Annotated in this window: 103 protein-coding genes, 2 tRNA genes and 2 pseudogenes (1 of these 107 running past the window's edge); 53 read left to right on the top strand and 54 right to left on the bottom strand. The window is 69.4% G+C overall.

Annotation, left to right across the window (positions count from 1 at the left end):
* Positions 1–1,788 carry the 3' portion of a glutamine synthetase III gene (locus tag IT184_04730; GenBank protein ID MCC7008098.1) on the top strand. The gene continues 390 nt to the left of window position 1, outside the view, so 1,788 of the gene's 2,178 nt are visible here — the last part of the coding sequence; the start codon falls outside the window, past its left edge; its stop codon occupies positions 1,786–1,788.
* A gap of 93 nt (positions 1,789–1,881) precedes the next feature.
* On the opposite strand, the gene IT184_04725 is transcribed toward IT184_04730, so the two are convergent.
* The 3 genes from IT184_04725 to IT184_04715 are packed head-to-tail and all read right to left on the bottom strand — an operon-like array spanning position 1,882 to position 3,988.
* Positions 1,882–2,541, bottom strand: coding sequence for a DUF1684 domain-containing protein (locus tag IT184_04725; protein ID MCC7008097.1), 660 nt, complete (start codon positions 2,539–2,541; stop codon positions 1,882–1,884).
* Complete coding sequence (locus IT184_04720) at positions 2,541–3,185, bottom strand: alpha/beta hydrolase (GenBank protein ID MCC7008096.1); 645 nt, start codon at positions 3,183–3,185, stop codon at positions 2,541–2,543. Before IT184_04720 ends, IT184_04725 begins: the two co-directional genes overlap by 1 nt.
* The gene (locus IT184_04715) at positions 3,182–3,988 is read right to left on the bottom strand and encodes an alpha/beta hydrolase (protein ID MCC7008095.1); all 807 of its coding nucleotides are present in this window, start codon (positions 3,986–3,988) and stop codon (positions 3,182–3,184) included. The genes IT184_04720 and IT184_04715 overlap by 4 nt, the downstream gene beginning before the upstream one ends.
* A gap of 12 nt (positions 3,989–4,000) precedes the next feature.
* Between IT184_04715 and IT184_04710 the strand changes: the two genes are divergently transcribed.
* Both IT184_04710 and IT184_04705 read left to right on the top strand, forming a co-directional pair.
* The gene (locus IT184_04710; protein ID MCC7008094.1) at positions 4,001–4,411 is read left to right on the top strand and encodes a metal-sensitive transcriptional regulator; all 411 of its coding nucleotides are present in this window, start codon (positions 4,001–4,003) and stop codon (positions 4,409–4,411) included.
* A 57-nt stretch (positions 4,412–4,468) separates the two neighbouring features.
* Positions 4,469–5,122: a hypothetical protein gene (locus IT184_04705; protein MCC7008093.1), complete on the top strand. Its 654-nt coding sequence runs from the start codon at positions 4,469–4,471 to the stop codon at positions 5,120–5,122.
* A gap of 154 nt (positions 5,123–5,276) precedes the next feature.
* Here IT184_04705 and IT184_04700 read toward each other — a convergent pair whose 3' ends face one another.
* From IT184_04700 to IT184_04690, 3 genes are read right to left on the bottom strand one after another with little or no spacing between them, the layout of a single operon-like run.
* Positions 5,277–5,693 carry a DUF420 domain-containing protein gene (locus IT184_04700; protein MCC7008092.1) on the bottom strand — a complete coding sequence of 139 codons (417 nt, stop codon included), beginning with the start codon at positions 5,691–5,693 and terminating at the stop codon, positions 5,277–5,279.
* Positions 5,690–6,598, bottom strand: coding sequence for a protoheme IX farnesyltransferase (gene cyoE, locus IT184_04695; protein ID MCC7008091.1), 909 nt, complete (start codon positions 6,596–6,598; stop codon positions 5,690–5,692). The genes IT184_04700 and cyoE overlap by 4 nt, the downstream gene beginning before the upstream one ends.
* A gap of 3 nt (positions 6,599–6,601) precedes the next feature.
* The gene (locus tag IT184_04690; protein ID MCC7008090.1) at positions 6,602–7,378 is read right to left on the bottom strand and encodes a carboxypeptidase regulatory-like domain-containing protein; all 777 of its coding nucleotides are present in this window, start codon (positions 7,376–7,378) and stop codon (positions 6,602–6,604) included.
* Between the two features lie 112 nt (positions 7,379–7,490).
* On the opposite strand from IT184_04690, the gene IT184_04685 reads away from it, so the two are divergent.
* From IT184_04685 to IT184_04675, 3 genes are all read left to right on the top strand, one after another.
* Positions 7,491–7,565 (top strand) — tRNA-Glu (locus IT184_04685).
* A 596-nt stretch (positions 7,566–8,161) separates the two neighbouring features.
* Entirely contained in the window at positions 8,162–8,383 is a 222-nt protein-coding gene (locus IT184_04680) for a DNA-binding protein (protein ID MCC7008089.1), read from the top strand.
* A 9-nt stretch (positions 8,384–8,392) separates the two neighbouring features.
* The gene (locus tag IT184_04675) at positions 8,393–8,809 is read left to right on the top strand and encodes a type II toxin-antitoxin system VapC family toxin (protein MCC7008088.1); all 417 of its coding nucleotides are present in this window, start codon (positions 8,393–8,395) and stop codon (positions 8,807–8,809) included.
* 277 nt (positions 8,810–9,086) lie between these two features.
* Here IT184_04675 and IT184_04670 read toward each other — a convergent pair whose 3' ends face one another.
* Complete coding sequence (locus tag IT184_04670) at positions 9,087–11,744, bottom strand: ABC transporter permease (protein ID MCC7008087.1); 2,658 nt, start codon at positions 11,742–11,744, stop codon at positions 9,087–9,089.
* Between the two features lies 1 nt (position 11,745).
* Positions 11,746–12,105 carry a PadR family transcriptional regulator gene (locus IT184_04665; protein ID MCC7008086.1) on the bottom strand — a complete coding sequence of 120 codons (360 nt, stop codon included), beginning with the start codon at positions 12,103–12,105 and terminating at the stop codon, positions 11,746–11,748.
* Positions 12,106–12,558: 453 nt separating this feature from the next.
* On the opposite strand from IT184_04665, the gene IT184_04660 reads away from it, so the two are divergent.
* Complete coding sequence (locus IT184_04660) at positions 12,559–13,584, top strand: ATP-grasp domain-containing protein (GenBank protein ID MCC7008085.1); 1,026 nt, start codon at positions 12,559–12,561, stop codon at positions 13,582–13,584.
* A 50-nt stretch (positions 13,585–13,634) separates the two neighbouring features.
* Here the strand turns inward: IT184_04660 and IT184_04655 are convergent, their stop codons facing one another.
* On the bottom strand, positions 13,635–14,657 hold the full coding sequence (locus tag IT184_04655) for a putative zinc-binding metallopeptidase (protein ID MCC7008084.1): 1,023 nt from the start codon (positions 14,655–14,657) through the stop codon (positions 13,635–13,637).
* A gap of 195 nt (positions 14,658–14,852) precedes the next feature.
* On the opposite strand from IT184_04655, the gene IT184_04650 reads away from it, so the two are divergent.
* Genes IT184_04650 through IT184_04640 form a run of 3 tightly spaced genes read left to right on the top strand, consistent with a single transcriptional unit; the run spans position 14,853 to position 19,439 of the window.
* Positions 14,853–16,907 carry an adenylate/guanylate cyclase domain-containing protein gene (locus IT184_04650; protein ID MCC7008083.1) on the top strand — a complete coding sequence of 685 codons (2,055 nt, stop codon included), beginning with the start codon at positions 14,853–14,855 and terminating at the stop codon, positions 16,905–16,907.
* Entirely contained in the window at positions 16,904–17,965 is a 1,062-nt protein-coding gene (locus IT184_04645) for a M48 family metalloprotease (protein MCC7008082.1), read from the top strand. The genes IT184_04650 and IT184_04645 overlap by 4 nt, the downstream gene beginning before the upstream one ends.
* A gap of 19 nt (positions 17,966–17,984) precedes the next feature.
* Positions 17,985–19,439, top strand: coding sequence for a mechanosensitive ion channel (locus tag IT184_04640; protein ID MCC7008081.1), 1,455 nt, complete (start codon positions 17,985–17,987; stop codon positions 19,437–19,439).
* An 83-nt stretch (positions 19,440–19,522) separates the two neighbouring features.
* Here IT184_04640 and IT184_04635 read toward each other — a convergent pair whose 3' ends face one another.
* The 8 genes from IT184_04635 to IT184_04600 form a co-directional block, all read right to left on the bottom strand.
* The gene (locus tag IT184_04635; GenBank protein MCC7008080.1) at positions 19,523–20,128 is read right to left on the bottom strand and encodes a hypothetical protein; all 606 of its coding nucleotides are present in this window, start codon (positions 20,126–20,128) and stop codon (positions 19,523–19,525) included.
* A gap of 81 nt (positions 20,129–20,209) precedes the next feature.
* Entirely contained in the window at positions 20,210–20,710 is a 501-nt protein-coding gene (locus tag IT184_04630) for a hypothetical protein (protein MCC7008079.1), read from the bottom strand.
* Positions 20,711–20,761: 51 nt separating this feature from the next.
* Positions 20,762–21,973: a tetratricopeptide repeat protein gene (locus IT184_04625; GenBank protein ID MCC7008078.1), complete on the bottom strand. Its 1,212-nt coding sequence runs from the start codon at positions 21,971–21,973 to the stop codon at positions 20,762–20,764.
* Between the two features lie 22 nt (positions 21,974–21,995).
* Positions 21,996–22,604, bottom strand: coding sequence for a hypothetical protein (locus tag IT184_04620; GenBank protein ID MCC7008077.1), 609 nt, complete (start codon positions 22,602–22,604; stop codon positions 21,996–21,998).
* A 9-nt stretch (positions 22,605–22,613) separates the two neighbouring features.
* The gene (locus IT184_04615) at positions 22,614–24,422 is read right to left on the bottom strand and encodes a TRAP transporter large permease subunit (protein MCC7008076.1); all 1,809 of its coding nucleotides are present in this window, start codon (positions 24,420–24,422) and stop codon (positions 22,614–22,616) included.
* Positions 24,422–25,447 carry a TRAP transporter substrate-binding protein DctP gene (gene dctP, locus IT184_04610; GenBank protein MCC7008075.1) on the bottom strand — a complete coding sequence of 342 codons (1,026 nt, stop codon included), beginning with the start codon at positions 25,445–25,447 and terminating at the stop codon, positions 24,422–24,424. The genes IT184_04615 and dctP overlap by 1 nt, the downstream gene beginning before the upstream one ends.
* A 37-nt stretch (positions 25,448–25,484) precedes the next feature.
* Positions 25,485–26,402: a TRAP transporter TatT component family protein gene (locus IT184_04605; protein MCC7008074.1), complete on the bottom strand. Its 918-nt coding sequence runs from the start codon at positions 26,400–26,402 to the stop codon at positions 25,485–25,487.
* 67 nt (positions 26,403–26,469) lie between these two features.
* Entirely contained in the window at positions 26,470–27,396 is a 927-nt protein-coding gene (locus tag IT184_04600; GenBank protein ID MCC7008073.1) for a VWA domain-containing protein, read from the bottom strand.
* A 142-nt stretch (positions 27,397–27,538) separates the two neighbouring features.
* On the opposite strand from IT184_04600, the gene IT184_04595 reads away from it, so the two are divergent.
* The 6 genes from IT184_04595 (at position 27,539) to IT184_04570 (ending at position 33,142) form a co-directional block, all read left to right on the top strand.
* The gene (locus IT184_04595) at positions 27,539–28,210 is read left to right on the top strand and encodes an HAD-IA family hydrolase (GenBank protein ID MCC7008072.1); all 672 of its coding nucleotides are present in this window, start codon (positions 27,539–27,541) and stop codon (positions 28,208–28,210) included.
* A 138-nt stretch (positions 28,211–28,348) separates the two neighbouring features.
* Positions 28,349–28,573 (top strand): ferrous iron transport protein A, encoded by a 225-nt coding sequence (locus tag IT184_04590; protein MCC7008071.1) that lies wholly within the window; start codon positions 28,349–28,351, stop codon positions 28,571–28,573.
* Positions 28,573–30,588 (top strand): ferrous iron transporter B, encoded by a 2,016-nt coding sequence (locus IT184_04585; protein ID MCC7008070.1) that lies wholly within the window; start codon positions 28,573–28,575, stop codon positions 30,586–30,588. The genes IT184_04590 and IT184_04585 overlap by 1 nt, the downstream gene beginning before the upstream one ends.
* A gap of 10 nt (positions 30,589–30,598) precedes the next feature.
* Positions 30,599–30,796 (top strand): hypothetical protein, encoded by a 198-nt coding sequence (locus IT184_04580; protein MCC7008069.1) that lies wholly within the window; start codon positions 30,599–30,601, stop codon positions 30,794–30,796.
* Positions 30,797–30,820: 24 nt separating this feature from the next.
* Positions 30,821–31,864 (top strand): DUF1624 domain-containing protein, encoded by a 1,044-nt coding sequence (locus IT184_04575; protein MCC7008068.1) that lies wholly within the window; start codon positions 30,821–30,823, stop codon positions 31,862–31,864.
* Between the two features lie 156 nt (positions 31,865–32,020).
* Positions 32,021–33,142 (top strand): DGQHR domain-containing protein, encoded by a 1,122-nt coding sequence (locus IT184_04570; protein MCC7008067.1) that lies wholly within the window; start codon positions 32,021–32,023, stop codon positions 33,140–33,142.
* Positions 33,143–33,376: 234 nt separating this feature from the next.
* Here IT184_04570 and IT184_04565 read toward each other — a convergent pair whose 3' ends face one another.
* Entirely contained in the window at positions 33,377–33,595 is a 219-nt protein-coding gene (locus tag IT184_04565) for a hypothetical protein (GenBank protein MCC7008066.1), read from the bottom strand.
* 61 nt (positions 33,596–33,656) lie between these two features.
* Between IT184_04565 and IT184_04560 the strand changes: the two genes are divergently transcribed.
* From IT184_04560 to IT184_04545, 4 genes are all read left to right on the top strand, one after another.
* The gene (locus IT184_04560) at positions 33,657–34,433 is read left to right on the top strand and encodes a hypothetical protein (GenBank protein MCC7008065.1); all 777 of its coding nucleotides are present in this window, start codon (positions 33,657–33,659) and stop codon (positions 34,431–34,433) included.
* A complete protein-coding gene (locus IT184_04555; protein MCC7008064.1) occupies positions 34,430–35,737 on the top strand; it encodes a PDZ domain-containing protein in 1,308 nt (435 codons plus the stop codon). The genes IT184_04560 and IT184_04555 overlap by 4 nt, the downstream gene beginning before the upstream one ends.
* 197 nt (positions 35,738–35,934) lie before the next feature.
* Positions 35,935–36,552, top strand: coding sequence for a hypothetical protein (locus tag IT184_04550; protein ID MCC7008063.1), 618 nt, complete (start codon positions 35,935–35,937; stop codon positions 36,550–36,552).
* A gap of 20 nt (positions 36,553–36,572) precedes the next feature.
* Entirely contained in the window at positions 36,573–37,337 is a 765-nt protein-coding gene (locus IT184_04545) for an enoyl-ACP reductase (protein ID MCC7008062.1), read from the top strand.
* Here the strand turns inward: IT184_04545 and IT184_04540 are convergent.
* Positions 37,319–37,726 (bottom strand): hypothetical protein, encoded by a 408-nt coding sequence (locus IT184_04540; protein ID MCC7008061.1) that lies wholly within the window; start codon positions 37,724–37,726, stop codon positions 37,319–37,321. The genes IT184_04545 and IT184_04540 overlap by 19 nt on opposite strands.
* 22 nt (positions 37,727–37,748) lie before the next feature.
* Here IT184_04540 and IT184_04535 point away from each other — a divergent pair, with 22 nt between their 5' ends.
* Positions 37,749–38,957, top strand: a complete 1,209-nt coding sequence (locus IT184_04535) for a deoxyhypusine synthase (protein MCC7008060.1) — start codon at positions 37,749–37,751, stop codon at positions 38,955–38,957.
* A gap of 42 nt (positions 38,958–38,999) precedes the next feature.
* Positions 39,000–39,434, top strand: coding sequence for a DUF5615 family PIN-like protein (locus IT184_04530; protein MCC7008059.1), 435 nt, complete (start codon positions 39,000–39,002; stop codon positions 39,432–39,434).
* A gap of 67 nt (positions 39,435–39,501) precedes the next feature.
* Here IT184_04530 and IT184_04525 read toward each other — a convergent pair whose 3' ends face one another.
* Positions 39,502–40,197 (bottom strand): 7-cyano-7-deazaguanine synthase, encoded by a 696-nt coding sequence (locus IT184_04525; GenBank protein MCC7008058.1) that lies wholly within the window; start codon positions 40,195–40,197, stop codon positions 39,502–39,504.
* A gap of 28 nt (positions 40,198–40,225) precedes the next feature.
* On the opposite strand from IT184_04525, the gene IT184_04520 reads away from it, so the two are divergent.
* Positions 40,226–40,633: a 6-carboxytetrahydropterin synthase gene (locus IT184_04520; protein MCC7008057.1), complete on the top strand. Its 408-nt coding sequence runs from the start codon at positions 40,226–40,228 to the stop codon at positions 40,631–40,633.
* A gap of 43 nt (positions 40,634–40,676) precedes the next feature.
* On the opposite strand, the gene IT184_04515 is transcribed toward IT184_04520, so the two are convergent.
* The 3 genes from IT184_04515 to IT184_04505 all read right to left on the bottom strand — a co-directional run bounded on the left by IT184_04515 (position 40,677) and on the right by IT184_04505 (position 43,280).
* Entirely contained in the window at positions 40,677–41,105 is a 429-nt protein-coding gene (locus tag IT184_04515; protein MCC7008056.1) for a universal stress protein, read from the bottom strand.
* A gap of 2 nt (positions 41,106–41,107) precedes the next feature.
* Positions 41,108–42,529 carry an Nramp family divalent metal transporter gene (locus tag IT184_04510; GenBank protein MCC7008055.1) on the bottom strand — a complete coding sequence of 474 codons (1,422 nt, stop codon included), beginning with the start codon at positions 42,527–42,529 and terminating at the stop codon, positions 41,108–41,110.
* 76 nt (positions 42,530–42,605) lie between these two features.
* Entirely contained in the window at positions 42,606–43,280 is a 675-nt protein-coding gene (locus tag IT184_04505; GenBank protein ID MCC7008054.1) for a metal-dependent transcriptional regulator, read from the bottom strand.
* Between the two features lie 101 nt (positions 43,281–43,381).
* Between IT184_04505 and IT184_04500 the strand changes: the two genes are divergently transcribed.
* The 3 genes from IT184_04500 to IT184_04490 are packed head-to-tail and all read left to right on the top strand — an operon-like array spanning position 43,382 to position 45,304.
* Complete coding sequence (locus tag IT184_04500; protein MCC7008053.1) at positions 43,382–44,179, top strand: ubiquinone/menaquinone biosynthesis methyltransferase; 798 nt, start codon at positions 43,382–43,384, stop codon at positions 44,177–44,179.
* Positions 44,157–44,588 carry a hypothetical protein gene (locus IT184_04495; GenBank protein MCC7008052.1) on the top strand — a complete coding sequence of 144 codons (432 nt, stop codon included), beginning with the start codon at positions 44,157–44,159 and terminating at the stop codon, positions 44,586–44,588. Before IT184_04500 ends, IT184_04495 begins: the two co-directional genes overlap by 23 nt.
* Positions 44,589–44,599: 11 nt before the next feature.
* Complete coding sequence (locus IT184_04490; GenBank protein MCC7008051.1) at positions 44,600–45,304, top strand: SIMPL domain-containing protein; 705 nt, start codon at positions 44,600–44,602, stop codon at positions 45,302–45,304.
* Here IT184_04490 and IT184_04485 read toward each other — a convergent pair whose 3' ends face one another.
* The gene (locus IT184_04485; GenBank protein ID MCC7008050.1) at positions 45,305–46,546 is read right to left on the bottom strand and encodes a DNA recombination protein RmuC; all 1,242 of its coding nucleotides are present in this window, start codon (positions 46,544–46,546) and stop codon (positions 45,305–45,307) included. It abuts the gene before it with no gap.
* A gap of 189 nt (positions 46,547–46,735) precedes the next feature.
* On the opposite strand from IT184_04485, the gene IT184_04480 reads away from it, so the two are divergent.
* From IT184_04480 to IT184_04445, 8 genes are all read left to right on the top strand, one after another.
* Positions 46,736–47,191 carry an Rrf2 family transcriptional regulator gene (locus IT184_04480; protein MCC7008049.1) on the top strand — a complete coding sequence of 152 codons (456 nt, stop codon included), beginning with the start codon at positions 46,736–46,738 and terminating at the stop codon, positions 47,189–47,191.
* Positions 47,188–47,514, top strand: a complete 327-nt coding sequence (locus IT184_04475; GenBank protein MCC7008048.1) for an iron-sulfur cluster assembly accessory protein — start codon at positions 47,188–47,190, stop codon at positions 47,512–47,514. The genes IT184_04480 and IT184_04475 overlap by 4 nt, the downstream gene beginning before the upstream one ends.
* Before the next feature lie 99 nt (positions 47,515–47,613).
* On the top strand, positions 47,614–49,056 hold the full coding sequence (gene sufB, locus IT184_04470; GenBank protein MCC7008047.1) for a Fe-S cluster assembly protein SufB: 1,443 nt from the start codon (positions 47,614–47,616) through the stop codon (positions 49,054–49,056).
* Between the two features lie 147 nt (positions 49,057–49,203).
* Positions 49,204–49,965, top strand: coding sequence for a Fe-S cluster assembly ATPase SufC (sufC, locus tag IT184_04465; GenBank protein MCC7008046.1), 762 nt, complete (start codon positions 49,204–49,206; stop codon positions 49,963–49,965).
* 2 nt (positions 49,966–49,967) lie between these two features.
* On the top strand, positions 49,968–51,296 hold the full coding sequence (gene sufD / locus IT184_04460; protein ID MCC7008045.1) for a Fe-S cluster assembly protein SufD: 1,329 nt from the start codon (positions 49,968–49,970) through the stop codon (positions 51,294–51,296).
* Positions 51,297–51,313: 17 nt separating this feature from the next.
* A complete protein-coding gene (locus IT184_04455) occupies positions 51,314–52,528 on the top strand; it encodes a cysteine desulfurase (protein MCC7008044.1) in 1,215 nt (404 codons plus the stop codon).
* Between the two features lie 4 nt (positions 52,529–52,532).
* Positions 52,533–53,015 (top strand): DUF59 domain-containing protein, encoded by a 483-nt coding sequence (locus IT184_04450; GenBank protein MCC7008043.1) that lies wholly within the window; start codon positions 52,533–52,535, stop codon positions 53,013–53,015.
* 8 nt (positions 53,016–53,023) lie between these two features.
* The gene (locus tag IT184_04445) at positions 53,024–53,476 is read left to right on the top strand and encodes an SUF system NifU family Fe-S cluster assembly protein (protein MCC7008042.1); all 453 of its coding nucleotides are present in this window, start codon (positions 53,024–53,026) and stop codon (positions 53,474–53,476) included.
* 201 nt (positions 53,477–53,677) lie between these two features.
* Here the strand turns inward: IT184_04445 and treS are convergent, their stop codons facing one another.
* On the bottom strand, positions 53,678–57,091 hold the full coding sequence (treS, locus tag IT184_04440) for a maltose alpha-D-glucosyltransferase (protein MCC7008041.1): 3,414 nt from the start codon (positions 57,089–57,091) through the stop codon (positions 53,678–53,680).
* A gap of 31 nt (positions 57,092–57,122) precedes the next feature.
* Between treS and IT184_04435 the strand changes: the two genes are divergently transcribed.
* From IT184_04435 to IT184_04415, 5 genes are all read left to right on the top strand, one after another.
* Positions 57,123–58,265 carry a cysteine desulfurase gene (locus IT184_04435; GenBank protein MCC7008040.1) on the top strand — a complete coding sequence of 381 codons (1,143 nt, stop codon included), beginning with the start codon at positions 57,123–57,125 and terminating at the stop codon, positions 58,263–58,265.
* A gap of 140 nt (positions 58,266–58,405) precedes the next feature.
* Positions 58,406–59,179, top strand: a complete 774-nt coding sequence (locus IT184_04430) for a hypothetical protein (GenBank protein MCC7008039.1) — start codon at positions 58,406–58,408, stop codon at positions 59,177–59,179.
* The gene (locus tag IT184_04425) at positions 59,176–60,366 is read left to right on the top strand and encodes a hypothetical protein (protein MCC7008038.1); all 1,191 of its coding nucleotides are present in this window, start codon (positions 59,176–59,178) and stop codon (positions 60,364–60,366) included. The genes IT184_04430 and IT184_04425 overlap by 4 nt, the downstream gene beginning before the upstream one ends.
* Positions 60,363–63,080: a trehalose-6-phosphate synthase gene (locus IT184_04420; protein ID MCC7008037.1), complete on the top strand. Its 2,718-nt coding sequence runs from the start codon at positions 60,363–60,365 to the stop codon at positions 63,078–63,080. Before IT184_04425 ends, IT184_04420 begins: the two co-directional genes overlap by 4 nt.
* A gap of 96 nt (positions 63,081–63,176) precedes the next feature.
* On the top strand, positions 63,177–64,037 hold the full coding sequence (locus tag IT184_04415) for an ABC transporter substrate-binding protein (GenBank protein ID MCC7008036.1): 861 nt from the start codon (positions 63,177–63,179) through the stop codon (positions 64,035–64,037).
* 10 nt (positions 64,038–64,047) lie between these two features.
* Here IT184_04415 and IT184_04410 read toward each other — a convergent pair whose 3' ends face one another.
* Genes IT184_04410 through IT184_04400 form a run of 3 tightly spaced genes read right to left on the bottom strand, consistent with a single transcriptional unit; the run spans position 64,048 to position 66,691 of the window.
* A complete protein-coding gene (locus IT184_04410; protein ID MCC7008035.1) occupies positions 64,048–64,917 on the bottom strand; it encodes an ABC transporter substrate-binding protein in 870 nt (289 codons plus the stop codon).
* Positions 64,914–65,855: an iron ABC transporter permease gene (locus IT184_04405; GenBank protein ID MCC7008034.1), complete on the bottom strand. Its 942-nt coding sequence runs from the start codon at positions 65,853–65,855 to the stop codon at positions 64,914–64,916. Before IT184_04405 ends, IT184_04410 begins: the two co-directional genes overlap by 4 nt.
* 56 nt (positions 65,856–65,911) lie before the next feature.
* A complete protein-coding gene (locus IT184_04400; protein ID MCC7008033.1) occupies positions 65,912–66,691 on the bottom strand; it encodes an ABC transporter ATP-binding protein in 780 nt (259 codons plus the stop codon).
* Positions 66,692–66,828: 137 nt separating this feature from the next.
* On the opposite strand from IT184_04400, the gene mqnE reads away from it, so the two are divergent.
* Positions 66,829–67,959, top strand: a complete 1,131-nt coding sequence (mqnE, locus tag IT184_04395; protein ID MCC7008032.1) for an aminofutalosine synthase MqnE — start codon at positions 66,829–66,831, stop codon at positions 67,957–67,959.
* A gap of 39 nt (positions 67,960–67,998) precedes the next feature.
* Positions 67,999–68,598 carry a superoxide dismutase gene (locus IT184_04390; GenBank protein ID MCC7008031.1) on the top strand — a complete coding sequence of 200 codons (600 nt, stop codon included), beginning with the start codon at positions 67,999–68,001 and terminating at the stop codon, positions 68,596–68,598.
* 34 nt (positions 68,599–68,632) lie between these two features.
* Here the strand turns inward: IT184_04390 and IT184_04385 are convergent, their stop codons facing one another.
* The 3 genes from IT184_04385 to IT184_04375 are packed head-to-tail and all read right to left on the bottom strand — an operon-like array spanning position 68,633 to position 71,461.
* Entirely contained in the window at positions 68,633–69,853 is a 1,221-nt protein-coding gene (locus IT184_04385; GenBank protein MCC7008030.1) for a molybdenum cofactor biosynthesis protein, read from the bottom strand.
* Between the two features lies 1 nt (position 69,854).
* The gene (locus tag IT184_04380; protein MCC7008029.1) at positions 69,855–70,358 is read right to left on the bottom strand and encodes a MogA/MoaB family molybdenum cofactor biosynthesis protein; all 504 of its coding nucleotides are present in this window, start codon (positions 70,356–70,358) and stop codon (positions 69,855–69,857) included.
* The gene (locus tag IT184_04375) at positions 70,358–71,461 is read right to left on the bottom strand and encodes a 3-deoxy-7-phosphoheptulonate synthase (protein MCC7008028.1); all 1,104 of its coding nucleotides are present in this window, start codon (positions 71,459–71,461) and stop codon (positions 70,358–70,360) included. The genes IT184_04380 and IT184_04375 overlap by 1 nt, the downstream gene beginning before the upstream one ends.
* A gap of 71 nt (positions 71,462–71,532) precedes the next feature.
* Here IT184_04375 and IT184_04370 point away from each other — a divergent pair.
* Positions 71,533–71,609: transfer RNA gene (locus IT184_04370), tRNA-Arg, on the top strand.
* Positions 71,610–72,165: 556 nt separating this feature from the next.
* Here IT184_04370 and IT184_04365 read toward each other — a convergent pair.
* Positions 72,166–72,558 (bottom strand): annotated as a pseudogene (locus IT184_04365) (zinc ribbon domain-containing protein).
* 213 nt (positions 72,559–72,771) lie between these two features.
* On the opposite strand from IT184_04365, the gene IT184_04360 reads away from it, so the two are divergent.
* Positions 72,772–73,884 carry a hypothetical protein gene (locus IT184_04360; GenBank protein ID MCC7008027.1) on the top strand — a complete coding sequence of 371 codons (1,113 nt, stop codon included), beginning with the start codon at positions 72,772–72,774 and terminating at the stop codon, positions 73,882–73,884.
* Between the two features lie 913 nt (positions 73,885–74,797).
* The gene (locus tag IT184_04355) at positions 74,798–76,360 is read left to right on the top strand and encodes an AAA family ATPase (GenBank protein MCC7008026.1); all 1,563 of its coding nucleotides are present in this window, start codon (positions 74,798–74,800) and stop codon (positions 76,358–76,360) included.
* 9 nt (positions 76,361–76,369) lie between these two features.
* Here the strand turns inward: IT184_04355 and IT184_04350 are convergent, their stop codons facing one another.
* The 17 genes from IT184_04350 to IT184_04270 form a co-directional block, all read right to left on the bottom strand.
* Positions 76,370–77,041, bottom strand: coding sequence for a response regulator transcription factor (locus tag IT184_04350; GenBank protein MCC7008025.1), 672 nt, complete (start codon positions 77,039–77,041; stop codon positions 76,370–76,372).
* An 86-nt stretch (positions 77,042–77,127) separates the two neighbouring features.
* Positions 77,128–78,516 (bottom strand): pilus assembly protein, encoded by a 1,389-nt coding sequence (locus tag IT184_04345; GenBank protein ID MCC7008024.1) that lies wholly within the window; start codon positions 78,514–78,516, stop codon positions 77,128–77,130.
* Complete coding sequence (locus IT184_04340; protein MCC7008023.1) at positions 78,513–78,974, bottom strand: pilus assembly protein; 462 nt, start codon at positions 78,972–78,974, stop codon at positions 78,513–78,515. Before IT184_04340 ends, IT184_04345 begins: the two co-directional genes overlap by 4 nt.
* A gap of 113 nt (positions 78,975–79,087) precedes the next feature.
* The gene (locus IT184_04335) at positions 79,088–80,926 is read right to left on the bottom strand and encodes a glycosyltransferase family 39 protein (protein MCC7008022.1); all 1,839 of its coding nucleotides are present in this window, start codon (positions 80,924–80,926) and stop codon (positions 79,088–79,090) included.
* A gap of 26 nt (positions 80,927–80,952) precedes the next feature.
* Positions 80,953–82,290, bottom strand: coding sequence for an ATP-binding protein (locus tag IT184_04330; GenBank protein MCC7008021.1), 1,338 nt, complete (start codon positions 82,288–82,290; stop codon positions 80,953–80,955).
* A 162-nt stretch (positions 82,291–82,452) separates the two neighbouring features.
* On the bottom strand, positions 82,453–83,367 hold the full coding sequence (locus tag IT184_04325; GenBank protein ID MCC7008020.1) for a type II secretion system F family protein: 915 nt from the start codon (positions 83,365–83,367) through the stop codon (positions 82,453–82,455).
* Between the two features lie 2 nt (positions 83,368–83,369).
* Positions 83,370–84,350 (bottom strand): type II secretion system F family protein, encoded by a 981-nt coding sequence (locus tag IT184_04320; protein ID MCC7008019.1) that lies wholly within the window; start codon positions 84,348–84,350, stop codon positions 83,370–83,372.
* A gap of 1 nt (position 84,351) precedes the next feature.
* On the bottom strand, positions 84,352–85,686 hold the full coding sequence (locus IT184_04315; GenBank protein ID MCC7008018.1) for a CpaF family protein: 1,335 nt from the start codon (positions 85,684–85,686) through the stop codon (positions 84,352–84,354).
* A 27-nt stretch (positions 85,687–85,713) separates the two neighbouring features.
* Entirely contained in the window at positions 85,714–86,841 is a 1,128-nt protein-coding gene (locus IT184_04310) for an AAA family ATPase (protein MCC7008017.1), read from the bottom strand.
* Between the two features lie 26 nt (positions 86,842–86,867).
* Positions 86,868–88,211, bottom strand: a complete 1,344-nt coding sequence (locus tag IT184_04305) for a type II and III secretion system protein family protein (protein MCC7008016.1) — start codon at positions 88,209–88,211, stop codon at positions 86,868–86,870.
* 5 nt (positions 88,212–88,216) lie between these two features.
* A complete protein-coding gene (gene cpaB / locus IT184_04300) occupies positions 88,217–89,107 on the bottom strand; it encodes a Flp pilus assembly protein CpaB (GenBank protein ID MCC7008015.1) in 891 nt (296 codons plus the stop codon).
* 22 nt (positions 89,108–89,129) lie between these two features.
* Positions 89,130–89,645 (bottom strand): prepilin peptidase, encoded by a 516-nt coding sequence (locus IT184_04295; GenBank protein MCC7008014.1) that lies wholly within the window; start codon positions 89,643–89,645, stop codon positions 89,130–89,132.
* Between the two features lie 73 nt (positions 89,646–89,718).
* Positions 89,719–91,338 (bottom strand): DUF2029 domain-containing protein, encoded by a 1,620-nt coding sequence (locus tag IT184_04290; protein ID MCC7008013.1) that lies wholly within the window; start codon positions 91,336–91,338, stop codon positions 89,719–89,721.
* A gap of 7 nt (positions 91,339–91,345) precedes the next feature.
* Positions 91,346–92,848 carry a hypothetical protein gene (locus IT184_04285; protein MCC7008012.1) on the bottom strand — a complete coding sequence of 501 codons (1,503 nt, stop codon included), beginning with the start codon at positions 92,846–92,848 and terminating at the stop codon, positions 91,346–91,348.
* Positions 92,845–93,837 carry a DUF362 domain-containing protein gene (locus tag IT184_04280; GenBank protein ID MCC7008011.1) on the bottom strand — a complete coding sequence of 331 codons (993 nt, stop codon included), beginning with the start codon at positions 93,835–93,837 and terminating at the stop codon, positions 92,845–92,847. The genes IT184_04285 and IT184_04280 overlap by 4 nt, the downstream gene beginning before the upstream one ends.
* Positions 93,834–95,120 carry a DUF2029 domain-containing protein gene (locus tag IT184_04275; GenBank protein MCC7008010.1) on the bottom strand — a complete coding sequence of 429 codons (1,287 nt, stop codon included), beginning with the start codon at positions 95,118–95,120 and terminating at the stop codon, positions 93,834–93,836. Before IT184_04275 ends, IT184_04280 begins: the two co-directional genes overlap by 4 nt.
* A gap of 13 nt (positions 95,121–95,133) precedes the next feature.
* Positions 95,134–95,988: a hypothetical protein gene (locus IT184_04270; protein ID MCC7008009.1), complete on the bottom strand. Its 855-nt coding sequence runs from the start codon at positions 95,986–95,988 to the stop codon at positions 95,134–95,136.
* A 147-nt stretch (positions 95,989–96,135) separates the two neighbouring features.
* On the opposite strand from IT184_04270, the gene IT184_04265 reads away from it, so the two are divergent.
* Genes IT184_04265 through IT184_04255 form a run of 3 tightly spaced genes read left to right on the top strand, consistent with a single transcriptional unit; the run spans position 96,136 to position 98,860 of the window.
* A complete protein-coding gene (locus IT184_04265) occupies positions 96,136–97,710 on the top strand; it encodes a S8 family serine peptidase (GenBank protein MCC7008008.1) in 1,575 nt (524 codons plus the stop codon).
* Positions 97,707–98,402 (top strand): hypothetical protein, encoded by a 696-nt coding sequence (locus tag IT184_04260; GenBank protein MCC7008007.1) that lies wholly within the window; start codon positions 97,707–97,709, stop codon positions 98,400–98,402. The genes IT184_04265 and IT184_04260 overlap by 4 nt, the downstream gene beginning before the upstream one ends.
* Positions 98,403–98,416: 14 nt before the next feature.
* Positions 98,417–98,860, top strand: a complete 444-nt coding sequence (locus tag IT184_04255; GenBank protein MCC7008006.1) for a nucleoside deaminase — start codon at positions 98,417–98,419, stop codon at positions 98,858–98,860.
* 78 nt (positions 98,861–98,938) lie between these two features.
* On the opposite strand, the gene IT184_04250 is transcribed toward IT184_04255, so the two are convergent.
* A complete protein-coding gene (locus tag IT184_04250) occupies positions 98,939–99,100 on the bottom strand; it encodes a phosphatidate cytidylyltransferase (protein MCC7008005.1) in 162 nt (53 codons plus the stop codon).
* 254 nt (positions 99,101–99,354) lie between these two features.
* Here IT184_04250 and IT184_04245 point away from each other — a divergent pair, with 254 nt between their 5' ends.
* Positions 99,355–100,611: an OmpA family protein gene (locus IT184_04245; protein MCC7008004.1), complete on the top strand. Its 1,257-nt coding sequence runs from the start codon at positions 99,355–99,357 to the stop codon at positions 100,609–100,611.
* A gap of 166 nt (positions 100,612–100,777) precedes the next feature.
* Here IT184_04245 and IT184_04240 read toward each other — a convergent pair whose 3' ends face one another.
* A complete protein-coding gene (locus tag IT184_04240; protein ID MCC7008003.1) occupies positions 100,778–102,376 on the bottom strand; it encodes an ATP-binding cassette domain-containing protein in 1,599 nt (532 codons plus the stop codon).
* 112 nt (positions 102,377–102,488) lie between these two features.
* Between IT184_04240 and IT184_04235 the strand changes: the two genes are divergently transcribed.
* Positions 102,489–103,229, top strand: a complete 741-nt coding sequence (locus IT184_04235; protein MCC7008002.1) for an ABC transporter ATP-binding protein — start codon at positions 102,489–102,491, stop codon at positions 103,227–103,229.
* Positions 103,229–104,530, top strand: a complete 1,302-nt coding sequence (locus tag IT184_04230; protein MCC7008001.1) for an ABC transporter permease — start codon at positions 103,229–103,231, stop codon at positions 104,528–104,530. The genes IT184_04235 and IT184_04230 overlap by 1 nt, the downstream gene beginning before the upstream one ends.
* A 187-nt stretch (positions 104,531–104,717) precedes the next feature.
* Here IT184_04230 and IT184_04225 read toward each other — a convergent pair.
* A pseudogene (locus tag IT184_04225) lies at positions 104,718–105,002 on the bottom strand (Ig-like domain-containing protein).
* 722 nt (positions 105,003–105,724) lie between these two features.
* On the bottom strand, positions 105,725–108,766 hold the full coding sequence (locus IT184_04220) for an AAA family ATPase (protein MCC7008000.1): 3,042 nt from the start codon (positions 108,764–108,766) through the stop codon (positions 105,725–105,727).
* 100 nt (positions 108,767–108,866) lie between these two features.
* Here IT184_04220 and IT184_04215 point away from each other — a divergent pair, with 100 nt between their 5' ends.
* From IT184_04215 to IT184_04205, 3 genes are all read left to right on the top strand, one after another.
* Positions 108,867–110,789, top strand: a complete 1,923-nt coding sequence (locus IT184_04215; GenBank protein ID MCC7007999.1) for a PEP-CTERM sorting domain-containing protein — start codon at positions 108,867–108,869, stop codon at positions 110,787–110,789.
* Between the two features lie 59 nt (positions 110,790–110,848).
* On the top strand, positions 110,849–111,202 hold the full coding sequence (locus IT184_04210) for a hypothetical protein (protein MCC7007998.1): 354 nt from the start codon (positions 110,849–110,851) through the stop codon (positions 111,200–111,202).
* An 80-nt stretch (positions 111,203–111,282) separates the two neighbouring features.
* Positions 111,283–111,783 (top strand): GNAT family N-acetyltransferase, encoded by a 501-nt coding sequence (locus tag IT184_04205; protein ID MCC7007997.1) that lies wholly within the window; start codon positions 111,283–111,285, stop codon positions 111,781–111,783.
* 1,224 nt (positions 111,784–113,007) lie between these two features.
* Here IT184_04205 and IT184_04200 read toward each other — a convergent pair.
* The gene (locus IT184_04200; GenBank protein MCC7007996.1) at positions 113,008–113,502 is read right to left on the bottom strand and encodes a hypothetical protein; all 495 of its coding nucleotides are present in this window, start codon (positions 113,500–113,502) and stop codon (positions 113,008–113,010) included.
* Positions 113,503–113,642 lie beyond the last annotated feature (140 nt).

Below are 113,642 nucleotides of genomic sequence, written 5' to 3'. Positions count from 1 at the left end.
GACGCGTCGAGCTTTCCGTCCGGCGGCATGCGCTCCACCTTCGAAGCGCGCGGTTACACGGCCTGGGATCCGACGAGCTCGCCCTGGCTGCTGAAGACGCAGAACGGCACGACGCTCGTCATCCCGACCGCCTTCGTGAGCTGGACCGGCGACTCGCTCGACAAGAAGACGCCGCTGCTCCGCTCGATGGAGGCGCTCTCGAAGCAGGCGCTCCGCATCCTGAAGCTCTTCGGATCGGACGCGCAGCGCGTCATCACGACGTGCGGCCCCGAGCAGGAGTACTTCCTGATCGATCGCAACTTCTACTTCTCGCGCCCGGACCTCATCAACGCCGGCCGGACGCTCTTCGGCGCGCGGCCGCCCAAGGGGCAGGAGCTCGAGGATCAGTACTTCGGCTCGATCCCCTCGCGCGTGCTGGCGTTCATGCACGACGTCGAGAACGAGCTCTACAAGGTCGGCGTGCCGGTCAAGACGCGCCACAACGAGGTCGCGCCGAGCCAGTACGAGATCGCGCCGATCTTCGAGGACGCCAACGTCGCCACCGATCACCAGATGATGACGATGGAGACGCTGCGGCGGCTGGCGCCGAAGTACGGCCTGACCTGCCTGCTCCACGAGAAGCCGTTCGCCGGCGTGAACGGCAGCGGCAAGCACCTGAACTGGAGCATGAGCGACGACCTCGGCAACAACCTGCTCAACCCGGGAGACAACCCGCACGACAACATCCAGTTCCTCGTCTTCTGCGCCGCGGTGCTGCGCGCCGTGAACCGCTGGCAGGGGCTGCTCCGCATGTCGATCGCCAGCGCCGGCAACGACCACCGGCTCGGTGCGAACGAGGCGCCGCCGGCGATCATCTCCGTGTTCCTCGGCGAGATGCTCACCGATCTGTTCGACCAGATCGAGAAGGGCAGCGCCAAGCGGACCCGCTCGGGCGGCCTGCTCGACACGGGCGTCGCCGTGCTGCCGAAGCTCCCGCGCGACGCGGGCGACCGCAACCGCACGAGCCCGTTCGCGTTCACCGGCAACAAGTTCGAGTTCCGCGCGGTGTCGTCCGGCCAGAGCATCGCCTTCCCGAACATCGCGCTCAACGTGGCGGTCGCCGAATCGCTCGATTACATGGCCACCGAGCTCGAGAACGCGACGACCAAGGGCAAGAAGTCGCTCGAAGCCGCCGTGAAGGACCTGCTGCCGGCCGTCATCAAGGAGCACAAGCGGATCATCTTCAACGGCAACGGCTACTCGGAGGAGTGGCGGCTGGAGGCCGCGAAGCGCGGGCTGCTGAACCTGACCAACAGCGTCGACGCGCTGCCGGAGCTGTCGAAGACCGACACGGTCCGCCTGTTCGAGAAGTACAAGGTCCTCAACGCGCGCGAAGTGCGAGCCCGCGCCGAAATCAACTACGAGATCTACGTCAAGACCCTGAACGTCGAAGGGCAGTTGATGGTGCTGATCGCCAACCGCTACATCGTGCCGGCGGCCCTCCGTTACCAGAAGGAGGTCGCCGACTCGGTCGCGGCCGTGCGCGAGGCCGGCGGCTCGGCTCGCGAGGCCAAGAAGCTGCTCGACCGGCTGGGCGCCCTCATCGACGATCTCCGCGAGCGGACCGATCGGCTCGAGAAGGCTCTCGAGGGGCACGCCGCGACGGCCGAGAAGCACGCCAAGCACATGCGCGACGCCGTCGTGCCGGCGATGGGCGAGCTGCGCGAGACGGGCGATCAGATCGAGGCCATCATGCCGCACGGCATGTGGCCGCTGCCCACCTATCGCGAGATGCTCTTCATCAAGTAGATCGCGATCGTACGCCGCGAGCCGCCAGTCGGGAACGCCGAGTTGTGGGTGACGAGACGTCACTCACGACTCGGCACCGAGCTCACGACTTCCTCAATTCCCCGTCCCGCCCGGCCCGGTCGACTCCGGCAGGCGCTCGCCGGCGCGAATCGCCACCGGCAGCCGGTTCTCACTGGGCGGATAGGGACAGACCCAGCTCGTGTCGTACACGCAGTACGGGTGGTACGCGCGGTTGAAGTCCAGATCGTAGAGACCCGTCGCCGTGCGCTCGAGGTCGAGATATCGGCCGCCGCCGTACGTTTCGATGCCGCTCGTCAAATCACGGAACGGCACCCACAGCCGTTCCACGCGGCCGACGCGTTCGCCGAACGCCGAGAGCCGATACGTCGTGCCGCCCAGCGCGAACGCGAGCGTGCCCACCTTGACCTTCTGTTCCAGCTCGTGTGCCGAGTTCGGCAGCGCGATGACGACCGGCGGGTTCGAGACCGTCTCGGTGAGCGCCGCGGGCACGCGGTACTCCGGCGAGACCGGGTAGTAGCTCAGGCCGGCGAAGGACGCGCGCCGGTCCTTCGGAATCGGCGAGTTCGGGTTCGCGGCCGCCTTGAACTCATCGTCCTTGTGCCGGCGCGCTTCCAGGACGCGCTGTTCGTACGGCTGGCCTTCGGACGGCGGCGGCGGACCGGAGGTGCAGCGCACGGCGGCGCCGGCGGCGAGCGCGGCGAAGAGCAGGCGGGCGGCGAGGGCGCGCGACATCAGTCGAAGTCTCCCAACAGGTCTTCCAGCGCCTCGCCGACCTCGACCGTCTTCCCTTCGAAGAGATGGCTCGCGCCGTCGATGATCACCAGTTCCTTCGGCTCGTGCAGCCGCGCGTAGAACGCCCACAGGTCTTTGACCGGGCAGACGGCGTCGAGGCTGCCCTGCACGAGGAACTTCGGCTTCGTCGTCTCGAGCGTCGCGTCGAACGAGTAGCCAGGCTTCGTCACGGGCGGTGCGATGCCGATGAGCGCCGACACGCGTGGGTCGCGCGCGCCGGTCTCCATCGCCACCCACGATCCGAACGAGAACCCGCCGGCCCAGAGCGGCGTTCCGGGATATCGATCGGCCATGAACGTGAGCGCGGCGGAGAAGTCCTCGCGCTCGCCGCGTCCTTCGTCGAAGGCACCGCCGCTCTGCCCGACGCCGCGGAAGTTGAACCGCAGCACGGCGCACCCGATGCGGCGGAGCCCCTTGGCCGCCTGGAAGACCGCCTTGGTGTGCATCGTGCCGCCCTGGAGCGGGTGCGGATGGGCGAGCACCGCCGCGGCTCGAGGCGCGGGGCGGTCGTCGTCCGCGGCGTCGTGGCGGCCCGGACCGTCGAGCAGCGCCTCGAGCGGGCCGGCCGGTCCTGCGAGGTTCACGTGCACCGTTCTCTGGGCCTCCCGGTCGAATCCTGACGCGCCTGACGCGTCCCGTCGTCTACGAAGTCTGTCACGAGCGCGGCGAAGTCGCGCGGCCGCAGGACGAGGCCGAGGTGGCCCGTCCGTTCGAGCGTGACGTGCCGCACCTCCGGCAGCAACTCGAGATAGTCCAGCGAGCTGGAAACCGGGACCACGAGGTCGAGCGCCGGCTCCCCGGTGATGACGAGGGTGGGCGCGGTGATCCGGCCGCAGCAGGCGGCAAGGTCCGTCGACGTCCAGGCACGCACGCAGTCGGCCATGTGCGCCGGCGAGACCGGGTAGCGAAGCGCCCGGCCCAGGTGCGTCGCGGCGAAGCGCGCGCGCCGGCCGGGCGATGGCAGCGCGCGTCGAACTTCATGGTGCAGCCGCGCGGCGCCGCGGGCGGCGAAGAGCGGCATCGACAGACGCGGCCGCCGGACGTAGCCGAGCGATCGCCGATCGATCTGCCACCGTGGCGACGGCGTGGAGGCCAGGACCAGCCGGCGCACGCGATCGGGCCGCGTGGCTGCGTAGTAGAGCGCGACGAGACCGCCGAAGGAGACGCCTGCGATGCTCACGGGAGTGGCGTCAGTGCCCACGGCGCGGTCGATGAGCGCGGCCCAACGATCGAACAGGCCGGCGCCCTGCACGTCGCCGAGCGAGAAGGTGTGCACGCGATGCTGCTCGGCCAGCGCGCGGACCGCCGGCGCCATCCATTCCCACCGGCCCTGGATGCCAGGCACCAGGACGATCGGCGATCCGCTGCCGAAGACCCGCACGCTCACCCCCACTAAAGTGTGAGTGCGGCGGAATGGAAGTGCAAGGCGGCGCGACTTCTCCTACGCTGTACCGGGGCGGCTGGTGTCGCAAGCCCGCGCGCGACGCGGCAGCCCGAAAGGAGCGACGTGGAACTCAGGGAAGCACCCCAGCCGGACGAGAGCGGCCTCAATCAACAGGCCCTGCTCACGCGTCTCAACCGGGTGGAAGGGCAAATCAGGGGCATTCGCCGGATGCTGCAAGAGCCGCGTCCGTGCGTGGAAGTACTCCAGCAACTGGCCGCCGCCGAGGCGGCCTTGAATCGCATCAGCCTGGCGATCTTCAGGCACCACGTCGATCACTGCATCGCGGACGCGCTCGAGAAGGGCGAGCCGGAGCGCCGCAAGCAGATGAACGAGCTCGTCGACATCTTCGATCGTTTCGCCAAGTAGCGCGCGGCGTCCGTCTCGGGTTCGGTGCTAAGATGCGCCCCTGATTCGGAGGCCCGCATGAGACGCTCGCTCTTCCTCGTCACGCTGTTCGCCGGATGCCTGAGCGCCTGCGGCGGCTCCTCATCCTCGGACAGCGCCCGCCCGGAGTCTGGCGCCAGCTCGGCCCAACCCTCCTCGGGTCAGGCCCAAGGGTCCCCGTCGGTCGAGAAGGGCTTCGAGCAGATGATGCAGGGCGTCCAGCAGATGGCCGACGCGCAAGGCCGCGGCGGGCAGACCAAGCTCGTCGACTACGAGGTCCTGAAGGGCCTGCTGCCCGACCTTTCGGGCTGGGAGCGCAGCGGCGCCAAGGGCCAGCAGGTGTCGATGGGCATCTCGCTGTCGAGCGCCGAGGCGCACTACGCGAAGGGCGACGCCTCGATGAAGCTGGAGATCATCGACACGAACTTCAGCCAGATGGTGCTCGCGCCGTTCATGATGTTCGCGCGCGCCGGCTACGAGGAGAAGTCCGACGACGGCTACAAGAAGGGGATGACGCTCGGAGGCTACCCGGGCTTCGAGAGCTGGGAGAAGGGCAATCGCGACGCCGAAGTCCACCTGCTCGTCGGCGACAGGTTCATGGTGAACGTCGAGGCGAACGGCGTCGACAACGCCGAGCCCGCGCGGGCGCTCGCGCAGGCCGTCAATCTCTCGAAGCTCGCGGGCCTCAAGTAGAGCTTTCGAGACTGGCGAGCCTCGAGTCGAACTTTCGAAACTCGCGGGTCTCGAATAGGGCTTTCAAGGCGCGCGAGCCTCGAGCAGAGCTCGAAGCTCGCCAGTGCCGAGCCAGAGTCCTCGACCGTGCGCCTCGCCGCACACGGCACGATCGTCAGTACCACCGGTAGAGCATCCAATACACGGCCACGCCGCTGACGGAGACGAAGAGCCAGATCGGCAGCGTGACTCTGGCGATCCGGCGGTGAGCGTCATCCCGTCTCGTGAGGCCTCGCCGCAGCGTGATCAAGGACATCGGCAGCACCACGGCTGCCAGCACGACGTGCGGCACGAGGATCGCGAGATAGATCGTCCTGGCGATCCCGGTGCCGGGAAACGGCCTCGATCCGATCTGCGCGTGGTAGGCGACGTACGAGGTGAGGAAGAGGATCGACGTCGTGAACGCCGCGAGCATCAGCCGGCGATGGAGATCGACCCGGCCGGTGCGGATGCAGTAGTACCCGCAGGCGAGCAGCACGGCCGACGCGCCGTTCAGCAGCGCGTTGAGCGTGGGCAGGTCCGACGCGCTCATGGGCGGGCGATCGCGAGCGTGGCCCAGAGCAGCGGCAGGTACACGATCGACGCGTAGAACAAGCGCCGCGCGCGGGCGGGCGAGCGGCGGATGGCGAAGCCGACCGCGGGCGCGAGGTGCGCCGCGCCGAGCGCGAGGGCGGCGAGGGCGTACGGCATGCGCGCCGCGCCGAAGAGGAAGGGCAGCAGGCTCACGGGGACCAGCGTGCCGGCCCAGAGCGCGGCCTGCCGCCCCGTCAGCCCGCCATCCCGGTCGATGACGGCCAGCATCGGCATGCCGGCTCGCGCGTAGTCGTCGCGGAACATCCAGGCGATCGCCAGAAAGTGCGGCATCTGCCAGCAGAACATGATCAGGAACAGCGACCACGGCGCCACACCCGCGATCGAGTCGCGCGCGGCGGCCCACCCGATGATGGGCGGCAGCGCGCCCGGCACGGCGCCGACGACGGTGGAGAGCGACGTCCAGCGTTTCATCGGCGTGTAGATGGCGACGTAGATCAGGAGCGTCGCGACCGCGACCGCCGCGGCCAACGGGTTGGCGCCGAACCAGAGCATGAGCGCGCCGGTGCCCGCGAGCGCCGCGCCGATTGCCTGACCCTCGCGCGCGGTCATGCGCCCGGCGGCGAGAGGGCGGTTTCGCGTGCGCGCCATCAGCCGGTCGGTGTCGCGCTCGGCCACCTGGTTCATGGCGGCCGCCCCGCAGGCGACGAGCGCCGTGCCGATCGTGGCGATGCTCAATGCGCCGGCGCCCTCGCCGCCGGCCATGTAGAACCCGCCCGCGCTCGTCAGCACGACGAGCGCGTTCAGCCGGACCTTGGCGAGAACGAGGATGTCGCTGAGCTTCGACGGCGCGGCCAGGGCGGCGGGCTTGTCGAGCGTCGTGGCGTCGGTCTTCACGATCGTCACGCGTCAGCGCGCGGCGAAAGCCAGCGCGATCGTCTGGGCCTGGCGCTCGGCGACCGTGACGGTGGCCGTCCTCGTGCCGAACCGCTCGTGCCAGGCTTCGACCGTGTAAGTGCCGGGCGGTACGCCCTGCAGCGAGAACGAGCCGTCCGCGCCGGTGACCGCGAAGAAGGGGTGGGCCATCACGCCCATGTAGGCCGCCATCCAGCCGTGCACGTCGCACTTGAACCGCACCATCACTTCAGGCGCGTCGAACGTGTGCGTCATGCGATCGCCCCGCGTGTTGAGCCCGTGGTTGAACTCGGCATTCGTCTTCGGCAGCGCGTGGACGTTGTGGAACGTCAGGTCGCCGTTGGCGAGCTCGAGCGGCTGGTGCACGCGGATGCCGAGCACGCGCGGCCGATAGCGGCACCCCTGCTGATCGAGCACGACGGGCGTGGCCGGCGTCTCGAAGCGGTAACCGGGATCGAGGCCGTCCTTGATGTAGACGAACACGTTCTGCAGGCCGCCGTCGGCGGACACCAGCACGGCATCGCTCTGTGGACTCGGGCCTGCCTGCTCGGCGCAGGCCGGATCGCTGCCCATGCGGATCGGTTCGCGCGGCGGCGGCGCACCTTCGAAGCGAATGGTTCCGGCGATCGAGCCCGCGGTGGCCGCGTCAACGGTCCGGCCGGGGACAGCCGCCGGAGCGGACGTGTCGGGCGCGGCGGTGCCGCACGCGGCGAGGCCGGCGGCGACGAGCGCCGCGGCGAGACGACGCGGCGCCCGCAACGTGATTCGCATCACGTTATTATCGTCCGAGAGCGTTCGTGGCGGCCACCGACGACCGATGCACGACCGATGCGCGGCTTGACCGCGTCGCGCCCGGATGCTACGTTTCAAAGTTCCTGCTGACGCCGGTATCGTCTAGGGGTCAGGACACGTGGTTCTCAGCCACGGGACCGGGGTTCGAATCCCCGTACCGGTACCACCCTTCGCCAGGCGCTCGCCACGCGAGCGGCTCCGGATGACAGGTTACGTCACGGCCAGCGTCCGCGAAGGTGGGTAGCAGGTCAGCAGTTCATCGCGCGCCGTCACGGAGCGTCGACACGTGACGTGATTACCGATGCCACTGGTCTTGTTGCCTGTTGCAGTGTTTCTCACTTGCACGCCACACGCGGCGGGGCACTCGAGGGAGTCGCAGGCAGCGGCAGCTTCGTCCCAGATACAGATCGACGAGTTGGGGTGTTCCGTCCTTTCGACGAGCGACGTGCATGGCAAGGAGAGGGCGCAGGTCCGGCAGGGACTGTCTCGTGGCCAGTAGCTGAGGTCGTGCCCCACTGACCCTTCCGCCAGGTCACCATAGCCGCGAACGGTCGATGCCGCAGGCCCGCATGAGTTTCTGCGCGACCGTCATTCGGCGATCGTCGGATACGGCGATGTCGACCGACTGTGAAGGACGCGCGGAGCGTGACGAGGGGACGCCGCTTCCAAGGGGCTGGCTATCTGGCTCGCAGGCTGCGCATCGGGCGGTTGCTGCTGCTTCGAGCCGGTGCTAGCATTGCTAGCATCGGAGGTGAACGGCGCGTGGCTCAACTCATGGTCCGGAACGTGGAAGACGCCGTCGTGCGGGAGCTCAAGAGGCGCGCCGCCCGGCGCAATCACAGCGCCGAGCAAGAGCACCGGCAAATCCTCGAACAAGCATTGTTGCACCCCAGGCGCCGTTCGCTGGCCGAAGTGCTCGCGGCGATGCCCGACGTCGGCGAGGACGCCGACTTCGAGCGCCATCAGATCGACCGGCGGGTGTGACAGCGGCCTATGTACCTCGTCGACACTGACGTCATCAGCGACGCGCGAAGGCGCGCACGCGCCAACCCTGGTGTCCGTCGATTCTTTCGGAGTGCTGCGACGCAGGGCATCCCGCTGTTCCTGTCGGCGGTCACGATTGGCGAATTGCGCCAGGGCGTCGAGGCCGTGCGCCATCGTGGCGACGTCGCGCAGGCGACGCGCCTGTCCCGTTGGCTCGGTACCGTCACGAGGGACTACGCTGACGCGATCCTTCCCTTCGATGAAGAGATCGCCCAGATATGGGGACGACTGCGGGTTCCGCATGCGGAGAACCCGCTCGACAAGCAGATAGCGGCGACTGCATTGATCTACGGCCTCACGGTGGTCACCCGCAACGTGTTTCACTACGAGCCTACCGGAGTAGCCGTCCTGAACCCGTTCACCTGAGCCACGCCGGTTGCGAATTCGATCTGGTCGGTGCCATCCCTACATCTCGTCGACCCAGTCAGTTCGGGCGAATGCTCTGCCCCCGCAGCGGTTCGCCGCGTTCGACGAGTACGCCATCTGCCACATAGTCGTTGAAGAACGCTGATTCTTGTGCCCATGCCCGCGGGATGGCCAGCGATGGCTCGTCCGGCACGTGAGGGATCGTGGGGCGTGGCAGAACTGAGGCGCAGCTAGCGGCACGCGGCGGCGGTGCGGGTCGCGATCGGCGCCTGCGACCTCACTGGGAATCCTGCATGGCCACGCGAGGCTCGACCCGGGTTGCGCGCTGCGCCGGCACGCCCGCGGCAATCAACGCCACGAGTGCCAGGACACCGGCGCTCGCGGCAAGCACGCGCGGATCGGACGCCGTGATGCCGAACGCCAGGGCATCGAGCCAGCGTCCGAGCACGAGCGCGCCAGCGAGTCCGGCGGCGACGCCGAGCGTGACGACCACCGCGGCCTGGCGGAGCACCAGCGCGCGCACGTGCATGGCCGTCGCCCCCAGCGCGACTCGGATACCGATTTCCGACGCACGCTGCCGCACCGAATAGGCGAGCACGCCGTAGAGGCCAAGCGCCGCGAGTGCCAGCGCGACGACGGCGAATGCGCCCATCAGCACGAGCGCGAAACGCTCGCGGCTCGTGCCGCGGCCGATGACGTCGGCCATTGCTGCAGGCCGGTACACCACCAGCTCTGGATCGAGGCGGGCCACGACCTCACGCACGGCACCCAGCATCTGTTCGGCGGATCGATCGGCAGCGATCACCTGGCTGAGCGTCCAGTTCCTGTCGCCCGCGAACTGGCGATGCGCGTGATACACGACCATCGTCGGCGCGCCATACGGATCGAGGGCGACGTCCGCGACCACGCCGATGATCGCGAGAGCCGGACGTCCGCCGGCGGAGATGCGCTGCCCGGGCACGGCGTCCAACGGCCGTTCGGGGAACGCCGCGCGCGCGAAGTTCGCACTGACGACCGCCGTCGCCAGCGCGCCCGCGTCGTCGCGCGCGTCGAAGGTGCGTCCCGCCAGCACGCGAATTCCCAACGCGGCGAAGACGTCACCGCTGACGACCCGCTGCTGCATCGCAAAGCGGCTTCCGTCGACCAACGCCCCTGTTCGCGGGCCCGTGAGGATGCGCGTGTTCCACGGATGATAGCTGCCGGTGGCGGGAAGACGGGAGATGCCACCGGCCGCGGTGACGCCCGGAATCGTCTCGAGCTGATGGGCCAGTTCTTCCTGGAACGCCGCGCGCCGTGCGTCGTCGTACCGAACCGTCGGCAGGTTCACTTCGAACGTGAGCACGTCGTCCACGCGAAACCCGGTGTCGACTCGCTGCAGTTTCTGGAAGCTCGCCAGGAGCACACCGGCACCCGCGAGCAGCGTCAGCGCCAGCGCAATCTGCGTTGCGGCCAGCGCGCTGTGCAGCCGCGCGATCCCACGTCCGCCCGTGGTGGAGCGCGACTGTTGGCGCAGCCCCTGGACGGGTGAGGTCGCGGCCAGACGGAGAGCCGGAGCGATCCCGAAGGCGACTGCCGTCACGAGCGTCGTCGCGACGGCGAAGAGCAGCACGTCGGCGTTGAGCGCGACGTCGTCGAGTCGCGGCAGCGCCTGGCGCCCGGTGGCCCGCAGCATGCGGATTCCGCCGGCCGCCAGTGCCAGCCCGAGCACGCTTCCGAGCGACGCCAGCACGAGACTCTCGACCAGGAGCTGGCGCACGAGTCGGCGCCGGCCGGAACCGAGCGCGGCGCGCACGGCGAACTCGTGCACACGACCGGTCGCGCGCACGAGCGCGAGGTTGGCGACGTTCACGCATGCCGCGAGCAGAACGAGTTCGACAGCCGCGAACACGAGGCGTAACGGCTCTCGAGCGCTCGTCACGAGATCTTCGTGGAGCGGCGTCGCGACAATCGCGCTCTTGCTCGCGGCAGGCCAGCGCTCGCGCATCGGCGTGGCCAGCGTGGTCAATTCCGCCCGCGCCTGCTCCAGCGTCACCCCGTTACGCAGCCGGCCGATGACGGTGAGCGAGTTGTTCTCCGCGTCGGTGTCCCTGGCAAGGGCGTACGGGATCCACGCCGCCACGTCCGGGGCGATGGGGTCGTCGAAACCGGGCGCAGCGATACCCGCCACTTCGATCGGCCGGCCATTCATCCGGATCGTCCGGCCGACGATGCCGGGATCGCCTCCGAAGTGCACTTGCCAGAGCGCATCGCTGAGCACCACCCGCGGCGCACCCGTCTCATCTTCGCGATCGAAGGCACGGCCGAGCCGCGGCGGCGACCGGAGCACGCTGAAGTAGCCGCTCGACACACGAAGGACTTGCACACGCTCGGCGCGCCCGTCGATGAAGAGGTCCACGCCGGTCTCCCGATAGTTCGCGATCGCGGCAACCTCCTCGAAAGCCGTCGCATGCTCGCGGAGAAAGGTGAAGTGCGTCCCTGCGAGGACGTCCTTCGTGCCGGGATTGTCCGGCTCCTGCTGGTAGAAGCGAAGGAGTTGCCCCGGCTCTTCGTACGGTAGCGGCGCCAGCAGCACGGCCTGGACGACGCTGAAGACGGCGGTCACGCCACCAATGCCCAGGCCAAGCGTCGCGATGGCGACGCCGGCGAACGTGGGATTGCTGCGAAGCTGGCGGAACGCGTAGCGCAGATCCTGAAGGCCCTGTTCAACCCATCCCATGCTGTTCATGTCGTGGATGTCCTCTCGTACGAGGGCTGCGCTGCCGAACTGCTGTCGCGCCGCGCGGTGCGCGTCGTCGGGTGACATGCCCTGCCGGCTATAGCGTTCGACGAGCAGGTCCAGGTGCGCGTCGATTTCGCGTCGCGTGTCGTCGTCGACCCGGCGTCGCGCGAGGGCGAAGCCGAGCCGCGAGACGGCCGCTCGCAGCCGCGTCCGCATGTCAGGCCTGGGTCGTCCTGCGAAGGCGGGCGATCAATGTGGCCAGCCGGTCCCACGTCTCGACCTCTTGCGCCAGCCGACGCCTGCCGGCGCTCGTGATCGCATAGAACTTGGCCCTTCGGTTGTTTTCCGAGGTTCCCCAACTGGCCGAGATCCATCGTCGATGCTGCAGTCGCATCAGCGCGGCATACACCGTGCCCTCGTTCAGCCTCAGGATGTCCTCGCTGACCTGCTCGATACGGCGGGCGATGCCGTAGCCGTGCTGCGGACCCATGCTGTCGAGCGTCTGCAGCACCATCAGGTCGAGCGTGCCTTGCAGCACTTCGAGCCTCGCGCCGGTGTGCGATTGATCTTTGGCCATCGCACATGAACCTACCAGTTCTCATCTGCGATGTCCACAGGTGCAGAGCCGTCCGGCCCCGGCGGTGGGCGAACGACGATTGGGCGCGCCGGACAGCCGCGATGTCGATGGCGGGCTCGAGGCGCAAGGTCGCTCGCGTTCCGCAGGAAGAGGTGGCCCTACCGCCAGCACGAAGTCGAGGCGTGTGGGCCGTATGTCGTGGGCTGTCCGCTGCCACGATGATGTCCGCGAGGCGTCGCCGCCACCGCGCGTTCGACGGTGGCCAGCTCAGCCGGCGTCGGTCGAGGTCGGCGACGTTTCGCCGCGCGCGGCAGCGTTCGTTGCGGCGAAGACCCAGCAGCCGCACGGCCGGACGCGCCTCTGGGCGTCCCGCTCTCGCGCCGCCGGCCCGGGCGCGCCCGTGCGTGCGATGCGCCTCGTCCGCGCGCGGCGTGTATCATCTCGCCGAACGAGATGAAGAAGCTGCGTGTCCTCGTCCTCATGCACGACTACCTCGTGCCGCCGGACGACGTGACCGGCCGCGACGTGGCGACGGCGGAATGGCGCACGGAGTACGACGTGCTCACGACGCTGCGCGACGAGCTGCGCCACGACGTGCACGTGCTCGGCGTCAAGGACGATCTCGCCGGCATCCGCCAGGCGAAGGACGAGTTCCAGCCGCACATCGCCTTCAACCTGCTGGAAGCCTTCCACGAGGTCGGCACGTTCGACCAGAACGTCGTCAGCTACCTGGAGCTGCTGCGCCTGCCGTACTCGGGCTGCAATCCGCGCGGGATGCTGCTCGCGCGCGACAAGGCGCTCTCGAAGAAGCTGCTCCAGTACCACCGCGTGCCCGTGCCCGACTTCGCGACCGTGCCGCGCGGGCGCAAACCGCGGCTGCCGAAGCGGCTGACGTTTCCGCTGATCGTCAAGCCGCTCACACAGGAAGCATCGATCGGCATCTCGCAGGCATCGGTCGTCGAGGACGCCGACAAGCTGCGGCAGCGCGTGCAGTTCGTGCACGACTCGATTGGCACCGACGCGATCGTCGAGCAGTACATCGAAGGCCGGGAGCTGTACTGCGGTCTCATCGGCGACCATCGCGTCCAGGCGCTGCCGGTCTGGGAGATGACGTTCGCGAAGATGCCGGAAGACCAGCATCGGATCGCGACCGAGCGCGTGAAGTGGAGCCGCAAGTATCAGGTCAAGACCGGCATCGAGACCGCGGAGGCGAAGGACCTCCCGGCCGGCGCAGCCGACCGCATCCAGCACATCTCGCGGCGCGTGTTCAAGGTGCTCGAGCTCAGCGGCTACGCCCGCATCGATCTGCGGCTCGATCCGGCCGGGCGCGTGCACGTGCTCGAAGCCAATCCGAACCCGCAGATCGCGAGAACGGAGGATTTCGCCGAGTCGGCGAAGAAAGCCGGCCTGTCGTACCCGGACCTGCTACAGCGCATTCTCCAGATCGGGTTGCGGTGGGAGCCCGGCCGCGCCGGATGACGCGCGCCGCCGTCCGGCTGCCCGGCAGGCCCGGCCGCCGGTCGGTTCGGCTACAGCGCGACGCGATGCCGTCCCGAGTGGAGGTAGTTCATCGTCTGCACGGTCACGAGCATGGTGAAGTCGAGCTTGGTGCGCTCTTCCGGGTGGATGAGGCGCAGGTGCAGCTCGCTCGCGCGCGCGATCATGTCCTCGATGACACGATCGATCGTGTACTGGTAGGCGCCGGTCCACTCCGTCACGAGGCGCCGCACGTCGCGGCGGATGGACTGGATGAAGCGCGACGCCTTGCGATTGCGCCGGTAGTCGGGCGACGCCGAGAAGAGCCGCGTGAGGTCCCGATCGTAGAAGTGCGGGTGTTCGAGCCTGTAGTGCTCGCGCCGCTTCGCGTAGTGCCGCCGCAGCGTGGTCCGGAGCCGATGGACCGGATCGACGACGCGCCGCGTGGTCACGACGGGCGGCGTGCCGGCGATCTCGGCCATGAGCGCGTCCATGTACTCGAGCTTCTTGACGGCCGGCCACTCGGCGTAGCGCTCGCGCCAGTCGCTGTCGGGCGTGAGCCACACCGCGAACGTCTCGGCGAAGTCCTCGTCGGGATGGCTTTGTGCGTACCAGGAATCCAGGTGCAGCACGAAGCTCTTCGAGTAGGGCCGCGGCGAGTAGAAGTCCGGGTACGGCACCGAGGAGCTGCCGAAGAGCCGCTGCCGGCGCCGCCGCCGCCTGAGCGCGTACGCGTTGTCGAACGCGTGCCCCGCCTCGTGCCGGAGGATCTGCATGCACCAGCCCGGCGTGCCGCCCTCGACTTCGAGCATCTGCGATTCCTCGAGCCGCATGAGCCGCGGGTGCGCGAGGTAGAAGGGGATCGCGATGCCGGGCACGCCGTCGGGAGAAAACCATTCGGAGGACAGCCACGCGTGCGGTGTGAACCGCAGGCCTCGCGCCACGAGCTCGGCCGACAGGTCGGCAAGCCTCGCCTCGAGCCAACTGCCTTCGATCCGCAAGCCGAGATCGCAGAGGCGGAGATCGAGGAGCTGTTCGTCGGGGAGATCGGCCCAGTGCGGATGCCCCGCAGGCACCGAAGTCTCCGGATGTGAAGAGGCGGTCACGGCGGCGATCCATCAGCATAGCTCGGCGAGCGCCGGCACGGGCCGCGGCCGGCGGCTGCCCGCGGGCAAGGCGTGGCGAGCCAGGGCGATCGCGGCCGGCGATTCGAGCCTTCCGGCACACCTGCCGATGTCCTTCCGCGCGAATATCGCGGAGAATCTCCTCAGATGTCCCCGGCTCCCCGCCCAGGTCGCCTGCCGCGGCACGCCGGCCGCGCCATGCTCGTGGGCGTCGGCATCGCGATGGCCGCCACGGCATTCGCCGCCGGCCTCGGCCGCACCGGGTTCGCCCGCGCGGTGGAGAGCCGGAGCTACGACGCCCGGGTGAGAGCGACGGCGGCTGCCGTATCCGCGGCCTCGCCGATCGCCATCGTCGAAATCAACGAGTCCTCGGTGCGCGCCATGGAGCCGGTCGTCGGCCGATGGCCGTGGCCGAGGCTCGTCCACGCGAGCGCCATCGACTACCTGACGCGCGCCGGTGCGCGGGTGGTCGCGTACGACGTGCTGTTCAACGAGCGCGAGGGCCGGTCGTCGTCGATCATCAACGGCCGCGCGATCACGGGCGAGGAATCGGATCGCGCGCTCGTCGACTCGGTGCGGCGCGCCGGCAACGTCATCCTCCTCGCCGAAGCCGTGTACGAGGGGCTCGCTGGCGCGATGCCGGCGGCCGGCGAGGACGTCCCGCTGCCCGGTCCGGTGTACCGGCCCGGATCGGGGTTCGTCGTGCGCCCCTCCGTCACGCCGCCGTTCCGGGACCTGGCATTCGCGGCGGCAGCGATCGGGCACAACTACCTGGCCAAGGACTTCAACTCCGACCTCGCGCGCCGCGTGGCGCCCTTCGTCGAAGCCGGCGGCCGCGCCATCCCATCGCTCGGAACCGCCGCGGCGCTCATGTATCTCACGCGCCGCCCCGAGGACGTCGCGCTGCGTGACGGCGTGCTCGACGTCGGCGGGCTGGCGGTCCCGCTCGGCGAGGACGATGCGCCGCATGACCCAGGGATGCCGTCGTACGAGGCGCTCCTCACGTACCGCCGGCCGGTGACGGACGCCGACGGCGCCGTCGCCACGTTCCCGACGTACTCCTTCTTCGACGTCGTGCTCTCGGAAGACAACATGTTGAGCGGCAAACCGCCGGTGGTGCCGCTCTCCGCGTTCGACGGCAAGATCGTGTTCGTCGGCACGACCGCCTCCGGGCTGTTCGATCGGTACGCGACGCCGTTCCCGACCGGCGCGGCTGGCGTCGAGCTGCACGCGACGTTTGCCGAGAACCTGTTGACCGGCACGTTCATGCGGCGGGCGTCGCCGGGCACCGACCTGCTGGTTGCCGGGGCGGCCGCGCTCGCGGTGGCCGTCGCGGCGGCGCTGCTGCCCGTCTCTCTCGCGGTGGTGATCACCGGCGTCGTCGCAGGCGCGACCGGATATGGGCTCACGCTGGGGGTAGGGCGGGGGCTATGGATCTCGGCCGTCGTGCCGGCGGCCGCCGTGGCCCTGGCGCTCTTCGGCGGCGTCGCATGGCGCTACGTGGTCGAGGACCGCGAGAAACGGCGGATTCGCCGGCTGTTCGGGCAGTACGTGTCGAAGGACGTGGCCGAGCAATTGATGGCGGATCCGTCGCTCGTGCGCCTCGGCGGCCAGCGGCGCGAGATGACCGTGCTCTTCTCGGATATTCGCGGTTTTACCTCGGCATCCGAACGCGCGACACCGGAGGCGGTGGTCGCCCAGCTCAACGAGTATTTCGGCGCCATGGTCGACGTGCTGTTCCGCCACGGGGGGACGCTCGATAAGTTCGTGGGCGACATGGTCATGGGGCTGTTCGGAGCGCCGATCGACGACCCCCGCCATGCGGATCACGCCGTCGAAGCGGCGCTGGACATGATAAGAACGCTCGAGCGCCTGAACGTGAAGTGGCAGCACGAAGGCCGACCGGTGCTGAACATCGGGATCGGCATCAACTCGGGCGAGATGATCGCCGGCAACATCGGATCGGAAGCCATCATGAGCTACACGGTGATCGGCGATGCCGTCAATCTCGGGTCCCGGCTCGAATCGCTCAACAAGGATTACGGCACGCGTATCCTCATCAGCGAATCCACGCGCGCGTCGCTGACCGTGCCGGTCGCGACGCGCCCGCTCGGCGCCGTCACGGTGAAGGGGCGGTCGCAGCCCGTGCAGATCTACGAGGTGCGCGAGGCCGCGCCTCCATCCATGGAGCAGTCACGATGAAGTTCACGGTCGCGTTTCTCACCGGGTGCCTGGCGGTGGCGGTGACGACGCCAGCGGCCGCGCAGTTCGGCCGTTTGGGCAAGGCGCTGGGCAAGGCCGCCGACATGCAACAGGATCTCTCGTTCAGCGACGAGGAAGAAGCGGTCCTCGGCAGCGAGATCAGCGCGAAGCTCCGCGAGAAGTACGGCGTCGTCCAGGACAAGGCGGTGCACAAGTACGTGACGCTCGTCGGCACGCTGCTCGCCTCGGAGAGCAGCCGGCCGGGGCTCAAGTGGACGTTCGTCGTGCTCGACACGGACGGCATCAACGCGTTCGCCGCGCCGGGCGGCTACGTGCACATCACGCGCGGCGCGCTCGGGCTGATCCAGAACGAGGCCGAGCTGGCCGACGTGCTCGCACATGAGATCGGGCACGTCACGGCGAAGCACACGATCAAGGCGATCCAGAAGTCGAAGCTCGTCGGGCTCGGCGCCAAGGCCACGCGCAAAGACGTGCTCAGCCAGGCGGCCGACCGCGGCTACGAGATGCTGCTCGAGAACAACTTCGATCGCGGCGACGAGATGGACGCCGACAAGACCGGCGTGACGCTCGCCAACGGCGCGGGCTACGCGCCGGCCGGCCTCGGCGCGTTCCTCACGCGGCTGGCCGAGCGCAACAAGAACCTGAAGGACCGCAGCGGCCTGTTCGCGTCGCATCCCGACACCAAGGCCCGCATCGACGCGCTCGGCAAGGTGATCGGCGCCGGCAAGTTGACGGCGGCCGCGACCGTCCAGGGCCGGTACGGCCAGTCGATCAGCTACAAGCCCACTCCTGTCGCGGCGGTTTCAGGGGACGCCGGTGACGGAGCCAAGACCGCGGAAGGCACGGGCGGCACGCTCGGCCTCACGGGGCTCGCGGGTCTCGGCCGCGAGAAGTCCGGCGGCCAGACGGTATCGTCGGCCGGGTCGCGAGGCGTCAACCCCGATCGCGACGCGAAGGGCGGGCCCGTGAAGACGCTCGTGACCGTGAGCGTGACGTCCGCCGAGATCGAGCAGTTCAGGAAAGGCATCACCGGGTGACGACGCCGGTGGTCCGGGTATGACCGACGTCCACGGGGCCGAGCACCTGCTCAGCGTCCTCGCGCTGGGCGTGGTGGCGGTGCTCTCGATCCTGCTCATCCGCAACCGGGTCATCCGGAAGCGGATGCTGTTCACGGTGCTCGTGCTCGTCGCCGTCACGGCCGTGCACGTCGCCACCGAGTATCGGCTCTTCCGGATGTCGGCTCAGACGGCCGCGCGCCTGCTGACGGCCGAGAAGCTGCTGCTGGCGCTGGCCGTCATCAACGGTGCCGTCACGCTCGCCTTCAATCCCTGGTTCGCGGATCGCGTCCGCGATCGCGCGCCCGCCATCGTCCAGGACGCGCTCGTGATCGGGCTCTTCCTGTTCGCCGGGATGGTCTTCTACCAGGAGGATGCGAAGGCCTTCACGGCGTCGGCGATCGCGGCGGCAGTGCTCGGGTTCGCGCTGCAGGAGACGCTGGGCAACGCGTTCGCGGGCTTGGCGATTCAGACCGAGAAGCCGTTCAGGGTCGGCCACTGGGTGTCGGTCGCGGGATTCGAGGGGCGCGTCGCCGAGGTCACGTGGCGCGCGACCAAGATCTGGACGAAGGCCGGCAACCTCGTGATCCTGCCGAACAACGTCGTGGCGCGCGAAGCGATCAACAACTACACGGAGCCGGCCGCTCCCACGCGGCTGTTCGTCGAAGTCGGCGCGGCCTACGCGACGCCGCCGAACGAGGTGCGGGAAGCGCTCTTCGCGGCCATCGCGCGGGCGCCTCACGTGCTGGCCGCGCCGAAGCCCGACGTGCTGACGTACGACTTCGCCGCCTCCGCGATCACCTATCGCGTGCGCTTCTGGATCGACGACTACTCGCTCGACGAGGTCTCGAAGGATGGCGTCAGGCGCGCGATCTACTACGAGTTCGCCCGCCGCGGCATCGAGATCCCGTTCCCCATCCAGATCGAGTACTCGCGGCAGGAGACGACCGAAGCCGCCGCGAGCCGTATCGAGCGCTTCGTCGGGCTGATCGCTCGAGTGCCCGTGTTCTCGTCGCTGCCGATCGAGGGATGCCGCGCGCTGGCTGCGGGATCGATCGAGCGGCTGTTCGGTGCCGGCGAGGTGATCGTCGCCGAAGGCGCGCCCGGCTCGTCGATGTTCGTCGTGTGCAAGGGGCGCGTGTCGGTCACGATCGAGAAAGGACACGAGGTCGCGCGGATTGCCGAGGGGGGTTACTTCGGCGAGATGTCGCTGCTCACCGGTGAGCCGCGCACCGCGACCGTGTCGGCCGCCGGCGACTGCAGCGTGCTCGAGATCAGCGGCGCCGTGTTCAGAGACTACGTGACGGCGCATCCCGAGGTGATCGACCTGCTCGCCAGCCCGGCCGCCGAACGGCGTCGTGAGCTCGATCAGTCACGCGCCGCGGTCGCCGCCATCGTGACGACCTCGAAGCACTCCCTCAGAGACCGCATGCGGAAGTTCTTCGGGCTCGTGTAGCCCGCCGGCGCTCGACGCTCGACCGCGCGAGTTCCACCGCCGTCGCTCCGGCCCAGCGCGCGCGTCCGAACGTGGACGCGCGATCACCGCCCGAAACCGAACAGGAAGCCCCAACCGCGATCGCGCCGGTCGTACCGCCGCGCGTCGGCGTACCCGCGCTCGTAGCCCTGACGGAACGCCACGCGGTACCGGTTCTTGTACGCATCGCGCGAGCCGTAGATCCGGCTGTAGCCGCGATCGGCGCTGCGGTAGCGGCCCTCCGAAATCGGATCCGGCCGGCGGCGGTCACGGCCGTCGTCGAGGCCGGCCTCATAGCCGTCGTTGTAGCCGCGATCGAACGCCGGATCGCCGTGGCCGCCGCCATATCCGCCGCCGGAGCGGCCGCCGTAGCCAGGGCCGTAGGCGCTGCGATACCCGGCCTCGAAGCCGCTGCGAAAGCTCTCTCGATACCGCTGCCGGTCGCCGTACTGGCTGCGATAGCCCGCATCGGCCCGCCGGTAATCGGACTCGTCGGTGTAGTCATATCGATCGCCGCGACGCGCATCGTCGGCGCCTGCCCGTTGGCCTCGTTCGAATCCCTGGTCGTACGGCACCGAACGGCCCGTGGTCCACGGGGCCTGCGCGTGCGACAGGGCCGGGAACATGACGGACAGCGCGCCAGCGATGACGAGCGATGAGAGCAGACGCATGACGACCTCCGCGCGGTCAGAGTGCAAGAGGTGCGCCACGCGAGCGGCGGGAATCGCTGAGTTTCGATCGAGCTCGCGGCGCTAGTCCGTCCAGAGCAGGAGACGGCTGCCGTCGTGGTCGCGGACATCGAACAGGAGCGCGGGGCCGATACGTTGGAGCTCCTCGCTGTCGAGCTCGAGACGATCGAGATCGAGCGGACGGCGATCCTTGCCGACGCGCATGCGGCCCCTGCCGAAGCGGATCATCCACAACGGCAGCGACGCGCGGATCAACCGTTCGCCATCGGGATCCCACGCGAGCAGGCGCAGCGTCTCGGGCCGCGTCGGCGACGTCGGCAACTCGGACAGCGGGCGCACCGCGCGCGGGCGCTCGTCGTCGCCCAGCTCGAAGATCGGCTGCGGGTTGGGCAGCGAGGCCGTGACCGCGTCGAACGATCGAAGCGCGTCGGCGCTCGTCGTGTGCTCGGTCGCGATGTGGCGTGACACGAAGTAGAGACCCGTGCCGGCCGCGGCGATGAGCACGACGAGCAGCGCGCCGAGCACCGCGACGATGGCCCAGATCCAGGTCTTGCGCGATGCCATCTCTCCCCTGCTATACGGAACAGCCGCCGATAGGGTCCATCCAGGTCGAAATCAGGGGCGCGCAGCCTGGGCAGGCTTCGCCTCGAGCGCGCGGTTGGCGTCGGCCACGCACAGCGGGTCGTTCGCCGCGCCGCAGATGGTGCGCGCGGTCTCGTAGCTGGCGATCGCTTGCGGGCGCTGCCCGCGCATCTCGGACACCCTGCCGAGCGCCAGCCGGATTCGACCTCGGACCCAGTTCTCCGGCCCGCTGTCGAGCGCCGCGTGCAGATCCGCGGCGGCGTCGGCGAGATGGCGAAGATTCGTGCGGGCGAGGCCGCGTTTGTAGAGCCACAGCGCGCGCTCGCCCGGGATCTTCGGCCGAGGATCGCGCTCGAACATCTCGAGGCCGCGGGTGAGCTGGGCCTCGCCCTCGGCCTGACGGCCCGCGCGCAGCAGCGCCGACCCTTCCTCGAGCACCAGGATGCGGTTGCGCGGGTACTCGGCTGCCAGCCCGTGGAGCAGCCGGACGGCGTCGGCATGCCGGCCCTCGCGGCTGTAGATCAGCACGAGGGCGAGCGTGGCCTCGACGTGCGCCGTGGCGTCCTGTGCCGCCGACTCGATGAGCGCGATCCCACGCTGCTTGTCGCCGCCGAACCCGAGCATGTAGGCGAACATGCGCGACGGCAGGCCCAGGCCGGCCACGACGTACCGGTAGGTGCCGACGACGACGCCCGCCGCTTTCATGGCCGGATCGCGCTCGAGCACGTCCTCCTGCGCGTCGAACGCCCGGCGTGCCGTGAGGAAGGCGGAGGCCATGCTGCCTTCCACCGACGCCTGGTACGACGCGAGCAGCCCGTAGGCCGAGCCGAGGTCGTAGCGCGCCTGCACGTCGCGCGGTGCGGCGCGCAGCCTGGCGTTCGCCAGCGCCACCGCCCGATCGATTGCCTGTCTGAACTCCGCGTCGAGGGCCGGAGACGGTTTGGGCAGCGAGAGCTGCGACTTCGTCACGCCGCCCATGTAGTGATCGACCGTGACGGCGCCGCGCTGGAAGATCACGTCGAGCCAGACGACGGCGGCGAGCGCGCGATGGGCGCGCGGCTCGTCGGGGAAGGCCGCGACGATCGCGTGCGCCTCGGCGAGCGCTTCGGCCCGATCGAGATTGAACGCGTCGCGAAAGCACGCCGCGATGCGGCCGTCGAGGACGCTCGACGGATTGGTCCCGCCACGGACCGAAGGCGCGGCGATCAGCAGCACGATCACGCCGGCGAGCAGCGCCTGCTTCATTGGGGAAAGGCCAGCCGAATCGTCACCTCAACGCCGCGAGCGCTCTCACGTCGACCGCGCGGACGAGCCGTGTCACCGGGGCGAGGCCGCGGACGCCGTAGCCGGCGGCGCGGACGATGAATCGGCCGGCGACGACGAGCGTCACGGTGGCCCGCCGCGCCGGTTCCTGCCACTCCTCGAAGCCGGGCTGGCCGTCGATCTGCACCGCGCGCCTGAATTCGTCGCCGAATCGCTCCGAGTAGCCGGGCGCCAGGAACACCGCGAGCGGGCTCAGCCTCAGCGGGTCTCTTGCCGAGTCGGCCAGCGCCAGCTCGACGTGCACGCCGGCACGTTCGTACTTCGCTTCGGCGCGCGCTGCGGGCACGGGGCCGGCGATCTGCTCAGCGTGATCGTCGGTGCGCGACCACCCCTCCACGACGGGCAGCAGCGCGACGAGCCGCTGGAACTCCACGGGTCGAACGGCAGGCGCGTCGGCGATGGGCAGCACCTGGGGGACGATGGCCGGCGGTGGCGCAGCGACGGCCTGCGCGCTGTCCGGCACCGCCGTCTCGGTGGGAGGGGCAGACGCCGTGCGGCCGCCGCAGGCGACGGCGGCCAGCGCCAGGACGGCGCCAAGGCCAACTCGGGACATGGAGCTAGTTTAGCCTCGGCCCAGCCAATGCAGCAGCCCGAGCGTGATCCACGGGACGTAGGTGATCAGCAGGACGCCCAGCGCCAGGATGCCGAGCATCGGCATCGTCGCCCACATCACCTCGAGCACGGGCTTGCGAAAGCGGACCGAGGCGAGCAGCAGGTTCAGGCCGAGCGGCGGGTGCAGGTAGCCCAGCTCGAGATTGGCGATGAAGATCACGCCGAGGTGCACGAGATCGATGTCGTAGATCTGCGCGAGCGGGATGATGAGCGGCACGACCACGACGATGGCCGAGAAGATGTCCATCACGGTGCCGACGAGCAGGAGGAAGACGTTGAGGCCGAGCAGGAACCAGCCGCGCGACTGGACGTGCGCCTGCGTCCAGTCGATCAGCAGCGTCGGAATCTGCGCGTTGACGAGGTAGTTCGTCAGGCCGACCGCCACCGCGAGGATGAGCAGCACGCTGCCGACGAGCGCGATCGAGTCGCTGGCGACACGCAGCACGTCGCCGCCCGTCGGCAGATCGCGATGGACGAAGCGCTGGACGACGAGCGCGTAGAGCGCCGCGAGCGCGGCCGACTCCGACGGCGTCGCGTATCCACCGAGGAGCGCCGTCAGCACGACGATCGGCAGCAGCAGCTCCCACTTCGCCTCCCACAAGGCTCCGGCCATCTCTGCGACACGGAACGGCGACCGCCGCGCGCCCGATCGAATCGCTTGCCGCACGCCCCACGCGCCGATCAGGCCCAGCATCAACAGGCCAGGCAGCAGGCCGCCCAGGAAGAGATCTTCGATCGCGACGTTCTGCGCGACGATGCCGTACAGGATGAGCGGGACCGAGAGCGGGAACAGCAGGCCGAGCGAGCCGGAGGCGGTGAGCAGGCCGATCGAGAATCGCTCCGGGTAGCCCTCGCGGAGCAGCGCCGGCAGCAGCAGACCGCCGAGCGCGAGGATCGTCACGCCCGACCCGCCGGTGAAGAGCGTGAAGAAGGCGCAGAGCGTCGCCGCGGCCACCGCGGTGCCGCCCGGCATCCAGCCGACGAGGGCGCGCAGCGCGCGGAGCAGCCGCTCGGAGGCGCGGCCTTCGGCGAGCAGGAAGCCGGTGAGCGTGAAGAGGGGGATGGCCGCGAGGTTCGCCGACGGCGACGTCAGCTCTTCGTACGCCTTGATCAACGGCACGACGGGACGGCTGCCGTCCGTGAAGAACCCGACCATCGCGATCCCGCCGAGCAGCGCGAAGATCGGCGCGCCGACGATGCCACCAGCCACGAGCAGTGCGATCCACGGCCAGAGCGCGCGCCCTTCGAGCCACTCGGGATGTTGCGCGACGACGAGGCCGAGCGCAATGCCGAGCGCGGCGGCGAGCCGGCCCAGCCAGTCCGCGGAGGCGCGCCAGGCGAGGCGGGCGGCGATCAGCCCGAAGCCGATCGGGAAGACCACCTGTGCGAGCCAGACCGGCACGTTCGCCGCGATGACGTCGCCGGCCTCACGCTCGATCGAGACGAGCGCCCAGCCGCCCGCGGCGAACATGGCGGCGACGGCGGCGCCTGCGAAGGCGCCGAGCACGCGGGCGAGCGGCGCGATGGCGTCCGGCAGGAACTCGCCGGTCGCGAGCGTGAGGAGCTTGCCTTCGCGGGCGGCGATCGCACCGCCCACGAGGCCGACCCAGAGCGTCAGGTGCTGCGCGAACGGCGCGGCGCCCGGGATGCCGGTGTGAAAGAGCGATCGGAGCGCGATCTCGCCGAGCGGCAGCAGCATGATGCCGCCGAGCGCGAGCGTCGCCACGAGGTTCTCGGCCCGGACGGCGTGCGCGCGCATCACTTGCCTTTGGTCTTGCGGAAAGCCTCCCGCTCGCGCACGGCGAGATCGTAGACGTCGGCCGGCACCATGTCGCCGCGCATGGTCGCGACGAGCTTGTCGGCGGCCGTCCGGAACTCCGCCGTGCCCTTCGCGTCCAGCGTCGTCACCGTCAGGCCGCGCGTCTTCATGGTCGCCACCGAATCGGCGTCGAGCTTCGGCGCGTCTGCCATCACGCGCTGCTCGAACGCCTTCGCGGCGGCCGCGACGGCCTGCTGGTCGGCCGCGTCGATCTTGGCCAAGGCGGACTTGCTGATGACGAGCGCGCCGAAGAGCGGCGCGACGCGCACGTCGAGCATGTACTTGGCGTCACGGAAGATCTGCAGCACGAGCGCCGGGTACGGTGGCGTGGGCGCCGCGTCGATCATGCCGGTCGTCAGCTTCAACTGCGTCGGGATGTCGTTGGCCGAGAGCGCCACCGGATGGAAGCCGTTCGCCTTGTACCACTGGACGGACTTGTCGTCGCCCTGGCTGGTGAAGAGCTTGGCGGCCTTGACGTCGTCGAGCGAGCGGAGCGGCTTCTTCGAGAAGAGCTGTACCCAGCCGCCGCTGCCCCAGGCGAGCAGCCGGAAGCCCTTCGCGTCCAGCCGCTGCTCGAGCACGGGCGAGAGCTTCTGCTGGACCTGCGTCGCCTCCGCGTCGCTTTCGAAGAAGAACGGCATCCCGAAGACGTCGAAGCTGTTGTCGATCTGGCTCAGGCCCGTGACCATGAGCAGGTTGGCCTGCAACTGGTCGACGCCCGGGCGCATCATCCGGATCGTGGACAGCTCGTCGCCCTGCGTGCCGCCGGCGTAGACCGTCAGCTTGACGCGTCCGCTCGTCTTCGCGTCCCAGGCGGCGCCCATGTCGAGCAGCGCCTTGTGCCAGGCCGAATTGACCGGCGCCTGCGTGGCGAGCTTGATCGTGATCGGAGCCCGCGCGGCGACCGGCGCGGCCAGCACGGCGACGGCGGCGAGCATGACGAGGGAACACTTCAGGGCAGACATCGGGCAACGTCCTCCATTCAGCACGACGGAGCCGCCGCTAGCGGGCGAACTTCGTGTCGATTTGATCGAGCAGCGCCTGGGCACGGCGTTTCGTGATCAACGTGGCGAGGCGCGCGGACGGTTCCTGGTCGGGATCGACCGCGAGCGCCTGTTTGAGCAGCGATTCGAACTCCGCGCGGTCCTGCGCCGGCACGGCGACGCCGTTCGCCAGCGCGACGTACGGACCCGGCGAGCGGCCCTGCTGCAGCGCGATGGCCCGGGCGAAGTGCTCGCGGGCGCGCGCGGGATTGCCGCCGAGCGCCTCAGGCAGGCTGTCGAGCGAGATCATCAGCTCGTGCACGGCCCCGTGCTGCCAGCCCTCGTCGAGCGCGAGCGCCCGCTCGGCGAGCGCCCGCACGGCAGGGAAATCGATCGCCAGCTCCGGCCGATCGAGACCCAGCGAGATGGCCGCGCCCCAGGAGGCCGCCGACCAGTAGAGCATCTCGACGTCGCGCGGCTCGGCCTTGGCGAGCGCCGGCACCGGGTCGGCGAGCAGTTGCTGGCCGATGCCGGGAAAACGCACCTCGAGCGCGCGCAGGCAATAGTCACGGCCGCGCAGGTAGAGGTTCAGCGCCCGGTCGCGCAGCGCCTTGCTCTCGTCGTGGTGCGCCTGGCCGAGCACTTCGGCGTCGGTCTCGACGAACGCGTACGCGTACTGCGTGAACCCCGTGCACGTCGAGACGAGCAGCGGCGCGTGGCGCGGCACCGACTCGAGCAGCGACTCGTACAGCTTGAGGGCGAACGGGATCGCGTCGCGGATGAGATCGGGGTCGTTGTCGCGCGAGAAGACGTCGCCGCTCTTCGAGAGCGTGCTCGCCACGGTCTTGACGGCCCAGGTCTTCGGTGAGCAGGCGGCGAGCAACGCGGCCGTGGCGGCAATGGCCGCGAAGCGGAAGCGAGACGTCCCGGCCGGCATCGTTCAAGACACTATCGGAAGGCCGGGATTTCGCCAAACGCGCGCGGGGCGCTGGCGTCCGCGCAGCTCAGCGCGTGCGGCCGGCGGCCGGCGCTTCGGCCGCGTCGGTCGGCTGCGCCAGGTAGCTCTTGCGGGCGCGCGCGGTCATGCCCGGCACCTTCACCCGCACCTCGAGCTTGTGCATCACGCCGTCGAGCTGATCGGCCTCGAACCCGAGGACGTACTGGCGATGCAGCTCGTCGGCGACCCGCGTGAAGGTGCTGTTGAGATCGGCGGCGCGCGTGAGCTCGAAGTACCCTCCGCCGGTGACGTCCGCGAGGCGCCGCAGATTCCGGTCCGGTCGCGTCGTCCGCCGCAGCGCCGGGATCTCGCTCTGCAGGCCGATGGCGTAGATCATGAAGTCCTCGGCCTGCGCGCGCGAGATCACGCCGTCGAAGTTCGTGCGCTCGCTCCGCTCGTCTTCGCCGTCGGTGAAGACGAGCACGACGCGCCGGCCGGTCTCGCCCGAGAGCGCGTCCATGCTGGCGTCGATGGCATCCCAGAGGAACGTCGGGTTGCCGTACTGGATGTCGTTGTAGATCACGCGGACGAGCGCGTCGCGGTTGCTGCTGAAGGCCGGGCTGATGATGATCTTGTCGGAGAAGCTGCCCACCTTGGCGCGGTCGGCCGGCAGCAGCCGCAGCACGAAGCGCTCGGCCGCGGCTTTCAGCAGGTCGAGATTGAGCGTCATGCTGCCGCTCGTGTCGAGCATGATGACGACCGTGACCGGCTGCACGTCGCTCTTGAACACGTTGAGCGCGCGGAGCCGGCCGTTGTCGTAGACCTCGAAGTGCTTCTCCTCGAGGTCGGGCACGAGGCGCCCGGAGCCGTCCACGACGGTCGCGTAGACGGCGACCGTGCGGGCCGAGCTGCGAAAGACGCCCTGATTCTGGGCGGACGGCCGTGTGGCCACGAGCAGCAGAAGCGCGGAGAGCAGCGGCAGCAGACGGTTCATGGCACTGAGAGACCTGGGAGCACGGCGTCCGGCGGCGTGTAGCCTATCGCCGCCGGTGGTGCCGGCGCCGGAAAAAGATCCAGACCATTCTGGCACTTCGACGATGCAAGTGGCGGCCGCGGCCGGCTGATACGCTGGATCGATGGCTCCGCTGGTCGTGTTCGATCTGGACGGCACGATCATCGACTCGCGCCGGGACCTGGCAGATAGCGCCAATCGGCTGCTCGCCACCTACGGTGCGCCACCGCTCGCCGTCGACGCGGTTGCGGGCATGGTCGGCGACGGCGCGCGGCAACTCGTCGGCCGCGTGCTCGCGGCCGCCGGCGTGGAGACCGACCTCGAGCCGGCGCTGCAACGGTTCCTGGCGATCTACGGCGATCGGCTGATCGTGCACACGCGGCCGTACGACGGCATCGTCGAGGTCCTGCGTGCGCTCGCCGCGCGGAGCTCGCTGGCGCTGCTGACGAACAAGCCGGAAGGGCTGTCACGCCGGATCCTGGCCGCGTTCGACCTCGCCTCGATGTTTCCACAGGTGGTCGGCGGCGACTCCGGCTTCGCGCGCAAGCCCGATCCGGCCGGCCTTCGTCATCTAATCGCGCAGCACGGCACGGCGGCGGCACGGACGGTCTGTGTCGGCGACTCCATGATCGACGTCGAAACCGCCAGGGCGGCGGGTGCGGCCGTGGTCGCGGCCCGATACGGCTTCGGGCATCTGCGGGAGCCTCTCGCGCTGCGCGCCGGTGAGCTGGAAGCGTGGTCGCCGCAGGATCTCGCGCCGGCGATCGATAGGGCGCTTCGCCAAAACCCGACTTGACCGGTCGCATTTGGTGGCATATGCTCGAACAGCGCCTAACGAGAACTGTCTCCTTTGCGGGCTTCAGAGGACCTCGTGCTCGAACTCCCCGGCCAGCCTATCCCAGTCGATCGCGTCGTTGCCGGACCGAGTCCAGCGGTGCGGCTGTCGGACCTCATGGCGGGACAGACCGCGCGCCTGCACTGCGCGGCGCTGAGCCCGCAGGATTGCGCCCTGCTGCGCGCGATTGGCCTCACCGATCACTGTGTCATGCGCATCTGCAAGGTCGGTGAGCCCTGTATCGTCCAGGTGCGGGCCACCCGCATCGGGCTGTCGAGAGCCGTCGCAGACGGGATCATGGTCGTGCCGCAAGAGCCGAGCTGATGCCTTCCACCGCCGCGCACTGCGAGCCTGACGTCGGTCAGGCCGCGGGCGCTGATGAGCTTCGCGCGCGGCAGCCTCGCATTGCCCTCATCGGCAATCCCAACACCGGCAAGACGACGCTCTTCAATCGGCTCTGCGGCGTGCGGGCCAAGACGTCGAACTACCCAGGCACGACGACGGCCGTGCGTGTCGGGCGCGCCGCCATCGGCGGCGATGCCGCGGACATCGTCGACCTGCCGGGGCTGTACGAGCTGAGCCTCGACGTCCCGGAGGCGAGGATCGTGCGCGACGTCCTTCGGGGCGTCGGCGCGCAGCAGCCCGACGCCGTGCTCGTCGTCGTCGACGCGTGCAACCTGACGCGCAACCTCGTGCTCGCCGGCGAGCTGCTCGGATACGGGCTGCCGGTGATCGTCGCGTTGAACATGGTGGACCTCGCGCAGCGGCGCGGCCTGAGCCTCGATACGGCGCGGCTGTCGGCCCGGCTCGGCTGTCCGGTCGTGCCCGTGGTGGCGCGGCGCGGGACGGGGATCGATGCGATCCAGAAAGAGATCGCGCGCGTGTTGCGCGGCGAAGGCATGAAGGCCGCGGCCGTCTCGCCGGCGGCTACCAGTGCGGATCTCACGAGATGGGCGGAAGAGGTCGTCGAGGAGAGTGTCGGCGGCGCGGGTGCCGTCGGCTCGGCCAGTGACACCCTGACCGAGCGGCTCGACAAGGCGTTCACGCACCCGGTGCTGGGCCTGCTCGTGTTCGGCGGCGTGATGATCGGGCTGTTCTGGACGCTGTTCGCGCTCGCCACCGTGCCGATGGATCTCATCGAGGCCACGTTCGCCGAGCTTGGCGATCTTGCCGGCCGGACGTTTCCGCCCGGGCTGGTCCACGACCTGGTCGCCGAGGGCATCATCGGCGGCATCGCCGGTACGGTCGTGTTCCTGCCGCAGATCTGCCTGCTGTTCTTCCTGATCAGCCTGCTCGAGGACACCGGGTATCTCGCGCGCGCCGCGTTCGTCATGGATCGCGTGCTCTGCCGGTTCGGCTTGCCCGGACACGCGTTCGTGCCGCTCTTGACGGCGCATGCCTGCGCGCTGCCCGGGATCATGGCCACCCGGCTCATTCCCGATCGGCGCGATCGGCTCGCGACGATCCTGGTCGCGCCGTTCATGAGCTGCTCGGCGCGGCTCCCGGTGTACGTGCTGCTCACGTCGCTGCTCTTCGCCGGCGATCCGTTGCGGGCGGGCCTCGCGTTCGCCGGCTGCTACGCGCTTGGCGCCGGCGCGGCGCTGCTGAGCGCGCTCCTCTTCCGGCGCACCGTGCTGCGCGGCCGCGCGCGACCGATGATCCTCGAGCTGCCGTCCTACAAGGCGCCCTCGCTGCTGAACGCGCTGATCGCCGCTCGCGATCAGGGGTTGGCGTTCTTGAAGACGGCCGGCACGGCCATCATGGCGATCTGCATCGTGATGTGGTGGCTCAACACGTTCCCGCGCACCGCGCCGACGGCGGACGTCGAGGCGCTGCGCACGCAAGCCGCCGCCGCGGCGACCGCCGACGAAGCAGCGAGCCTGAACGCCGAGGCCGACGTGCTGATGGCGCGCGCCACGCAGACTGGCAGCTTCGCCGGACGGATCGGCCGGACCATCCAGCCGGTGTTCGCGCCGCTCGGATACGACTGGCAGCTCACCGTCGGCGTGCTCACGAGCTTTCTCGCGCGCGAGGTCTTCGTCTCCACCATGTCCGTGCTGCTCGGCGACGCCAACGACGACGTGAACGACCAGGGAGTGATCGCACGCATTCGATCGGCCGAGCGCGCCGACGGCACGCCCGTCTTCACGGCCGCGACGGCCACGAGCCTGCTCGTGTTCTTCGTGCTCGCCATGCAATGCCTGCCGACGCTGGCGGTCACGCGGCGCGAGACCGGCGACATCAAGTGGGCTGCGCTCCAGCTCGGCTACATGACGGTGCTGGCCTACGGCGTGGCGTTCGTCGCGTATCAAGGCTTGAGGTTCGCGGGCGTATCATAGGAGCACGCGCATGAGCGATCTGCTGGAGGTCGTGGTCGTGACCATCGTGGCGGGCTTCGCGCTGCTCGTGCTGCTGCGGCCGTACGTCCGGAAGCGCCGGGCCGACACACCGCCGTGCCCGAACTGCGGCGCCGCCGCGGCGGCTCGTCGCCGCCAGCGCGACGCTGTTCAGCCGGTCACGTTCATCACGCCCTTCAAGCCCCGCTAGCTCGCGCTCCGGCGTCCCCGCCTCGTGAGACGACGGCTCTACATCGACTGGCTCCGCGGCGTCGCCGTGCTGTGCATGATCCTGTGGCACGTCGCCGATGCCTGGACCGTGCGCGACGGACGGGACGGCGTCGCGTTCGCGGCCGTCGCGTTTCTCGCCGGCTGGGCCGCGCCGCTCTTCCTGTTTCTCGCCGGGCTGTCGGTGCCGCTCGCGGCGCGAGCGAGGATGGCGCGCGGGCTCGACCGCAGCGGCGCCTCGCGGATGCTGCAGCGCCGCGGGTGGCAGATCTTCGGCCTCGCGCACCTGTTCCGCGTGCAGTCGTTCCTCCTCAACGCCAACGGCAGTTGGAACGCGATCCTGAAGCCCGACATCCTGAACATCCTCGGGCTGGGCCTCGTGCTGACCGCGATCGTCTGGCGCCAGAGCCTCGGTGCTCGCGGCATCGTGATCTGGATGATCGTTCCGGCCGTCGCCATCGTCGGGCTGATGGCCCCGTGGGCAGAGACGTGGTGGTGGCCGTCGCTGCTCCACCCGCGGCTGGAGGCGTACGTCCGGCCCGTGGGGAACTACGGCGTGTTCAGCCTGTTTCCGCCGCTCGCCTACGTGCTGGCCGGCGCGGCGATCGGCGAGTGGCTGTCGCTGGCGGGCGAAGCCGTCCTGCGCCCGATCGGTGTCGCCGCGGCCCTGATGCTCGCCGGGGGCGTCGGCCTGACGCTGTGGCTGAGGCCTGCGCCCGACCGCTGGTTCTTCGACGCCATCGCCTTTCTGTGGCGCACGGGCGCGATGGCGCTGATGCTCGTGGTGGCCCGCGCGGTGGTCGCGTGGGCCCCGGGGCAAGGCCACGGTCTGCTGGTTCTCTTCGGGCAGACCTCGCTCTTCGTGTACTGGGTGCACGTCGAGCTGGCCTATGGGATTTTCAGCTACCCGCTTCACCACACGCTCGGGCTGGGCGCGGCGCTCATCGGCTATGCCGCGGTGGTGTGGTCGATGGCCGGGCTGGCGGGCGTTTGGGCTCGGCGACCGGCCGGCGCGCGGTGGATTCCCGCCCACATGGCGGCGCCCGTCTGAGCGGCGGTCACGCGAATTCGCTGGACTTTCGTTTCCGGCCCGTCGTGGCGCGGAGCGACGGTCCGCTCGCTTGAGATTGCGCGCGTCCGGCCCTTACAATCCCCGAACGCCGCCCCTCGGCCGTTCTTCCAGACCACGAAAGGATTCCGGCTGCTTATGATCAGCGTCGCCGCGCTCCGGATGCAGCAGTTTGGCGTGCAGTTCTACCAGGCCTCGTTGACGGCCAAGGACATCGACAAGCTGGTCAGGTTCGAAGTGCTGAGCTACGGCGATCAGGGGAGCGGGGTGGCCATCCGCGGCAGCCGCCGGTCGTCGAAGGTCCACTGGGATCTGCTGGAACGACGGATTGCCTCGAGCGAGAAGGCGTACCAGCGTCAGATCATCCGCCGCAAGATCGACGAGCTCATCGAGTACTACGAGCAGTGCCGGCAGGCGCAGGACCTGCCGTCGATTCCGGGAGCCGTCATCATCTCCTGCGACGAGGTGCTGAAGTTCGAGCCGCTGCCGGGGCAGGACGCGCTCGGCACGCTCAAGGTCCCCGAGCGCGAGGGCATCTTGCGCGCGATCGATGGGCAGCACCGGTTGTTGGCGCTCCACGCCGGGCTGGAACGCTTCGACGGCGAGACCTTCACCGTGCCTGCCGTGATCTTCGATCGGCTCCCTGAAGACCACCTCGTCCAGATGTTCGTGACGATCAACGCCAAGCACACGCGGCTCAATGCCTCGCACCTCGTGTCGCTCTCGGGCCGCCAGCTCTATCGCGACGAGAACCTCGCGGCGGCGCACGACGTGGTGCGCGCGCTGAACGAGCGCGAGGAGTCGCCGCTCTACCACGACATCAAGCTGCTCGGCGTGGGGCGCGGCCGCGTGGGCCAGGCGCCCCTGGCGCAGGAGCTGAAGAAGCTGTTCGTCGGCGGCGCGTTCGGCGGCGGCCGGAAAGGGGACGAGTTCCGCGAGGAGGCCCGCCGGTTCTTCGTCAACTACTTCAAGCAGGTCTCGGTCGTCTTCAATGCCGCCTGGCACGGCCGCAAGTACAGCATCAAGAGCGCGCCCGCGTTGAAGGCCTTCATCCGCGTCGCGCCGGACATCGTGCGCCACCTCGACCAGCAGCGCGCGGACCGCGCCGATTTTCGCGCGATCGGTCGCGTCATCGCGCCGTGGGGCCGGCGCATCGGCGACCTGCGATTCGAAACCGACGGCGCCTGGAAACGGACGACCGTGGACCAGCTCGCCAAGGAGCTCAGGCTCGCCCTGCAGTACCCCGAAGGCGCGATCTGAGGCCGAGATGAGCACCGGCGTGCTCTTTGTGAGCATGCGGGATGCTCATCGGTCTCCGCTGTCGCGCTGGCTCTTCGAGAACCATGGCTTCGAACACGGCACGCGCATTGCTCTCAGAAGTTGTCAGCGGACGACCTGAATTTGCGGCATTCGCCGTGAAGAGCTGGGGAGCCAGGTGGTTCGCGAAAAAGGCCCGCTCACGCGGGCCTTTTTTTGTACGGCCGCGGCCGTTCTCTACTTCCGGATTTCCGTGACGACGCCCATGAGGTAGTGGAGGGTGACGCGATCTCCGGCTTCCATGTTGCGGGGAGCCGCTTCGGCTCCCACCCTCGCGTGCCGAATTTCCCCTTCGGGGTCTTCCGGATCGATCCAGAACACGTCGAGCGAGATCTGACCGTGAATGGAGACGGGCTGGATACGATGGATGATGGCCGGTCGCGAGCCTTTGAGCATGCCGCCTGCTGACGTTCCGTCTAGGTTACTCCGCGGGTGCCCGGCGTACAATCGAAAGCTGATGATCCCACCCGCCCGTGCCACCGCCGCCATCATCGTCGCTCTGATCGGGCTGCTGGCTGCCGCGCCTTTCGCGGCCGGACGGCTCGAGCTCCAGGACGCGCTCCCGTCCGGGCGTGATCTCGTCGCCCGCCATGTCCAGGCGATCGGCGGTGAGAAGGCGCTCGCCGCCATCTCGTCCATTCGTGCGCGAGGGAAGTTCGAGATCCAGGCGCAGGGGATCTCCGGCGATCTGGAGATCCTCTCCGCCCGGCCGGCAAAGCTGCTGTCGCGCGTCACGGTGCCGGCCCTCGGGCGCATCGAGAACGGCTACAACGGCACCGTCGGATGGTCCGTCAGCCCCGTCTCCGGCCCCGAGCTGCTGACCGGCCGCCAGCTTTCGGAGCTGGCTGACGACGCCACGTTCGACAGTCAACTGCACGACGCGTCTCGCGTGCGCGAGATGACCACCACCGGCCGGATCGACTTCGATGGACGGCCAGCGTATCGAGTGCGCGTCGTGCTGGCCTCCGGCAGCGAGCAGATCGAGTACTTCGATGCCGAGGCCGGGTTTCAGATCGGATCCGAGGCGTCGCGTGCGACGGCTCAGGGCGTCGTCTCGATGGTGAACGTGCTTCGCGAGTATCGAAGGTTCGGCGCGCTCGTGCAGCCCACGGTGTTCGTGCAGCGGGCGCTCGGATTCGAGCAGCGGTTGACCATCGCCAGCTTCGAGTACGACGTGGTCCCTCCCGGCGCGTTCGATCCGCCCGCCGAGGTGAAGGCGTTGATCGGCCGGTGAGGCGCGCCCGCGTCCGCCGCGTCGCGCCTCTTCTGATCGTCGCCGCGGCGATGGCGGCGCCGATGCGCGGCGCCGCTGGCCAGGACTGGAAACAGTCTCTCCGGGCATCGTTCGAGCTCGTCTGGACGACGGTGAACGAGACGTTCTACGACCCGTCGTTCGGCGGCCTGGACTGGCCGGCCGTGCGCGCGGAGCTCGACCCGAAGCTCGAAGCGGCCGATACGCCCGAGGCGGCGCGGGACGTCATTCGCGCGATGATCGAGCGGCTCGGCCGGTCGCACTTCACGCTCATCACCGGTGGATCGGCGGGCAGATCCTGGCCGGGTGCCGCGGTGGTGTCGATCGACTTCCGGATGAGCGATGGCGGGACGCTCGTCACGCGCGTCGATCCGTCGTCGTCGGCCTTCCGTGCCGGGCTGCAGGCGGGCGACGTGCTGCTGTCGATCGATGGCCAGCCCGTGCCGGGCGCGTCCGCGCCGTTGCCGGCCGGTCGGCGAGAGCGGCTGATCCTCTGGCAGGACGTGTATCGGCGGCTTCACGGCGCGCCAGCCTCCGTCGTCGAGATGACCCGCCGGACGCCGCATGGCGACGTCGAGACGATTGCGGTTCAGCGCGAGCTGGATCGCGGCGAGGTCGTATCGCTCGGCAATCTGCCGGCGCTGCCGGTCAGGATCGACGTGACCGAGGCGCGAACGCCGGCAGGACGCCGGGCCGGCGTGATCGGGTTCACGGCATGGATGGCGGCCATCGCCCAGCCGTTCGCGGATGCCGTCGATCGGTTCCGGCAGGCCGACGGCATCGTGCTGGATCTCAGGGGCAATCCCGGTGGGCTGGCCGACATGATCCGGGGGATAGCCGGGCACTTCGTCGCGACGCCGGTGCTGCTCGGCCGCGTGCAGATGCGCGGCGTGGAGCTGGAGCTTCGGGCGAACCCGAGGCGATCGACGAGCGACGGCCGCCGCGTCGAGCCTTACGGCGGGCCCGTGGCGCTGCTCGTGGACGACATGACGGCGAGCGCGTCCGAGTGTTTCGCGGGCGGGATGCAGAGCCTCGGCCGCGTGCGGGTGTTCGGGACGCGAACCGCCGGGCAGGCGCTGCCGGCGTCGACGCGTCAGTTGCCGAATGGCGACGTGCTGATGTACGCGGTTGGCGATTTCGTGACGTCCACCGGCGCGCGGCTCGAGGGCGTCGGCGTGGTACCCGACGAGGAGATCCCCCTCACGCCGGAGGGCCTGGCCGGCGGCCGCGATCCCGCGCTGGCGGCGGCGCTGGCGTGGCTGGATTCGGCGGCGAACGGCCGGTGACGCTCGGCCGTCCAATGTCGATGAACCTTTGACCTCTGCCGGGATTTGTTGGTAGACTTTGACGACCTGCAAGATTGAGCTGCCTTCCGTATCGGGGTCCGTCTGACCCTGGAGATCGCGCGCTCGAGTCCGTTCTTCGGCATCGAAGAGCGGGGGCGCCTGAGGAACCGGAAACGAAGGCCTGTCGGGAGAATTGAATGGAGCAGCGCCCGCTGCGTCTTGGCGACATTGTGGACGATTACTGTACGCGTGAGCGACGCATCACCAACCATGCGGTCGTCGCCCTCGTCGGAGACGCGATACGTCAAACCCGTTGTACGACCTGCGATACGGAGCATCCCTACAAAGGAGCGAGGGAACCGCGGCTTCGGAAGAAGCCCGCGACCTCGGAGCTGTACGATCAGGTGCTTGCCGGCGTGAACGGCAATCGGCCGTCGGCATCGCCCGCCCCTCCCGTCGAGGAGCCTGAGCCGATGTCAGCGAGCGCCGCGCCCGGGTCCGAGCCGGATCACGCGGAGGCTGAGGAGGTCGACGAAGCCCCGCCTGCCGACGGGTCCTCCCATGAGGTCTGGCCAGGGCATCGGCGGCTCATTCGCGCCACGCTGCCGCGCTCGGACAGCGAACCGCCGCCGCCGCGTCCGATTCCCGAGTTCACCATGCACCAGCGTCCGCAGCCGCGATCGGCGCGCGGATTCCGCTTTCGCGGCCAGCCGAATGGCCACGCGAACGGAAACGTGGCCGGTGGATCCGGTGGATTCGGTCAGGGCCGGCCGTCGCGGCCCGGGCGGCACCGCCACAAGAAGCGGCCTCGTTGACGACGGTGACGTCGTTTTCGCTGGCCGACCACGTCGGCGTGGTCGTGGGGGTCGCCAACAGGCGATCGATTTCGTGGGCGATTGCCAGCGCCGCGGCGGCCGCGGGCGCGCGCGTGGCGCTCACGTTCCAGAACGCACGTCTGGAAGAGAACGTCCGCGAGCTCGCGGGCACGCTCGCGGATCCGCTCCTTCTTCCATGCGACGTCACGAACGACGCCGAGCTCGACGCGCTGTTCGAGGCCGTCGATCGCCGCTACGGACGTCTCGACTTCCTCGTGCACGGGGCGGCGTTCGCCGATCGCGAGGATCTCGCCAGGCCGTTCGTCGAGACGTCGCGGGAAGGCTTCCGCAAGGCGCTCGACGTCAGCGCGTACTCGCTCGTCGCCCTGGCGCGGCGCGCGGCCCCGCTCATGGAGCGGCAGCAGAGCGGCAGCATCCTGACGCTCAGCTATCTGGGCGCTGAGCGCGTGTTCCCCAACTACAACGTCATGGGCGTCGCGAAAGCCGCGCTCGAATCGTCGGTCCGTTACCTCGCCGCGGATCTCGGCGCCCGCAACATCCGCGTCAACGCGATCTCGGCCGGGCCGATCAAGACGCTCGCCGCATCCGGCATCGCCGGGTTCTCGTCGATCCTGCAGACGTACCGGGATCGCGCGCCGCTCAGGCGCACGGTCGAGGCCGAGGAAGTCGCCGACGCCGCGGTGTTCCTGCTGAGTCCGGCCGGCCGTGCCGTCACGGGCGAGGTCCTGATCGTGGACGGCGGCTATCACGCCATGGGCGTCTGACGCCCGTAGCGCTCCGTCTGGAACTTCTCGATCAGCGCTTTCATCTTCACCGCATCGCCCTTCGTGTGTCCGTGGCAGACGATCGGGCTGTGGCCGCCGGTCGTCTCGATGAACACATCCGAGAACACGAGGTTCGTGTCGATCCGGATCGACGAGACGTGCGCGATGTGGATGGACTCCTCGATCCTGCCGACCCATTGCGGCTGGTACAGCGTGATGCTGTCGGGGGTCACGAGCACCTGCGCGGGAAACACGCGGTTGCCTTTGCTCAGCCGGCTCGCGCGGAACACGTGCGCCCCCGGGAGCCGTCGTCCCTTGCGGTACGCGATGGCGATCGCCAGCGCGATCGGGACGAGGAGGGCGACGGCGATCGTGACCGAAGGGTCCATGCAGCAGATGGTAAGCTGAACCGTGCCGCATCGAGCCCCGGGGTCGCCAGCGCGCGGCCCGCGTCAGTACCTCACTGGTCAACCCATCACCTACTACCGGCCAGGCGGTGACCCGGCCATCACCCGGCTGATCGATCAGGGGTTCCAGGCATTCAACGCCGGCCGTCTCTCGGAGGCGTGCCGCATCTTCGCGGACAAGATGCTCGCGCCGAAGAACGACACGACCATCGGCTTGACGATGGCCGGCGCGCTCACGCCGGCCGGGTTGGGCGGCTGCGTGATCGAGATGATCGAGCACGGGCTCATCGACTTCATCATCAGCACGGGGGCGAACCTCTACCACGATCTGCACTACGCGCTGAACTTCACGCTGCGACGCGGCTCGCCGTTCCTCGACGATCGCGAGCTGTACCGCGCCGGGGTGATCCGCATCTACGACGTGCTGTTCCCGGCCACCGTGCTGCTCGAGACGGACGCCTACATTCGCGACTTCCTCGTGCGCTCGGGGATGACCGGCCCGATGTCGACGTCCGAGTTCCACTACCGGCTCGGGCAGGATCTGCTGGCGCGCCGGCCCGGCTGTGAAGAGCACTCGGTCGTGGCGCGCGCCGCGAAGCTCGGCGTGCCCATCTACACCTCGTCGCCCGGCGACAGCTCGATCGGGATGAACGTCGCGTGGCACGAGCTGATGACCGGCGGCACGCTGATGATGGATCCGAACCTCGACGTCAACGAGGTCTGCGCGATCATCCTGAACGGCAAGAAGAACGGCTGCGTGATCCTCGGCGGAGGGTCGCCGAAGAACTTCTACCTGCAGGGACAGCCGACGCTCTGGGAGGTGTACGGCATCCCGAAAGGCGGCAACGACTTCTTCATCCAGTTGACGACGGATCAGGTGGTCTGGGGCGGGCTGTCCGGCGCGACGCCGTCCGAAGCCGTGAGCTGGGGCAAGGTGAATCCCGGCGTGCTGCCCGACACGGTCGTGGCGTACTGCGATTCGACGATCGCGTTTCCGTTGTTCTGTGAGTACGCGCTCGGCAGCCGGCACGGCACGCGCAAGCGCAAGAACCTGTACGCGAAGCGCCAGGCGCTCGTGGCCGAGCTGCGGCGTCAGGGCGCGGCGGCCAGGCCGGTACGGCCGTCGCCGTCGGCCGCGCCGCAGGATCGCAAGAAGACGCGGGAGAGGCGCCGCTCGGCGGCGCGGAAGCCGACCGAGCCCCGTCGTTCGTGAGCCGCGCGCCCGGCGACGCGCGGCTGGATGAGGAGCCGGCCCATGGGCACCCTCGCATCGGAGCTGCAGCCGTTCGCAGCCGCGTGGCGGTCCGCGCCGCGCGTGTACGTCGACGCCAACGTGCCGCTCGGCAGCGTGACGCTGATGCGGCAGGAGCTCGGGTGGGACGTGCTCTTCGTGCTCGAGGACGCCCGCCTGCGCCGGGCATCCGATCGTGACCACTTCGTACGCGCCTACGAGCTGGCCCGTACGCTCATCACGCTGGATCGCGATTTCGTCGACGACCTGCGGTTTCCGCCGTCGCTGAGCCCCGGGCTGATCGTGTGCTCCGCGCCGGACGAGCGCGGGATCGGCCGGATCCTCCGGTACGTCGATCGCGAGGTGTTTCGCGCGGCACCGAGCGTGGTCCAGCCGTTGCGCGGCCGGAAGCTGGAGCTCACGCCGGACGTCGTGATCCAGATTCCGAAAGGCGCGTGACCTTGGGTCGCTGTCCGCGCGGGCGCGCGCGCTCGCTCGGCTCGTGCCGCGTCCGTTCCTCCCGACGTCACGTCGAGCGATCGTCTGTGTGGCTCGCGCCGGTCCAGACGGCGGCGTAGTCGGTCGGGTCCGCCACACCGGCAACGCGGAACGCATCCTGCCGCTCGCGGCACTTGCTGCACCGGCCGCAATGACGTTCGCCGGCCGGCTGCATGCACGACAGCGTGAGCTCGAGCGGCACGCGCAGCTCGACGCCGAGCCGGACGACGTCTTCCTTGTGCAGGCGCGAGAACGGCGCCGCGATCTCGAGCGGCCGGCCGAGGCCGAGCGACATCGCCGCCGCCATCGTTCGGAAGAACTCGGGCGTCGCATCGGGAAACGGGTTCCCCGCCAGCGGACCGAGCACCAGGCGGCCGGCGCCCAGCCGCGCGCAGAGCACCGCGGCCTTCGCGATCAGCACGATGTTGCGGCCCTCGAGGTAGACGTCTTCGTCCGGCGTGTCGTACGCCGGCGCGCGTCCTTCGATCGCCCAGTGCGTTGCCGGATAGACCTCGCGCATGTCGACCGTGAGCGCCGCCAGCGGCCGCGTGCGCGCGGCGAACGGCGCGCTCGACAGCAGACGCTCGATGGCGCGTGCTTCCGCCGGCTCCCACGCCATGCCGGTCCGCACGTGAATCGGCCAGACGACGTCCGAGCGCGCAGCTTCGTCGGCGAGCAGCACGGCGCTGTCGAGACCACCCGAGAAGAGGACGGCGGACGTCATGGGCCTTGCGCTAGGTTACAGTGTGGACATGTACCTGGTGACCAAGCGCATCGACTTCTGTTATGGCCATCGGCTGCTGGACTACGACGGGATCTGCAAGCATCCGCACGGGCACAACGCGGTCGTCGAAGTCGACGTGCGGACGGCCGAGCTCGACAGCCGCAACATGGTCGCCGACTTCTCCGACATCAAGCGCATCGTCAAAGGCTGGATCGACGCCGAGCTCGATCACAAGATGATCCTGCGCCACGACGATCCGCTCGTGGAGCCGCTTCAGGCGCTGCACGAGCCGGTGTTCACGACCGACAGCAACCCGACCGTCGAGCACATCGCGAAGCTCATCTTCGACATGGCGCGTCACCACGGCCTGGACGTGTTCGCCGTCCGCGTGTGGGAGACGCCCAGCTCGTTCGCGGAGTACCGGGACGGCGCGTGACCGGATCGCGGATCGGACGGTCGCGATCGAGCAGCCCGTGCGATCAGTCGGCCGCGGCTCTCACGAGCAGCAGCGGGATCTGGCTCTTGTGACGCACGGCCGAAATCGTGCTGCCGCGCACGAGATCGCCAAGGAACCGGTGGCCGTGCGTCGTCATGGCGATGAGGTCGCAGCCGTCGGCTTCGGCCACCTTGAGGATCTCGGTTGGCGGATCGCCCATCGCCAGCCGTACGTCCACCGTCAGCCCCTGTGATCGGAGCGCCGCGGCGCGGCGCTCGAGGTAGTCGCGATCGCTTTTGATCTCCTCCGATTCGGCCAGCTTCAGCTCGTCGAAGTGGCGGGCGGCGAAGCCGTCGGCGACGTGCACGAGCAGGAGCGTCGACCCGAGCAGCGTCGCGAGCTGCGCGACGTGGGGCAGCAGGCTCTCGTCGGCGCGGCCGTGCTCGAGGGCGACCAGGATGCGTCGATACATGATCACCCGAACAGGTGGCCCACCCGTTCGCTGAGGCCGAAGTAGTCCGACAGGTACTTGACGTTGAGGGCGACGATCAGCGCGGCCGTCGACCACGCGAGCACCTGCACCGCCGACGAGTTGACGAACCGCCCCATCTTACGCCGGCTGCTCGTGAACGCGACCAGCGGCACGACGGCGAACGACAACTGAAGGCTGAGCACGACCTGGCTGAAGACCAGCAGGCTCGCGGTGCCGCTCTCGCCGTACAGCGCCGTCGTGATGACCGCCGGCACGATGGCGATCAGCCGCGTGATCAGCCGCCGCAGCCACGGCCGCAGCCGGATCTGCAGAAAGCCCTCCATCACGATCTGGCCGGCGAGCGTGCCCGTGAGCGTGGAGTTCTGCCCGGACGCCAGCAGCGCGAGCGCGAACAGCGTGCTCGCGAGCGGCGCGCCGAGCATCGGCGTGAGCAGGCGGTACGCGTCCTGGATCTCCGCGACCTCGCTCTTGCCGAAGAACGTCGCGGCCGAGACGACGAGAATCGCGCCGTTGATGAAGAGCGCGAACATCAGCGCCACGCTGGAGTCGATGGTCGCGAACTTGATCGCTTCGGCCTTTCCCGCGTCGGTGTGCTCGTACTTGCGCGTCTGGACGATCGACGAGTGCAGGTAGAGGTTGTGCGGCATCACCGTCGCGCCGAGGATGCCGATGGCGACGTACAGCATCTCGGGCCGCTCGATGATCTCGAACCGCGGCACGAAGCCGCCCAGCACCGCCGCCACGTCCGGCCGCGAGAAGACGATCTCGGCGAAGAAGCAGCCGCCGATCGTGAGGATCAGCGTGATGACGAGCGCCTCGAGGTACCGGAACCCCTTGTTCTGCAGGTACATCACCGCGAGCACGTCCAGCGCCGTCAGGCAGACGCCCCAGACGAGCGGCAGCCCGAACAGCAGGTTCAGCGCGATCGCCGATCCGATCACCTCCGCCAGGTCGCAGGCGCAGATCGCGATCTCGCACAGCACCCAGAGCCCGAACGACACCGGCCGCGAGTAGTGGTCGCGGCACGCCTGCGCGAGGTCCCGGCCCGTGACGATGCCCAGCTTGGCGCAGAGCGACTGCAGCAGGATCGCCATCAGGTTGGAGAGCAGGATCACGCTGAGCAGCGTGTAGCCGAACATCGAGCCGCCGGCCAGGTCGGTGGCCCAGTTGCCCGGATCCATGTAGCCGACCGCCACGAGGTAGCCGGGACCGGAGAAGGCGAGCAGCTTGCGCCAGAAGCCGAGACCGTGCGGCACCTGGATGCTGCGGTGGACTTCGGGCAGGCTCACGTCGGTGCGCGCGTGCCGCCACGCGCCGTCCGTGCCGGCAGGCTGAGGCGGTTCGACGGCCGCGCCAGCCGGGGGGTGACCCGGTCGTGCCGGCTGCGCCTGTCCCTCGGGCATCATTTGGGTATTATAGAAATAAAGTTTGAAGAGTCAAACTTTCAGCAAGGCCTGCGGAATGGGCACGCGTTTCGTCTTATCGCGTCGGGCTGACCAGCAGTTTAGAGGCCGCGCGCAAGCCGATGATCGTCGACTCGCCGGCCGGCGACCGGAGCTCGACGGAGTCCGCAGCCTCGTCGCGCGCTTCCAGCGTGACGATCGCGCCGGGCACGAGCGCCCGCCCTTCCACGAACCTGAGGAATCCCGGGTCCTGGTCGAGGACACGCTCGACGATGAGCGGCACGCCGAGCGGGGCAGCGGCGAGCGCGACGTAGTCTGGGGTCGCCATCACGCCCTCGGCGGACGGGATGGGGTCGCCGTGCGGGTCGGCGGCGGGCCGGCCCAGCATCTGGTCCATGCGCTCGATGAGACGATCGGACACGGCGTGTTCGAGCTGCTCGGCTTCGTCGTGCACGTCCGCCCAGCTCATGCCGAGGACTCGCACCAGGAACAGCTCGACGAGCCGATGCCGGCGCAGCACGCGGCTCGCGAGCCGCTCGCCGGCCTCCGTGAGCCGCACGCCCATGTACGGCTCGTAGCGCGCCAGACCTGACTCCGCCAACGTCTTCACCATCGTCGTCGCGGTGCCGGGCACGACGCCCAGCGCCGACGCGACCTGCCCCATCGGCACGAGCGACTCAGGCTCGCTCAGGTTCGCCTGCGCGAGGAAGATCGCCTTCAGGTAGTTCTCGACGGTCTGAGACGGAAGCATGCGTCATTATCATGGCTCCCACCTGTGATGTCCGAGCCCAGGCCCTTCGGCGCGGAAGCCGGTCGCGTGCGGCACCTTGACCAAGGCGATCGTTGGGCGGCATGACCGGCCGAGCTGAGCGATCGCTCGAGCGCGCGCTCGAGACGCCGCAGGGCAAGTATCGATACGCGCGCCGGTTGTTCGCGACGATCGCCGATCGCTACGACCTCATCACGCGGCTGCTCTCGTTCGGCTGCGATCAGCGCTGGAAGCGGATGCTGGTGCGGCGGGCTGGCGTCGCGCCGGGCATGCGCGTCCTCGACCTCGCCTGCGGCACGGGAGATCTCGCCGAGCTGATGAGCCGGCGAGGCGCCACGGTCATCGGCCTCGATTTCACGGCGCCGATGATCGCGCGGGCGCGCCGCAAGGGGATCGATCACGCGAGCTGGGTGGTCGGCGACATGACGCATCTGCCGCTGCCTGCCGAGGCGTTCGACGTGGTCACGATCGGCTACGGTCTCCGAAACGTCGTCGACCTGCCGCGTGCGCTCGACGAGATCGCCGCGACGCTTCGGCCCGGCGGCGTTCTGGCGGCGCTGGACTTCGAGCGGCCGGAGTCCGCCTCCATCCGCGCGATCTACCTCGGGTACCTCACGGTCGTCGGATCGGCGCTCGGCGCGGCGCTCCATGGCGACCCCGGCACGTACCGGTACATCCCGGCGACGGTCGCGCGGTATCCGGGCGCGCGGCCTGTCGCGGTCATGATGCGCGACGCCGGGCTGACCGCCGTCGAGCACGTCCCGATCTTCGGCGGCCTGATGGCCGCGCACTTCGCGCGAAAGCGCTCGGAGCCGCCGCCTCCGCATCCCGTAGAATGCGGAAGGGGGAACGACCATCGTGGAAGTGTCGGAGCTTCGTAAACGCATCCTGCGGGCGCTCGACGAGGCGCGAAAGGACGCAGCCGCCAGGCGGCAGGCCGTGGACGATGCGACGGCCGCCTACGCGGGCTTTCTCGAGCACATCGCCGTGCCGTTGATGCGGCAGGCCGCGCAGATCCTGAATTCCACCGGCCCGTCCTTCAGCGTGCACACGCCGGCGGGCAGCGTCCGGCTGCACGCCGACCAATCGCCGCAGACGTTCGTCGAGCTCGTCCTGGACGCAACGAAAGCGCCGGTCGAGGTGCTGGGCCGGACGAGCGTCACGCGCGGGCGCGACGGCCACCTCGTCGAGCGTCCGATCGCGCCGGGCAAACCGGTGGCCGAGCTCAGCGAAGAAGACGTGGCGACGTTCCTGCTCGCCGAGATCCCGAAACTCATCGTTCGATCGTGAAGGGAGACTCTATGCGCGCCGTTCTCCTCGCCGTCCTGATCGGTTGCATCGCCTCGGCCGCTTCGGCTCAGACTGCCGCGCCCGCTCTTCCGATCGTGATCGCGGCGGGCGAGGCGACCGTCAAGCGGCCGCCCGATCGCGCCTCGATCTCGATCGCGATCGAGACGCGCGATGCCCGTCCCGCCGAAGCGCGCCGCCGGAACGCCGAGACGATGACGGCCGTGCAGGGCATCGTCAAAGGCGCGGGCGTGCCGGCGAGCGCGATTCGAACGACCGCGTTCTCCATTGCGCCCGAGATGGACTGGCGCGACGGAAAGGGTACGCTGCGCGGCTATGTCGTCCGCAACCAGATCGACGTGCGGGTGGACGACCTCGATCGCCTGCCGGAGCTGCTCGACGCGCTCAACAGCCCGCGAGGCGTCGTGCTGTCGGTGCACGGCCCGCGATTCGATTTGAAGGACGAACCTGCGGTGCAACAGGAAGCGCTGAAGCTGGCGGTCGAGGCGGCGATGAGCCGCGCCAGGGCGATGGCCGCCGGCGCCGGACGTCAGCTCGGCCAGATCCTGCGCATCGAGGAGCCGTCGAGCGGCGGCGGCGCGCCGCAGCCGATGTTCTCGATGCGTGCGGCGGCCGCGCCCGCCGACGTGCAGACGCCGATCGCCCCCGGCGAGATCGAAATCCAGGCCAGGGTCGTGCTGACCGTCGAGCTGAAGTAGCTATCCGTCGTCGCGGCCGAGAGCCGCTTCGAGCAGATCCACGTCGTCGCGCCCGGCCAGCTCGGGCTTGACCACGGCCCGGACGGCGACGTGCAGCGGCTCGATCTCTTGCAGCGACTTCGTGGACGTCACGCCGAGATCCTTGAAGCGTCTCGCGCTCGGCAGCACCTTGTGCTCGAGCGAGCCGACGAACCGGTCGTAGCTCTCGCCGGCCTGCCGGATGTTCCGTCCCACGTCCTCGAGGTGGCCGATCATCGTCGCCAGCCGTTCGTAGAGGTCACGGCCGAGCTGCTGGATCTCCTCGGCGTTTCGCGCGAGCTGTTGCTGGCGCCAGCCCGACGCGACGGCTTTCAGCAGCGCGAGCAGCGTCATCGGCGTGGCCGGGATCACGCGCTGCGCTGCGGCCACGTCGAACAGCGCTTCGTCGCGTTCGAACGCCGCCGACAGCAGCGGCTCGAGCGGCAGGAACATCACGACGAAGTCGGGCGCGGGCTGGAACTGCCGCCAGTATTCCTTCGCACCGAGCGCGCGGATGTGATCCCGAACCTGACGGATGTGCGCCGCGAACCCCTGTTCACGGATCGCCGGGTCCGACGCGTTCACCGCGTCGCGGTACGCCTGGATTGGCACCTTCGAATCGACGACGATCGTGGCGTCTCCGGGAAGCCTGACGATGAGGTCGGGTGTCTGGCGCGCGCCCGCGTCCGACGTCAGGCTCTGCTTCTCCACGAAATCGCAGAAGGGCAGCATGCCGGCCAGCTCCACGATCCGGCGCAGTTGGATCTCGCCCCACGCGCCGCGAACGTTCGGCGAGCCGAGCGAGCGCGACAAGCCCTCCGCCGTGCTCCGAAGCTGCTCCTGCGCGAGCTGCAGCAACCCGAGCTGCGAGGCGACGGCCTGGAACGAGCCTTCGCGCGCGCGATCGACGTCGGAGAGATGGCGCTCCACGCGATCGAGCGTCTCTCTGACGGGCGTGATGATCGCTTGGGCGTTCTCCAGGAAGTCCTGCCGGTTCTCGCGGAGCGCGGCGCGTGAGAGCGCCGCGAACGCGTCGCGAAGCTGGGCCTGCCGCTCGGCGAGCTCGACGCGCTGGTGCTCGACGGCGCGAATGGCGGCCTCGCGTTCCGCGGCCAGCCGCGCGCTGTCGGCGGCGAGCGCGGCGCGATCGCGCAGCCAGAGGACCAGGACCACGGCCGCGCCCGCGAGCGCGCCGAGGGCGGCCGACAGGACCGTCACGAGCATGGGCCGAGTATAGGCGGCACGGTGTGACAGGTATGGTCACACAGAGTGACCGGCGCGGGAGCGGAAAGATGGCGTCGCTAATAAGAACTGTCTCATCAACGAGTTGGCGTCCATCGGCCGCTTGCCGATCCTCGCAGAGCCCGTTAAGATGGACTCGTTCGGTCGGATATTACCGGCCGGCAGTTCCCCATGCTGCGCCTGTCGAAGAAAGCGGATTACGCCCTGCTCGCGATGCGGCATCTGGCCGCGAACATCGATCGCGGATCGGTGCCGGCTCGAGAGCTCGCCGAGACGTACGACATTCCCTCGGAGCTGCTGGCGAAGGTGCTGCAGAAGCTCGTGCGTGCCAAGCTCCTGGCTTCCCATCAGGGCACGCGCGGCGGCTACGGCTTGAGCCGGCCGGCGGAGCTGATGTCGGTGGCCGACGTGATTCAGGCCGTGGACGGGCCGCTCACGGTGACGGCCTGCTCCACGAGCGACCAGAGCTGCGACCAGTACGCGAAGTGCAACATCCGCGATCCGTTGTGGCGCATCAAGGATCGGATCGTCTCCGCGTTGGCGGCGACGTCGGTCGCCGAGCTGGCGCGGGACATGAACAGCGAACCGGACCTGGTGCCGGTGATGATGCGGAATCCGAAGCGATGATCAGCGTGACCGACAACGCGGCAGCCCAGATCCGGCGGCTGCTGGAGAAGCAGTACACCGAGGCCACGGGCCTGCGCGTCGGCGTGAAGGCCGGCGGCTGTTCGGGGTTCGAGTACGTCTTCGCCTGGGAGCCGGAGCCTCGCGACGGCGACCTCGTGTTCGACGGGCCTGGCGGCGTCCGCGTGTGGATCGATCCGCGGAGCCATCGGCTGCTCGACGGCACGACGCTCGATTACGACACGGGTCTGCTCAGCCGCGGCTTCGTCTTTCAGAACCCGCACGCGAAGAGCACCTGCGGGTGCGGCACGTCCTTCTCGGTCTAGGACGCCGCGAGGGCCCCGGAGCCGGGGCGTCAGCAATCAACGACGACCGCAGCCAGGCCGGCGCGGTCGATGCGTGGGGTGGGCCCACGCCAGGAAACTATGTCCACATCCACTGAGACCATCGAGCAGCTCGCGACGCGCGAGTACAAGTACGGGTTCGAGACGGCCGTCGAGGCCGACACGTTTCCTCCTGGGCTCAACGAGGACGTCATCCGGCGGCTGTCGGCGATCAAGGAAGAGCCGGCGTGGCTGCTGGAGTTCCGGCTGAAGTCGTACCGCGCCTGGCAGGCCATGGCCGTGCCGACTTGGCACAACCTGTCGATCGCGCCGATCGACTACAACGCGATCAGCTACTACTCGGCGCCGAAGAAGAAGCCGCAGCTCAAGAGCATCGACGAGGTCGATCCCGAGGTGCGGCGCACGTTCGAGAAGCTCGGCATTCCGCTGGAAGAGCAGTTGCTGCTCTCCGGCGTGGCGGTCGACGCCGTCTTCGACAGCGTGTCGGTGGCGACGACGTTCCGCGAGAAGCTGGCGGAGCTGGGGATCGTCTTCTGCTCCTTCTCGGAAGCGGTGAAGCACCATCCCGAGCTGGTGAAGACGTATCTCGGCTCGGTCGTGCCGTACACGGACAACTTCTACGCGACGCTGAACTCCGCGGTCTTCAGCGACGGCTCGTTCGTCTACATCCCGAAGGGCGTGCGGTGCCCGATGGAGCTGTCCACCTATTTCCGCATCAACGCCCGCAACACCGGGCAGTTCGAGCGGACGCTCATCGTCGCCGACGCGGGCGCGCACGTGAGCTACCTGGAGGGCTGCACGGCGCCCATGCGGGACGAGCACCAGTTGCACGCGGCGGTCGTCGAGCTCGTCGCGCTGGAGGGCTCGACCATCAAGTACTCGACCATCCAGAACTGGTATCCGGGCGACGCCGAGGGCAAGGGCGGCATCTACAACTTCGTCACCAAGCGCGGCAAGGCGATGGCGAACGCGAAGATCACCTGGACGCAGGTCGAGACCGGCTCGGCGATCACGTGGAAGTATCCGAGCTGCATCCTGCAGGGAGACAACTCGGTCGGCGAGTTCTACTCGGTCGCGACGACGAACAACCGGCAGCAGGCCGACACCGGCACGAAGATGATCCACCTCGGGCGGAACACGCGGAGCACGATCGTCTCGAAGGGCATCTCCGCCGGCCACGGGCAGAACACGTACCGGGGCGCGGTGCGCATCGGCAAGCACGCGCACGGTGCGCGCAACTACTCGCAGTGCGACTCGCTGCTCATCGGTGACAAGTGCGGCGCGCACACGTTCCCCTATCTCGAGATCAGGAACACGTCGGCGAAGGTGGAGCACGAGGCCTCCACGTCGAAGATCGGCGAAGACCAGCTCTTCTATTGCCGCCAGCGCGGCATCTCGATGGAAGACGCCGTGAACATGATCGTGAGCGGCTTCTGCAAGGAGGTGTTCCGCGAGCTGCCGATGGAGTTCGCCGTGGAAGCCCAGAAGCTGCTGTCGATCAGCCTGGAAGGATCGGTTGGCTAGACCACGGGTACAACATGTACGACCGGTACGACAGGTTCAAGGAACGAGCTGACGCTCGTCTGCTTTTCCTGTCGGGCGAAGGTGGGGAAGTTCGTGCGGGCGGCGCGGGAAGTGCCGCCGGGCACTGAGTCACGAGGCGCAGGAACCATGTTGCTTGAGATTCGAGATTTGCACGCGCGGGCGGAAGGCAAGGACATCCTGAAGGGCTTGTCGCTCGACGTGAACGCGGGCGAGGTGCACGCGATCATGGGCCCGAACGGGTCGGGCAAGAGCACGCTGGCGCGGGTGCTCGCGGGCCATCCCGGCTACGAGGTCACCGGCGGGACCATCCGCTACGACGGCAAGGATCTGCTGGAGATGGCGCCGGAGGTGCGGGCCTGTGAGGGCCTGTTCATGGCGTTCCAGTACCCGGTCGAGATCACCGGCATCAACAACAGCTACTTCCTCAAGGCGGCGCTGAACGCCGTGCGCAAGTACCACGGCCAGCCCGAGCTCGACGCCGTGGAGTTCATGCAGCTCGCGCGGGAGAAGTCGAAGCTGCTCGAGATGGATCCGGCGATGCTCAGCCGCGCCGTGAACGAGGGGTTCTCCGGCGGCGAGAAGAAGCGCAACGAGATCTTCCAGATGGCGGTGCTCCAACCGCGGCTGGCCGTGCTCGACGAGACCGACTCGGGTCTCGACATCGACGCGCTCCGGATCGTGGCGAACGGCGTCAACGCGCTGCGCAGCCCCGAGCGCGCGATGATCCTCGTGACCCATTATCAGCGCCTGCTGAACTACATCGTGCCCGACATCGTCCACGTGCTCACCGACGGCCGGATCGTCCGATCGGGCGGCAAGGAGCTCGCGCTCGAGCTCGAAGCGAAGGGCTACGGCTGGATCGAGCGCGAGAACGTGGGGGTCGCCTAGCCATGCCGCAGGTCGCAGACCGCGTCGGCGCGTTCGCCGCCGAGTTCGAGGCGTTCCGCCGCGCGCCCGCGTTCGGCCCGGAGTGGCTGCAGCGCCGGCGCGAGCGCGCATTCGATCGCTTCCTCGAACGCGGCATGCCGACGACCCGCGACGAGGAATGGCGCTTCACCAACGTGGCGCCGATCGCCGCCGAGTCGTTCGTCCGCGCGCCCGAGCCGGCCCTCACGCGCGCCGACCTCGCGCCCCATCTCTTCGAGGGAGCCGGCGCGGAGATCGTCGTCGTCAACGGCCGCGTGATCAGGTCGCTGTGCTCGCTGCAGGCGCTGGAGCCGGCCGTGTCCGTGCGCACCCTGGCGGATGGCGGCGAGATCGTGGAAGACACCGGCGCGCTGGCCCGCGGCGATCACGGGCACGTGACGGCCGAACCGTCGTCCAACGCCTTCGTCGACCTGAACGATGCCCTGTTCGAGGACGCGATCGCCCTGCGCGTGGCGCCCGGCGCCGTTGTCGGCCGGCCCATCCACGTGATCGCCGTCTCCGCCGGCGGTGCGCGTCCGGCCTACGTGCTGCCGCGGATCCTGATCCACGTCGGCGAAGCGGCGGAGGTCAGCATCGTCGAGACGTACGCCGGGATCGGCCAGGGGACGACGCTGACGAGCGCGGTGACGCAGGTGCACCTGGACGCGGGCGCGATCGTCCGTCACGTGCGGCTCCAGCGAGAGGGCGATGAGGCGTTTCACCTCGGCAACCTGGCCGTCTGGCTCGACCGGGCGAGCACGTTCACGTCGCAGGCGCTGACGTTCGGCGGCCGCATCGCGCGCAACGACATCAGCGCGGTGCTCGGCGGCGAAGGCGCGGAGTGCACGCTCAACGGCCTGTACCTCGCGACCGGCGACAGCCTGGTCGACACCCATACGACCATCGATCACGCGAAGCCGCACTGTCCGAGCCACGAGGTGTACAAGGGCATTCTCGGCGGCCGGGCCCGGGCGGTCTTCAACGGCAAGATCCTCGTCCGGCCCGACGCGCAGAAGACGGACGCCAAGCAGACGAACCGCGCGCTGCTCCTGACCGACGAGGCGCAGATCAACACGAAGCCGCAGCTCGAGATCTTCGCCGACGACGTGAAGTGCACGCACGGCGCGGCGATCGGCCAGCTCGACGAGGACGCGATGTTCTATCTGCGGGCGCGCGGCGTCAGCGAGCCGGCGGCGCGCGTGATGCTGATCCACGCGTTCGCCGGCGAGGTGCTGGACGGCATCGCCGTGCCGGCCGTCCGCGAGCTGGCCATGCACCTGGTCGACCGGAAGCTGTCGATCGAGGAGCCATGACGCCCTCCGCCACGGCCCTGGACGTCGCGGCCCTCAGGGCCGACTTCCCGGCGCTGCACCAGCAGGTGCACGGCAAGCCGCTCGTGTACCTCGACAACGCCGCGACGACGCAGAAGCCGCAGGTGGTGCTCGACGCCCTGCAGCAGTACTACCGGCAGGACAACGCGAACGTCCACCGCGGCGTGCACACGCTCAGCGAACGCGCAACGGTGGCCTACGAGGCGGCGCGCGAGGCCGTGCGGGTCTTCCTCAACGCCAGGTCGGAGCGCGAGATCGTCTTCACGCGGAACGCCACGGAAGCCATCAACCTGGTGGCGCGCGCGTGGGGCGACGACAGCCTGCGCGCCGGCGACGAGGTGCTGATCTCGGCGATGGAGCACCACTCGAACATCGTGCCGTGGCAGCTCGCCTGCGCGCGGGCCGGTGCCACGCTGCGGGTGATTCCGATCGACGATCGCGGCGAGCTGATCTGGGAGCAGTTCGAGCTGTTGCTGAACGAGCGCACGCGCCTCGTCGCCGTCGTGCACGTCTCCAATGCGCTCGGCACGGTGAACCCGGTCGCCGAGATCGTGCGGCGCGCCCATGACGCGGGCGCGCGGGTGCTCGTGGACGGCTCGCAAGCCGTCCATCACATGCCGGTGGACGTGCGCGCGCTCGACGCCGATTTCTACGTGTTCACCGGCCACAAGGTGTACGGGCCCACCGGCATCGGCGTGCTGTACGGCCGGGAGGCGCTGCTCGACGCCATGCCGCCCTTTCTCGGCGGCGGCGACATGATCCGCAGCGTGTCGTTCGAGGAGAGCACCTGGAACGACCTGCCGTACAAGTTCGAGGCGGGCACGCCGAACATCGCGGGCGCGATCGGCCTGCGGGCCGCGCTCGAGTATCTCGGCGGGGTCGGCCTGCCCGCGATCGCCGCGCACGAAGCGGCCCTGCTCGACCGCGCGACCGGGGCGCTGTCGTCGATGCCCGGCGTGACCCTCGTCGGAACCGCTGCGCGGAAGAGCGCCGTCGTGTCGTTCGTGATGGATGGCATCCATCCGCACGACATCGGCACGGTGCTCGATCGCGAGGGTATCGCGATCCGCACCGGCCATCACTGCGCGCAGCCGGTCATGGACCGCTTCGGGATTCCGGCGACGGCCCGCGCCTCGCTGGCGATGTACAACACCGCGGCGGAGATCGACGCGCTCGCGGCGGGCCTCGATCGTGTGCGCACGCTCTTGGGGTGACGAGATGGGTTTGTTCTCCTTCTTCAGAGACGCGGGGGCGAACGCGGCGCCTTCGGCAGCGCCGGCGCCGCCAGACCCGGTGCCGGCCGCCGCGGACGACGCGCTCGACGTCGGCGCGCTGACCGAGCCGCCGCCCGCGCCCGCGACCGGCTTCCAGATCGGCGAGCCGGATGCCGCCGTGACCGCGGAGCTGCAGCCGCTCGTCGTCGACGCCACCCGGACGGTGTACGACCCGGAGATCCCGGTCGACATCTACGAGCTGGGGTTGATCTACGACATCGTCGCCGATGCCGAACGCCGCGTGCTCGTCCGGATGACGCTGACGAGCCCGGCGTGCCCCTCGGCGCAGCAACTGCCGAGCGAGGTCCGCTACAAGATCAAGGCGCTGCCTGGCGTGACCGATGCCTGGGTGGACGTCGTCTGGGATCCGCCCTGGACGAAGGACCGGATGTCCGAAGCGGCGAAGCTGCAGCTCGGCTTCTTCTGAGCGATCGCATGTCCGACTTGGCCGACCTCTACCAGGAGGTCATCCTCGACCACAACCGACGCCCGAGGAACTACGGGGCGCTGGAGCATCCCGATCGGCAGGCTCGCGGGCACAATCCCCTCTGCGGAGATCGCGTCGGCGTGTCGCTCCGCATGGACGGCGATCGGATTGCCGACGTCAGGTTCGAGGGCGCCGGGTGCGCGATCTCGCGCGCGTCGGCGTCGCTGATGACCGAGGCCGTGCGCGGCCGGACGGTGGCGGAAGTCGCCGACCTCTTCGAGCGGTTCACCGCGATGATCACCGCGCCGCTCGACACGGCCGCCGGCGACGAGTCGCTCGGCAAGCTGACCGTGCTCGGCGGCGTGCGGGAGTTCCCGATCCGGATCAAGTGCGCGAGCCTGCCCTGGCACACGTTGAAAGCCGCGCTCGCCGCCTCTGATCAGGTCGTCGCGACCGAGTAGAGCGTCTCGAGCCACGGCAACGCTCCGAGTCGATGGCGGCGCGCGCCGCGCTCGCGTGCGCCGGCGCTCCGTCGATCTCACAGGGAGACCAAGTCTTTCGGCCGAATCTCCGGCCGGTGTGCCTCGTCGGAAATGCCGAGAGGCCAGAAGCCATGTACTGACCTCGAAGTCCTGGAACCCGCCAGCAGAAACGATTCCGCTTCATTGCGGAATCTGCAGAGACGGCGGCGACGCTGAGCTGTCGGACGGTTCGATCAGCCGGCTCGCGCTGACCGCCAGCGTCTCCACCCATCCCCCCGCAGACGTCACGGCGTCGGCCAGCTCGCGAAACGCCCGTTCGAGGAGGAACAGCCTGAGCAGCGCGACGCGGCTCGGCGCGGGCGCGGGCAGGAACGGGCTGTCGGTCATCGCATCGGCGTAGGCCCGCAGGAACGTACCGACGCTGCCGGCGACCCACCACCGAACCCAGCGTTCGACACGGTCCTGGTCCTGCGGCGAGCCCGCTCGCCGGCTGGCGAGCGCGTGTTCGCCGGCATTCTGAATCGACCACACCATGCCGGCGACGTCTTCCACCACCGATCGCAGCCGGCGGCGATCCTTCGGCGGAACGCGCGCGTCCCCTTCGAACCCGATGAAGGACACGTCGCTTTCGTAGATGAGCACCTGCGTGAGGTCGAGGTTGCCGTGGGTGCGGGCCACGTCGACGGTCGGCGGCGCCTGCTCGCGCGCGGCGCGCACGAGCGTGGCGACGAGCTCCTGCTTCGCTTCCAGACGGGCGAGCGCGGCGCGGGCGCCATCCCGGAGTGCGCTTTGGCGGGGCCAGTCTCGGAGGAGCCGCTGCCAGTGGCCGAGGATGCGGGCTTCGAGCGCCGCGACCTGCTCGCTGTCCCAGCGGTCGCTGCCGAACGCCGCACGCGCATCCGGGCTCGTCAGCGCGCGGTGCAGATCCGCGACGCGTTGGCCGAGACGCGCCGCGACGCGCGCGTAGGCGCCGACCATCTGCTCGACGTCCGGCGGGAGCGCCCACGCCCAGAGCGTGTCGACGCGCTCGGGCCCGCCCGGGGGCGGGACGTGCGTCGCGGCCTGATCGGCGGTGCGAGACAGCTCATCGAGCGTGTGGCGCCAGGCGGTCGTCTGGTGCGCCACGAACTCGAAGGCGAGCGCCGCCTGGCTGGTTTGGCCGTGGTCGTCCTCGTATTCCAGGACGGCGAGCGGCGTCGGGACGCGGGGGAAGTGCGGATGGACGGCGACGAAACCTTCCAGCTCGCCCTCGGGGCTCGCATCGTTCCAGACGCGGCGGAGGATCTTGATCGTCAGCCGCTCGCCGAAGAACGCGCAGGAGGGGAACCGTTCCTGATCGCGCGGCGCGGATGGCAACTGATCGGCGGACGTCGGGACGCCGAGCCGATCGGCGGCCGGCAGGCGCCGGCCGCGCAGGCTGCCGCGCCGCAGCCGCACGACGCGATCGCCGAGCACGACGTCGAGCATCGCCGCGCCGAGCCGGCCGTCGACGCGCGCGTGCAGCACGCCCTTGCGCGCGCCCGCGACCGGGACCAGCACCGCTTCCGGCGACTCGCGCAGGATGTCGTCGGCGCGGCTGCCGCCCGTGACGGCGAGCGGCAGGCAGTAGCGCGCGGTGGTGCCGTCGCCGAACATCGCCGAGACCATGGTGATCAGCACCGGCTCGTCGCCGGCACGCACCGTGCCCCAGTCGTCGATCGCGATCGCCGTCAGCTCCGCGGCTGGCGTGAAGAACCACGGCTGGCGCGCCAGGAACCGGCGGAGATGCCGGCGCTCGAGCGTCTGGCGCACGCTGCCGTCGAGCATCCGGTACCACTCCGGGCCGAGGAGCAGCGGCGCCTGGTCGGGATCGGGTTCCGGAACGGGCCTCGGCCGGCTCGTGTGATCGACCGGCGGCTCCTTCTGGAGCCGCAGCCAGTAGAACCCGTGCGGCCCGAGCGTGAGCGGGTAGAGCGCCGTCCCGATCCGCGGCAGCTCCACGCCGCCGAACATCTCGATCGGAAACAGGCCCGCGAGCGAGGAGAGATCGAGCGTGACCGGCTGCACCGTCCGCGACAGGTTGGCGACGACGAGGATGGGATCCTCGGCCTGATGGCGCCGGAGGAACGCGAAGATCCGGCGGTTCTCCGGCCGGAGCAGCTCCATCGCGCCGCGCCCGAACGTCACGTGGCGCTGCCGGAGCGTGATGATCCGGCGCATCCAGTTCAACAGCGAGTGCGACGATCGCTCCTGCGCCTCGACGTTCACCGATTGGAAGCCGTACACCGGATCCATGATCGTCGGCAGGTACAGCCTGGCCGGATCCGCGCGTGAGAAGCCGCCGTTTCGATCGGCGCTCCACTGCATCGGCGTCCGCACGCCGTTGCGGTCGCCGAGATACACGTTGTCGCCCATCCCGAGCTCGTCGCCGTAATAGATGACCGGCGTGCCGGGCATGGACAGCAGCAGCCCGGTCATCAGCTCGATGCGCGGCCGGCTGTTCTCCATCAACGGCGCGAGGCGCCGGCGAATGCCGGCGTTCAGCCGCATCATCGGATCCGCCGCGTAGGCCTCGTACATGTAGTCGCGCTCTTCGTCGCTCACCATCTCGAGCGTCAGCTCGTCGTGGTTGCGCAGGAAGATGGCCCACTGGCAGCCCTCGGGCAGATCGGGCATCTGGTAGAGGATCTCGGACAGCGGATGGCGATCCTCCTGCCGCAGGGCCATGTAGAGCCGCGGCATCAGCGGGAAGTGGAAGGCCATGTGGCATTCGTCCCCGTCGCCGAAGTACGCGCGCACGTCCGACGGCCACTGGTTGGCTTCGGCGAGGAGCATCCGGTTGCGATGGCGTGCGTCCATCTCCCGGCGGAAGAGCTTGAGGATCGCGTGCGTTTCCGGCAGGTTGGCGCACTGCGTGCCCTCGCGCTCGACCAGATACGGCACGGCGTCGAGGCGCATGCCGTCGACGCCCATGTCGAGCCAGAAGCGCATGACCTTCAGGACGGCGCGCGCGACGACGGGGTTGTCGAAGTTCAGGTCGGGCTGATGCCGGAAGAACCGGTGCCAGTAGTACTGACCGGCCACCGGATCCCAGCTCCAGTTCGAGGGCTCGGTGTCCTTGAAGACGATCGGGACGTTCGCGTACTTCTGGTCCGTGTCGCTCCACACGTAGAAGTTCCGCTTCGAGCTGCCGGCGGGGGCGCGTCTCGCCGCCTGGAACCACGGGTGCTGATCGGACGTGTGGTTGATCACGAGCTCGGTGATCACGCGGAGGCCCCGCTCGTGCGCGGCGTTCAGGAAGGCGAGGAAGTCGCGGCGGGTGCCGTACTGCGGGTGCACGCCTTCGTAGTCGGCGATGTCGTAGCCGTCGTCCCTGAGCGGCGACGGGTAGAACGGTAAGAGCCAGATCGCCGACACGCCCAGCGACTGGATGTAGTCGAGCTTCTGCGTGAGGCCGGCGAAGTCGCCGACGCCGTCGCCGCTCGTGTCGAGGAATGCGCGCACGTGCACCTGGTAGATGACCGCGTCGCGGTACCAGAGAGGATCGTCGGCGAGCGCGCCGCTCGCTCGATTCGCCGCGATCGCGCTGCGCCTGGAGTGAACCGGGTCAACCATGATGGGCTCGTCGAAACGCCATAATACGTGTGTGACCCGGTCGCCGATCTACCTCGATGCCCACGCGACAACGCCCGTCGATCCGCGCGTGCTCGACGCGATGCTGCCGTACTTCGCGCGCGACTTCGGGAACGCGGCGTCCTCGACGCACGCGTGGGGCTGGCGCGCGAAAGAGGCGGTCGAGCGGGCGCGGCGCGAGGTCGCGGCCGTCGTGGGCGCCCAGGCGCGCGACGTCATCTTCACGAGCGGGGCCACCGAATCCAATAATCTCGCCATCCGCGGCGTCGCCGCCCGCGCGCCGGCCGAACGCCGCCATCTCGCCGTGTCGGCAATCGAGCACAAGTCCGTGCTCGAAGTGGCCGCCCAGCTCGGACGGGAGGGGTGGGACGTCACCCTGCTCCCGGTCGGATCCGACGGCCGCGTGGATCTCGACGCCCTCTCGCGGATCGTGACCGAACGGACGGCCCTCGTGAGCGTCATGGCGGCCAACAACGAGATCGGCGTGCTGCAGCCGCTGGCCGAGATCGCGCGGATCGTCCACGAACGCGGCGCGCTGCTGCACACCGACGCGGCGCAGGCTGCCGGGAAAGTGCCGCTCGCCGTGGCCTCGGACGGCATCGATCTGCTGTCGCTCACCGCGCACAAGATGTACGGGCCCAAGGGCTGCGGCGCGTTGTACGTGCGCCGCCGCGTGCCGATCGCCCCGCTGCTCGTCGGCGGCGGCCATGAGCACGGCCTGCGTGCGGGCACGCTGAACGTGCCCGGCATCGTCGGCCTGGGCCGCGCCTGCGCGGTGGCGGCCGAGGAGATGCCGGCAGAGGCGCGCCGGCTCGCGAGGCTTCGCGATCGCCTGCTCGATGGGCTCGCGGCGCTCGGCGGCGTCACGGTCAACGGGTCGCGTGAGCACCGGCTTGCCCACAATCTGCACGTGAGCTTCGACGGCGTGGACGGCGAGGCGCTCCTCATCGGTATCGGCGACATCGCCGTGTCGTCGGGCTCGGCCTGCACGTCGGCCTCAGGATTGCCCTCGCACGTGCTCAGTGCGATCATGGGCGACGCGCCCGTGCCTTCGGCGGCGATCCGCTTCGGGCTGGGCCGTTTCACGACGGACGACGAGATCGACGACACGATCGCGAAGTTCTCGGCGGTCGTGCGTCACCTCAGGCAGCACTGAGCGGCGCCTCGTCCTGAGCGCGCGGCCGAAGGCCGTGCCGGTCGTCTTCGACTGCCTCCCCAGGACAGACGGCGGTTCCGTCGTCGGCGCGCTGGCCATGGCCGGCGCCACCACGTTGACCCCCATCTTCGCGAGGTGCCGTGCCAACCAGGGGCCTGCCGGAATCTCAGGGACGCGAGACGCGGATCCTCCTGCTCATCGTCGCCGTCTCGATCGCGCTGCTCCTGCTGCTCGCGCGGCTGCGCTACCCGGCGGCCGATCTGCCGGTCATCGCGCCGACGCAGGTCCCGCTCGTCGACCTGACCGCCCCGCGCGGCTTCGACGATCTGGGCCAGCGGCTGTCGTCGCTTCTGGCGGCGGTCTCGCCGCGCATGCTGACGATCGAGCTGGAGCCCGCGGCAACACCGGCTGCGCGCCGGCGTCCGGCGGACGTGCAGACGCAGCTCGCCACGGCCGTTCGCGTGAAGCCCGATCTTGCAGTCGTGCACGTGCCGCGCGGGCTCCATCCACGCGCCGCCGCCGACACGGGCGTCCACGTGCTGGCCGCCGACGAGGCGCGTGAGCTCGCACTGCTGCACGTGCCGCCGAATCTCGACACCTCCGCGTCTCAGCCGGCGGAGCCGTTCACCGGCATGGCCTACGTCGCGCTCGTGGCGGCGATGCGCGGCGGCCCGACCGTGCAGCCCGTGTACGTCGGACGCGTGGCGCCGCTCGAAGGCGGCCGCTGGCCAGGCGCCCTCGATCTGGGCCCGCTCGTGGGTCTCGACGCCGGCACGGCGTACGCCATGTTCTCCCTGGACGGCCGCTTTCTCGGGCTGCTGATTCCGGCGGCCGGCACGGCGACCTTGGTTCCCGCCCAGGCGCTGCAGGAGGCCGGCGCAGCGCTCGCCTCCGGCGGAGCCTCGACGCAATGACGCCGCGGTCGAGCGATCTGAGCGACCGCGAGATCGGCGGCCGCGATCCCATCGACCAGCGCCTCGGCCTGTCGCAGCCGCCGCTGCTCGTCTGGCTGGTGTCGCTGCTGCGCACGCGCTCGGCGCTCGGCCTCGCGCCCGGCCTGACGCCGGCTGTCGTGTTCCTGCCGCTCGGCATGGTGCTCGGACCGCGCGTCTCGGGCGTGATCGGTCCCGAAGTGATGCCCGTGCTCGACGTGGTCGTCACGTTCGGCCTCTCGATCCTCGGCGTCTCGGCGGGGATCGCGCTCGGGCGTCAGGCGCCGTCGTCGCCGCGGCTGTTCGCGGCCGCGAGCCTCGAGAGCGCGATCACGATCGCGTCGGTCGCGCTCGCGTCGGCGTACTTCGTCTGGGCCACCGGCATGCCGGGCCTCGGGCCGATCGCCGCGATCGCGATGGCGCTCGGCCTCTCTGCGTCCGCATCGTCGGCGACGTCCGCGGATCCGGACTCGGAGGAGGCCGCGGCGGTCGCGACGCGCGTCGCGGATCTGGACGACGCGCTGCCGATGGTCATCGCGATGCTGGTGGTGCCGCTCACGGGGCGATCGGAGCACGGCCTCGCGGCGAACGTGATCGCGCCGCCGCTCATCGGGCTCGCGGTCGGCGCGATCGGCTGGCTGCTGTTCGATCGCGCCGAGTCCGGTGCGGAGCGCGTCGTCTTTGTGCTGGGCACGCTCGCCCTGGCCGGCGGCGCGGCCTCGCATCTCGGCGTGTCGCCGCTGCCGGTGGGGCTGGTCGCCGGGCTCGTCTGGGGCATCGCGCCGGGCCGCGTGGACCGCATCGCTCTCGACGATCTGCGCAAGGTGCAGCATCCGCTGCTCGTGCTGCTGCTCGTCACGGCGGGCGCGTTGACGATCCCGTCGACGGCCGCCGTGTGGCTGCTGACGCCGTACCTGCTGTTTCGCGTCGTCGGCAAGGTGCTCGGCGCCTGGGCCACGGCGGGGTTCGTCGATACGGCGGCGGCGGATCTCGCGGCCTACCTGATGCCGCCGGGCGTGCTGGCGGTGGCGTTCGCGCTGAACTTCCGGCAACTGCTCGCGCCGCCCGCCGGCGACGCGCTCCTCTCTGCCGTCGCCATCGGCACCGCTGCGTTCGAGCTGTTCTCGCTCTACGTCCTGCCGCGCTGGCGCCGGGTGGCGCAGCCGTGAGGCGGGTCGCGGCGCTCGCCATCACGATCGGGCTGGCCTGGATCCTGATCAGCCGGTTCGGCGAGCCCGTCGGCCCGTCGGTGACGCTCGGCCTCGGAATCGCGCTGCTCTCGGCGGTGATCGCCGGATGGCTCTGCGAGTTCGTCCGCCTGCCTCGCATCACGGGGTACCTCGCACTCGGTCTGGTCTCGGGGCCGTCGCTCGCGAACCTCATCACGGCGTCCACGGCGCGCGATCTCCAGGCGGTCAGCGCGTTCACGCTCGTGCTGATCTCGGTGATCGCCGGGCTGCACCTCGACTTCAGGGCGCATCGCGAGACATGGCGGGGCGTCTTCAGCTTGAGCATCCTGACCATGCTGGCCACGTGGGCCGCGATGGTGCTCGGGTTCGTGCTGATCTGGACGTGGTTCCCGATCTTCCCGGATCTCGGCCCCGCCGAGCGCGCCACGGCCGCCGTGCTGACGGCGCTCTTGGTGACGACGCCCGCGCCGGCCGTCACGATCGCCGTCATCGCCGAAGCCGGCTCGCGCGGGCCGCTCACCACGCTCGCGGCGCAGGTGACCGTGCTGATGCAGTTGCTCGGCGCGCTCTTGTTCGCGGCCTACCAGGTCGTCCTGCCCGCGATGTTCGGGGCGCCGTCGGCCCACATGACGGACGTGCTGATCGCCGGGATCTGGTCGGTGGGCGGCGCGGCCGCCTTCGGCCTCATCGCCGGCGCGATCTTCATGCTCTACCTCATGTACGTCGGCAGAGAGCTGACGGTCGTGTTCCTGGCTCTCTGTCTCGGCCTGACCGGCGTGGTCGCGCCGTTCGGGTTCGAGCCGTTCCTGGCGGGGTTGGCGGCCGGCATTCTCATTCAGAACGTGAGGCCGGCGGCGGGCGAGATCATGCGGGACGCGGCCGAGCACGGCGCGATGCCGGCCCTGGTGCTGTTCTTCGCGGTGCGCGGCGCATCGATGCACGTCGAGGCGGTCGCCGCCGTCGGCCTGTCGGCCGCGGCCGTCGTCGCCTTCCGGCTGCTCGCGATGCGCGCCGCCACGCGGGTCAGCGCGCGGCTGGCCGGCGTCGACGCGCCGGAGGTCCCGCTGTTGTGGCGCGCGCTCGTGCCCACGGCCGGCACGAGCCTCGGGCTGATGGCGCTCGCGTCCACCGAGCTTCCGGGCTGGAGCGCGAACCTGCAGGCGCTCATCGTCGCGGTCGTGGCCATCAACCAGCTCATCGGTCCGATCATCTTCCGCGCCACGCTCGTCCAGGCCCGCGAGATCGGCCCCGAGCGCGGCCAGCTCGTGGTGGTGTCGAACCGCGAGCCCTGGATGCACGAGCGCGCGGAGGACGGATCGATCGTCGTGCGGCCGACGCCCGGAGGCGTGTCGGTGGCGCTCGACGCGCTGATGCGCGAGCGGGGCGGCGTGTGGATCGCGCACGGCGCCGGCAGCGCCGACCGGCTCGTCGTGGACAAGCACGACCGCGTGCGCGTGCCGCCCGACGCGCCCGCCTACACGCTGAAGCGCGTCTGGTTCACGTCGTACCAGGAGGAGCACTACTACGCGGGCTTCGCCAACAGCGCGCTGTGGCCGCTCTGTCATCAAGCGCACGTGCGCCCGGTCTTCCGCGAGGAGGACTGGAAAGCGTACGAGCAGGTGAATCGTCTCTTCGCCGAAGCGGCGATCGAGGAAGCGCCGCCGGGCGCGTCGGTGTTCCTGAACGACTACCATCTGGCGCTGGCGGCGCTCACGCTCAGGCGCCGCAGCCCGTCGCTGAGGACCGCGCTGTTCTGGCACATCCCATGGCCGGACGTCGACCGGCTGCGCATCTGTCCCTGGCGCCGCGAATTGCTCGAGGGGCTGCTCGCGAACGATCTCGTCGCGTTTCAGTTGCCGCGCGATCAGCGGCACTTCCTGTCGGCGGTGAACGAGGATCTGCGCGCCACGATCTCGGGCGACGCCGTGTACCACCGCAGCCGCGTCGTCCGGGTCGTCGCGATTCCGATCGGCGCCGACTTCGAGCGCATCAGCGCGCTGCAGGCCGACGACGAGTCGCTCGCGGCGCGGATGGCGGCGCTCTCGCAGGAGCTCTGCCTGGCGGGCCGCACGGTCGGCGTGGGCGTCGATCGGCTCGACTACACGAAAGGGATTCCCGAGCGCATCGCCGCGATCGAGCGGGTGCTGCGCGAGCGGCCGGACGTGCGCGAGCAGTTCGTCTTCGTCCAGGTCGGCGTGCCGTCCAGGAGCGACGTGCACGGCTACGCGGAGATCTCGGCCGAGATCGACGAGCTGGTGGCCCGCGTGAACCGGGAGCTCGGAGCGGCCGGCCGGCCCGGCCCGATCCTCTACATCAAACGCGCGTTCCAGCTCCCGGATCTGGTCGCGCTCTATCGGCTGGCCGACTTCTGCATCGTGTCGTCGCTGCACGACGGGATGAACCTGGTGGCGAAGGAGTTCGTGGCCGCGCGCGAGGATCTCGGCGGCGTGCTCATCCTGAGCGAGCTCGCCGGCGCCTCCGAGGAGCTGGCCGAATCGCTGCTCATCAATCCCTACGACGACCGTGGATTCGCCGAAGCGATCGCGCGCGCCATCGACATGCCGGAGTGGGAGCGGCGGCGCAGGATGCAGGCGCTCAGGCGGCGAGTGTCGGGGCGCAACGTGCTCGCCTGGGCCTCCGACATCCTCGATCGTCTGGAGCGCCAGCGTCGCGGCGAGTTCCTCGCGGGATGACGGGCAAGGCCGATCGGCCAGCCGGGCCGCACGATCCGATCGCAGGCACGCGGCCGGCGAGGCGTCGCCGGCTGCCCATGTAGACTATCGGGGCCTATGAAGATCACCGTCGCTCACAGTCCGGACTCCGACGACGCGTTCATGTTCTACGGCCTGGCGTCGGGTGCCGTCCAGGTCGAGGGCATCGAGGTCGATCAGGTCCTTGCCGATATCGAGACCCTGAACCGCGCGGCGTTCGAAGGCCGCTACGAAGTGACGGCGGTCTCGTTCCACGCGTACGCGCATCTCGTCGACCGGTACGCGCTGCTGCCCCACGGCGCCAGCATGGGCGACCAGTACGGCCCGATCCTCGTGGCCAGCCGGCCGATCGCGCCATCGGGCGGCCGCGTGCCGCTCCGCGGCCTCCGGATCGCGGTGCCCGGCCGGCTCACGTCCGCGTTTCTCACGCTCCAGTTGTACGACCGCACCTTCGAAGCCGTCGTCGTGCCGTTCGATCGGATCGATCGCGCCGTGCTCGACGGCACGGTGGACGCCGGCCTGCTGATTCACGAAGGCCAGTTGACGTACGTGCAGGAGGGCCTGCACAAGGTCATCGATCTGGGGGAGTGGTGGTTCGAGCGGACCAACGGCCTGCCGCTGCCGCTCGGCGGCAACGTCATTCGCCGCGATCTGGGCGACGAGACGATGGTCCGTGTGTCGAGAATGCTGCACGACAGCATCGCGCACGCGCTCAGCCATCGCGCCGACGCCGTCGCGTACGCGCAGCAGTACGGCCGGGGCCTCGATCGGCAATCGACCGACAGGTTCGTCGGCATGTACGTGAACCAGCTCACGCTCGACTACGGCGAGCGCGGCCGCGCCGCCCTCGAGCGCTTCTTCGGTGAGGCGTTCGAGCAGGGGCTGATCCCGAACCGCGTGCCGATCGAGTTCGTCGGCGATCGATCGGCGCAGCGCTGAGCCGCGCCCGCTATCTGGCCAGCGCGTCGGCGATGAGCTGCGCGCTCTCGGCCACCCGCGGACCGGGAATCACGAGCCGATCGTCCGCGATGATGTGGACGCGTCCGGTCCGCACCGCCGGCAGCGCCGGCAGTTGACGCCACACGCCGCGCTCCCGCGCAATCCTCTGCGCATCCCAGCCGGCGGACGGGTGGATCTCCACGATGACGTCCGGCGCACGCTGCAGCAGGGTTTCGGTCGACACCTGGAGGTTCTCCCGGCGCACGTCGGCGAAGACGTCGATCCCGCCCGCCAGCTCCAGCAGATCGTGCAGAAAGCCCACGCCGCCGCTGGCGTACAGGCTTCGCAGCGTTCCGGGTTCGCGGCCGAACAGCAGGGCCGTCCGCCGCTTGGGCCGGCTCGCGGCCGTGCGCCGGATCCGATCCAGATCCGCCTCGATCCGTGTCGCCAGCCGATCGGCCGCCTCAGCCGAACCAGCCCGCGCGCCGATCTGCCGGATCGTCGCCGTCACGTCCGCCAGCCCGCTGTGCCGGTACTCGAACACCGCGATGCCGACACGCGCGAGCCGCGCCATCAGCTCGGTCTGGGAGGCATAGGTGACGACGAGATCGGGACGGAACAGGACGATGCGCTCGAAGTCGGGATCCACGAGGGCGCCGACTCTCGGGCGCGTCGTGGCCTCCGGAGGGTACGTATCGAAGCTGGAGACGCCGACCACCCGATCGCCCGCTCCGATCGCGAAGAGCATCTCGGTGACGGCCGGCACGATGCTGATGATTCGAGACGGCGCGGTCCGCGCTGGCTGCGCGCCGGCACGGATCGACGCCGCGAGCATCAACACCGCGGCGGCGAGCAGCACGCGTCGCGCGCCCCTCGTCATCGGCGGCGGAGCAGCAGCCACAGGAAGTAGGGGCCGCCGAGTAGAGCGGTGATGATGCCGACCGGCAGCTCCATCGGCGCGAGCACCGTGCGAGCGAGCGCGTCGCACAGCACGAGGAACGCCGCGCCGAAGCAGGCGGAGGCGGGCAGGACGAGCCGATGATCCGCGCCGACGAGCAGCCGCACGAGGTGCGGCACGATGATGCCGACGAACCCGATCGGGCCGCCGACCGAGACCGCCGCGCCGGTGGCGAGCGATCCGCTGAAGAACGCCACGCGTTGCGCTCTGGTCACGTCGAGTCCGCGGAAGCCGGCGGCGTCGCGGCCGAGGCTCAGCAGATTCAGCGGCCGCGCGAGCCAGGCGAAGGCGGCGAACGAGAGGGCGACGAGCGGGAGCGCGGCGAGGATGGGCTCGTAGCTTCCGACGTCGAGATCGCCCATCAGCCAGCGCAGCGCGCGGTACGTCTCGTTGAAGCCGCTGATGTACTGCACGAAGAGGATGAGCGCCGAGAAGAACGCGTTGAGCGTGACGCCCGAGAGCAGCAGCACCGTCGTGGAGATGCCGCGGTGCCGGGCGCTCGCGAGCGCGTAGACGACGAGCACCGCGACGAGCGCGCCGGCGAGGCTCGCGCCGGCGACGCCGAAGAGGGGAAGCGCGGTGCCGAACGAGATCGCGATCATCGCGCCGAGCGACGCGCCGGCCGAGATGCCGAGCGTGTACGGCGTGGCGAGCGGGTTCTGCAGCAGGCCCTGGAACACCACGCCGGCCGCCGCCAGCGTCGCGCCGACCACGGCCGCCGCGAGCGCGCGGGGCAGGCGCGCGAGGAAGAAGATCTGCGCGTCGACGTTGTCGGCGAACGGCCGCGTCGAGTCGAACACGCGGGAGAACGACAGCGGCGCCGAGCCGATGAACGGCGCGGCCAGCACGGCCGCCGCCATCCCGGCGGCGCAGGCCGCGACGACCGGTAGGCCGCGAGCGACGGGCGAGCGGGCGATCATCGCAGCGCCGGCGCGACGAGCGCCGGATCGAGGTCGTACAGCCGGCCGACCAGGTCGGCCGTCAGCACCGCGGCAGGCGGCCCCTCGGCGAGAACGCGTCCGCGCGCCAAGAGCACGGCGTGCGTCGCGATGGATCGAGCGAGCCCCAGATCGTGCGTCGACAGCAGCATCGTCAGGCCGCGGCGGCGGTTGAGGTCCGTCAGCAGGCCGGCGAGCTCGAGCTGGTAGCGCAGGTCGAGCGAGGCGGTGGGCTCGTCGAGGAAGAGGAGCGCCGGCGGATCCGTGGCCGCCGCGCCGCCCGGCTGCGCGTTGTCGAGCTGCGCGAGCGCCGACGCGATGATCACGCGCTGCTTCTCGCCGCCGCTGAGCGTCGGGAAGGCCCGATCGGCGAGCGGCCGCGTGCCCGTCGCCGCGAGCGCGCCGAGCGCCGACGCGATGTCCTCGGGCCGTTCGATCTGGAAGGCGCGCAGCCGCGGATAGCGGCCCATGAGCACGATCTCGAGCACCGTGTAGTCGAAGGCGAGATGCGTCTCCTGCGGGACGACGGCCACGCGGCGGGCGAGCGCGGCGCGGGAGAAGCGCGCGAGCGGCTGGCCGTCGATCGCGATCTCGCCGGAGCGCGGCGCGAGCGCGCCAGAGAGCAGCCGGATCAGCGTCGTCTTCCCGGAGCCGTTGGGCCCGAGCACGGCGACGATCGCCCCGGCAGGAACGGACAACGAGATGCCGGCGATCGTCTCGGCGGCGTGGCCGTCCGGTGCCGCGGCTCGAGCGGTCACGTCCGAACGGTACGCGAAATGGAGATCTCGAGCGTCGAGCAGCACGGTTGCGGTGGCGGCGTTGCGTCTGGCCGGGCACGTGCCGGCGCCACGGGCGGGTGAGCGCTGGTTGTCGGCCCGGAGTATAGCATGTCAAAATATCGAGGATTTTCGTGCAGACACGCCTGCAGTCCCTCGGGTTGTCCGACATCGCCGCGAAGCTCGACGCCGGAGAGCGGCTGTCGTTCGAGGACGGCGTCCGGCTCTTCCGGTGTCCCGATCTGCACGCCGTCGGCTGGCTCGCCAACCGCGAGCGGGAACGGCGCCACGGCGCGCGCACGTACTACAACTTCAACCTGCGGCTCGAGGCGACCAACGTCTGCGTGGCGAGCTGTCTCTTCTGCTCGTTCGCGCGCCTGAAGCCCGGCGACCGCGAAGCCTACACGATGTCGCTGGAGCAGGTCCTCGACAAGCTGCGCCAGCGCGCGGATCAGCCGCTCACCGAGGTGCACGTGGTGAACGGGCTGCACCCGGATCTGCCGTTCAGCTACTACACCGATCTGCTCCGCGGGCTGAAGGCGATCCGGCCGTCGATTCACCTGAAGTGCTTCACCGCCGTCGAGATCGCGTTCTTCGCGGATCTCTACGGGATGACCGACGAGCGCGTCCTGCGTGAGCTGATGGCGGCCGGGCTCGACTCGCTGCCGGGCGGTGGCGCCGAGATCTTCGCCGAGCGGGTGCGGCGCAGGATCGCGCCCGACAAGGCCGACGCCGCGCGGTACCTCGACATCCACCGGACGGCACACGGCCTCGGCATGCGATCGAACGTCACGATGCTGTACGGCCACATCGAGACCGACGAGGAGCGCGTCGATCACATGCTGCGCGCGCGAGCGCTGCAGGACGAGACCGGCGGGTTCCAGGCGTTCATCCCGCTGGCGTTCCATCCGGACAACAACCGGATGCGCAAGCTGCCCGCGCCGACGGCGGCCGACACGCTGCGCGTGCACGCCGCGGCCCGGCTCGTGCTCGACAACATCCCGCACGTCAAGGCGTTCTGGATCGCCACCGGCGTCGACGTCGCGCAGCTCGCGCTCTGGTACGGGGCCGACGATCTCGACGGCACCGTCCAGGAGGAGCGCATCTACCACATGGCCGGATCGCGGACGCCGGAGGCGATGTCCACGGCGGCGATCCAACGTCTCATCCGCGCCGCCGGCCGCGAGCCGGTCGAGCGCGACACGCTCTACAACGTCGTTGCTGCTGCCCCGGCGGCGTTGATGTCCTGATGCATCCGCCATCCCGGCATTTCACAACGAGGAGTCCACATGTCGCACCAGCTTCCGCCGCTTCCCTATGATTTCGCCGCGCTCGAGCCGCACATCGACGCGCAGACGATGCAGATCCACCACGGCAAGCACCATGGGGCGTACGTCACGAACCTGAACGCGGCGCTCGAGAAGCACCCGGCGCTGCAGAACAAGAGCGCCGAGGATCTCATCAAGTCGCTGTCCAGCGTGCCGGAGGACATCCGGACCGCCGTGCGCAACAACGGCGGCGGGCACGTGAACCACACGATGTTCTGGCAGATCATGGGGCCCGGCAAGGGCGGCGCGCCCACCGGACGGATCGCGGACGTCATCGAGCACACCTTCGGCGGCGTCGACAAGTTCAAGGAGCAGTTGAACAAGGCCGGCCTCGGCCGGTTCGGCAGCGGCTGGGCCTGGCTGGTGGATCACAACGGCACGCTGGCCATCGAGAGCACGGCGAACCAGGACAACCCGCTGATGGAAGGCAAGACGCCGATCCTGGGTGTCGACGTGTGGGAGCACGCCTACTACCTGAAGTACCAAAACCGCCGCGCCGACTACCTCGCCGCCTGGTGGAACGTCATCAACTGGGATGCGGTCAACGCGAGGCTGAAGTAGCGGCAAGCGTGCGGGCTCGTCGTCTCTGCCGGCCTCAGCCCAGCAGGGTCACGGTCACGTCGGTCCCCGCGTCGACGGCATCGACGCCTTCGGGGATCTCGACGTAGCCGTCCGCGTTCGCCAGGCTGGTGATCTCGCCCGAGCCCTTGAACACGGGCTCGGCGCGATCGCCCACGATTCGTACTGGGTAGAACTGGTGCCGGTCGCGCGTGGACACGGCGCGTCCGGCGAGCCGCACGCGCCGCGTCTCCGGAATCCATTCCGGCAGGCGCGCGATCGTGCGCAGGAGCGGGACGAGCAGCAGATACGCGTTCGACAGGCACGACGTGGGATAGCCGGGCATGCCCATCACGAGGGTGCGGCCGATGCGCGCGAGCAGCGTGGGCTTGCCCGGCTTCACCGCGATGCCGTGATAGAGGATCTCGCCGCGCGCGCGCAGCGCGTCGAGCATCAGATCGCGGCGTCCCACCGAGCTGCCGCCGGAGAACACGGCCACGTCGTGCGCGGTGATGCCGTCGATCGCGCGATCGAGCGCCTCGATCGAGTCGGCGGCCACCGGTAGCGGCACCGGCACGCCGCCGTGCCGGCGAATCACCGCGGAGAGCGTGAATCGATTGATGTTGTGGACCTGGCCCGGACCGAGCGGCTGGCCGGGGAGCACGACCTCGTTGCCGGTCGAGATCACGGCGACCGACGGCTGCGCGTACACCGCGAGCGACGTGAGCCCGGCGCCGGCGACGACGCCGACGCGGCCCGGCGTGAGCAGGTCGCCGGCCGAGATGATGCGCGCCCCGGCGCGCATGTCCGCGCCTCGCCGGCCGACGTGCTGGCCGGGCGCCACGGGCTGGTGCACCAGCACCTGTTCGCCCGCGCGCGTCGTCTGTTCGACCATGACGACGGCCGTCGCGCCGGGCGGCAGCGGCGCGCCGGTCGCGATCTCCACGCATCGCCCGGCCGTGAGCGTGATGTCGGGCCACTCGCCCGTGTAGAGCGCGCCCACGCAGGCGAGCGCGCGCGGCGCCTCGGGCGTGGCGCCGCGCGTGTCCTCGGCGACGACCGCGTAGCCGTCCATGGCGGCGCGGTCGAACCCCGGCACGTCGTCGGCCGCCACGACGTCGATGGCCGCGACGCGGCCGTCGAGGACGTCGAGCGGCAGCGTCTCGATCCCGCCGACGGGCTGCGCGGTCGCGGCCTCGATCGTCAGGCGTCGCGCCTCCGCGAACGACAACACGCGCGAGAAGAGCGCCGGTCGCATGTCAGCGGCGCAGCTCGCGCACGACGTGGCCGAGCTCGGGCACGATGAGCTTCGTCATCGCCAGATCGACCGCTGCCGGTGAGCCCGGCAGCATGAACACGGCCGTTCGACCGACGACCCCGGCCGTCGCGCGCGAGAGCATCGCCGCGGCGCCGATCTCCTGGAAGCTCAGCATCCGGAAGAGCTCGCCGAAGCCGTCGAGCGTCTTGTCGAACCGCGCCGTCAGCGCCTCGTACGTCGAGTCACGGCTGGTGATGCCGGTGCCGCCGGTCGTGATCACGACGCTGGCGTCGCCTCGACGGATCGCGTCGTCGACGGCGGCCCGTACCTCGTCGGGATCGTCGCGCACGAGCCGGCGATCGACGATCGTGTGGCCCGCGGCGACGAGGTGCGCCGCGATGGCGTCTCCGCTGCGGTCGCCGTCGAGCGTGCGCGAGTCGCTGACCGTGAGGACGAAGCAGGTGACGTCCGAGGGCGACGTCGCGCGGTGTTGCTGGACCGACATCACCGTGCGTTCGCGGCCGCCTCGAGCCGATCGGCGGCCCCGGATCGGCGTGCGCGCACGGCGTCCGCCAGCTCGTCGAGCAGCGCCGACGTCGTGTCCCAGTCGAGGCAGGCGTCGGTGATGCTCTGGCCGAAGACCAGCGGCGCGCCCGGCCGGACCGATTGGCATCCGCCCACGAGGAAGCTCTCGAGCATGACGCCCGCGACCGCCTGCGTGCCGCCGCGGATCTGTCCGGCGACGTCGCGGAGCACGGCCGGCTGCCGGCGGTGATCCTTGCCGCTGTTCGCGTGGCTGCAGTCCACCATCAGGTACGGCGGCAGTGCGGCCCTGGCCAGCTCGCCGGCGATCGTCGTGACGTGATCCGCCGAGTAGTTCGGCCCGCGCGTGCCGCCGCGCAGGATCACGTGGCAGTCCGGGTTGCCGCCCGTGGCCAGGATCGCGGCCACGCCTTCCTTCGTCACGCCGACGAACTGGTGCGGGTGCGCGGCCGACCGCACGGCGTCGATCGCCACCTGCACGGTGCCGTCCGTCCCGTTCTTGAACCCCACCGGCATCGACAGGCCGGACGCCAGCTCGCGGTGCACCTGGCTCTCGGTCGTGCGCGCGCCGATGGCTCCCCACGAGACGAGGTCGGCCAGGAACTGCGGCGTGATCGGATCGAGGAACTCGGCGGCCGCCGGCAGGCCGAGCGCGTTCACGTCCAGCAGGAACTCCCGGGCGATCCGCAGCCCGTCGTTGATGGCGAACGTCGCGTCGAGATGAGGGTCGTTGATCAGGCCCTTCCATCCGACCGTGGTCCTGGGCTTCTCGAAGTACACCCGCATCACGATCAGCAGGTCGTCGCGAAGCGCGGCCGCGCGGGCCGCCAGCCGGCGCGCGTACTCCACGCCGGCCGCCGGGTCGTGAATCGAACAGGGGCCGACGACGACGAGGAGGCGGGAATCGCGGCCGGTGACCACGCGTGCGATCCCGGCGCGGGCCCGGGTCACGAGGTCGGCGACCGGCTCGGAGATCGGCAGCGCTTCCATGAGCACGGCCGGCGGGATTACCGCGCGCAACTGGCGGATGCGAAGGTCGTCGGTGCGGAGGAGCATCTCGGTCAACCTCATGATCCTAGCCGACGGGAGGCCCTGTCTGCCGGGTGACCGCGAGGCTGATATACTTGCTCGGTTACGCGCCCTTAGCTCAGTTGGATAGAGCGTCTGGCTACGAACCAGGAGGTCGCACGTTCGAGTCGTGCAGGGCGCACCACCCCTTTACCGTTGAACGCTCGTTCGAGCAAACGGCCGTAATCCGCATCAAACGTGTCCGCCGGGCCAATGTGCCCGGTGCCCCGGCTGTCGCCCTCCGGCAGCCACGCGGGCCGGGGTGCTAGCACGCCGGTGAAGAGCCGGTCGAACCGCGTCGGGGCCGAAAAGTCGTATCCCTCGGCGTCGGCCCGTGGCGTGAACGTGATGCGGCCAGCCAGCACTCGCTGAAGCACAGCCCGGCTCTGCGTGGTGGAGCCCCGGAGCAACGTGCGCCACTCCGCCAGTCGTCCTTCGACGACCTCCGGCGCGAGCCGGGGCAGCGGGTGCAGATTGGCCAATTCCTGCCCGATGGCCCGCTTGCTGGCTTCGAGTTCGCGGACCTTGGCCACCAGAGCCGTCGCCTCGCTGCCGTCGGCGATGGCATCGACGAGGCGCGCGATGCGCTTCTCGATGTCCTTGCGTTCTGCGTCGAGGAGCTTCCGGCGGTCGGCGAGATCGTCTCGCTCGGACAGCCGAATCACATGCTCGATGGCCTCCGGCGTGAGCGCATGCTCTTCGAGCGCCTGGAGGATGGCCTCGTTCGTGTCAGGGACTCGCACTCGCATTGTGTTGGTGCAGGCCGTCGTGTGATGCCGACGCCGATGGCAGATGTAGTAGGCATATCGGCCCTTGCGATTATTGCTCTGCTCGACCACGATGCCGCCGCCGCACTCGCCGCACGTGGCGAGTCCAGCCAGTTCGCCTTGTAGTTGATCACGATGTAGCTCTCGCCTGCGATGACCTTCGACTGGTTGATCGTGAGGCCGGAGTCCTTGCAGATCTTCACCTCCCAGTCCCGGCCCAGTCGGGCGAGGTCGCAGTGTCCGTTGCCGCGCTCGAACGTGGCGCAGTGCCGAACGATCTCGGCCTCGATCTTCTCGGATAAGTCGCGGGCCACCACGCCGGCCGATGGCGCGCGAAAGCCGTAGCTGTCGAAGATGGGCAGGATCTTGTCGTACAGATTCTTCAGCTTGCGGAAGGCCGAGTTCACGGCCAGCACGATGCCGTCACGTTCGTCGGCGGTCAGCGGCGTTCGGCTCGGACGCTTGGCCACGGCAGGATTATCGGCCAGCCAGGCCAGCGACTAGGCCGATTCGTGTTATTTTCGCCTACTGAGAGAGGCGATGGCATCGAGAACCGGACAGCGACGAGCGCAGGCGGCCAGGAGGATGGCCCAGAGCGCGGCCCTGTTCTACCCGGAGCGGGTCGATCAGTTTCTTTGCCCGACCTGTTTGAAATGGTCGGCCTTGATGGACGAGCGGTCTATCACAGAAGCCCACATCATCCCGAACGCAGTCGGAGGCAGACTCGTCACGTTATTGTGCCGAACCTGCAACAGTGGTTTTGGCACAAGGCGCGACAGGTGGTTCGGTGAATACATTCGCCTGTTTCGCCAGGACGACGTGACGCCGTTGCACATCAAGGAGCAGCGCGGGCACTTCCATATCAACGGAGTTCGCGTTGGCGGAACATTCGGAGTCTCGGATAAGGGCACGATCGAACTACTGGTCCACGAGTGGCGCACTTCGCCAGAGGGACGTGCCGCGCTGGCGAAAATCGCAAGGCGTCCAAGAGTCTTGTCGCAGGACCCAGCGGATTTGATCGGCCCGTCTGTTACCGTCACGCTGCCGATGCCACCCGTCGTCGAGCATAAGGATCTGGTCACGCTTGGGTTTCTGACAGCCGGATACCTGCTCTGGTTCAGGGCGTTGGGATATTCGTGGGCGCTGCAGAAGCACTTGGACGTCGTGCGCGAGCAGATTCGGACCGAAACGTTGACTGTCTTGCCAAGATCATTCAGCGGTGCGGTTCCGCAACGTTCCGCAGTGCCATGGATCGGGTTTGGTACGATCAACGGGGCAATGGCGCTCTTTGCGGGCATTGAGGAACGAGTGGTGTTGTTTCCGCCAGCAGACCGGCCGCACTTCTATCAAGATCTGCCCACGGATACCCTGGAGGGCGCGAAGATGGAGCTCTTCGGCCGAGTCGACTTTGGGGAACACCATGCGTTTGCGGGACCGCGTGCCGTGGTCTATCACAAGCGATTGGCGGTTTGCCCGGACGTGTTCTTCAAGGGCCGGTATCCGCTGGTTGTCGTCCCTGATAGTGATGGGCCGCTCCAGGTCTTGCACCCCGTGTCACACGCGGAGGCTGAGCGGCTGAAGAAGGAGCACCCGGATCGCGGGCTTTCCTTGGCAATCAACACTCCGATCCCCGACTCCGATACCGGCCGATGAAGGACAGCTCCCGCTACGTCACCATCCCGGTTACGGTAAAATGCGCCAACGCAGCAGGGCGCATTTGATTTTTCTTTCTTTTCCGGGGGACTTCGTCCCGCCGGACCCCCTATCGCCGTCGCTCGCTTGCCTTCCGGCTGCGCTCCGCTCCGGCGGCGCGCTCGCCTTGCTCGCGCGTTGTGCAACGCGCCCGACCACGGTGAAGGGACTCTCACTCGCGTCGCTCGTTCGCTCAGAGTCGGCCGCGACCCGATTCCGTTTCCGCGGCCTCCTGTCGCGTTTCTTGCGCCGTGGTGTTCCCGTGCTCGCGCGTGCACAATCAGCCGTGCCCAACTCCATTTCCAAGGCACTGTCGCGTTCGTCATTTCCGCGGCGCTGTTGTCGCGTTCGTCGCGCTGCGGGCTCCGCGTGTCGATAAACTGAGAACACCCCTCGTCGTGGAGCGAACGTGGCGAAGAAGCGCAGTGCCGGAACGCGCGAGTTGATCGAGCCGAAGGGAGATGCGCGGTACGTGAAGCGCACTGCGAAAGGCCGATTCAAGGAATCAGACGATGCGCGGCGATCGCAGAAGGCTGACCGTCCGAAGAAGGCCAAACGATCCGTCAAGTCAGGCGACGACGACCAAGGCGACCAGAGGAAGCCGTTGATGCACCCCGGACCATCGGACGAGTCGCGCGAACTCAGGACCCGGGACCCCGGACCATCGGACCGAGTCGCGCGAACCCAGGACCCGGGACCCCGGACCATCGGACCGAGTCGCGCGAACTCAGGACCCGGGACCCCGGACCATCGGACCGAGTCGCGCGAACCCAGGACCCGGGACCCTGGACCATCGGACCGAGTCGCGCGAACCCAGGACCCGGGACCCCGGACCCGGGACCATGTCCCGATCCCCTAGCCGCAAGTTGACCCGATGCTCGTCGAAGACCAGCGCAACGTCATCGATTTCCTGAGCGCTCCCGGCACCCACGGCGGCGCGGCGGTCGAGCGGATCGACACGCACGCGTCCGTGGTCGTGCTGGCCCGCGATCGGGCCTGGAAGCTCAAGCGCGCGGTCGAGTACGACTACCTGGACTTCTCGACGGTCGAGCGGCGCAAGGCGATGTGCGACGCCGAAGTGCGCGTCAATCGGCGCACCGCGCCGGATCTCTATCTGGGCGTCGCCGCCGTCACCCTCGAAGCGGACGGGCGGTTGGCCCTCAACGGCGCCGGCCGCCCCGTGGACTGGCTGGTCGAGATGCGCCGATTCGACCAGGACCAGCTCGTCGATCGGCTCGCCGGCCGTGGCGCGCTCGACGTGGCCCTGGCGCGGCGTCTTGCCGTCGCGATCGCACGGTTCCACGCGGTCGCCGAGCCGCGTCGCGATCACGGCGGCGCCGCCGGCATGCGCTGGGTCGTCGACGGCAACGCGCGCGGGTTCGCCGAGGAGGGGCACGGGATTCTGGAGCCCGCCGAGGCCGACGTCTTGACGCAGGCCGCGCGATCCGAACTGGACCGCCGCCAATCGCTGCTCGACGATCGGCGCGCGAACGGGTTCGTCCGCCAGTGCCACGGCGACCTGCACCTGCGCAACATCGTGATCTACGCCGGCGAGCCGACGCTGTTCGACGCCATCGAGTTCAACGACGAGATCGCGTGCATCGACGTCTGGTACGACCTCGCGTTCCTGCTCATGGATCTCTGGCGGGCGAACCTCAGGTCTCAGGCGCACGCGGTGCTCAACGAGTACCTGGCGGCGGCCGGCGACCTCGCCGGCACTGCGCTGCTGCCGTTGTTCCTCTCGTGCCGCGCGGCGGTGCGCGCGAAGACCAGCGCTTCCTCCGCGCGTCTGCAGACCGATCCCGCGGAAGCCGCGCGATATCGGACGCTGTCGCGCGCGTACCTGCGGATGGCGGTCGACCTGATCCGCGCGCCCGCGCCAGTCCTCGTGGCCATCGGCGGGTTCTCCGGATCGGGCAAGTCCACCGTCGCGCTGCAGCTCGGGCCGGACGTCGGGCGCGTCCCTGGCGCGGTCGTGCTCCGCAGCGACGAGATCCGCAAGCGGCTGCTCGGCGTCTCGCCGCTCACGCGCCTGGAGGCGGAGGGCTACGGCGCGGACGTCTCGGCGCGCGTGTACGAGACGATCGCCGAGCGCGCTCGCGCGCTGCTCGGCGCAGGGCACGCGGTCATCGCCGACGCGGTGTTCGCGAAGGCCGAGGATCGGCGCCGAATCGAGGAGGTGGCGGCGTCGGCGGGTGTGCCGTTCGTCGGCATCTGGCTCGAGGCGCCCGAATCGACGCTGGTCGAGCGCGCGGCGCGCCGAGGGCCGGATCCATCGGATGCCACCGCGGACGTCATCCGCCGGCAGGTGGACACCGGTGCTGGCGCCATCGCCTGGACGCGGATCGACTCGTCGTCGAACCTCCCGGACGTCGCCAGGCGCGCTGCCGATCCGATCCGCGCGCGCCTCGGCACGCCGCGGGCGTCCGAGCCCTGAGCGGCGTGCTCAGAACCCGTCCACGAGCTTGTGGTGCACGGCGAACAGCGCGAGCTCCAGCCGGCTCGAGACGCCCGCCTTGTTGAAGATGTTGCTGAGATGGTGCTTGACGGTGTCCTCGCTGATCGAGAGCCGGCTCGCGATCTCTTTGTTCGAGAGGCCCGACACGATCGCGCCCACGATCGTCAGCTCCCGCTTGGTCAGCCCGAACTGACGCTGCTGCTGTTCCGCAATCTCCGACGTGAGGCTCCGGAGCACCTGCACCAGATCGGCGACGCCGTCGCGGCCAACCCAGTACTGTCCGGCCATCACCCGGCGGATGCACTCGAACAGCAGCGCCGTCGGCGACTCCTTGAGCACGACGCCTCGCGCGCCGAGCTGCAGCGCGCGAACGATGTCGCCGCTCGTCACCGCGCCGGTGAGCAGGACCGTCTTCACGGCGGATCCTCGCTCGGCGAGCTGTTCGAGCACCGCCATCCCGGTGAGATGCGGCATGGCGACGTCCAAGAGCAGCAGGTCGGGCGAGAGCCCGTCCACGAGCGCGAGGGCCGTGCGGCCATCGCCGGCGTCGCCGACGACGGTGAAGTCCGGCTCGCGCTCGAGGAGCGCGCGGAGGCCATCGCGGAAGATCGGGTGATCGTCTGCGATGGCGATCCGCACCGGGGCAGTCATCTCGGGCATCGTCGTCCAGCAGCCGTCGCGGATGTGCGCGCCTGAGACGAGCGCGTCAGCCGAAGCATATCCGGTGAGCGCACGGGGGCGCGACGCTATTGCGCGTCGTCGTCGATCAAGCGGGTCGTCGTCAGATCGGCGGCGATCTTCTGGAAGATACCGGACAGGTCGCCGGCCGTCGGCTGGCTGAAGAACTTCGTCGAGTCCGACGCGATCTGCTGCATCGTCTGGTAGGCCGACAGGGAGGAATCCGTGCTGCAGCTCGAGCCGGACGTGGAGGCCTCGTAGGCCACCGAGTACACCGCCGTGCCGGCCGCCTTGGCCGCGGCGGCGGCGGTGATCGCCTGCTGGCACTGGTTGTTGTAGGCGCCGGACGGCACGTCGGCCGAGTCGGCGCCGGCGTCGCCGTCGCTCACGAAGATGATCACGTTGCCCGCCGTCGAACGGCCGGTCGTCGCGAGCGCCGACTGCGCCGCGGTGATCACCGTGGCGAAGTAGGTGCCGACGCCGCCGGGCGACTCCAGCCCGTACGTGCTCGACGAACACGAGTTGCCATCCGCCCAGTCGACCGCCTTGATGAGGTTCGATCCTCCGCCGTTCAGCGCGCCGGTCGCGGAGGTCTTGTAGTTGCTCACCAGCCCCTGCACCGTGTACTGCGGTGAGTCGTTGTAGCGGGCGATGTCCCAGGAGGAGTAGTTGCCCGACGACGTCACGTTGGTCGAGCAGTCCCACTCCTGCGACATCGACGACGAGGTCTTCAGGCCGGGGAAGATCATCAGGCCGACTTCGTCGTACGGATTGGACACGTGGCCCCCGGCGTTGGCCGCGCCGCAGTTCCCCTGGCTGTAGGGGCACGGCCACAGCGAGTTGAGCAGGATCCGCACGCCGTACTTCGCGCAGTCGAGCTTGCGGGGGTTCGAGACGCCCGGCACGCTGCCGCTGCAGTTGCTGTTCATCGACGCCGTCGTGTCGACGATGATCATCACGTCCAGCGGCGGTGGGCCGCCGCCTTTCATCACGCCCGTGGCCACCGCCTGGATGTTCATGGTGTTGAAGCCGAGCACCCGGGCGAGGAACAGGGGCACCGTTGCGGTCGAGGTGACGGTCACGGCGTTGGCCGTGGCGGGGTTCGTGCACGGCGTCGGCAGCCCGATGGTCGTGAGGCACTTGAACGAGGTCGCGGTCGACACGTTCGGCAGGTTGCCGTACGCGTTCTTCCGTCCGGACTCGGCGCTGTACTCGCGCGCCTTCGCGGTCACGGCCGTGCGCGAGGCCGATCCCAGCTCCTGGGCCGCGGCGGCCGCGGCGGCATCGGTGGACGCTTGGAGCTGCTTGCGCGCGTTCAGCACGTAGCCGACGTCGATCGTGAACGCCGCCAGGCCGATCAGCGCGATGAGCGCGACGGCGATCATCACGGCCGCCTGGCCGGTGTCGTCGCCGAGCGGGTGCCGAGCGCGGGTGTGGGCGAAGACGCGGCGGGTCATTCGATTCGCACCGTCGACTGGGAGGAGAGCGTGCAGCCGGGTGCGTAGTTCACCCCGAAGATCGTGAGGCCGCACGGATACGTGGCGCTGATGGTCACGTCGGCACCGCCGGTCATCGACGTGCCGATGTTCGACGGGCACGACGTGCCGGGATAGCCGTAGGTGCCGCCGGCCACCGTCATCGTGATCGAGAGGCTGCCGGAGCTCAGCGACGCGGCCGATCCGTAGATTCGGTCGCGCGCCTTCGTGCACGCGTTGGTCTGCCCGCGGCTGATCGACAGTTGGCGGGCGCCCGCCCGCACGGCGTCGGTCAGCATGATGTAGTTGTTGTACGTGATGCCGAACTGGGCGATGCCGAACACCACGGCGAGGAGCAGCGGCAACGACAGGGCGATCTCGACGAGGGCCTGTCCGGAGTCGTCGCGCCAGTGCGGTCTCCCTGCTGATCGGAACGTCATCGTCATCCTTCGATCTGGTCCTTCAATCCTGTTGTCGGCATCCGTTGGCCTCGGTCGATGGCACGTACGGGCCATGCCGATCACACTTCGACACGCAGCGTCGCGCCGGCGCACTACGGCGAGAGTCCCGTTCCGAACACTTCGAACGGGCCGACGCGCTGCACCTCCGGGAAGTGACGGCGCAGCACGGCGACGATCGCGGGATCGACCGGCGGCGAGAAGAGCGGCGTCGTGTTCAGGACCGCCGCCTGGATCGCCGAGCGCGCGAGCATGGACTCCATTCGCTCGGCCGTGAGCGGTGCCGGCGTGAGAAAGTCGAAGAAGGCCCGTGTCGGATTGACGTAGCCGCCGAGGAAATACACCTCGGGGCAGTCCGGACCCGCCCAGATGGTGCTGCCGGCCGGCGCGTGCGCCTGGATCGCCTCGATGAGCTGGCGATAGAGCGCGGCTTCCGCGGGCCGCACGCGAAGCGACGCGCGCGGACCGAGATCGGCGCTCACGGCGTACGGCTCGTAGCGGCGGCCGAGCGCCCAGACGTACGCCGTGTTCATGTACAGCATCGCGAACCCGATGAGGAACGCCGCCGACACGGCGTGAATCGATCGCGGCGCCCACGTGCGCGTGCGCGCCACGGCGAGGAGCGCCAGGAACGACAGCGGCACGCCGTAGCAGAAGTAGATTCCGGTCGCGTAGGGAAGTTGAATCAGCGAGACCGTCGCGGCCAGGCTCATCAAGAGGTGCACGTGCGCGCGGCTCGGCGCGTCTCGCTCCGCGCGCCACGACGGCGTGCTCAGGACCCAGGCGCAGGCGACGACGGCGACGAGCGGCAGCGTGCGGACGAGCGACCACACGGCGCTGTAGATCACCGGATGGTCCGCATCCCGCAGCAGCCAGCCGAGCGCTGCCGCGGCGAGCGCCGCCAGCCCGCCGGCGTACGGCACGCGCCGCGTGGCGCCCGCCAGGATCATGGCGAGACAGGGGATGCCGAGCACGAGCGTGGCCGCGCCCGGCGGATCGGCCGCCGCCTCGCTCAGCCTGCGCTGCGGCAGGATGAAGACGCCGCGCAGCAGGTCGGCCAGGGCGCCGTGTGCGGCGAACCACGCCGCGAAGAGCGCCATCGGCACGACGGCCCCCGCGACGAACGGCCACGCGTCGGCGTGGAATCGGGCGGCGCGCGCGCGCAGATCCGGCCCGCCGGCCCGCCATTCCGTCCACGCGTGAAAGAGCACGACGGCCGTCGCGGGCAGCAGGATCTGCAAGAGCGCCGGCGTGAGCTGGTGGTTGGCGACGAGCGCGGCCTGCGCCAGCATCACGAGCCCGGCCAGCACTGAGACGAGCACCCGCGGGCTGGCGTGCCGGCCGGGTGGCCCATCCTCCCGGGCCGTGGCCGCGAGCGCGAGGAGGCCTCCGGCCAGGTAGAAGACGCCGGAGATCTTCATGAGGACCGAGCAGCCGCCGAGGGCACCCGCGACGGCCAGCCAGCGCCGGCGCCGCGTGTCGAAGTACTTCATGAAGGCGAGCGTGCCGAACGTCGCGAAGAACAGGTTGTACCAGGACGGCAGGCTCACGAAGTAGTTCGGCACCGTCCACACGGCGCAGAGGATCATCAGCACGAGGGCCGCGCCGGCTGGCGCGACCCGCCGGCCAATCGCGTAGACGGCGGCGAGAAACGCCATGAACACGGCCAGGAGGACCAGCCGAGGCGCGCGCAGGTTCTCGCCGAAGACCGCCATCGCGGCGGCGTTGAGGTACGTCAGGCCGCCGGTGTACATGTCGTCGAAGTCGCGGTGCGGCACCTCGTGGGCGAGCACGCGCATCGCGCTCTGGCCGATCGTGCCTTCGTCGTGCGGCACCCAGCCGCGATCGACGAAGCGGGCGGCGTACGCGCCGCAGGCCAGCCAGGTGCCGGCGACGAGCAGCCGCATGCCGTGGGATCGGATGAGCGACGACATGCGCAGGCGCTCCGCGACCGGTTCGATCAGGGCGTCTCGCCGACGAAGTAGCCGTCGCAGGCTTCCACCATCAGCTCGGGGGTGAGCACGGGCGGGTCGCCGCGATAGCGGGCGAGCAGCAGCGCGTGGTTGATCAGATCGCGGGGATGACAGCCTCGCGGCACGATGCCGCGCGGCGTGTAGTACTCGCGGAGCAGCCATTCGGCGAGTCCGCGCCGCGCGGTCGCGCCCGCCGCCTCGCAGTGCTTCTCGAAGATGCGCACGAACTGCTCGTCGGTCGGATCGGACGCGAAGACCTTGTATTGCACCCGGCGCAGGAACGCCTCGTCGACCAGGTCGCGCGGATTGAGGTTCGTCGCGAACGCGACGAACACGTGGAACGGCACCGCGAACTTCAGGCCGGTGCGCAGCGTCAGGTAGTCCACCCCGCTCTCGAGCGGCACCATCCACCGGTTCAGCAGATCGTCCGGCCGGCAGCGCTGCCGGCCGAAATCGTCGATGAGCAGCACGCCGCCGTTCGACACGAGCTGGAGCGGCGCGCGATAGAAGCCCAGCCGATCGTGGTGCGTCAGGTCGAAGCTCTCGACCGACAGCTCGCCGCCGACGCCGACGAGCGGCCGGCGGCACACGACCCATCGCTGGTCCTGCGCCTTGTCGACCGCGATCGTCTCCTCCGGAAAGTCGAGCAGGCCGGGCGCGGGCTCGTGCGTCACGCGGTCGAAGACCGTGATGATGCTCCCGTCGACCTCGAGCGCATGCGGCACGGCGACCTGGCCGCCGAGCAGGCTGCGCAGGCCTTGGGCAATCATGGTCTTGCCGTTGCCCGGCGGGCCGTAGATGAACAGCGAGTGCCCGCTGTTGACCGCCGGTCCGATCTCCTCGAGCACCCGATCGCTCAGCACGAGATGCGAGAAAGTCTGGGCGACGCGCTGGCGCGTCACCGGCTCGCTCCGCGTGGCCGCGACCGTTGCCATGTAGCGCGCGTACTGGGCGAGCGGGACGGGCGCGACCCCGACGTACTGGTCGTGCTCGAGCATCGCGCCGGCGGCGGCCCGGCCTTCGGTCGTGATGCGGTAGCGGTAGGATGCGCCGCCGACGATCGCCGCGCCGACGACCTCCACGTGCCGCTGGCTGCGGAGGAACTCGATGGCGGGTTCGACCACGGCGAAGAGCACGCCGAGGCGCCGCGCGAGATCGGCTCCCGACAGCTCGCCGGCGAAGTGCAGCGTCTTCAGCGCGAGCTGCATCAGCAGATCGCGTGTGAGGCCGGACGCCTCGAGCGTGCTGGGGGCCGGCAGATCCGGCACCATGGCCTGCGCTCGAGGCGGCTTCGGCGGGACGAGGGTCAGCGGATGATCGGGCACGGCGATCCGGGAGCCAGGCCCCGCGACGCGATCACGCGTCGTCGCGCTTCAGCCGGCTGCGCCGGCGCGCGAGGTAGAGCATCAGGAACACTCCGGCAACTCCCATGAGCACGATCGTGGACGACGGCATAGCTTCCTCCTTGTGTGCCGGCACCATGCCGGCTAGTTCGACCCGAACGTCCTCATGAACTGGAGGAACGCCGGGCCCAGCATCACCACGTACAGCGCGGGAAACAGACAGAACACGAGCGGGAAGACCAGCTTGACGGCGACCTTCTCCGCCTTCTCTTCGGCCCGCTGCCGGCGCTTGGTCCGGCAGACGTCGGCGTGCGTGCGAAGCGCCTGGGCGACGCTGGTGCCGAAGCGATCGGTCTGCACCAGCATCGTGACGAGCGCCCGCACCTCGTCCACCTGTGTGCGGGTCGCGAGGGCCCGGAACGCATCGAGCCGCGACTTGCCGGCGCGCGTTTCGCTCACGACCAGCCGGAGCTGATCGCCGAGGGCCGGATACGCCACGGACAGCTCGTCGCTCGCCTTGACGATCGCCTGGTCGAGGCCCGATCCCGCTTCGAGGCAGAGGACGAGCAGATCGAGGGCGTCGGCGAGGCCGTTCTGGATTTCCTTCTGGCGTTGCCGCAACCGGCGCCGCAGCACCACGCCCGGCAGCATGTAGCCGGCGATCGCGCCGAGCGCCGCCGCCATCCACCGGCGCGAATCGCCCAGCGCGAGCAGCGGGATGCTGCCGAGCACGAGCGGGAGCGTCAGCTCGGCGAGCGAGAACAGGCCGGCCGCCTTTGCCGAGTCGTAGCCGGCCAGCGACAGCTCGCGGCGGAGCCGTTTGACCGTGCCGCGCGACGTCGGCAGCATCGCGGCCACCTTGTCCCACAGCGGATCGGGCGCGGCGGTCAGTTGGCCGGCGTCGAGGACGAGCAGCGACGAGACCCGCGGCTGCGTCAGCGTCTCGAGCCGGCGGCGGCCCGGGGCCGCCCGCGTCAGCACGATCCACGTCACGCTGCCGGTGACGAGCGCCACCGACAGGAACACGGCCGCGAGCGTCGCCAGGAGCAGGGGAGGCACGATCAGTACTCCACCGCGGTGATCTTGTGGATCATCACGGCGCCGATGAGCTGGAGGACCACGGCCACGAGAATCATGCGGAGGCCGAGCGGCTCCTCGATCAGGATCCGGAAGTGCTCGGGCATGCGGATCAGGAAGAAGCCGCCGAGAGCCGGCGGCAGCGCCGCGAGGATCCAGCCGGTCAGGCGGCCGCGCGCGGTCATCACCTGCAACTGGCGCTTGATGCGGAAGCGCTCGCGAATGACCGTGGCGAGGTTGTCGAGCACCTCGGCGAGGTTGCCGCCCGCCTCGCGCTGCGTGAGGACCGCCGTCACGAAGAAGCGCGCGTCGATGATCGGGACGCGCCGCGCGAAGTCCTTCAGCCCGTCCGTGATCGGCAGCCCGTAGTTCTGCTGATCGTGCAGCAGTTGGAACTCGCTGCGGACCGGATCCGGCAGCTCGTCGGCGGCCAGCCGCAGGCCCGTGGAGAACGCGTGGCCCGCGCGCAGCGTGCGGGCGATGAGGTCGATGGCCTCGGGGAAGTGCTCCTCGAACGCCGACAGCCGGCGCGCGCGCAGGACGCGCAGCACGATGAACGGGACGAAGCCGGCGGCGAGCCCCAGGATCGCGCCCAACCACCAGAGGCCCGTGCGCGCGGTGACGAACAGATCGACGAGCAGCACGAGACAGGCGGATCCGAGGACGAGCTGGCCGACCGTGACGCGCGCGCCCGACTGGCTGACCATCGTCCGCAGCCAGCCGGCGACGACCGTTCCGCCGGCGAGCATGCGGTGCAGCGGCGCGATGGCGCTGAGGCGCTCCTCGTCCTTGAGCACGCCGCCCGTGCCGGCCTGGCCGGCCGCGCGCGGGACCGCGCCGCGCAGCCGCTTGCGCAGCGTGCGCCGCTCCGCCTCCTCGTTGCGGACGACGAGGACGTAGTACGGCACGATCGCCAGCGCGGCGACCACGACGAAGACGAGGACGGCGAGCGGCAGCGGGTTCATCTCACTGCACCGCCTGGACGTGATCGAACAGGTTCGGCGGCAGGCCGATGCCGGACTGCGCGATGTGATCCGAGCACTTCGGACGGATGCCCGTGGCGCGGAACCGGCCGCAGACCTTGCCGTCCTGCCGCAGCCCCGTGCGCTCGAAGAGGAAGATGTCCTGCAGCGTGATGACCTCGCCCTCCATCCCGGTGATCTCGGAGACGTGGGAGATCTTCCGCGTGCCGTCCGACAGCCGCGTGACCTGCACGATCAGGTTGATCGCCGACGCGATCTGCTGCCGGATGGCCCGCTCGGGCAGATTGAGATTGGCCATCGCGACCATCGTGTCGAGCCGGTACAGCGCGTCGCGCGGCGTGTTCGCGTGGACCGTCGTGAGGCTGCCGTCGTGGCCCGTGTTCATCGCCTGCAGCATGTCCAGCGCTTCGTCGCCGCGGACCTCGCCGACGATGATGCGGTCCGGGCGCATGCGCAGCGCGTTGATCACCAGCTCGCGCTGGCGGACGGCGCCCTTGCCCTCGATGTTCGGCGGCCGCGTCTCCAGCCGCACGACGTGGCGCTGGCGCAGCGTCAGCTCCGCCGCGTCCTCGATCGTGACGATGCGCTCCCGCGCGGAGATGAAGCTCGAGAGCACGTTGAGCAGCGTGGTCTTGCCGGCGCCGGTACCGCCCGAGACGATGACGTTCAGGCGGCTCGCGACCGCCGCCTGCAGGAGGTCGAGCATCGGCTGCGTCAGCGATTCGCGCGTGACGAGATCCGCGGCGCCGAGCCGGTCCGTGCGGAAGCGGCGGATCGACAGCACCGGGCCGTCGAGCGCGAGCGGCGGGATCACGGCGTTGACGCGCGAGCCGTCGGCGAGCCGCGCGTCCACCATCGGGCTCGACTCGTCGATGCGCCGGCCGACGGTGCTCACGATGCGCTCGATGATCCGCAGCAGATGGCGCTCGTCCTTGAAGACGATCGGCGTCTCTTCGAGGATCCCGTTCCGCTCGACGTACACCTGGTGCGGGTTGTTGACCAGGATGTCGGAGATGGCCGGATCGCCCAGCAGCGCTTCGAGCGGGCCGAGGCCGAACAGCTCGTTCAGGATGTCGGTGACGAGCTGCTCCCGCTCGGCCTGGCTGAGCGGCGTCGTGTGCGCCTCGAAGTCGAGCATGCCGGTGATCAGGCTGCGGATCTCCGGCTCCGCATCCTCCCGGCGCATGCTCGTGAGCCGCTCCAGGTTCAGCCGGTTGAGCAGCTCGGCGTGGATCCGGCTCTTGACCTCCTGGTATCGGGGATTCCGCAGGTCGGCGGACCGGCTCATCGGGGCGACGCTGAGCGTGCTGGTTCTCATGGCAGCCTCTGTCTCGGCCTCGGCGGATCAGGCCCGCCGCCTGAGCAGGCCGAGGAACCCGGATGTGGCGCCCGCGTCGGTCTTGACGCCGGACAGATCGCGCGCGTAGGCGACGAACGCCGCGGCGAGCGCCGACTGCGACTCCATGACGAGCGGCCGGCCCCGGTTGAGCGCGTCGAGCGCCAGCCGGTAGTCGCTCGGCAGCACGTGCGAGACGGTCGCGCCGATGGCGCGCTCGAGATCCTCGGTGCCGATCTCCGCGCGGCGGTCCGACCGGCTGAGCACGACCGTGACCTTGTCGCGGCCGTAGCGCTGGCGTAGGGTGTTGACGGCGCGCGCCGCCCCGCGCACGGTCGCGAGCTCCTGGTTGGCGACGACGACGATCCGGTTGGCGCCCTCGAGGGCGTCGAGGACCACCGTGTCGGAACGCGGCACGTCGACGACGGTGTACCGGTAGTGGCGCGCCGCGAAATCGATCAGCGTGCGGATGCGCGGCGCGTCGATCGGCGAGGCGGACGAGCGATCGGACGAGGCGAGCAGGTCGACGCCGAACTTCGTCCGCTCGACCAGGCTGCGGAAGTACGCGACGTCGAGCCGGTGCGTGTTCTCGAGCGCGTCGATGACCGAGAACCGCGGCTCGACGCCCAGGTAGAGCGCGGCATCGCCGCTCGACAGGTGCAGATCGAGCAGCAGCGTCGCCGCGCCCGCCACCTTGCCGAGCGCCGTCGCGAGGTTCACCGCGGCGGTCGTCGTGCCGACGCCGCCCTTGGCGCCGAGCAGCACGAACACCTCGCCCGTGTCGGGCGCGGTGCGCTCGCTCGCGAGCCGCGCGAGCGCGGCTTCGAGGTCGCCCTTCGCGAGGTCGGTCACGCACTCGGTGACGCCCGCGCGCATCGCGTCCAGCATGAACGCGGGTTCGAGCGTCGCCGTGACGACCACCAGGTTCGTGTCCGGATGGTGGCGGCGGATGGCGGCGAGCACCGGCGGCACCTGCGCCTGGCCGCGCAGATCGAGCACCAGCACGTCCGGCACGGCGGCCACCGGCTGCGCGAGCGCCGCGAGCTCGCCGAGCGGCAGGTGCGCCGGTTGTACGCCCGTGGCGCGCAGCCGTTCGTCGAGCGCGCGATCCTGGGCACCGACCAGTGTGACTGTCATGGCAGCGTGCGTCCTTTTCCGTCGAGCTACCGGGACGGCGCCGGGGCGCCCACCTCGGGCATGAACCGATCCATCGACGTCGGCAGCGGTGGCACTTCGTCCGGGTTCAGCGCGCGCACGAGGTGCGGCGTGACGATCACCATCAGCTCCGTCTGCTCCTGCGCCGTGGCCTTGCTCTTGAAGAACGTCCCGAGGATCGGCACCTTGCTCAGCCAGGGCACCGCCTGCCGCGTGTCCTGCGCGAGGTTGTTCATGAGGCCGGCGATCGCGAACGACTGGCCGTCCCTGAGCTCCACGTCGGTGGCCGCCCGGCGCGTGGTGATCGCCGGGATGCGGTAGCCGCCGAGCGACAGGCCGTTGGTGAAGTCGAGCGTGCTGACTTCCGGCGCCACCCGCAGCCGGATGACGTCGCCGGCGATCGTCGGACGGAACACCAGGCGGATCCCGAACTCCTTGTACTGCACGGAGATCGATCCCGCGACGCCCTGCACGACGGGGATCGGCACTTCGCCGCCGGCCAGGAAGCTCGCCTCCTGGCCGTTGTAGGCGATGAGGTTCGGCTCGGCCAGGCTCTGGAAGTGACCCGACGTCTGCAGCGCCTTGATCAGCGCGCCGACGTTGTACTTCGTGTTCATCACGAACAGGTTGAGGAAGTCGCTGAACGTGAGGTCGCCCGAGAGGTTCGTCACCTCGCCGTCGGTGGTGGTCCGCTGGAGGTTCTCGAAGCCCGGCGCGGAGAACTGCTGCGTGGTGCTGCGCGCGATGTAGTCCTTGTAGCCGGTCGCGCCGGTGAAGAGCGAGACGCCCAGCTCGGTGAGCGCGCGGCGGTTCACTTCGGCCACGCGCACCTGCAGCATGACCTGCGCGCTGTCGATCGGGCTCGGCAGTTGGAGCATGTTGAGCACTTTGCTCTTCGGCGCCACGGCTTCGGCCACTTCGCCGGCGCGCAGCATGACGCTCGTGTTCGAGACGCGGCCGGTCAGGATGACGGCGTCGGCGGTCTGGTTCGCCCGGATGTCTTCGCCCGGGAAGATGAGGTTGAGCTGCTGCTGCAGCGGCGACACGCCGGGATCGACGATGACGTCGTACTCGGCGCGCTGCGTGCCGCCCCAGACGATCAGGCTCACGGTGCCGGCGGCCTTGCCGTCCACGAGGATTTCCCTCGGCTGGACGACGACCGCATCGGCGACGGCGGGATTCGTGACGGCGATCCGCGTGACGTCGAACGGCGTGGCGAGCACCACCGAGCGGCCCGCGGTCAGCACGACGCGCGATCCGGCGGCCTGAGGCGCCGGCGCCTGGGCCCGGCCCACGGCCGTGAAGGCCAGGGCGAGACCGAAGGTCGCCAGCCGACGAAACTGGCCGTGCATAGCCATTACTTGAGCGTCTCCTGTGACCGCTGGGCCGCGCGGATCGTTTCGACCGTGTAGATCGGCGGCGGCGGAGGCGGCGGCGCGGCCGCCGGCGCCGCGGCGGCGGGTTTCGGCGCTGGCGCGCGGCGCACGACCGGTGCCGGCGCCGGCGCGGCGGCGGGCGGCGTCGTGGCCGACTGGCCGGTGATGAGATTCGTCGTGCGCACGCCGGGCGAGCTCGTCGGCGCGTTGTCGAGCGGGTTGCGCAGCGTCAGCAGGATCTGCCCCTCGGTCGAGGCGAGCGCGATCCGCTCCGCGTCCTCGGGCGTCACCATCAGCGTCACGACCGACGACGGGATCGCTTCGCCGTCCTTGACGACGTCCTGGTCGTACTTCGTGCCGGCTGCCAGCACCTGGACGTTGCTGACGACGACGCGCGCGAGGCTCCCGGAGGCCTGCACCTGTCCGAGCACGACGAGCACGTCGACGCGTGTGCCGGGCACGACGAAGCCGGCGACGCCGATCACCTCGTTGACCTTGACGGAGATCGCGCGCATGCCGGTCGGAATCGTCGGCGGCAGGCCGGCGCCGGCTTCGCGCGGCGCGAGCGTCGCCGACGTGAGCGGCTGGTTCTCGGCGACCGGGCTGACGATCCCGCGCGAGACGACGTCCGCGATCTTGTCGAAGCCGCCTCCGACGGGATTCGACGCCGGCCAGGCGACGAGCTTCACGTCCTGCTCGGCGACGAGCGTGCCGACCGTGAGCGGCCGGGCCGCCACCACCGCGAAGACGTGCGCGACTTCGACTTCGCGCGCCGGCATCGCCTTGATGGTGCGATACACGAGGAAGCTGGCGGCGAGCGCCATGACCAGCGAGATCCCGACGACCGTGATGGTGCGAGCGGAACGGTTCATGAGGTCTTCTCTCTTCTGTCGATCAGGCCCGCCACACGGCCGCCCACGTGCCGGCGGCGATGGCGGTTGCATAGGCGAGCCGCGGACCTGACGAATCCTCTATCGTCAACCCCGGCACTCTTCTTAAGCCGGTGGCGCGCCAGCACGCGAAGATGGCGACGAGATTCGCGGCGGCGGTGCGAAGGTACCGGCGGCGCAGCGCAACCGCGAGCGCGAGCACGCCGCCCGCCAGCACCGACAGCCACGCGGATTCGAGGACGCCCTGCGGCCCCAGCCAGGCGCCCACGGCGCCGAGCAGCTTCACGTCGCCGGCGCCGAGGCCGCCGACGATGAACAGCGGCGCGAAGAGCGCGACGCCGACGATCCAGCCGGACCCGCTCTGCAGCGCGCCGGCCGATCCCGCGGTCGCCGCGTGGTACACGAGCGCCGCGGCGGCGCTGCCGAACGTGAGCACGTTCGGGACACGCCGCGTGGCCACGTCGATGCCCGCCGCGAGGCCGGCGACGACGAGCACCGCAGCCTGCGCGGTCGTCAACATGACCTGGCCTCGACACGAGGTGTCCCGTGGAACGGTGCGACGTGCGCCCGCTCCACGGTCCCTCCGCGTCGACCTACGACGACGACACCTGCGTGCCGATGTTCGAGAACTGCGTGTTCAGACCGGACGCGACCGCCTGGATTCCGACGATCACCGCGAGCGCGATGAACACGGCCAGGAACGCGTACTCGATCAGGTCCTGACCTTCCTCCTCGCGGACGAAACGCTGCAACAGGCTCTTCATGACTGCTCCTTCATGGGACTGAGATTGGGCAGCACGCCGCCCGGCGGCCGCGCTACCGCCCGGCTCCGACGAGCCAGGCTCGTCCGACATATCGGCCTGATTGAGGGGGCGCACAGGGTGGACCACCGCCGCGGCGCTCGCGAGCGGTCCGCGGTGGGCAACCGAGTGCAGTCCGACCCGTACCGCCCGCGAGGCATCGTCGTCACGACCCGCGGGCGCGGTGCCAGCGTGCGCAACGCTGTCGCGGTGCCTGCGCCGCCAGATCATCACGAGCCACGCGGCCATCGCGACGATCGACCACTGCACGTGCGTCGCGCGCGTGAGGCCGTCGAACGCCGGGAGCAGGTAGGTGGCGTAGCCGGCCACGAGCAGCGGTGTGTCGGGCGATGGACGGTCGAGCGCCCAGGCCACCGTCAAGAGGAGCGCCGGCGTGAGGACGACGAGATCGTAGGCGTAGAGATGAGGGCTGAGGAGCACGGTCGCGAGCAGCACGGCGCTGAACCGCAGCGACAGCGGCGCCGTGCTCGTCCAGATCCGGGCCGTCGCGACGGCGACGACGATCGCCCCGAACGCCGTGATCGCTCTCGCGATCGTCGTCGGCATCCCGAGCAGCGCGACGAACGCCGAGAACGTGTGCATGAGCCACGGCTGCGCCTCGAGCAGCGGCAGATCGCGCGACACTACGCGGAAGTTGATCGCGTAGTCGACGAGAACGTGGGGACCGAAGTACGCCGCGGCCGCTGCGACCTGGATGGCGGCCGCGAGCGCGGCACCGGCCAGCGCGCGCCAGTCGCGCGCCGCGATCCAGATCGCCGGTAGCACGACGCCGAACGTGGGCTTGTACGCCAGCGATCCGAGACAGAGTCCCATCAGGAACGATCGGCGCGATCGCGCGGCGAAGTACGCGGCGGTGAACCAGGCGAGCGTGAACGCCGACGTCTGGCCGGACGCGACGAGCGAGTAGGCCGCCGGCGCCGCCGCGGCCGCGATCGCCACCGTCGATCTGTACCGGACGAGCGCGGGCAGCGACCGCGTCATCGCCGCGACGCTCGCGGCATAGGCGACGACCGAAGCGAGCAGCCAGACGGTCAACGCGCCGAGGTAGGGGAGGCCGGCGAGCGGCGCGAAGAACATCGCGACCTGCGGCGCGTGGACGGGCAGGAACCGGTGCGGATACTCGGGCACGAGGCGGTCCGTTCGTCGCGCCTGCGCGTCGAAGTCGTACAGCTCGGTCGTGGCGCGCGCGCGGCCGATCTCTCCGAGCACGTAGAAGTGAAGGAAGTCGTGCCCCTTCAGGTGGCCCGAACGGTCGAGGTGTCCCTGCGGGCTCATCTCGGCGACGTACGTCGTCCAGCAGACGACGCCCCACACGAACACCGGGAGCAGCCAGAGATGCCGTCGCGCGGCGCCGTGGTCGAGGCGCAGCGTCCGGATCAACGGAAGCGCCATGACGGCCTCAGGGTCCCGGGAAGCACCGCCGGGCCGGCGGCGTCGTCGTGATCGGCGTGAACGGACCCGCGCCTGCCCTCGCCAGCATCGTCGACGACGAGCCGGTGAAGATGGCGACCCAGCCGCGGCGCTCGAGCTGCGGCACGACCGGCAGGTGGCGCGGGAGCCAGATATAGTCGGGCTGGAGACGATCGAGCAGATCCCAGCCCTTGTCGTCGCCCGCGTAGAACCGCCGGTGGCTCGCGATCGTGTCGGCGGAGAACACGGTCTCGCGCCGGCCGTCGAAGGAGACCTTGAGATCCGGCCCGAGGTGCCAGATGGCGTACTCGCCCCAGTCGAACCAGGTGAGCATGCGCCCCCGCAGGCGGTTCGCGTGCGCGAAGCGCACGGCGTCGGGCTCCGGCAGCCAGTCGCCCGCCATCGTGAGACACCCTGCGAACGGGCGCGCGATGCCGGCGACCGGCATCGCCATCACGCCCACCGCGGCCATCGCCACCGCGATCTGCGGTGCCGCGAGGCGCGGCCACGCGAGCCGCCGCCTCGGCCACGCCGCGACGATCTCGTCCGACCAGAGGAACACGATCGCCAGCGCGAAGAAGGCGTCGAGCCGGCTCACGCGGAACGACGCGATGGCGAGCAGCACGGCGAGCACGAGGCGATCGAGACGGCGCGTCCGCGTGCGATACGCGGCCCACGCGGCCGTGCCGGCCGCCGCGAGCCAGGGCACGCCGAGCGCGATCGGCGACGAGAGCGTGCTGCTCCACTCCTGGATGTCGTCGCGGCCGAGCCGCACCGTCGTCGCGAGGAAGCGCCAGAGCTCGACGCCCTCCGGCGTGGCGAGCGTCGCCGTCACGGCGAGGAGCGCAGCCGCGGCGCGTGCGGCGCGCGACCGGAGGGGCAGCGTGGAATCGACGATGCCGAGCGACGCCCAGACGCCGAAGACGCCCGCGCCGACGATCCACCCGCCATGGAGGTTCGCCCACAGCGCCATCAGCGGCGGGACCAGCAGAAGCGACGTCGAGCGCCCGCGCTCGGCTCGCCGCATCAGCGCGAGCAGCACGCTCATCAGCAGGACCGAGAACAACTGCGGCCGAATCGTGTGCGTGCGCCAGTACGTGCCGGTGAACGCGAGCGCCATGGCGAAGACGGCGATGTCCACGGAGGCGCCCGCGCGCCGGTAGTGATGCCAGACCATCCAGAGGCAGGCGCCGACGATCGCGAGCTTCATCGCGATGAGCGCACCCGGGCCGCCGGCGCGATACACCGCGGCGATCGCGAGCTCGGTCAACCACTCGTGGTTGACCCAGGGCCGATCGCTCGCGAACGAATACTGGTCGCGTTGGCGTGCGTCGCCCGATGCGAGGATGTCGAGGCCGAACCTGAGATGACCCCAGAGGTCGGCGTCGGCCGGCGTGACGAGCGCGGTCGTCAGCACGAGCAGCCCGGCGGCGCTGGCGAGCACCGGCCACAACGCGCGTGACGGCGGCGTGTCCGTGCGCGATCCCGTCATCCGCGCCGCGCCTCCATCAACGGCGCGAACTGCGGCAGCACGGCGAACCGCGTGCGGAACCGATCGACGCGCTCGGCCCGCTGTGCGATCCGCGCCTCGTCGGCATGACCGAGGAACGCGCCCGCGATCGCGAGGTACGGCAGCTTCGACGGATCGAAGCCGATGAGCCGCGCGCAGGTCGCATCGACCGCGACGGGATCGGTTCCCATCGCGAGCACGCCGAGATCCCTCGGCTGCCCCATGATCGGCCCGTCGCCTTCCATCGCCGTGATGCCGTCCACGATCGTCAGGCCGGGCCGAATCGTCGCGGCGAGATCGACGATGGCGTTCTCGATGCCGTGGAAGTGGAGGAAGTTCTTCGGCCACCCGTAGACGGCGCCCGGCACCGTGCCGAAGAGGTTCTTGAGCCCGGCCGTCATCCCCGCCCAGTGGTGTGTCTTGAGCTTCGGGATCGACACCACGAGATCGGCGCGAAGCACTTCGACCGGCAGCGCGAGGGCCTCGAGACCCATGAACCGGCTTCGCAGCGGCACCACGCGCACGTCGTCGTGGTTCAGATCGACGAACCGCACGCGCAGGTCGGCGAGCTGCCGGCCGAGCCCTGATGCGTGGAGCAGGTACTCGACGTCGCGGCGATGGCCCGGCCCTTCTGCGACGACGATCTCGGACGCGCCCGCCGAGAACAGGGCGTCGACGGCGCCGGCGACGACGTGCGGATGCGTGTTGACCGGCGCGCCGTCGCGGTACTCGACGAGGTTCGGCTTGACGAGCACGCGGCGGCCGGCGACGGCGATCGGCAACTCGCGAAGGCCGCGGCGGATGACGTCGGCGAGATCGACGTCATATCCGCTCGCCGCCAGGAGCGCGACGGCGGAACCGGGCGGGCGGACGAAGTCGCCGCGGCGATATGGCGCCCGGCGGCAGCCTTGCCAGGCCAGCGCGAGCGGAAGCGCACGCAGCAGATCGCGCCGGCTGATCCTGACGCTCATCGGTGCGAGGCCCTCCACGCGACAGCAGCGGCGACGGGCTGCGTTCGCGCGTCGAGCACCACGGCCAACCACAACGCGAGCGCCGACCAGCCGTAGATGGAGCCGAGCGTGAGCGCCCCGATCGGATCGTGGCGCAGGCCGACGAGCGGCAGCGGCAGAACGAGGCCGGGCAGCGCGATGAGCAGACACGCCGTGCGCAGGCGGGATGGCCGGTCCCCGAGCGTGCGGCACAAGAGCGCCGCCGGTCCCACGATCAGCCAGACGTAGTAGAACCAGCCGAGCGGCGACGCGATCATCGCGGTGAGCAGCAGGCCGAGGCACGCGCGATCGACGGCGCCCGGCGACGTATCCCGCGCGAACCACCAGGCCGATCCGGCGGCGAAGACGACGGCGACGACGATCGTCAGCACGCGGACGAGGACGGGGGCGTCCGTCCAGGGCACGAACATCGGGCTCGCCGAGAGGTTGCGCGCGAGCCCTCCCGCGATCGACGCGTTCATCGGCGCCCACGTCCAGTCCACGGCGTTGACGACGCGCATCCATGCGGCGTACGGACCGGTGCCGAAGATGGCCAATCCTGCGCCGACGCACACGGTGCCGGAAACGATCATCGACAGCGCGCCGCGCCGGCGGAGCAGCGCGTAGAGGAGGAACACGCCGAGGAACGGCTTGACGCTGGCGCAGGCTCCCATCCACGCGCCGAACGATCGCCACGCGCCGCGGCGGGCCGCGCGCCAGGCCAGCGTGACCGGCAGCGCCAGCACCCACGTGACCTGGCCGGTGACGACCAGCATGCCGGTCGCCGAGCAGATCGCGATGCCGGCGGCGGCCCAGAGCACGCCCGCGAGCGTGAGCGATGTCTTCATCTCGCGAACGACGATCCACAGCGTCGTCAGCATCGCGACGCTGCTGAGCACGGCCCACGCGACGAGCGCCGGCACGGGCTCGAGCCCGGCCAGCGGCAGGACGAGCAGGTGGAAGTGCGGCGGGTTCATGTTCCAGAACTCTCGTGTCACGTCCGGCGCGATCGTGACGGCCGTCGCGGCGCTCGATCCGTACATGTCGGCGCCGGCGAGGAACGCGTGCGCCGAGTGGTAGAACTTGCCGAAATCGTTCATGTGGAGGTCGTCGACCATGAACCTGGCGAGCGCGGCGTTGTACAGCACGCCCGCCGCGATGGCCACGAGGAGCGCCGCCACCACGCAGGCGCGCACGAGATCGCCGGTCAGCAGGACCGCCGGCCGCGAACGGAGAACGCGCTCGAGCGTGGCGTCGGAGATCACGGCGGCTCGTCGGCTAGATCCGGAACGTACGGGCTGGATCGTCGAGGGCCAGCGACGCGAGCGCGAGCGCGTGGAGGTGGCCGGCCGCGACGGCGTCGGCCGCGCGGCGCTCGAGGTCGACGCGCAACGCCGCCACCGGACGTCCGAGCGTCGCAAGAGAGATGAGCGACAGCGCCGCGGCCGTCACCGAGGGTTCGTCCTGCCAGTGCGCTTCGAGATAGCGCAGGCTCTGCGACACGGCCGGGTGGTCGCGCCGATCCTGCATCGCGATCAGCCCCAGCGCCGTCGTCGGCACGTAGGGGCGAAGATCCTGACCCATCATCGTGGCGTTGCCGAAGTTCCATCCGCCCCCGTCGCAGACGCGATCGAGCAGGAGCCGTTCGGCTTCCTCGACGCGTGCCGGCGCGCCGGGGACGTCCCAGCCGTCGTGGAGCGCGCGCTTGAGCGCGATGACCGCGAGCGCGGTCGGTTCGACCCAACTGAACGTGCCGTCGATCCAGGCCCAGCCTCGAAGGCTGTTGTTCTGCGGCGTCTCGGGCGTCTGCGGCGCGGTCGTGCCTGACGACGCCGCGAGCGCCGTCAGCAGGTGGTGTTGTTCCGATCCGGTAGCGAGACCGGGCAGCACGTGACAGGCGAACGCCGCGAGCGCGTTGAATCCGATGTTGATCGGGAGCGCCGGATCCTCGGCCAGCCAGCCCGGCGAGACCCGGCAGCGGGCGAAGAAGACGCGATGCGGCGCGAGATCGACGTCCGCGCCGAGCGCGAGCAGCGCCCACGCGGTCGGCTCGACGCGGCTCGCGTGCCCCGCGTAGTAGCCCCATCCGCCGCTCGCGTTCATGCCGGCCCGGAGCCGTGCCGCGATCGTCATGCCGGGGTTATCGGCATCATCCCGCGGGTTCTGTGTGCCGGCGCGTTGTGGACTATCATCCGATGGCGCCGTGTTCTCGAATCACGATCGTCGTCCCGAGCGGTGCAGCGTCGCGCAGGGCTGCGCCACGATGGGATCTGCGCGCCGATGATCGTCGCGGCTCCGCGCATCGTGCTCGGCGCCGGCGTCATCGTGGCGGCGTTCGTGCTGCTGGGCGCGCGGCCCGACGCTCAGCGCACCGGCCCGCGCGATCAATCGGCCGGCACGGCGGCCGCGCGGGCCATCGCGCGCGAACGCATCGACGCGCTGGTGGGCGCTTCCCAGCGCGGCACGCGCTACCTGCCGGGCCAGGTCCTGATCAAGTTCAAGTCCGGCACGACGCTCGTGCGGCAGCAGCGCGCGCTGTCCGTGCTGCGCAGCCGGCCGTCCGCCCTCGGCCTGCGGCGCGTCGGCGACGCCGCGGTCGTCGACGATCCGCTCGAGCCGGACGCCGAGGCGGCTGCCCGTCGCCTGGCGGGGCAGCCGGACGTGGAGTACGCGCAGCCGAACTACATACGCCGCGTGCCGGCGATCGTGTCGGATCAGTACCGCGCGATGACGATCGACGCGGCGCCGGCGCGGCAGCCCCAGGATCCCGATTTCCCCGTCCTGCAGTGGAACCTCTCGCTCATCGGCATGCCGGGAGCGTGGGCGATCAACCCCGGCGGCAGCGGCGTGACGGTCGCGGTCGTCGACACCGGCTTCACGGCGGCACCGCGCACGACGACGGCGCCGTTGTGGACGGGGCAGCGATTCGAGAGCGTGGCGCTGCGCTACGCGCCGACGCCCGATCTCTCGCTGGCGCGGATCGTCGACGCGCGCGACTTCGTCGCCTTCGACGCGGCCGGCGGGGCGATTGCGGACACGGAAGGCCACGGCACGCACGTCGCATCGACGATCGCGGAGGAGTCAAACGATCTCGGTCCCCTCGGTGTCGCGTACGCCGCGCGCCTGATGCCGTTGAAGGCCTGCTACAGCTACTGGGATCTCATGCTCGACCGCGCGCGGCGCGGCATCACCGGCTTCATCCCGCCGACGGCCGGCGGATGCCCGGACGACGTCGTGGCGGAAGCGATCCGGTACGCGGCGGACCACGGTGCGTCCGTGATCAACCTGAGCCTCGGCGGGCCCGAGCCGTCACCCGTGCAGCGGGAGGCCATCGCGTACGCCGTCGAGCGCGGCGCGTTCGTCGCCGTCGCGGCCGGCAACGCGTTCGACCAAGGCAACCCGATCGAGTATCCGGCGGCCTACGCTCCGCAGATGAGCGGCGTGATGTCGGTGGGCGCCATCGGCAAGTCGCAGACGCGCTCGTACTACTCGTCGACGCGCAACATCGAGATCGTGGCGCCCGGCGGCAACGATCGCGACGGCGGCGGCGCCGACAAGGGCTACATCTGGCAGAGCACGTTGTACCCGCCCGACCAGGATCCTTCCGTGACGACCGTGCCGCGCTTCGATCGGTACGTGGTCGTCGGCTACGAGGGGACGTCGATGGCGGCGCCGCACGTGGCGGGCGTGGCGGCGCTGCTCATGTCGCAGGGCGCCCTGCGGGACCCGCGCGCCGTCGAGGCGGCAATCAAGGCCACCGTCCGCGATCTCGGCGCGCCGGGCGTGGACGGCGAGTTCGGCTTCGGGCTGATCCAGGCGCGGCTGGCGATCTTCGGATCGGGCGTCCGCCGATGAGGGCCCGGCGTTGCGCGGTGCTGCTCGCCTGCGCCGGGCTGTCGCTCGGTGCGTCGTCGGCCTGGGCGCAAGCGAGGTTCGGCGAGGGACAGGGGTTTCCGTATCGCCGGCCGGCACCGCCGCCCCAGCCGATCGGGGTTCGCGTGTTCGCGATCGCGGACGTGACGAGCATGGCCGCGGCCGACACGTTCGCCGGCGTGTTCGGATCGTCCAGGCTCACGAGCCGTGGCGGTGGCGTGGAGGTGATCCGCCTGCGGCGCGGCCTGTTCGTGCGCGCCGCGCTCTCGACGTCCTCCGCGTCTGGATCGCGCGTCGTCGTGTTCGACGGGACGGCGGTGCCGCTCGACATCCCGCTCACGCTGGAGCTGCGGCACCTCGAGGTCGGCGGCGGATGGCGCCAGGAGCGGCGGGGCGCGCGCCTCGTTCCATACGCGGGCGCCGGGTTGTTGCGTCTCCGTTACGTCGAGCGCTCGCCCTTCGCGGACACGGGCGAGGACTCGGACGAGACGTTCACCGGCTACGCCGCCTTCGCCGGGGTCGACGTATCGGTGTGGAAGTGGATTGTCGCCGGCGCCGAGATCCAGTTCCGGTCGGTGCCGGACGCGCTCGGCGATGGCGGGGCGTCGAGAGCCTTCAACGAACGGGATCTCGGCGGCGTGACCGCGAGAGCCCTGATTGGAATCCGGAAGTGACGCACGCGTCGTTCATGCGAGAGGCGCTCGCGCTCGCCGACGAGGCGGCCGCCGCCGGTGAAGTCCCCGTCGGCGCCGTCGTCGTGCTCGGCGACGAGGTCATCGGGCGCGGGCGGAATCAGCCGATCGCGTCGTCGGATCCGACGGCGCACGCGGAGATCGTCGCGATGCGCGACGCGGCGCGGCGCACCGGCAACTACCGGCTGCCCGGCGCCGCGCTCTACGTCACGGTCGAGCCGTGTCTCATGTGCGTCGGGGCCATGGCGCACGCCCGCATCGCGACCGTGATCTACGGAGCCCCGGAGCCGAGGAGCGGCGCCCTCGAGTCGACCGGCCGCGCGCACGAACACCCGTCGCTCCACCATCGCATGGTCGTCATCTCGGGCGTGCTCGCCGCCGAGTCCCGGGAGCGCCTGCAACAGTTCTTCGCCGCCCGTCGCCCCCCGCGCAATCCTTGAAGTTCCACGGCCGATGCTTTGCGGCTCATGCCCTGCAGGCTCACGCCTTGCGGCTTGCGCCGTACGCGTTGCTCAAGCCTACTGCCTCATCTTCGCCGCGGCGAAGGCGATGATCGCGAGGACGATCACGACCATGATGACGCCGGTCCAGACGCCGGCCTTGAAGATCCCCGCAATCGCCTCGCAGCCGCTGAGCATCACCGCGATCAGCGCCACGAGCGTGACGCGAAACGCATTCATACGAACCTCCGCGCAGGAACGGTGCAAACCGAATACCGAGTCAGCACGGTCCGCCGGCGGCCCGTCAACTGGCGGGCACGGTGCAGGGTCTCGCGGCCACACCCGGCAAAGGATGATGCGCTTCCACCCCCAGGGTTCGGCGCCGTCGGCCTCGATGAGGTCGTCGTTACCCCGGTGACGGCGCGCGCGTGTTCGTTCGATCGCGACGGTTCATCGGCCTGCGAGTACGATACGTCTCTGCAAAGGAGGGAGTCGTGGCAGCACCGGTCCTTCGCTGGATGGCCGTGGTCGTCATCTGTCTTGGCCTGTCGGGCGCGGCGGGAGCACAGGCCGGCCGTGCCGGCGCGCCGGCGGCTGACGCGGCGCCCGATCGCATCGACTATCTGACCTTCGCTCAGGGCGCGGTGCCGGTGAGCATCGGCGGAACGGGCTCGAAGGCCGGCGCCGGTTTCGAGCACGCCGTGCGCGCCACCGACGGCGACCCGACGCCGTTCACCGTCGTGAACGGCGCCTCGGCCGACGCCGAGACGGAGTTCGTGTACGAGCTTCCGGCGCTGACCACGTTCGACCGGCTGGCCGTGCCGAACGTCGTCGAAACGCCGAGCCCGTCGGCCACCTTCACGCGCACCGTGGAAGTCCATGGATCGACGACGAGCGCGAGCGAAGGCTTCGCGCTGCTTGCGTCGGCGACGCTGCGAACGCACGCGGCGCGCGGGCAGGTCACCGAGCTGACGATGGCGGCGACGCGGCCCGTCCGCTGGGTGAAGCTGCGGCTCGCCGGCGGCATCGACGTGATGCGCCCGCAGTCGTCGTTCGAGTTCAGCGAGATTATCGGCAACGGCACGCAGGCGACGCCCGAGCTGTCGCCGGCCTTCACGGGCGCGTGGCGTGCGCAAGCCAATCGGATCCGGCTGATCCAGAAGGGCCCGATCGTCTCGGGGTGCTACGACTCGTCGGGTGAGCTCGCCGGCACCGTCACGGGCAACATCCTTCGTGCCACGGGCATCAGCCGCGCGGACAAGACGACGAGCCAGTTCATCCTGAGCGTGGCGGCGGACGGGTCGCTGCGCGGCGTGCGGTCCTCCAACGGCGCGCCGTTCCGCCTGTTCAACGTCGCCCCCGCGCCGGCGGGCACGCGCGTGGAGTGCGCGGAGCCCGCGCCGCCCGCGCTCGGCTGCGGTTCGGTGATCCACGGCATCACGTTCGCCTTCGACTCCGCCGAGATCCGTGCCGATTCAGCCGGCGTGCTCGGCGAGCTCTTTCGCGGCCTCGCCGCCGACCGGAGCGCGACGATCCTCATCGAAGGGCACACGTCGAGCGAGGGGAGCGACGAGTACAACCAGCGCCTGTCCGAGCGACGCGCCCAGGCCGTGGTGGCCGATCTCGTGCGGCGCGGCATCGCGGCCAGCCGGCTGTCGGCCGCGGGCATCGGCGAGCGGCGGCCGCTGGCGGGCAACCAGGACGAAGCCGGGCGCTCGCTGAACCGGCGGGTCGAGGTGAAATGTCGGTGACCGCGACACGTCACCGCGTCCGCGAGAGCCGCGGCAGCGGCGACGGCTTCTTCAACACGCGGAACCGGCACGTCGGGGTGCGCGCGTTCGTGGCCGAGTTGCGCTGAGGCGAGTAGGCGCGCCGAACGGACCCGGCGGGGCCAGGTGCCCTCGAGGCGGGCCGGCGCTACTTCACGCCGGCCGCGTACTCCTCGTAGGTGCCCTTGAAGTCGCGGATGCCATCCGGCTGGAAGTGCCACACGCGCGTGCCGACCTCTTCGATCAGATCCTCGTCGTGCGTGACGAGCAGGACCGTGCCCTCGTACTTCTGGAGCGCGATGTTCAGCGCGTTGATCGATTCGAGGTCGAGGTGGTTCGTCGGCTCGTCGAACACCAGCACGTTCGGCTTCTGCAGCATGATGCGGCAGAAGAGCAGCCGCGCGGTTTCGCCGCCCGAGAGCGCCTCGGTCGGCTTCAGCCCTTCCTCGCCGCTGAAGAGCATCTGGCCGAGCAGGCCGTGGATGTCCTGGCGCGACGCGTCGGGATCGAACTGGTGCAGCCACTCGACCGCCGTCATGCCCTTCTGGATGACGCCGGTGTTGTCCTGCGCGAAGTAGCCGATCGACACCTCGTGACCCCAGCGCAGCCGCCCCGCGTCGAGGTCCTCCGGCGACCGGGCGAAGCCCGGCGCGTCCGACAGCAGCGCCTTCAGCAGCGTCGTCTTGCCGACGCCGTTGCGGCCGACGAGCACGATCTTCTCGCCGCGATTGACGACGGCGCTGAAATCGTCGACGATCTCGTGCGCGCCGTAGGCCTTCGACACGCCGGCGCACTCGAGCACGACCTTGCCGGACGGGCGGTTCATCTGGAACCTGATGTAGGGACGCTGGATGTTCGAGCGGGCGAGCTCGGTGGTCTGCAGCCGCTCCACTTCCTTGCGCCGCGACTGCACCTGGCTCGATCGCGTGCCGGCCGAGAACCGCGCGATGAAGTCGTTGAGCTGCGCGATCTTCTTCTCGCGCTGCGCGTTCTCGGTCTCGATGCGCGATCGGATCTGCGTCTTCGCGAGCACCATCTCGTCGTAGCCGCCGGTGTAGATGATGATCGTCTGGTAGTCGATGTCCGCCGTGTGCGTGCACACCGCGTTCAGGAAGTGGCGGTCGTGCGAGATCACGATGAGCGTGCCGTCGTAGCGCACGAGGAACTCGCGCAGCCAGTGGATCGAGTCGAGGTCGAGGTGGTTCGTGGGCTCGTCGAGCAGCAGCGCGTCGGGATGGCCGAACAGCGCCTGCGCGAGCAGCACGCGCACCTTCTGGCCGCCCTGCAGCTCGCCCATCGTCCGCGTGTGCAGCTCGTGCGGGATGTCGAGGCCCTGCAGGAGGATCGCCGCGTCGCTCTCGGCCGAGTACCCGTCCTCTTCGCCGACGATGCCCTCGAGCTCGCCGAGGCGCATGCCGTCCTCGTCGGTCAGGTCGGTCTTGGCGTAGAGCAGGTCGCGCGCCTGGAGCGCGTCCCACAGCCGCGTGTTGCCCTGGATCACGGTGTCGAGCACGGTGAACCGATCGAACGCGAACTGGTCCTGCCGGAGCACGCCGAGCTTCTGCGGGCGGACGACCGTGCCTTTCTGCGGCAGCATCTCGCCCGTCAGCAGCTTCATGAACGTGGACTTGCCGGCGCCGTTCGGCCCGGTGAGGCCGTAGCGGCGGCCCGGCGAGAAGGTGGCGGTCACCTCCTCGAAGAGGATCTTCGAGCCGAACCGCATCGAGACGTTCTGCACTGAAATCATCGGAAGGTCGCAGGCGGCGCTCCATGCGCACGGCGGGGCCCGCGCGCACGAGCACAACCTTTGAATTGTAGCAAAGGGACCGAGTCGGGCTACCATGGCCGGGCCCTCGGCCATGCTGACCGCCCGCGCGCTGCGGAAGTCGTTCGGCCCGCTCGTGGCCGTGGACGGCGTGTCGTTCAGCGTGGCGCCCGGCGAGGTGGTGGGGCTGCTCGGGCCCAACGGCGCCGGCAAGACGACGACCCTCGCGATGATCGCGGGCCTGACGACGCCCGACGCCGGCGAGGTGACGATCGACGGCGCGCGTCTCGCCGGCGACGCGCATCCCGCCAAGCGCCGCATCGGGCTCGTGCCGCAGGATCTGGCGCTCTACGATGAGCTGACCGGACGCGAGAACCTCAGGTTCTTCGGCGCGCTCTTCGGATTGTCTGGATCGCGGCTCGACGAGGCGATCGCGCGCGCGCTCGCGGTCGTCGCGCTGACCGATCGCGCCGGGCACCGCGTGGGCACGTTCAGCGGCGGGATGAAGCGGCGGCTCAACCTCGCCGCCGGGCTGCTGCACGATCCCGAGATCCTCCTGCTCGACGAGCCGACGGTCGGCGTCGATCCCCAGAGCCGCCACGCGATCTTCGAGAACGTCGAGGCCTTGAAGCGCGCCGGCAAGGCCGTGCTCTACACGACGCACTACATGGAGGAAGCCGAGCGGCTCGCCGACCGCGTCGTCGTCGTGGACCACGGCAAGGTCGTCGCCGACGACACGATCGCGGGGCTGCGGGCGCGCGCGGGCGCCGCCGGCGGCGAGGCGACGCTGGAGTCGCTGTTCCTCGCGCTGACCGGACGGAGGCTGCGGGACTGATGCTGGCGCCCTTCGTCGCGCTCGTTCGCAAGGACCTGCTGCTCTTCTTCAGCGATCGCCGCGCCGTGCTGATGAGCTTCGCCGTGCCGATCGCGATCGCGTCGTTCTTCGGATCGATCTTCGCCGGACCGTCGTCGGGCGGCGAGCCGGCGAGGATCGCCGTGGCGATCGCCGACGAAGACGGAAGCGCCGTGTCGCGCGCGATCGTCGCGCGCGCGCAGGCCGACCGCAACCTGCGCGTGACGCTCGCCGCCTCTCCGCAGCTGCGCGAGCGGGTGCGCCGGGGAGACGATGCCGTGGGCGTGATCCTGCCGAAGGGGTTCGGCGACGCCGCCGGGTCGGCGTTGTTCAGCATCGGCGGCAAGCCGCCGCTGGACTTGCTGTTCGATCCGTCGAAGCGAAGCGAGCTGGCCCTCGTGCGCGGCGTGCTGACCGAGCACGTCATGGCGGCCGTGAGCCAGGCCGTGTTCGGCGGAGCGTCGGGACGGCAACTGGTCGACCGCTCGATCGCCGATCTGGATCGGAGCGACATGCCGGTCGACGAGAAGCAGCGGCTCTCCGAGCTGCTGCGATCGGTGCAGCGGTTCTACGACCGGACGCCCGCGGCGCCGGCCGGGTTGCCGGCAGCCGGCGGCGCGCCCGGGCTGACGCTGCCCTATGCCGTGCGCGAGCAGGCCGTCACGTCGGGCACGAACGTCCAGTACAACGGCTACGCGCACTCGTTCGCCGGCATGGGCATCCAGTTCCTGCTGTTCGCGGCGGCGAACCTCGGCGTCGAGGTCCTGATCGAGCGGCAGCGCGGCCTCTGGAAACGGCTGCGGAGCGCGCCGCTCGGCCGATCGACGATCCTGGGCGCCAAGGTGGCGAGCATCGCGATCGTGTCGCTGCTCACGCTGCTCGTGTCGTTCGGCTTCGCGATGGTCGTCTTCCGCGTGCGGATTGCCGGCAGCGTCGCCGGCTTCGCGCTCGTCGCCGTGACCTGTGCGCTGATGGCGGCGACCTTCGGGCTGCTCGTCGCGGCGCTCGGCCGCACGCCCGGCAGCGCCCGCGGCGTGACGACGCTGGCCGTGCTGATGATGGTGATGCTCGGCGGCGCGTGGGTGCCGACGTTCGTCTTCCCCGCCTGGCTGCAGACCGCGACCGTCGTCGTTCCGGCACGCTGGGCGGTGGATGGGCTCGACGCGATGACCTGGCGCGGCCTCGGGTTCGGAAGCGCCCTCGTGCCGTCCGCGATGCTGCTCGGGTTCGCCGCGCTCTTCGGCGCGATCGCGTTCCTGCGCTTCCCCTGGCAGGACGCCTAGAACCGAAGCCGTCGACCTGAACACTCAATGTCCCCGAGACGATGGGCACGTCAACAGATTCCCCGAAGGTGAGGGTGACGGGCGCACCCCGGCTGGGGACGAACGTGAGGGGACCGCGGCCATGAGCAGCGTGCGCAAAGCGGACCCGGGCGGGCAGGCCTTGGACCACGTCGGTCACAATCGCATCCAGAGCGCCTACGCCGTCAGACGTCGAAGCGGTGATCTTCGCGCGACCGGCCCTGAGGGCAGTCACGCGACCGACCAAGGGCGAGGTCACGCTCGCAACATCGGGCGCACTCGAGGTCCAGGTCGCGTCCCCGCTTGTCGGTTCGGTCAGTTCTTCCCCGTCGACATCGACGAAGATGACCCGGAACGAATGGGTTTCGCCGATCGCAACACAAACGGTCGGCGGGAATTCGCAAGGCGTCGCCACATCAGGCACGATGCCCACACGCGCCTTGACAGTCAGCACGACCGACGTCGCGACGCCTCCCGCGGTGACCGTGAGTGTGACGTTCCGCGCCGAAGTGCAGTTACGACCCGCTCGGCCGAGCCGTCACCCGGCTGAACACGTATCACCGTCTCATCGCTTGACTTCCACTGGACATCCGGCGGGAGCTCAGCCTGGGTGCCGTCAGCGTTTCGCATCCTGACGGTCAGCAGGGCACTTTCTTGAACCAGCAACGAGCTTGGGACTGACAGGACCTCGAGGCCTTGAGCCGGCGGAGTGTTGGGAACGGCGGGAACCTTTGAGTCAGGCCCGCACGCGGCGATCACGGCGCCGAGAAGCAACGCGAAACATAGGGTCGCGTTACTTCGGTTCAGAGAAGCTGGACACCGTAGCAATCTGAACACCTGGACGGACACCGTAACACAGCCCCGCCGTGGCTTAGCAGGCTGCTCAAAAAGTCCCTCTCGAGGGGATCGACAACCGCGGGGGACCGTACGACGATGCCGGCGATGCGTGGCAACGCTCAGCGGACCGGGCACCTCTTTAGTTGTCTCTGCCACGAGGCCCGAGTCCCCAGGCCAATCGCCTCCGGGCATCCATTACTCCGATCATGAACGACGGATTCTGAACCAACCGCTGTTTCAGCGGTTGAGATTCATTCGGCAGTTGGCGCTGACGGAACTCGTCTATCGCGGCCGAGAGGACATAGGGAGCGGGGAACGGGAGGCGACAGAACGGGGCTATCAGCCCTTCGCGGTACCTTCCGCTTGACACACAGATGACGGCGAACGTCGCTCGTCGCCTACAAATCTCCGGGCCGCGATCACGTCCGGCGTCTCGAAGGCCTCGGGAAGCCGCGCGTACACGTCGAACACGAGCGCGCGCAGATCTTCGTCGCGATGCGTGCCCAGGCGCTGTCGCAGTCGCGCGAGGCTCAGGGTTGCTCGCAGTTCCCACAGCGTCGCGCCTTGCTCGCGGGCGCGTGCGGCAGCACGCGCGAACGACTGTTCAGCTCTGGCCGCGGCGGCGCCGACGGCGGCACCGGTCCGTTCCGATCCACCGGCCGCGCCAGAGCGAACGTCCGCGACGGCGTCAGCGTGTAGCTCGCCGTCGAGACGATGCAACTCTGCCTCGAAGAGGTTTGGCCCGTTGCGTGCCGACGCCCGCAGCGCGTCTGCCAGGGTTTGTCGGGAAGCCGATTGTTGGCCCATCCGCCTGTAGCCATCTGCCAGCATCCCCAGGACGAGCGGTTCGTAGAGCCCGACGCCGGAGGAGAGGAACGTCGTCGTGCCTCGTTCGAGAATCTCGAGGCCTTCGTTTCCACGTCCTGTGGCGACGAAGGCCCATCCGCGAAGCGCCTCGACGAACGGGAAGATCGGCGGCAGTCCCGACAACTCGTGGAGGAACGGGAGCACCTTTTCCGGCTGGTCGCCAAAACAATGGTACAGAACCGCGCCGCCGAGCGCGCCGGCGGTTGCAACCGGATGAGATCGGGAGCGGCCGATGCGAAGCGCCTCCGAGTGGAGACGATCCGCTTGCATGCCGAAGCCGGTGATCAAGAGCGTGTTCGCCAGTGATCCGGCACACACGATCTCGAGGTCGCTGGCGTAGAGTCCGAGCAGCCCGTCCGTCCAGTGAACTTGCGCCAGTTCGAGGCCGGCCTTCAAGTGGTGAGCCGCACCGGACAACTCACCCTGGCCCAGCAGCACCGAGCCGATAGCGGCGTGCGCCGCCATCGACTGGATCGGATTCGCGCCGGCGCCGATGAGCATCGACATCTGGTCGATCAGATCGCGCGCTCGCGAAAAGTCGCCTTTGCTCCAGAAGAACCGGCAGAGTCCGAACGCGGACTCGATGAGCTCGGGCCGATCGCCAATCTGACGGCAGAGTTGATGGGCGCGTTCGAAGGACGCCGCAGCGTCCGGAGAACCGTAGCCGGCGGTCAACGCGTACCACGTGCCAGCCACGATCTGCAGCCGCAGTTCGACGCGCCATCGCGCCGGCGTGTCCGGGAGTTTCGGCAGAACCGCGAACGCGCGGTCGAGATGCGAGCGGGCCTCGACGTGGGCCGCTCGCTGCAGTGCAAGCTGGCTGGCGTGCTCGCGGTACGCAATCGCGCGAATGAAGTCGCCGCCGTGCTCAAAATGGATGGCAAGCTCCGGCGCAATCTCCGCTGCTCGGTTTCCGTACCCTGCCTCCTTCCGTTCGGCGATGCGCAGGTGCCATTCCTGCAGCCGTTTCGCCCCGACACGCTGCTGCCACAACTCCTGGTACAACGCGTGGAGGAAACGGAACGTCATCGACGGAGTTCCGTCGGGCCACTCGGCGGTGGCCGATGCCTGCAGGAATTCCTGCCGCTCGCTCAGCCGGAGGCAGCGGTCTTCGGTGTCGGCGAGGTCGGCGCCGAGAGCGGCCGCAATCTCGGTCGTCGAGCACTCCACGCCGGCCACGCTCGCCGCTTCGATCACGCGCTGGTCCTCCGCGCCCAGTCTGGACGCCTGTTCGGATACCAGTTGACGCAGGCTCTCCGGCATCAAACGGGCGAGCGTCGACATATCGCCTTGCAACGTCCAGCCATTGTCGCCGTTCACGAGGAGGCCGCGGCTTCGCAGGTCTCGAAGCACCTCCTTGAGAAAGAGAGGATTCCCGGCCGTTCGTGCGTAGAGGATGTCGTCGAGTCCGGGGGGAGGGGCGTCCGGCCCACAGTATGCCGCCAGATACGCCGCCACGTCGCCTCGGTCGAGTGGACCGAGGCGGATTTCCGAGACCGTGTCCTGTACCCGCAGTTCCAGGAGAAGCGGCCCGAGCGACGGCTCGTTCACGAGATCACGGGATCGACAGCTGGCGACGATGAGCAGACATGCGGATTCGCGGCGGCGCGCAAGCATGCTGAGCAGGTCAAGGGTCGAGACGTCGGCCCACTGCAGATCCTCGATGACCAGGACCAACATCGGCGACGGACCGTGGTCAGGGTCGCCCAGCGACTCGAGGGCCTCGGCCAACTCACGCAGCATCCGCTGGCGCGCGTCCTCGGAACCAGCCGCCCGCGCTTGCAGGACCTGTCGTTCGTCCTCGGTCGTCAGGGCGGGCAACTGCATCAACCATGTCGGCGCGTATTGCCGCAGCGCACGTATCAGACGGTCTCGTGCCGACGTCTGAGCGATTCGGCTCAGCGCCTCCATGACGGGGAGATATGGTTCACCGCTGCCGTAGTGGGCGATGCACTGCCCGCGGCCGACCCAACGCGCGTGTCCGGGCCCCGACGACGAGTCGGGGACAGGCGCGAATCGAGAGAGGAACTGGTCGATCAGCGCCGTTTTGCCGATGCCGGCCTCGCCTGTGACAAACACCACGCGCCGTCGGCCGCGACCCGCGTCCTCGAGGGCGGCACCAAGCCTCGCGAGCTCGCGCGCACGTCCGACGACGCTCCGCGACCTGCGCTCCGCCATCTCGGGCCCGCCAACGCGCACCTGATCCAGCCGGCTCAGGAAGCAGTAGCCGTCGCCATGTACGTTCGCGATGAACCGCGGTGACGCCGCGTCGTCGCCGAGCAGGCGCCGAAGCCGAGAGATTCGCACCTTGAGCACATCAGGCGTGACCGCCTGGTCCTTCCAGGCAACCTCCAGCAGCTCGCGATGGGAAATGACGGTCCCCGCATGAGTCACGAGGTGATGGAGCAGGGCACAGTCTTTGGGCGAGAGCGGAATCCGTGTGTCCCCGACAAACAGGGCGCTCTCGGCGGCATCGAGCGTGAATTCCGCGAATGTCAGGACCGGAACGCTCATCGGCCCCAGTGCTTTACCAGATTTTACCGGTCGTTACCATAATCTCCTTGTTCGCCTCCGCGTCCGTCTCCACAATCCCTGAGCGCACACGCGAGGCTGTATGGTGACGGTCCAGTATTCTTCCCGCCCAACAATCGTCGTCGGAGGCCTTCTGATCCTGCTCGGGACGGCGACTGCCGCCGGCGCCGAGCCGATTCAGCTCAATTTTGCCGCTGTCAGTCAGAGCCCCTGGGCTGCGGCCAAGGCCTTCGTCCTCGACAAGACGCTGCAGATTCCGGATCCCCATTTCAGCGGACACGTCGATCCGACGATCGAGACGAGTCCCATCGACGCGCTGCTGGATATCCTGGGGATCTCCCTCGATATCGGCTCGCTCAAGATCCACCCGTCGGCGACATTCGACGCGGGGCTGACCGCGCACTATCACGTCAACGGCGGTGAGCTCAACGTGAACTATCCGCGGGATCTGGAACTGAACTTGCCGGATCGCATTCCGGCCGATCCATTCACCATTTCGGCGAGCTTCGCTACGGGCGTCACGCCGCCGCGGCAGTTCCCGATCGCGACCGTCACGAGCGTCGCGGGCGCGGGGTACGGGTTGTTCGTCGGCAGTCCCATGATGGCGTCGCAGTTCGCGTTCCGGCCCGCGGCGGGATTCACGACCACATTTCCGTTCGCCGAGGCCCGGCTCGATGTCAACGTCGATGCGAGCGCCAGCATCAACCTCGAAGGTTGCATATTGACTTGTTTTGACCTCGGCAGCGTGGATCTGCCGAGCGTCCATCACGACCAGGAAATCTTGGAGGTCAGCACGCTCAAGGGCCTCTACGTGATGGGACAGCCGGTGTTCGAGTTCGGCGAGCCGCTGAGCCTCAACGGGTGGGCCGAGTTGACGGTACACGCCCTTGATCTCAGCGTCACTGGGGATCTTCAGCCGGACCGCACGCTCGCAGGCAGCGACTCGCAGCCGGTGTTCGACTTCGGGTTCAACGTCGAACAGCTCATTCCGTTCATCGGCCAGTTTCTACACCGTGAGTTCGCCGGGTTCGGCTATGAGCTGCTCAAGTTGGAGCCACACGCGACCCTGGGTGTCTACCAGCGGTTCTCGTTCGAACCGTCCGTCCAGGTCGCCCTTGAGTTCAGCGAGCCGGTAATCTTCGATGGCCGGGCGACGAACCAGGTCAGCTTCGGCGTTGGCGAGTCGATCACCGTGTCGCCGACGACCAGCTACTCGACGCAGATGAGCATCAAGCCGACGTTCTATTTGGAGAACACGTTCCACAACGAGACCGGCGTCTTCATCAACGGGTCGATGCTGGTCGAAGCGCTGAAGCTCGAGGATCCCGTCGAACTCGGACCAGCGTTCAGGACGAACCTCGATCTGTTCACGTTGACGCTGCCGCCACTCTTCAACGAGAGCTTTTCCGTCAATGTGCCTCCGATCACGACCGACACGCTGACGCTCGCTCGTGACATCGACTTCGGCGGCTTGTTGACAATGCATCACGTATTCGACGACGAGGACACGGGGGAGAGTGTGTACGACGTCGACATCGCGGGCCTCTATGCCGGCCGGGCCGTCGGCTTCGAGCGGATGGTGTCCCGACTCGACCGCCCCGACCATCCCGAACAGCAGAGCGTGCTCGACGTGGACGACGGGTTCGTGGTCACGAATCCGTCGCACCCGCTGTATGGGATGAGCCTCGGCGACCTCTGCGTCGTCTGTTCCGACATCAGCTCCTACTTTCTCCCGACAAATCCCGCGCTGACCGACAACGTCGGGACGTTGTTCTTCTCCAACCTCTCCACGTTCACTCCCCCGCAAACGGCCGAAGACGTCCTTGCGCTGGATCGCGTGCTGGCGGAGCCGAACTTTTACCAGCAGACGTTCACAACGGCCGGTGCGGTTAATGTCGTCTCAGCCGAGCCGGTTCCGGAGCCGGGGACCTTGATACTGCTCGGAAGCGGCGTCGCGCTGGCCGCGGCAAGAGCCAGGCTGCTGCTGCGAAAGGTGCGTTCGTGACGGGGGGCGTCGGCGTAGTACGAGTGAGCGCACGGCGGTCGGCATGGGCAAAGGGTGCCGTGACGGTGACGGCCTTGATCGCCGCGCTGGCCTGTGACCGTGCGGAAGGAGCGCCTCAAGCCGTAACCCTGGCAAACGAATTCCATGCGGTGGTTCTCGACAACAACGCCGTCTATTTCGGGAGAGTAGAACAGTTCGGTGGGCCGTACCTGGTTCTCAGGAACGTCTACTACGTCCAGACAACGGTGAAGCCCGAGACGAAGGAACCGAACAGCGTGCTCATCCGTCGCGGGCGTGAATGGCATGCGCCGGATCGGATGATCATCGACTCCCGTCACGTCGTCTTTGTGGAGCCTGTGACCGCCGAGTCGCGTGTGGCACGGCTCATTGCAGAGGATCGCGCGCGGCAGTAGCAGCGCTCCCTCCCACGGTTATCCCACGAGACACGAGCTGGGTATGGGGCCGGAAAACTCGGGTAGCATGCCCGCAAGACATGCTCATTCGCAGGCTCGTTCCGGCAGACGCAGAAGTGTACCTCCCGTTGCGACGTAGGGCCCTGCAGGAGTCACCGTTCTCGTTCGGCTCGTCGCCGGAGGATGACAGAGCCGGCTCCCTTGAGTGGGTACGGGAGGCTCTCGATGGGGACGAGAGCGCCCTGTTTGGCGCTTTCGACGGCGATCTCGTCGGTATCATCGGCATTGCGCGTGAACAGAAGATGAAGGGTTCGCATAAGTGCGACGTCTGGGGCCTCTACGTCGTGCCATCCGCAAGAAGACAAGGCGCCGCACGCGCCTTGGTCACTGAAGCGATCAGGTTTGCTCGGTCACTTCCCCACGTGGCGCACGTTCACCTGAGCGTGAGCGACAGGGCCCCGGCCGCGATGGCCCTGTACGTATCTCTCGGTTTCAAGACATGGGGCGTCGAACCTGCAGCCATCCGAATCGGAACGGTCGACGCAAGTGAGCACTACATGGTGCTGGAACTCGGCACTTAGAAAGATCCGATGCGCCTCTACGGATGTCCGCCGTCCCTGGTTTCTCAAGCCAACCACGTGGCGGTAGTGCGGCCGCGTGTCATTGCTGTTTCGATCAACGACTGACCGGTCGATTTCCTGCCCTGATTGCATAGGGTCAACAGGCGGAGTGGCCGTACCAGCGTCCCGGGCACGGCGAACGGGAGGATCGGTCTATCGACTTACCGTCGCGCCATGCCGGCGTGACCTCGGCCGTTGATCGTGGCTGAGCACTGAGCTGCGGATGGTCCGCCGCACTCGAACGTGAACCGAGTATTTGGTCTGGGTAGGGCGCTGGTATCGCCCATATCAAAGCGGAAGTCACAGCCCTTCGCGCACTCAACCACCGTCCTTCCGGGTGGAGCGGTAATCGTCATCTCGAAATCCGCGATCTGCGTCTGTGCTTTGCCGACAGACCACCCCACGAGTGCGATAGCGGCAGCAATTGCCAAACGGATAACGATGGTTCTCATGGTCGTGCCTCCCCATTGGAAAGCGGGCTAAGCGTTCCCTCGAGACAGCCTCGGCGTGGCGTTGGTGTGGTCTGAGTGTACCGCCAGACCGTTACTTCTTCGAGTGTCGTCGCCCCCGGGCGTCTTTCACGAAATGAGCCGGCCGACGGTCATCTGATTCGTGCGCTCGGCACGTCCTACTTTACGGGGGTTCCTAGCGCCTGGTTGAGCGCCGCCGCCAGACACGATTGGCTCTGTGTTCTTCGCCGCCTTCTTTTCTGTCGTCGCCTTGATGCGACCGGTCCGCTTTCGTCCTCTTAGCCCGAGGCATGCCCCTTGGCACGTCCCGAAACCCTGACAGCAGTGGGTACTCCGGTTGATGGCGGGCACCATCGCTGTCCTCGCTTGGATTGACGTGTGGTTCCGACTGACCGGACGAGGGCCGTTTCTACACTAGTTTGGGTTGACGACCAGCTCCGGCGCGACGCAGGGGTAGTGTTTCAGTTTGACTGATCCGGCGTGCGGTGGCCTCTCGCCACGATCAAGAACTGGCCGGGCACTTCAACGCTGGGACGAACTGGGCAGCGCCAATAGGGGCAGCGGACCTGAGACGTTGGTGCTTCTGATTCATACCAGACCATGAACGGGCGACCGCAACACTCACACGTGAATCGCGCGACAGGCTTGGCCACCGTTAGAAGTGTCTCAGTTTGACCGGCCGGTTAGTGTCTCAGTTTGAGTGAGTCTGCGTGACTCAGGGTTTGAGTTCAATCTCGTCGAGAAGAAAGCAACCCCAGTTGTTTCCAGCTGTAACCACTACCAGCCATTTGCCAACCGCCGAAAACCGAAACAGCGTGTTGTAGAAGTCTTCTTGGTTGCCGCGCGCGATTGACGGCAACGTCCAGCTGATGGTGACTGTTGGGTCGTCGATCTTGGCGGCTCGAAGTTGCAGCGGCGGCATCGCGGTACCTTGCCTGGGAGTCCACCAGACTTTGCGCTGAGCACCCTGCGGCCCGCGCGGGTCACCCATCAACACCCTCGGGTTGAACGGGCCGGCGACAAACTCTCCGGAACGAGCGGTTCGGTTCGTCGCCGATGCATCCGCATCAACGCAGCGCCGATCCGTCGGTCCACATGCGTCGGCGTACATCGCCTGCTCGGCGCCACCGCCTCTTGGGTGTTTGGCCCCTTCGGCCTCAGCGGCTTCCACGGTTGACGGGATCGGTGCGATGGTCTGGCCATGGACCATGGAACCAGCGAGGCTAGCTACTTTCCGGTGAAGAAATCCCGATCCATGTAGTTGATTCTGCAGGATCCGGCCGGCCGTCTGGTGTCCAAACGTCGCGTGTCGGGCTGGCGAGATCGGATCGGCCGTACTACACTGCGCGG

This window comes from Acidobacteriota bacterium, from assembly GCA_020853395.1.
GTDB lineage: Bacteria > Acidobacteriota > Vicinamibacteria > Vicinamibacterales > SCN-69-37 > JADYYY01.
The sequence above is the reverse complement of the archived record's forward strand: the minus strand, read 5'-3'. Positions and strand labels throughout refer to the sequence as shown.

What these genes read in the sequence shown, in the direction of transcription:
- IT184_04725 (MCC7008097.1), bottom strand. Translation starts at nt 2,541, where the DNA reads ATGTCGCGCGCCCTCGCCGCCCGCCTGCTCTTCGCCGCGCTCGCCGCC.
- IT184_04705 (MCC7008093.1), top strand. Translation starts at nt 4,469, where the DNA reads ATGAGACGCTCGCTCTTCCTCGTCACGCTGTTCGCCGGATGCCTGAGC.
- IT184_04700 (MCC7008092.1), bottom strand. Translation starts at nt 5,693, where the DNA reads ATGAGCGCGTCGGACCTGCCCACGCTCAACGCGCTGCTGAACGGCGCG.
- IT184_04690 (MCC7008090.1), bottom strand. Translation starts at nt 7,378, where the DNA reads ATGCGAATCACGTTGCGGGCGCCGCGTCGTCTCGCCGCGGCGCTCGTC.
- IT184_04675 (MCC7008088.1), top strand. Translation starts at nt 8,393, where the DNA reads ATGTACCTCGTCGACACTGACGTCATCAGCGACGCGCGAAGGCGCGCA.
- IT184_04670 (MCC7008087.1), bottom strand. Translation starts at nt 11,744, where the DNA reads ATGCGGACGCGGCTGCGAGCGGCCGTCTCGCGGCTCGGCTTCGCCCTC.
- IT184_04665 (MCC7008086.1), bottom strand. Translation starts at nt 12,105, where the DNA reads ATGGCCAAAGATCAATCGCACACCGGCGCGAGGCTCGAAGTGCTGCAA.
- IT184_04660 (MCC7008085.1), top strand. Translation starts at nt 12,559, where the DNA reads ATGAAGAAGCTGCGTGTCCTCGTCCTCATGCACGACTACCTCGTGCCG.
- IT184_04650 (MCC7008083.1), top strand. Translation starts at nt 14,853, where the DNA reads ATGTCCCCGGCTCCCCGCCCAGGTCGCCTGCCGCGGCACGCCGGCCGC.
- IT184_04645 (MCC7008082.1), top strand. Translation starts at nt 16,904, where the DNA reads ATGAAGTTCACGGTCGCGTTTCTCACCGGGTGCCTGGCGGTGGCGGTG.
- IT184_04640 (MCC7008081.1), top strand. Translation starts at nt 17,985, where the DNA reads ATGACCGACGTCCACGGGGCCGAGCACCTGCTCAGCGTCCTCGCGCTG.
- IT184_04635 (MCC7008080.1), bottom strand. Translation starts at nt 20,128, where the DNA reads ATGCGTCTGCTCTCATCGCTCGTCATCGCTGGCGCGCTGTCCGTCATG.
- IT184_04630 (MCC7008079.1), bottom strand. Translation starts at nt 20,710, where the DNA reads ATGGCATCGCGCAAGACCTGGATCTGGGCCATCGTCGCGGTGCTCGGC.
- IT184_04625 (MCC7008078.1), bottom strand. Translation starts at nt 21,973, where the DNA reads ATGAAGCAGGCGCTGCTCGCCGGCGTGATCGTGCTGCTGATCGCCGCG.
- IT184_04620 (MCC7008077.1), bottom strand. Translation starts at nt 22,604, where the DNA reads ATGTCCCGAGTTGGCCTTGGCGCCGTCCTGGCGCTGGCCGCCGTCGCC.
- IT184_04615 (MCC7008076.1), bottom strand. Translation starts at nt 24,422, where the DNA reads ATGCGCGCGCACGCCGTCCGGGCCGAGAACCTCGTGGCGACGCTCGCG.
- dctP (MCC7008075.1), bottom strand. Translation starts at nt 25,447, where the DNA reads ATGTCTGCCCTGAAGTGTTCCCTCGTCATGCTCGCCGCCGTCGCCGTG.
- IT184_04605 (MCC7008074.1), bottom strand. Translation starts at nt 26,402, where the DNA reads ATGCCGGCCGGGACGTCTCGCTTCCGCTTCGCGGCCATTGCCGCCACG.
- IT184_04600 (MCC7008073.1), bottom strand. Translation starts at nt 27,396, where the DNA reads ATGAACCGTCTGCTGCCGCTGCTCTCCGCGCTTCTGCTGCTCGTGGCC.
- IT184_04595 (MCC7008072.1), top strand. Translation starts at nt 27,539, where the DNA reads ATGGCTCCGCTGGTCGTGTTCGATCTGGACGGCACGATCATCGACTCG.
- IT184_04585 (MCC7008070.1), top strand. Translation starts at nt 28,573, where the DNA reads ATGCCTTCCACCGCCGCGCACTGCGAGCCTGACGTCGGTCAGGCCGCG.
- IT184_04580 (MCC7008069.1), top strand. Translation starts at nt 30,599, where the DNA reads ATGAGCGATCTGCTGGAGGTCGTGGTCGTGACCATCGTGGCGGGCTTC.
- IT184_04570 (MCC7008067.1), top strand. Translation starts at nt 32,021, where the DNA reads ATGATCAGCGTCGCCGCGCTCCGGATGCAGCAGTTTGGCGTGCAGTTC.
- IT184_04565 (MCC7008066.1), bottom strand. Translation starts at nt 33,595, where the DNA reads ATGCTCAAAGGCTCGCGACCGGCCATCATCCATCGTATCCAGCCCGTC.
- IT184_04560 (MCC7008065.1), top strand. Translation starts at nt 33,657, where the DNA reads ATGATCCCACCCGCCCGTGCCACCGCCGCCATCATCGTCGCTCTGATC.
- IT184_04550 (MCC7008063.1), top strand. Translation starts at nt 35,935, where the DNA reads ATGGAGCAGCGCCCGCTGCGTCTTGGCGACATTGTGGACGATTACTGT.
- IT184_04540 (MCC7008061.1), bottom strand. Translation starts at nt 37,726, where the DNA reads ATGGACCCTTCGGTCACGATCGCCGTCGCCCTCCTCGTCCCGATCGCG.
- IT184_04530 (MCC7008059.1), top strand. Translation starts at nt 39,000, where the DNA reads ATGGGCACCCTCGCATCGGAGCTGCAGCCGTTCGCAGCCGCGTGGCGG.
- IT184_04525 (MCC7008058.1), bottom strand. Translation starts at nt 40,197, where the DNA reads ATGACGTCCGCCGTCCTCTTCTCGGGTGGTCTCGACAGCGCCGTGCTG.
- IT184_04520 (MCC7008057.1), top strand. Translation starts at nt 40,226, where the DNA reads ATGTACCTGGTGACCAAGCGCATCGACTTCTGTTATGGCCATCGGCTG.
- IT184_04515 (MCC7008056.1), bottom strand. Translation starts at nt 41,105, where the DNA reads ATGTATCGACGCATCCTGGTCGCCCTCGAGCACGGCCGCGCCGACGAG.
- IT184_04510 (MCC7008055.1), bottom strand. Translation starts at nt 42,529, where the DNA reads ATGCCCGAGGGACAGGCGCAGCCGGCACGACCGGGTCACCCCCCGGCT.
- IT184_04505 (MCC7008054.1), bottom strand. Translation starts at nt 43,280, where the DNA reads ATGCTTCCGTCTCAGACCGTCGAGAACTACCTGAAGGCGATCTTCCTC.
- IT184_04500 (MCC7008053.1), top strand. Translation starts at nt 43,382, where the DNA reads ATGACCGGCCGAGCTGAGCGATCGCTCGAGCGCGCGCTCGAGACGCCG.
- IT184_04490 (MCC7008051.1), top strand. Translation starts at nt 44,600, where the DNA reads ATGCGCGCCGTTCTCCTCGCCGTCCTGATCGGTTGCATCGCCTCGGCC.
- IT184_04485 (MCC7008050.1), bottom strand. Translation starts at nt 46,546, where the DNA reads ATGCTCGTGACGGTCCTGTCGGCCGCCCTCGGCGCGCTCGCGGGCGCG.
- IT184_04480 (MCC7008049.1), top strand. Translation starts at nt 46,736, where the DNA reads ATGCTGCGCCTGTCGAAGAAAGCGGATTACGCCCTGCTCGCGATGCGG.
- IT184_04475 (MCC7008048.1), top strand. Translation starts at nt 47,188, where the DNA reads ATGATCAGCGTGACCGACAACGCGGCAGCCCAGATCCGGCGGCTGCTG.
- sufB (MCC7008047.1), top strand. Translation starts at nt 47,614, where the DNA reads ATGTCCACATCCACTGAGACCATCGAGCAGCTCGCGACGCGCGAGTAC.
- sufC (MCC7008046.1), top strand. Translation starts at nt 49,204, where the DNA reads ATGTTGCTTGAGATTCGAGATTTGCACGCGCGGGCGGAAGGCAAGGAC.
- sufD (MCC7008045.1), top strand. Translation starts at nt 49,968, where the DNA reads ATGCCGCAGGTCGCAGACCGCGTCGGCGCGTTCGCCGCCGAGTTCGAG.
- IT184_04450 (MCC7008043.1), top strand. Translation starts at nt 52,533, where the DNA reads ATGGGTTTGTTCTCCTTCTTCAGAGACGCGGGGGCGAACGCGGCGCCT.
- IT184_04445 (MCC7008042.1), top strand. Translation starts at nt 53,024, where the DNA reads ATGTCCGACTTGGCCGACCTCTACCAGGAGGTCATCCTCGACCACAAC.
- treS (MCC7008041.1), bottom strand. Translation starts at nt 57,091, where the DNA reads ATGGTTGACCCGGTTCACTCCAGGCGCAGCGCGATCGCGGCGAATCGA.
- IT184_04425 (MCC7008038.1), top strand. Translation starts at nt 59,176, where the DNA reads ATGACGCCGCGGTCGAGCGATCTGAGCGACCGCGAGATCGGCGGCCGC.
- IT184_04415 (MCC7008036.1), top strand. Translation starts at nt 63,177, where the DNA reads ATGAAGATCACCGTCGCTCACAGTCCGGACTCCGACGACGCGTTCATG.
- IT184_04410 (MCC7008035.1), bottom strand. Translation starts at nt 64,917, where the DNA reads ATGACGAGGGGCGCGCGACGCGTGCTGCTCGCCGCCGCGGTGTTGATG.
- IT184_04405 (MCC7008034.1), bottom strand. Translation starts at nt 65,855, where the DNA reads ATGGCGGCGGCCGTGCTGGCCGCGCCGTTCATCGGCTCGGCGCCGCTG.
- IT184_04390 (MCC7008031.1), top strand. Translation starts at nt 67,999, where the DNA reads ATGTCGCACCAGCTTCCGCCGCTTCCCTATGATTTCGCCGCGCTCGAG.
- IT184_04385 (MCC7008030.1), bottom strand. Translation starts at nt 69,853, where the DNA reads ATGCGACCGGCGCTCTTCTCGCGCGTGTTGTCGTTCGCGGAGGCGCGA.
- IT184_04380 (MCC7008029.1), bottom strand. Translation starts at nt 70,358, where the DNA reads ATGTCGGTCCAGCAACACCGCGCGACGTCGCCCTCGGACGTCACCTGC.
- IT184_04360 (MCC7008027.1), top strand. Translation starts at nt 72,772, where the DNA reads ATGGCATCGAGAACCGGACAGCGACGAGCGCAGGCGGCCAGGAGGATG.
- IT184_04355 (MCC7008026.1), top strand. Translation starts at nt 74,798, where the DNA reads ATGCTCGTCGAAGACCAGCGCAACGTCATCGATTTCCTGAGCGCTCCC.
- IT184_04350 (MCC7008025.1), bottom strand. Translation starts at nt 77,041, where the DNA reads ATGCCCGAGATGACTGCCCCGGTGCGGATCGCCATCGCAGACGATCAC.
- IT184_04345 (MCC7008024.1), bottom strand. Translation starts at nt 78,516, where the DNA reads ATGACCCGCCGCGTCTTCGCCCACACCCGCGCTCGGCACCCGCTCGGC.
- IT184_04340 (MCC7008023.1), bottom strand. Translation starts at nt 78,974, where the DNA reads ATGACGTTCCGATCAGCAGGGAGACCGCACTGGCGCGACGACTCCGGA.
- IT184_04335 (MCC7008022.1), bottom strand. Translation starts at nt 80,926, where the DNA reads ATGTCGTCGCTCATCCGATCCCACGGCATGCGGCTGCTCGTCGCCGGC.
- IT184_04320 (MCC7008019.1), bottom strand. Translation starts at nt 84,350, where the DNA reads ATGAACCCGCTGCCGCTCGCCGTCCTCGTCTTCGTCGTGGTCGCCGCG.
- IT184_04315 (MCC7008018.1), bottom strand. Translation starts at nt 85,686, where the DNA reads ATGAGAACCAGCACGCTCAGCGTCGCCCCGATGAGCCGGTCCGCCGAC.
- IT184_04310 (MCC7008017.1), bottom strand. Translation starts at nt 86,841, where the DNA reads ATGACAGTCACACTGGTCGGTGCCCAGGATCGCGCGCTCGACGAACGG.
- IT184_04305 (MCC7008016.1), bottom strand. Translation starts at nt 88,211, where the DNA reads ATGCACGGCCAGTTTCGTCGGCTGGCGACCTTCGGTCTCGCCCTGGCC.
- cpaB (MCC7008015.1), bottom strand. Translation starts at nt 89,107, where the DNA reads ATGAACCGTTCCGCTCGCACCATCACGGTCGTCGGGATCTCGCTGGTC.
- IT184_04295 (MCC7008014.1), bottom strand. Translation starts at nt 89,645, where the DNA reads ATGTTGACGACCGCGCAGGCTGCGGTGCTCGTCGTCGCCGGCCTCGCG.
- IT184_04290 (MCC7008013.1), bottom strand. Translation starts at nt 91,338, where the DNA reads ATGGCGCTTCCGTTGATCCGGACGCTGCGCCTCGACCACGGCGCCGCG.
- IT184_04285 (MCC7008012.1), bottom strand. Translation starts at nt 92,848, where the DNA reads ATGACGGGATCGCGCACGGACACGCCGCCGTCACGCGCGTTGTGGCCG.
- IT184_04280 (MCC7008011.1), bottom strand. Translation starts at nt 93,837, where the DNA reads ATGAGCGTCAGGATCAGCCGGCGCGATCTGCTGCGTGCGCTTCCGCTC.
- IT184_04270 (MCC7008009.1), bottom strand. Translation starts at nt 95,988, where the DNA reads ATGACGATCGCGGCACGGCTCCGGGCCGGCATGAACGCGAGCGGCGGA.
- IT184_04265 (MCC7008008.1), top strand. Translation starts at nt 96,136, where the DNA reads ATGATCGTCGCGGCTCCGCGCATCGTGCTCGGCGCCGGCGTCATCGTG.
- IT184_04260 (MCC7008007.1), top strand. Translation starts at nt 97,707, where the DNA reads ATGAGGGCCCGGCGTTGCGCGGTGCTGCTCGCCTGCGCCGGGCTGTCG.
- IT184_04255 (MCC7008006.1), top strand. Translation starts at nt 98,417, where the DNA reads ATGCGAGAGGCGCTCGCGCTCGCCGACGAGGCGGCCGCCGCCGGTGAA.
- IT184_04250 (MCC7008005.1), bottom strand. Translation starts at nt 99,100, where the DNA reads ATGAATGCGTTTCGCGTCACGCTCGTGGCGCTGATCGCGGTGATGCTC.
- IT184_04240 (MCC7008003.1), bottom strand. Translation starts at nt 102,376, where the DNA reads ATGATTTCAGTGCAGAACGTCTCGATGCGGTTCGGCTCGAAGATCCTC.
- IT184_04235 (MCC7008002.1), top strand. Translation starts at nt 102,489, where the DNA reads ATGCTGACCGCCCGCGCGCTGCGGAAGTCGTTCGGCCCGCTCGTGGCC.
- IT184_04230 (MCC7008001.1), top strand. Translation starts at nt 103,229, where the DNA reads ATGCTGGCGCCCTTCGTCGCGCTCGTTCGCAAGGACCTGCTGCTCTTC.
- IT184_04220 (MCC7008000.1), bottom strand. Translation starts at nt 108,766, where the DNA reads ATGAGCGTTCCGGTCCTGACATTCGCGGAATTCACGCTCGATGCCGCC.
- IT184_04215 (MCC7007999.1), top strand. Translation starts at nt 108,867, where the DNA reads ATGGTGACGGTCCAGTATTCTTCCCGCCCAACAATCGTCGTCGGAGGC.
- IT184_04205 (MCC7007997.1), top strand. Translation starts at nt 111,283, where the DNA reads ATGCTCATTCGCAGGCTCGTTCCGGCAGACGCAGAAGTGTACCTCCCG.
- IT184_04200 (MCC7007996.1), bottom strand. Translation starts at nt 113,502, where the DNA reads ATGGTCCATGGCCAGACCATCGCACCGATCCCGTCAACCGTGGAAGCC.